Source organism: Marinobacter sp. LA51, assembly GCF_030297175.1.
GTDB classification, from domain to species: domain Bacteria; phylum Pseudomonadota; class Gammaproteobacteria; order Pseudomonadales; family Oleiphilaceae; genus Marinobacter; species Marinobacter apostichopi.
The window spans coordinates 1038090-1153432 of record NZ_AP028070.1 but is presented as its reverse complement, the minus strand read 5'-3'; the positions used below and the strand labels follow the sequence as shown (position 1 = coordinate 1153432).

The window sequence follows — 115343 nt, the reverse complement described above, 5'->3', positions numbered from 1 at the left end:
GTTCTTGCCCATGGCATCGAGAATCGGTTTGGCCTTGGCGAAGGTCTCGTCGGCGCCGCCGCATATGAAGGTCAATGTGCCGGCTTTGGCACCACCAACACCGCCGGACACCGGCGCATCCAGGAACGGAATATTGCGGGCCTTGGCTTCTTCAGCCACACCGCGCGCCGTTTCCGGGGCAATGGTGGAAGAATCAATCACCAGAGTGCCTTCGGGCAGTTTCGCCAACAGGCCGTCATCACCCAGGTACACTGCTTCCACGTGCTGGCCCGCGGGCAGCATGGTGATCACACATTCCGCACCTTCGGCCGCCTGGTGCGCGGTGTCCGCGGTTTTTGCGCCTTCGGAGACCAGTGTCTGCACCGCCTCTTCGGACAAATCAAACACAGTGACGTCGTGCCCGGCTTTCACCAGGTTGCTGGCCATGGGGCCACCCATGTTACCGAGGCCGATAAAGGTAATCGTTGCCATATCCCTTCTCCTTATTGTTCTAGTCGGTTATGAAGGCCACCGCGGTCGGTGGCCGTTTGGCTATGCGTTGAAAAAGTCGTCCATCCAGGCGCTGTCCATCTTCGCCAGCGACGCGTAGCGCCACCGTGGCTGATGATCCTTATCAATCAGCAGTGCCCGGATACCTTCGGCAAATTCGCCTTTGGTCAGGCACTTCTTTGACAGCACCAATTCTTTATCGAGAACTTCCTTCAGGCTGTCGTGCTTGCAGCCGTTCAGGTGGCCCCAAACCAGAGCCAGGGAGGTGGGCGACGCCGACGCCAGCGACTTGGTCGCCTTTGCCAACCAGCTGTCACCGCCGGACAGCTCGCTGAGTTGGCTAACCACCGCTTCCAGGGAATCGGCATCGGTGACGCGGTTGATCTCGTCGAAATGGCTGCGAATGGGCGATTCCGGCATGGCATCGGTGCTTTGCTGCTCAAACTGGCGCAGAACACCGCCAACCACGGCGTGGGGATCTTCGCCCTGCCAGGTCTTTTTGCAGAGCTCAGCAACAACATCGGCTTTCAGCTCGTGCTTGATGAAGCGATCCGCCAGGCCGGTAAAGACCGCGTCGGCGCCGTTCAAACGCGCGCCGGTCAGGCCCAGGAACATCCCGGTACGGCCAGGCGTGCGGTTCAGGAACCAGCCAGCGGCAACATCCGGGTACAGGCCAATGGTGATCTCCGGCATGGCGAGCTTGGACTTTTCAGTCACCACACGGTGCGAGGCGCCTTCCATGATGCCCATGCCGCCACCCATGACGATGCCATGGCCCCAGCACACGATCGGTTTGGGAAAGGTGTGAAGCAGGTAATTCAGCTCGTACTCTTCGGTGAAGAAGGCTTCGCCTTCGCTGGCGCCCTGGGGCTCGGTCATGCTGCGATACAGGGCCACGATGTCGCCACCGGCACAGAATGCCTTGTCGCCTTCCGATTCCAGCCAGACCGCGCCAATGCGCGGATCTTCCGCCCAGCGCTTGAGTTGTGGCGTGAGCAGGCGAATCATTTCCAGCGAGAGCGAGTTGAGCGCTTTCGGGGTATTCAGGCGGGCCACGGCGATCAGTGCGTCGTCACCGGTGGTCCACTCTTCAAAAATAATGGGTTGGTCACTCATAGTGTTTCCTTCAGCCGCTGCCCGGCAGCGGCTCTCCAGCAATTTGTTAGCGGTTTTTCCAGTCCGGTGTGCGCTTTTCCAGAAAGGCATTCACGCCTTCTTTCTGGTCTTCCGTGGAGAACAGCTCCACGAACAATTCACGCTCCATACGCCAGCCGTCGTCGTGGCTGCGGCCATCGCGGGCGCTCATCACCAGGGTCTTGCAACGGGCTGTTGAGGACGGGCTTTGCTTGCACGCCATTTCCGCCAGCGCCAGAGCCTTATCCAGGCTGGTACCGGAGGTAACCACTTCTTCCACCAAGCCAATCTGCAACGCCTTGTCGGCCTTGACCCGCTCGCCGCACAGAATCATGCGCTTGGCCCAGCCTTCACCCACCAGCCAGGGCAGGTTCTGGGTGCCACCGGCACACGGCAACAGGCCAACACCGGCTTCCGGCAGGGCCATCTGGGCGTGTTCTTCGGCAATGCGAATATCACAAGCCATGGCACATTCCAGGCCACCGCCCATGGCGTAGCCGTTTACCGCCGCGATAGAAACGCCACGGAACTTGCTGAGCTCGGCAAAGGCCTCACCGAAAAGCTGGGCCATCTGGTTAGCGCGGGCCTTGTCTCCGTCGGCGAAGGTTTTCAGGTCGGCACCGGCCGAGAAGAACTTTTCGCCCTGGCCGGTGACCACGAGTGCGAAGATGTTCCGGTCGGCATTCAGCTCACGGATGGTTTCCTTGAGTGCCGGCAGGGACTCTGCCGTCCAGGTATTGGCCGGCGGATTATTGATCGTCAGTACCGCAATGTGTCCGCGTTTTTCGAGCTGAATCAGATCGCTCATTGTCTGTCTCCCCTTTCCTTGCGGTGTTCTTGGTTCTCTTTGCGCCGCCTCATTGAATCGCTTCGGCCACGCCGTCTTCGAGCAGGCGACGGGCGACAATCAGACGCATGATTTCGTTGGTGCCCTCGAGAATCTGGTGCACCCGCAAATCCCTCAAGTAACGTTCAATAGGATACTCGCGGATGTAGCCATAGCCGCCGTGCAGCTGCAGGGCTTCATTGACTATTTCGAAACAGGCATCGGTGGCGAATCGCTTGGCCATGGCACAGTGCAACGTGGCTTCGGTGTCGCCGCTATCAAGCTTGAACGCACCCAACCGCACCATCTGCCGGGCCGCTACCAGGTTGGTCGCCATGTCGGCGAGCTTGAACTGCAGGGCCTGGAAGGCCGCCAGCGGTTTACCGAACTGTTCACGCTCGTGCATGTAGTTGCGGGCCCGCAGCAGTGCCGCCTGGGCGCCGCCGAGGGAGCACGTGGCGATGTTCAGACGGCCACCGTCGAGGCCTTTCATGGCAATAGCAAAGCCGTCGCCTTCCTCACCCACACGATAAGAGGCCGGAACGCGTACATTCTCCAGGCTAATCATGCGAGTTGGCTGACTGCGCCAGCCCATCTTTTCTTCGTTCTTGCCGTAGGTGATGCCGTCGGCGTCGGCCGGGATCACAAAGGTGGAAATGCCTTTGGAGCCGCTGTCCGGCGCTCCGGTACGGGCCATCAGCACCAGGATTTCGGTACTGCCGGCGCCGGAAATAAACACCTTGCTGCCGGTGATCAGGTAGTCGTCACCGTCGCGAACCGCCTTGGTGCGCAGACTGGCTGCATCGGACCCGGCTCCGGGTTCGGTCAGGCAGTAGGACGCCAGCCACTCGCCACTGGCGAGTTTGGGCACCACTTCCTGTTTCAGGTCGTCAGAAGCAAAACTGGCCACCATCCAGGTCGCCATGTTGTGAATCGTGATGAAGGCCGCGGTGGAGGGGCAGGCTGCAGCCAGTTCCTCGACAATCACCGAGGTATCAAGCCGGGACAGGCCCATGCCGCCCAGGGCCTCCGGTGTGTACAGGCCCATAAAGCCCATTTCACCGGCTTCCTTCATCACATCCACGGGGAAAATATGCTCGTCGTCCCACTTGGCCGCGTGCGGCGCCATGGATTTCTCCGCGAACGCACGTGCCGCTTCCCGGAACGCCAGTTGGTCTTCGGTCAGGTTAAAGTCCATCGAATCACTCCAGATCTAAGTAGGCTGGTAATGATGGGAAAAAAGGGGGCCGGAAACAGGTTCCGGCCCAAGTTACCCCACCTTCAACACACTCAACGCAACTGGATAGAGAAGTTCGCTTCGGTGCTGGCCTCGCTGGAGAACCAGCGTGAAGTCACGGTTTTGGTTTCGGTGTAGAAACGCACGGCCTGCTTACCGTAGGCGTGCTGGTCACCGTAGAAGGAGCCCTTCCAACCGGTGAAGGAGAAGAACGGCAAAGGCACAGGGATGGGAACGTTAACCCCCACCTGACCCACATCAATCTCATGTTGGAAGCGACGAGCGCAGCCACCGGAGGCAGTGAAGATGGAGGTACCGTTGCCGTAGGGGCTGTTGTTGATCAGCTCGATGGCATCACCCAGGGTATCGGTTTCCATGCAGCACAGTACCGGGCCGAAAATTTCCTCGTTGTACACGTCCATCTCGGTGGTAACACCAGAGAACAGGGTCGGACCTACCCAGTTACCGTCGGGCAGACCGTCCACGGTGCAACCGCGACCGTCCAGCAGCAGGTTCGCGCCCTGGGCTTCGCCCGTGGCAATCAGGGATTCAACCCGATCTTTGGCCTTGGCGCTGATGATCGGCCCGTAGCTGGCACCGGAATCGTCCCAGGCACCAGGGCGCACCTTGGCCATGGCTTCTTTCAGTTCCGGAATCCACTGCTGGGCTTCACCCACGAAGACCGCGACGGAAATCGCCATGCAGCGCTGGCCAGCCGCACCCACGGAGGCACCAACCAGGGCATTGAGCACCTGCTGTTTGTCGGCATCCGGCATAACCACCATGTGGTTCTTGGCACCGGCGAAGCTCTGGACTCGCTTCATGTTGCGGGTACCGGTTTCGTAAATATAGCGACCAACCGGAACAGAGCCCACGAACGAAATCGCCTTGATGGCCGGGTCATTCAACAGGGTGTCTACCTGCTCCTTGCCACCGTGGACAACCTGAAGAACGCCTTTCGGTGCACCGGCCTGTTCAAACAACTCAGCCAGCCGCATCGGGGTCAGGGGATCCTGCTCGGATGGCTTCAGGATGAAGGTGTTACCGCAGGCAATCGCCATCGGGAACATCCACAGAGGGATCATCGCCGGGAAGTTGAACGGCGTAATACCGGTGCAGACGCCCAGCGGCTGGATCCATGAGTGGGTATCGACTGCGCGGGCCACGTTTTCAACGGTTTCGCCCATCATCATGGACGCCACGTTGCCCGCGTGTTCAACCACCTCAATACCGCGCCAGACATCGCCCTTGGCGTCTTCAAAGGTCTTGCCGGTTTCCTTAGACAGAATTTCGGCAATTTCATCGTGATGCTCTTTCAGCAGTGCCTGGTAGCGAAGCATCACCCGAGCCCGTTCGGACACCGGCACTTCTTTCCAGGTCTTGAAGACTTCGCCTGCGTGTTTGATGGCCTGCTCCATTTCGGCGTGCGTGGTGCACGGAGCCTTGGCGATCACTTCGTTGGTGGCGGGATCGGTAACGTCGATCCAATCCTGTGTCTGGCTTTGTACAAATTCACCAGCGAGGTACAGAGGTACATTTTTCATGTTGAAGGCCCTGTTTGTTGTTATGAGGGAAGCAAGCCAAAACCCGGGGGTTTCGACCACGATGTAATGAAGACTAGCACGGGGCTCACGGAAGGGTGATTGACTAAATTTCGCTCTTGATGGACTATCTTTCGATTCCGCATTCGACTTATGGCGACTACGATGCCCCAGACTTCACAATGGCCGGTACCCCAGGACAGCGTGCGTTACGTGGTACCGGACCCAATCATTAAACTGCTAGCCAGTCACCCGCTTACCCAGGACCTGTACCCGCTGGCGTTTGGCCACTACCGCCGCGCGGTTGGGCACCACATGCACCGGGAACACCACAGCGACTATCTTTTGATCTACTGCACCGAAGGCAAGGCGTTCCTGAACGTGCTGGGTGAGCCCTACACTGTGGGCCCGGGAGATCTGTTGCTACTCCCAGCCGGCGCCCACCACCGCTACACGTCGGACCCCGACAACCCATGGACAATCCATTGGGTGCACTACACCGGGCCTCTTGCTGAGGAATTCCGTCATTACATGGGCTTTGGCAACACCCGCATCCGTCACCTAGGCAGGCAGCCCCGGCTGCTGGTGGATTTCAACGGGCTGCTGTCGGTGCGCCAGACCGGTTTCCGGGCCCGGGGCCTGATCCACGCCGCCAACCGCCTGCGGCAGCTGATGGCAGCGGTACCCCTGAGTGCCGATGAAACCAGCCATGAACAACAGGCAGAGCTGGATACCATCCACAACTACATGCGCGAGCACCTGGACGAACGGATCTCGCTGGATCAGCTGGCCGATCTGGCAGGGCTGTCACCGGCGCACTTTGCCACCCGCTATAGGGAACAGACCGGCAGCTCGCCGATCCAGCATTTCCTGCACCTGAAAGTGGAACGGGCGTGCCAGATGCTGGATACCAGTGACCTCAGCTTCGCCGACATCAGCCGACGCCTGGGCTACGACGATGCCTACTATTTTTCCCGGCTGTTCAAGAAGGTGATGGGGCAATCGCCCAGGGATTACCGGCACACGGCGAGGCACTGAGCGCCTGGCGCTGAGCACTGCGATTCGGGCCAACGTCGCATCTGGCCATTTCGGCGACTTTTGTTCGAAAAATTAAACGGATACCCTTGAGCCAAAGAACATCTAACAAAACATCACGCACAACAAGAGTGAACCCATGGCCTCGTATACCATCGAAATCAACGAAACCATTGATGTGCCCCGCAGACGGGTGTTCGCCCTGTTTGCCGACCACAAACGCTTTGGCCAATTGCTGGGCGCGCCGGTCAAGCGCATCAAGGACAGCGATCAGGCAGATCCCAACGGCATCGGCTCGGTCCGAAAGATCGGTATCGGCCCCATTGGCCTGGAAGAAACCATTCTGACTTTCGAGCCGGATTCGCTGATTGAGTACACCATCAGCAGCCTGAGCCCGATCAGGAACCACTTTGGCCGGATCCGCTTCGACGACACCCCGGAAGGCCTCACCCTGGTCAGTTACACCATCCGTTTCGACGACATTGTGCCGTTTACCGGCAGGGTGGTGAGCAACACCCTTGAACAGGGCATTCGCCGGGGCATTAAACGGGTGCCCGAACTGGCTTGAATCGATTGGGGGATAACGTGGAAGGAACGGCCCCGGACGGCTGTTCCCTGGTTACCACGGTAATGGTTAAAGCCCTTTGACGGTGCTTCCGAAGGAGCTGTTAGTAACTGCCACCACCGCCCTCTCCTCGGTGCCCTGAACGCTTCCTGTACTGCCGTTTTTTGTCCATTTCGCCCTCTTCCTCGCCTGCGGCCGTCGGGGGCATGTTTTCCAGATCCTCAATGGTTGGCCGACTGCCCGGTTCCAGCCTCATTTCACGCCCCATTCCGGTGCGGCTCTGGCGTCGCATCATGGTGTCATCCGAGTGCATTCCAGGCTGGTCGTCCATCATCATTTGCTGGCGTTCCTTCTGCCGCTCCCACTGGTCGGCGGTTGCCGAGGTGTAAGGCAGCACCACTGCCAGGATCAAGGATCCAATAAGCAGTTTTTTCATCGAGTTACCCTCCCTTTTAAGGCCGACCATCCCCGGCCACGGGAACTACTCTGAGGGGCCACCATTAACTTCGCACGACCCCACTACAGAGACACTCTGAACGCGCCTTTGTTGCAGCATGGAGATTAAACCTGCGTTTTCTTACAACAATTTCATCCAACGCTTAAACCACGGTTTCGAACTCCCTGCCAAATAAGCCTGTTCCCTTCAGGATTTGTTCAGTAAAATCCCGCCCTTTCATAAGAAACAAGAGGCAGCGCAGATGGGCAGAGCCTACCAGAACCGCAAAGAATCCATGGCCAAGACGGCCGCGGCAAAAACCAAGGTCTACAGCAAGTACGGTCGTGAGATCTACATGGCCGCCAAATCCGGTGGCACAGACCCTGACGGCAACCTGTCCCTGCGTGGACTGATTGATCGCGCCAAGAAGGATCAGGTTCCGTCTCACGTCATCGAGAAGGCCATCGATAAAGCCAAGGGCGGTGCCGGCGAAGATTATTCCGCAGCTCGGTATGAGGGCTATGGCCCCGGCAATTGCATGGTGATCGTGGACTGCCTGACCGACAACCCGAACCGCACCTTCGGTGATGTTCGCCTGGCCTTTACCAAGACCAAGTGCAAAATCGGCACCCCCGGTACTGTGTCGCACATGTTCGATCACTGCGCCATTTTCGCCTTCAAGGGCGAAGATGAAGAGACGGTACTGGAAGCCCTGATGGAGGCCGATGTCGACGTAACAGACATTGAAAACGAAGATGGCCTGATCACGGTATTCACCCCGAACACCGAATACGCCAAGGCCCGTCAGGCGCTCACCGATGCGTTCGAAGGCATCGACTTTGACGCCGACGAAATCCAGTTCCTGCCAAAGACCACGACACCGGTCGAAGGCGACGACATTCCGCTGTTCGAGAAATTCTATGACATGCTGAATGAGCTGGACGACGTGCAGAATATTTTCCACAACGCCGAACTGCCGGAACAGGCCGAATAAGCCTCCGGCCGAAACAGGAAGCCCAACATGAGCGAACCACGCCCACAGAGCCAGCCGGCCCGGGTTGTCATCCTCAAGACCGGAACCACCTACCCGAGCATTCGGGAGGTTCATGGTGATTTTGAGGACTGGTTTGTTCGTGGCCTGTCGCCGGAACTGGCGCTTACGGTCATCAATGTGGAGCAGGGCGAGCTGCCTGGTGCCCCCGAGCAGTGGGATGGCATTGTGGTTACCGGCTCGCCGGCCATGGTCAGTGATCGCGCTGACTGGAGCGAGAACACGGCCCGCTGGTTAGCCGATGCAGTTGAACAGCAGATTCCGGTCTTCGGGGTGTGTTACGGACATCAGCTCCTGGCCCATGCCCTGGGTGGCAAGGTTGGCTACCATCCCGAAGGCCGGGAAACCGGCACCCGCACCATTGAGCTGACCGCCGAGGCCGCCACTGATCCGCTGTTCGCGACCCTTCCGGGCTCATTCAAGGCCCAGCTGACCCATAAACAGTCGGTACTCGGGCTGCCCGCAGGTGCTGTTCTGCTGGGCCAAAGCGACTTCGAGCCGAATCAGGCATTTCGGATTGGCGAGTGTGCCTGGGGCGTGCAATTCCACCCGGAATTCACTGACACGGTCATGAAAGGCTATCTGAATGTCCAGGCGCCGGAGCTGATTGCCGAAAACCTGGACCCACACGCCCTGTTGGCGGCCGCCGAGCCTGCGCCAGTGGCCTCAAGCCTGCTGCAGCGTTTCTCGAACCTGGTCATGAACCGCCAGCGCTGAGCCCTCGTTCTAAGCGCGAGCCTCAGTCCAGGATGTAGGCGGTTTTTTCCAGGGAATTTTCTTCTTCGTCAACAAACCGGAATTCGTTCCAGCCCACCCGAACCATGTCGTTGCTGTTCAGGCGCTGACGGCTCTCCAGGCGGATATCGTTCACGAAAGTGCCATTGGTGCTGTCACTGTCGGTGATGTAGTAATCGATGGTGTTATCCAGGTAGGCGTTCGGCACGGCCTCAATGATCGCATGCTGACCACTCACCGAGATCTCATCAATCTGGATATCATTCTCCGCACGCCGTCCGACACGGGTTTCGGGTTGATCCAGCTCAAACGTGTTTACCACCACGTTATCCACCAGCTGTGAAAAGGTTGCCATCTCAGGTTCCTCTGCTTAATTCAGGGTCAACAACACAACGGACACATTGTCCGATGCCAGATTGTCCAGGGCTGTCTCAATCAATGCCTCAACCGCAGACTCGCCACTGTCAGCCTGCTGCAAGATGTCTTCCCACTCCGGCTGTGACACCGAATTGGTTAACCCGTCGGAGCACAGCATCAGACTGTCGCCGGGCTCAAGGGTCTGACGAGAGTAAGTGATTTCCAATGGTTCCATGGCACCCACGGCCCGGGTCAGCACATTTTTGAATGGCACATTCGGAACATCGGCCTCGGTAATGCTGCCATCCTCAAGCATGTTCTGAACCACGGTGTCATCCCGGGTCAGGCAGGTGCCCTTCCCTTTTCGAATCAAATAGCAGCGGGAATCGCCGACATGGGCGATGTGGGCCGTGCCGCCATCCAGCCAGGCTGCCACCAGGGTAGTACCCATTTTATCGAGCTGGCTGTCTTCGGCCCGGCGATCCTGAATACGCTGGTTGGCGAGCGCGAACGCCGCCATAAGGTTGTCGTGGGCAGTCATTTCCTGCTCATGCAGATCCCCTGAAAACAGTCGCGGTGTGAGCGACTCCATCACCGCTTCGGCCGCAAGCCGGCTGGCTATTTCGCCACCTTGATAGCCACCCATGCCGTCGGCCACCAACATCAGGGCCGCACAGGCGTCCTCGCGAACCTGCCACACCGCCACGTCCTGATTGTGTTCCCGAACGGATCCAGTGTGACTTCGCCCAGCAACCGTTATGTTCATGAAGACACCTCCCTGGCTTCTCTGACTGCCAGACGTCGTACCGCCTCGGCCATGGTGGCGGCGGACGCAAAACGCTTATCCGGTTCGCGCTGAATCGCCTTGTTGATCAGCCGCACCACGCCATTGGGAATGTCGGCATTGAATTCGCGCACACTGCGCGGACGCTTGTTCAGAATCTGATAAGTCAGGTTGGCCAGGGTATCGCCCTGGTAGGGCGTTGCCCCGCTCACCAATTTGTAGAGCGTGACCCCAAGGCTGTAGATATCCGAGGCACCGGTGACTTTCTGCCCTTTGAGCTGCTCCGGGGACATGTACAGCGGGCTACCCATAACACTGCCGGTCTTGGTGCGGGAATCGTCAGAGATCTTGGCAATCCCGAAATCGGTGATCTTGATGGCCCCGTCGTTCGGGTTGTAGATGATATTGCCCGGCTTGATATCCCGATGGACCACTTTCTGGCTGTGGGCGTAAGCCAGCGCATCGGCCACCCGGGCAATGATCTCCAGCACCGTAGGCAACGGCAACAGCCGGCCCGGCTTGCCAAATTCGCTGAGCGGGCGGCCCTGGGCATAATCCATGGCAATGTAGGCAAGGTCGGCCTCTTCGCCGACGTCGTACACAGTCACGATGGCAGGATGATCAAGCCGGCCGGCAGCCTCGGCCTCCCGGAAGAAACGCTGTTTCAGTTCCGGCAGATGGCCGTCGTCGAAGGCCTGATAGCTCAGGGTCTTGATGGCTACGGTGCGGGCGATCTTCGGGTCCTTGCCCAGAAAAACAACGCCCATGGCGCCCCGCCCCAGCTCCCGCTCAATTTCGTAACGGCCCAGGGTTGGGCGACTCAGCGACTGTTCCGGCATCAGCAGTGTGCGGGTATTGTCAAAGCCGCTGGGCTGAATCGAAGTGGAGTCGGTCGACAGTTTTTCCAATGCCGACAGGCGCTCGCCAGCATCCCGGAAGTTCTTCCGGTGCTCCAGAATATGACCGTAACTGGCGATGGCTTTTTCGTACTGACGTTTGCGCTCCTGCTGGATCGCAATGTCGTATCTAAGCTCCAGCTCGCCATCGCAGACCGGACAATCCTGCAGCGCGTTGACCGCTTCGTCCGTGTGCCCCTGTTGCAGCAACAGCCGGGACAACCGTAACCGAGCTTCCTGCACGTTCGCCTTCAGCGACCAGATTTCACGATTCGGCTGCAACCAGAAAAGCATCACCAAGAAACCCGCCGCCAGCAGGGTGATCACCTCGCCCAAGGGCAGCCACTCGCTCCGGTAGAAGGTCAATGCGGCCTGAAGTACCACCAAGGAACCACTAAGAAGCAGCGTGACCGGCAAGCCGACCGCCACGCCCATTCTTGGAATGGCGAATACGAGGTAAAACGACGACACCACCAAGGCGATACCAATGGCCAGCTCGGACCACGGCGGCTCCGAGAGCGCGCGTGCCGCCAAGATGTCTGACACCGCATTGGGCGGGATGGGCACCAGCCCATTTCCGGTGTCGGGAGCACCCATCAAGCCCAGGAAAACCCGGTCTGCCCAGCTGAGAAATTCGAGCTGCCCGCCCGCCAGGGCAAGCACCACCGCTGCCATAACGAGCAACAACCTCAGGCTAAACAGGTGCGAGCACAGGAAGAATAGAGCGTTCACGAGTCACTTTTCTGTAAATGGTTGATCTGGCTAGTTTAGAAATAGTCAGGGCCAGGTGATAGCGCCAAAGAAGTGTTTTTTGTAAGGGTTTGTTCACTTGCGCGGCGACTCAAGAATCACAAATTGTTCAGGACATTTACTTTTTTCCGGACCACTGCCCCGGATGATGACCAAATCGTATGTTGAACAACCAACTATGTCTGGTCTATGGTCAGATCACACCAATCAGAAACAGGAGCCAAAGATGTCCGGTATTAGAAAGCACCTGAGGTACGTTTCGTTTTTCATGGCCTTGATGCTGACCCTCGGTTCAGTTTGGTCCACCACAGCCACTGCCGCCATGGTCGGTACGGGAGAAATGATTACCGGACAGGAAGTCCAGCTCGATCGTCAGCAGCTGATGAATATGCTGGAAAAACAGGAAGTGAAGGAAAAGCTGGCCGATATGGGCGTTAGCGAAGATCAGGTTCGAGACCGTATCCAGAACCTCACGCCGCAGGAACTTGCTGAGTTTGAGCAGCAACTGGCTGAAGCGCCTGCAGGTCAGGGGGTCGTTGGCGTCATTGTGCTGTTCCTGCTGGTGTTCATTGTTACGGACATGCTCTGCGCAACCAATATCTTCCCGTTCGTGAACTGCATCAGGTAGGTGCTCTTTCTCTTCCCACCCAAGCCGGCCAGTCGCCTGATCAGTCTGTTACTGATCCTGCTGCTGGCCGGCTGCAGTACGACTCCCAAGTGGCCTGCCACTAACGACAGTAGTACGGCACTGCAGACGCGCACGGTGCTGAACGACGTTCCCTTCTACCCCCAGGAGCTTTACCAGTGCGGCCCGGCTGCCCTGGCAATGATGCTCAACAGTCAGGGCCTGAATACCAATCCGGACATACTGCGAGATCTGGTGTATATACCCGGCCGGGAAGGCTCTCTGCAGGTGGAAATGGTGGCCGGGGCACGGTCCCACAACATGTTGGTCTATACCCTGGATGGCGAGCTTGAGAGCCTGCTGCGTGAGGTCGAGGCCGGCAACCCGGTGCTGGTCATGCAGAATCTGTTCTACAACTGGTGGCCGCAATGGCACTTTGCGGTCGTGATGGGTTTTGATCCGGAAAAGCAGACCATCATCCTGCACACGGGCACCCGCGAGCGTCACGAAGTCAGCGTGAAAGTGTTTGCCAACACCTGGGCCAGATCCGATAACTGGGCGGCGGTGATCCTGCCACCGGACCAGATTCCGGCGACGGCGACGGCACTGAAGTACCTGAGTGCCGCCAACGATCTGGAAACCACCGGGCGCACCAATGCTGCCATTACCGCCTATCGCACAGCCGAACACCGCTGGCAGGATCAGCCCGCCGCCATTCTGGGCCAAGGTAATATCGCTTACACTCGCCAGCATGTTCAGCAGGCCCGCAAACACTTTGACCGCCTGGTCACAAAATTCCCAAACGAAGCGGTAGGCTGGAACAATCTCGCCCATACGCTGGGTGAACTGGGCTGCAATAAGGAAGCTGCAAAAGCGCAGCAGTGTGCCGCCGCGCTGGCACCCAAACGGTTTAATTCTCAAGTGGAGCTTGGTTCCGACACCGGGCAAGCGATGCACTGTTCCGTGCCGGCCTGCCCTGCACCGCCTCAGACCCAGGATTGAGGAATTAGCGGGCCTTCCGAAACAGCGCAACGTCCTTTCTTGGCACCACCAACTCCCACCCCAGCTGATGGGCAATGACTGCCAGCGTGCGCTCCCGGTAGAACACCACATGGGTGGGGTCGCGCCGGTAATGCCAGTTGGCAAAGCGGGCGTCGTCGGTCTGAAAGCAGGTCATAACACCCAGCCAGCCACCGGGTTTTAGCAGGCCATCCATCTGACGAAAAACCTGCGCCGGCTGATGCAGATGCTCTACCACCTCCGTGCAGGTCAGGAAATCGTACTGGCGCCCCAGAACCTGGGCCGAGTCGTGGAAGAAGGGATCGTACAGACTCATTGCCATGCCCGCCTCGGTAAGCATTCCGGCCAGCGCGGGCCCCGGCCCGCAGCCGAAATCCAGACCGGCCATTCCCGGTTCCAGACGTTCCAGCAGCGGTTCGGTCAGTTTGCTCAGGAATTTCCGATAGCCTGGATCCTCGGCCTCATTTTCGTGGAAATCGTAGATCGCCCGTTCCTCAGAGGCTGACAACCGACAGTCTTGCGCCAGCAAAGTAGCCTCGCAGACCTGACAACGCAGGTATTGCTGGGCCTTGACCAACTGGAAATCCTCCAGCTGGCCCTGCTCGCATACCGGACATTCCGTCATGGAGTAGCAACACACTCATCAGCCACGCCAGCCGCTTCTTTCATGGCCTGATCCAGCTCGGCGTCCGACAGCGCCTCTGGGCTGATGGCTTCCAGTCGGGATAACTCACGGCCGTCGCTTTCTGACACCGACAGCGAACCGTCGACCATGTTAAGGGTTCGCCAGCCATCGATGCAGTGAACCACGGCCTTGAACCGCTCAAAACGGCTGTCCATGGCCAGTGCCATGAGCGACTGCTCGTCGAATCGGATCTCCGGGTGAACGCGCCAGCCCAGGCTGACATAGCCCTGCCCCTCATTTCTGACCAGCTGCCACGGTTGCTCCGTGATATCCGGTGCAGGCGCGACCGTCTTGGCATGATGGTGATCGTGGGCATGGGGCGAGCTGACAGCAGGCAAGCTGGTTTCGCCATCCAGCCACTCCGGACGAAGCCGGCCATGATCGGTTTTGAAAATTGCCTTCTTGGCCGGTGCCAGCTCAGCGGCCCAACGATCAAAGCCCTCAATTTGCTCCGGCGAGGCTACATCCGTCTTGTTGGCGACCAGAATATCCGCGGCGGCGACCTGATCCCGGAACTGAACATTCTCCAGCACCCGAGTGTCTTCTAGCTTGCGCGGATCCACCAGGGTTATTACGGGGCCCAATGCCAGCACATCGGCGTAGTGCTCGGCAGTCAGGGTTTCCAGGATCTTTGCCGGGTGACCAAGGCCGGTAGGCTCGATGATCAGGCGGTCCGGCTTGGCCTTGTGGATCAGCATATTCAGACCAATTTGCATGGGCAGACCGGCAACACAGCACATGCAGCCACCGGGCACTTCACGGATGAAGGCGCCCTCGGTCTGCAGCATGGCACCGTCTATGCCGACTTCACCAAACTCGTTCACGAGCACGGCCCAGACTTCGCCCTCAGGCTTGGTTTTCAGCAGATCCAATATGGCGGTAGTCTTGCCAACGCCGAGGAAACCGAGGATCAAGTTGGTAGGAATGGGTTGTTTCATGGAAGGGGTCTAACCTCATTGGTTCTTTTGGTGCACCAGCCGGTCCAGCCGCAGCCGTTCGCGATCATCGAATAGCCGGCGGCTGCCCCAGGATACCGCCATCAGGGTACCGAATCCGGTGCCCACAGTAATCGTGAGCATCACCAGGATCTGGTATTTCACCGCAACGGCAGGTGGGCTGCCAGCCAGAATCTGACCCGTCATCATACCGGGCAGGCTGACAATGCCGGCGGCGGCCATGGCGTTGATGGAGGGCATCATACCGCTGCGCATAGCGTGTCGGCGAATATCTTCCAGGGCCTGGTTCCAGGGCTCCCCGAGCATCAGCCGGTTTTCGATGATCGAGCGCTGGCTCCAGACCGACTCGTTCAGCCGATCCAGGCTCAAGGCTACGCCGGTCATGGTATTTCCCAGCATCATGCCGAGCAGCGGGATGGCGTACTGTGGCGCGTACCAGGGCTGCGGCCCGATCACCACCACCAGGGTCAGTACCGTTACCGTGAACGAAGACACGAACATGGCGCCGGTACCAATACCGAACGCCCAGACGCCGTGCAAGCGTCGCTGCTGTCGCGCCATCACCTCGCGGCCCGCAACCAGCAACATGACCAGCGCCAACAAGGCAATCCAATAGAATTCCGAAGACGCAAACAGGGCTTCCAACACCAGGCCGATAAGCGCCAACTGTATGACAGTACGGCTGGCAGCAATCAGCAGGCTACGGCCAATACCCAGCCGGGTGGCCAGGCTTACCCCGGCCAATGCCAGAATCAGCAACGCCGTCAGCGCCAGTTTCCACCAGGCGAGATCAATGACTTCCATGAACGAGCTCCAGTGCGTTGCCCTGGATGCGATAATGCCGGCTGCCGACCCGCTCGATCTGGCCGATGTCGTGGGCGATCCAGATCACGATCAGATTACGGGCGCGGATTTCTTCCAGTAGCCAGCTCTCCACCTGACGGGTCATGTCCTGATCGAGATTCGCCGTCGGCTCATCCAGCAGCAGAACCTGGGGCTGACGCGCCAGGGCGCGCACGATGGCGAGCCGCTGACGCTCGCCAGACGATAGCCGGCTGACAGTCCAGTTCATGGTTTCCGGAAGCAAGCCCAAGGCGCTAGGCAACGTGCGCTGTTCTGGCTCGAAGTGGGCGCCTACGTCTTCATACCACCACTGGCTGTCGGCGGGCACCATCATTACCTGCCGACGCCAGCGATGGCCCGGCACCGATCCCTGCTGCATCGCATCCAACGCCACAGTGCCCTGGTGAGGGTCGAGATCTGCCACGGCCCGCAGCAAACGACTCTTGCCAGAGCCGGATGGCCCAGAGACACAGACAATGTCGCCACCCTGGAGGGACAGGTTCACCCCTTCCAGCGTGCCGACTGACAGTTTATCGAGCGTGAGTGTGGTCACTGCTATCTCGTCATAGCCTGATTGAAGGTCGATCGGTAATGAGGTTGGTCGCTTTGTAGAGTTTCAGGGCATTGGAAAATTCGACGACAAACTCCTCCTGAATTTCGGGCCGGAACGCCAGATAAACGGGACCACCGCTTACCGGCGAGTCAGACACCAGAGGCCGGCAGGGGAAAGGTGAAAAATATGTTTATAAATCATGCACTACGCTCACCCGCCGGTTTGCATTAATCAATCTCCGAATCATGGCAGAGCGCGGGAAAAAGCGCCAGCACGGAGGCTGTAAGCCCGCTATACCCCTGTTATCATGGGCGCACTCAGTCACCCAACGGACCCCCGATGACCAACACTCCCTCCACCCGTCTGAACAAATACATCAGCGAAAGCGGACTCTGCTCGCGGCGGGAGGCCGATCGTTACATTGAACAGGGTAATGTGTTCATCAATGGCAAGCGCGCCACCGTGGGCGATCAGGTATTACCAACCGATACCGTGAAGGTGAACGGCCAGGTGATTGAACCCCGGGCCGAAGAAGATCTGGTGTTTATCGCGGTGAACAAACCCGTGGGCGTGGTAAGCACCACTGACGATGCCGAGCGGCACAACATCCAGCGTTTTGTCGGCCACAGCACGCGCATTTTCCCGATCGGGCGGCTGGACAAGGATTCCCAGGGCCTCATTTTCATGACCAGCAAAGGCGACCTGGTGAACAAGATCCTGCGCGCCGGCAACAACCATGAAAAGGAATACCTGGTTACCGTTGACCGCCCATTCAACCGGGATTTTGTCCAGGGTATGGCCAATGGCGTGCCGATTCTCGGAACAGTCACCAAAAAGTGCAAGGTGCAGCAGGAATCGCGCTTCGTGTTCCGCATTACTCTGGTTCAGGGGCTGAACCGACAGATCCGCAGGATGTGTGAACACTTCGGATACGAGGTGACCAAGCTGGAGCGGGTCCGCATTATGAACGTCAGCCTGGGCGGCTTGCCCGTGGGCCAATGGCGCGACCTCACCGACAAGGAACTGGCGGTGCTGTTTGACGCCATCAAGGATTCCTCGTCCGAAGCACCAGCCGGTGCCCGGAAGCAGACCCGCAGCCAGCCCGGCAACTCAGGTGGCAACCCAACCGGCAAGAACAAGTCCGCCGGTTCCGCGCCCGGCAAACGCCCGGGTGGCAAACCCCGAAAACCTGGCGCCGGTCCCAAGCCTTCAGGCAAACCATCAGGAAAGCCAGCTGGCAAACCTGCGGGCAAGCAGTCTGGGAAACCTTCGGGCAAACCAAAGAAACAGCGCCAGCGCAGCACCAAACGGTAATCGCGCCGGCCTGACTATTCCCCGCGCCAATTCACGCTATAAAGGTCGTGCCGTCGATCCTGCAGATTCTTCACCGTGCCGCTGTTGCGCGCGGTGATCAGCACTTCCGGCCTCAGATCGGCGAACGCCACCGTTTCCACGTTGGGCTCGGTATCCGCTGCGATGCCGTCCCGGGCAAACGGGAAATCACAGGGGGTGAGAATGCAGCTCTGGCCATACTGGATTTCCATATTCGGCACATTGGGCAGGTTGCCAACATTGCCGGACAACACCACGTAAACCTGGTTCTCAACCGCCCTCGCCTGGCAGCAATACCTCACCCGCAGATAACTCTGGCGCTCATCTGTGCAGAAAGGCACAAACACGATCTGCACGCCCTGATCCACCAGGTGCCGGGTTAGCTCGGGGAACTCCGCGTCGTAACAGATGAGCACGCCAATGGGGCCGCAGTCGGTCTCGATCGCGCTGACCCGATTGCCACCCCGCACGTTCCACCAGTACGCCTCGTTTGGCGTCGGGTGGATTTTGGGCTGGGTAAACACCTGGCCATCCCGCAGGCACACGAATGCCGTGTTGTGCACGGTGCCGTCTTCTTCCCGCACCGGCGTGGAGCCGGCAATGATGTTGATGTTGTACCTGAGCGCCAGGTCCCGCATCAGGTCCCGGAACCGGCCGGCATAGTGGGTAACCGCCGCAAACGCGTCGGCCGCGCTGCCCTCCCGCCGCTCGATGGAGAGCAACTGGAGGGTAAACAACTCCGGAAACACCACAAAGTCGCCCTTGTAGGTGGACACTACATCCACGAAATAACGGACGATGTCGCTGAATTCATCGAATGACGCCACCGGGCGCTGCTGATACTGAACGGTGCCCACCCGCACCGTGTCCGGCATGCGTTTTCCATAGCGCTTGGCTTTTTCTTCGGGGCCCGCCTGGGGCACTTTCGGGTTATGCCAGACCAGGTGAACGCCGTAGCCCAGGGAATCGTGATCGGAATCCAGATAGTGGGGAATGACCCCATGGACGTCGAAGCCGTTATGAAGCTGGAACGACAGCACCGGATCAGACTGTTCCTTGGACTTGATGGCCTCAATGTAGGCCTCTACCGAATCGTATTTTTTCAGCCGCTTGCGCAAAGTTGGCAGGCGGCCGGCAAACACCACACCCTGCAAGCCCAGCCTTTGGCACAGTTGCTTACGCTCGTTGTACAGGCGCTCACCGATCCGATAACCGCGACATTCGGGGTCCACGCACACTTCCATCCCGTAGAGCCAGTCGCCCTCGGGATCGTGGCGGGAGGCGTAGCCATTACCAGTTATGGAGGTCCAGTCGTGGGGCGCGAGGGCAATCTCACCGGAAATCCGGAAGGTCGCGCAGTAACCCACCACCGTGTCGCCAAGCATGGCCACGAACTGGCCATCGGGGAAGGTATTGATCTGGCCAGTCAGTGGGCCTTTGGAGTAACCGTACATGCCGGTGCCTTCATAGACACGACGGCTCAGGGCGATAATTCCGGAAAGGTCAGACAGGGACGCATTGCGCACGAACAGGCGCTGATCGGGATCCGAAAACGGAGGACACATAAACACCTCAAAGAAGGCGCAGAAGAACCTTCATCTTTGGTGAGACACGCCGGTTTCGTCAAGGAGATTTGATGAGAGGAAAACGCTCGACCACGGTGTAATCGGAGCCTCTGGAACCCTGGGTGCTTTGTAACAGGACAAAGTCCCGGACCGGCACTGCGCCAAAGTCATCCTGGCCGTGTTCGATCAACAGCGACTGGACTGAACCTCGCTGTTTTTTGAAGCGTGCCAAGGTGATGTGGGGCCTGAACGGGCGCTTTTCGAACGAAAACCCGAGATGGTCCAGGCGCTCTTTAAGTGTTGCTTGCAGAGCTATCAAGGGCGCTTCGGGAGAGACGCCCGCCCAGAGGTTCCGGGGAGTGTCCGGCTGGCCAAAGCATCCCAGCCCGCAAACCTGTAGATCAAACTGCCGCAGTGACAGATCCCGCAGGACCAGACTGATGTCTGGCACCGTCTCTGACGGCACATTCCCAAGGAATAACAGTGTCAGGTGCAGTTGCGCATCGCTTTGCCAACGGGCCCCGGCGACGGGCGCCCTAATGCGCAGTAGCGCTTGGCGGACCGGCTCCGGCATCTCCAGAGCAAAGAACAGACGCTGCATGCGTGCTAATCCTCGTAGATCATTTTGCGAACCATGCCTCCGTCGGCCACAAAGTTCTGCCCTGTAATGAAGCCGGCTTTGGGTGAGATCAGGTAGTCCACGAGTGCCGCAATGTCGTTGGGCATACCAACACGGCCGGCAGGGTGCTGGCTATGGTCATCCTGAGTCAGCAGTGGCACGCCCTCGGAATCGCCCTGATGGGCGCGGGTGTCGATCCAGCCCGGGCTGACGCAATTCACCCGAATTTCCGGACCAAGACTGATGGCCAGCGCATGGGTCAGCGCGACAACGCCTCCCTTAGTGGCGGCGTAGGCTTCGGTTTCCGGTTCGGATTGCAGGGCGCGGGTCGAGGCCATGTTGACGATGGCACCGCGGCTTTTTCTGAGGTGAGGAACGGCGTGTTTGGTGACCAGAAAGGGGCCAGTCAGGTTTACGTCGAGGCGGCGTTGCCAGTCTTCCAGACTCAGGTTTTCAATGGGCCCGGTCTCCGGATTAGCAATCCCGGCGTTGTTGATGACGGCGTCCAGCCGACCACCCCACTCCAGGGTTGCCTGCAGCAGGCGCTCAACCTCAGATTCCCGGGCAACATTGGCCGGGATAAATTTCAGTTGGCCGGAGCCGGCTTGGGCCAGTTGCTCGCCAACCTGGGTGTCGGTGTCGCAGAACACCACGCGCCAGCCTTGCTGCGCCAGGTACTGGACGATGCCGCGGCCGATACCCTTGGCGCCACCGGTCACCAGTGCGACTTGGTCAGTTTCGTTCATGGTGGTCTCCTGAATTAACGGCTGCCGGGTTGTTCCCGGCAGCCGCACGCACTCATTCAGCTTAGTCGACGCGCTTGAGGGTAACGTCGATGTTGCCACGGGTAGCGTTGGAGTACGGACATACCTTGTGAGCTTCATCAATCAGCTGCTTGGCCTGGGCGTCATCCATGCCAGGCAGGCTGATGCGCAGCTCAACTTCAACACCAAAGCCACCGGGAATCTCGCCAATGCCTACAATGCCTTCGATAGAGGCATCTTCCGGCATTGCCAGCTGGTCGCGACCGGCGACAAACTTCATGGCACCGATAAAGCAGGCGGAATAACCCGCGGCGAACAGTTGCTCCGGGTTGGTGCCCTTACCACCAGCTCCACCAAGCTCTTTCGGGGTGGTCAGCTCCACGTCCAGCACGCCGTCTGAGGAAATGGCGCGGCCATCGCGACCGCCAGTGGCTTCTGCCGAGGCGCGGTAAACTACTTGTTCGATAGACATAACACTCTCCTTGCTCTTTTTTGGTTCGTGCAGAATCTGACGGGCGGTTATTTTTCAGCCGGAGTCGGCCGCACCAGAATTTCGTTCACATCCACATGGGCGGGCTGCGAAACCGCGTACATGACCGCATTGGCCACGTCTTCCGGCTTCAGAGCATGTTCCGGCTGCTCGTCAAAGAACGGCGTATCGACCATACCGGGTTCAATCAGCGTAACCCGGATGCCGGAGCCGCGAAGTTCCTCGCGTACGCCATAGCCAATGGCTGATACCGCCCACTTGGTGGCACTGTACATGGAGCCGGGTATAGTCACCCGGCCGGCGGCCGAACCGGTCAGCAGCAGATGGCCCTTGCTTTCCCTGAGTGCCGGAAGACAATGCTGGAGGGTAAGGCCCACGCCATAGATGTTGGTCAGGATCATGTCTTTCCAGACCTCGGAATCGGCCTCGCTGAAGCCTCCGGGCTCTCCACCGCGACCGGCATTGGCGAACACCGCATCAATCTGGCCGAACCTGGCCAGCGCTGCATCAACCATGGCCTTCTGATCACCGCTGTCCTGAACATCGCACTGGACCGTCAGCACCCGATCAGCGCCGCCCAATTCCTCGGCCAGTGAACTGAGCTTGGCCTCGGATCGCGCTGCCAACACCAGTCGATAACCCTGTTTGGCCGCTGCTCGCGCCGTAGCGGCACCAATGCCCGAGGAAGCGCCGGTAATAAGCATAACTGGCTGATTGGCCATAAACCTTTTTCTCCTTGTGATGAACGTGTTGAAGAGACTACGGCCGCAGGGACGCGACCGATCAGTACTGCGTTAAAGACAGGGCGAATCAGTAGGCGTTGATTAGAACAACCGCAACCACGGCAAGCGCCAGCAGAAACCAGCGTGCGTAAAAATCCGGTTTATCGTCACCGTCATCGGACGCCACAGCGGCATGCCCGCCCGATTCGTATTCCCGCACCAGTTCCCGGGCGCGATACAGGTCATCGTCGTCGACATGGACATTGCTGAAGCCGGCGGCGCCGATTTCGCCCATGGCTCCCTGCAGGTAATGCCCACCAACATGAGCCTCAATACCATTGGCATTGAGGTATCCCGCAACAATATGGGCTTCGGTGATGTCTCTGGCCCGGTAAGCTATTTGCATCGCCCTACTCCTTCTGTGATCTTTGAGGGCAGCACCCGCCCTGAACAGCGGGTATCATTTGAAGGATAGTTCGCCCCTGCCTGAGGGGCCAATCTGAGACGGACCGCCCATGCTCTGGTTTTTCCTGGCCATCATTGCTCTCGTTATCGTCACTACCCTGGTGTTGTTCCGGGTTGAAGACCTGTCCCATCTGGACCAGCACGATCACCCGATTAGGGAAGGCTCCCCAAGCGAGGCCCACCATGAGGTCCTTGGCAGGATCCACGAACTCGGACAAAGTTCCCGGGGACTTCGAGGCAAGGCCCGCCTGGCTGCCTTACGCAAACATATGGATGGACTCAGCGAAGGCCTGGCCCTTAACGCCGAGTTCCGGGCCAATGACGAACCCAGGGGCGAATGGGTGATCGCACCGGGCGCCGATCCCCATCGCCGGATCCTGTACATTCATGGCGGCGCCTGGGCTGCGGGTAGCCCAAAAAGTCATCGGGGCATTACCGATCGCCTATCTCACATTGCCAACGCAGCCGTGTTCGCGGTGGATTACCGCCTGATGCCAGAGAACCGCTATATGGATGGTGTGCGCGATTGCCGGAAAGCCTACACCTGGCTGCTGAAACATGGACCGGACGGCCCCGGAGACGCCTCGTTCATGGTGGTGGCCGGGGATTCCGCGGGCGGCAGTCATACTCTCGGTTTACTGACCTGGATTCGCGACAACGGGCTCCCCCAGGCCGATGCGGGGGTGGCGCTGTCTCCGTCCACAGACCTGACCCTTACCGCCCCCAGCAATCGGGACAACATTCGGACTGACCCACTGCTGGGGCCGGCCTTTGGTGGCCTGTCACGGATTCCCCTACCGGTAATCTGGTGGGCTACCCTGGCCGCATTCCGGGTGTCTCCGGCCAGCGCGGTGGCGTCCCCTGTACGAGGTGATCTGAGCAATCTGCCACCCATACTGATCCACGCCAGCGACAGCGAGATGCTGCTGGACAATGCCCGACGCTATACCGCCAAGGCCCAGGCTCAAGGCTCACCAGTTGAGCTGCATACCTGGTCGGGAATGGTGCATGTCTGGCACATTTTTGTGTCGTTGCTACCGGAAGCGGATGACGCCTTTGAGGACATCGAGGAGTTCCTGCAAAAAGTAGAAGCCGGCCGGACACCGGCCCAGACCGCTTAGACCTGAACTTTGCCGCGCAGGGACTTGGTTTTGCCTTTCTGAGTTTTGCGATCAACCCGTTTGCGCTGTGCCGAGCGGGACGGCTTGGTAGCACGACGAGCCTTTACCGGTTTTACCGCCTCGAGGACGAGGTCTTTCAACCGCTTCAGCGCGTCTTCCTTGTTGAGCTCGAGAGTTCGGAAAGACTGTGCTTTGATAATGAGGATGCCGTCCTTGCTGATGCGCTGGTCATTCAGCGACATCAGCCGTTCCTTGTAGAACGGAGGCAGGCTGGAGTGCAGAATATCAAACCTCAGGTGAACGGCAGACGCCACTTTATTCACGTTCTGGCCGCCGGCCCCCTGGGCACGGATCTGGGTGATATCAATCTCCCAGTCAGCAATTTCAACAGCATTAGACAGTTTCAGCATGGGCCAAGGATAACAAATCCGGGGTCAGAAGGCGCCGCCCTTTAACTGGCCTCGAAAAAGGGTAATTCCGATATGTGCGGACGATTCACCTACTACACGCCTCCGGAAACACTGATCAACGACTTCTTCCCGGACGGCCTGGAGATCGACGGCCACTTCGAACCCGGCTTCAACATTCCGCCGGGCATAGGCATCGCCATGATCCGCGCGACCATGAACGGCCCGTTGCTGCTGACCCACTCAGACTGGGGTTTCCGCCCGGTGTGGGCCGGCGACAAGGCCCCCACTCCGATCAACGCCCGCGCCGAAAGCGTGGCCACTTCCGGCTACTTCCGTGACGCCTTCGCCCATCACCGCTGCCTGATCCCGGCCAACGGCTGGTACGAGTGGCGCCAGACCCCCTCTGCCAAGGAACCGCACTACATCACTCCGGCCAACCCGGAGCAGAACCCGGCTATTTTCTTTGCCGGCATCTGGACCCCGAAAGAAGGCGATAACACCAGCGCCTGCGCCATCATCACCGAACCGGCGAGTGAGGCACTCAAGCACATTCACGATCGTCAGCCAGTCGTGCTCGACCCCAGCTGCCTGCCGGAATGGCTGGACCCCAGCCGCACCGACCGTGACAGCATCCGCGCGGCGACTCGCCGCCTGCCCACGGAACAGCTGCAAGAATTCAGAGTATCCACCGCGGTCAACAACGCGCGCCACGACTCTCCGGACATGATCAAGCAAGTCTGATTCAACCGTAACCTGACATCCGGCGCATTCAGTAATAAGGTTGGGCCAGATTCAATTGCCCGGAGTCAGTGAATGCCCCTCAAGCTCAGACAATCCCTCATTCTGCTGGTAATGGCATTCGTGCTGGGCGGCTGCGCCAGCAACCAGAATCTGCGAACCGAGCCCACCGATACCCGGCCAATTCCGGTTGAGGCCGGAGCGGCGTCCGACAAGACTGACAAGCTATGGCAGGTCTATGAGCGCTATGTGGGGGTACCCTATGAGTACGGCGGCACCTCAGCCGAGGGCTTCGATTGTTCCGGGTTTATCACCACGGCATTTCGGGAAGGGCTGGACCAGCAACTGCCGCGAACAACTTCGCAGATGCTCCGGCATGGCAAAGTGGTTGCCCCTAGCGAAATTAAACCAGGCGACCTGGTGTTCTTCCGGATTGGTGGTAAGGAGCAGCACGCGGGCATCTATATGGGTGGCAATCACTTCATGCACGCCTCAACGTCTATCGGCGTGACACTGTCTGAACTCAACGGCTATTACTGGAAAGACCGGTTTACCCAGGCCCGCCGGTTCGACTGAAGCCGACACGCACTGGGTTACTGCACTATCGTTCTTCTCACTACCGCTTCTTGCGCACGTACAGCACCTTGTGCACCCGCGCGACCAGCTCTCCGCTTTCATCGAGGATGTCGATGTCCCACTCCGGGAGGTGCTTGTCGCCACCTGCGGTCATGCGTCGGATCTCTTCAACCCGCTCGTCGGTGAGCTCAAAATGGGCGCGGACGGTGCCCTTGCCGGGCCGGATGAAATCGATACTCGCTGACTTGTCCCACACGATATAGCCCTTACCGAGCCGGCGCATGAGCAACAGCATGTAGTGGGGATCGACCATGCTGTAGAGCGAACCGCCGAAGTGCGTGCCCACGTAGTTGGTGTTGTACCAGTGCTGACGTAGCTCCACCGTTGCGGCGCTGAAATCCTCTGCAACGTTGGTGACCTTGATGCCGGCACCCAGGTAGGGCGCAAAGGTAGAGAGCATTCCGCGCAAAGCACCTGCGCTGGCGAACCACTGGCGGATTTTTCTGTTCATAAGCTAACCCCTGCAGAGAATCCGGCTTTAAAGCGAAACCGGCTATAAGTAGCAGCCTATCTTCTACAAGGGCGACGCCGAGTGCAACCAAAATTCATACAGTCGTTTGATTTTTTTATGGTCTGACCTTGGATGACTTAAAGCCCGCTAAACGCCAATTGCAGTGCAATACCAGCCATCATCAGACCAATGAAGCCATCAATGACTCGCCAGACCAGCGGTCGCGACAGCACCGGCGCCAACGCAGAGCCGCCCCAGGCAATCAGGCCAAACCACATGACGGAAGCGCTGCTGGCGCCGGCGACAAAGGTGGTGGCATTTTCCTGCTGGGCGCCAATGGCGGGAATCAGCAAAAGGGTGTCGAGGTAAACCTGAGGATTAAGCAGCGTGACCGCCAGGGTGGTAAATAATACCCCTTTCAGACTGCGTCGTTTGATCTCACCAACCTCCAGGGCGACCCGCCCCCGGCTTGCCCGGTAAAAGGCCTGGACCGCCAGCCAGCCAAGGAAAACAACGCCGAGCCAGCGCAGAACCTGCAGAGCTTCCGGCATCGCCATCAGGGCGGCGCTGACACCAAACATACCGAGGGTAAACAGGCTGATGTCGGCAAGCATGCACAAGCCGGCTGACCACCAATGGTGCTCACGGCGAATCGCCTGGCCGAGGATGTAGGCATTCTGAGCGCCAATCGCCACGATGATGCCACCACAAACCACCAATCCTGTCAGATAACTTTCCAGCACAGCACAACTCCAGAAGGACAAACTCGTTTATTGGTGGCGCAAGAATAGCCATTCCTGGCTATACTTGAAATTCATACTGATAATGCTGCATAAGTTTTTCTAATGATCGATTACAAACTGCTGGAAGCGCTGGCCACGGTGACAGAATGTGGCGGCTTTGAAAAAGCCGGAACCGCTCTGGGCTTGAGCCAGTCTGCCGTATCCCAGCGCATCCGAACCCTGGAGATCCGACTGGGCCAGCCCGTGCTGGTGCGCAGCCCCACTCTGAAGGCTACGCCGGCCGGTCAAAGGTTGTTGAACCACGTCCAACAGGTGCAGTTGCTGGAACGAGATCTTGCACGCTCGATTCCCGCCATCTCCGAACCTTCCGCCCGGCTTCGGATCGCTCTCAATGCCGATACCCTGGCCACCTGGTGGGCCGGTGCCATTGGCCGATTTTGCAGCGAGGAAAGCCTGTTGCTGGACATGGTCATTGAGGATCAGGACATTGGGTTGCGCCGCATGCGCGAGGGCGATGTAGCTGCCTGCCTGTGCAGCAGCCCGCAACCGATCGCCGGCGCTCGCAGCGTACCCCTGGGCAGCATGACCTATCTGCCACTGGCGACACCGGAATACGTTCGCCAACACTTTGGCGAAGGCTTCAACGAGCAAAGTCTGGAGACCGCGCCGGCCATTGTCTTTGGCCCCAACGATCAACTCCAGCACCGTTTCCTGGCCCAGTGTGGCTTTCACGGCAGCGTTCCCCACCACCTTTGTCCGTCCTCAGAGGGGTTCGTAAAGCTGGCACTGGCTGGCATGGGCTACGGCATGATTCCGGAAATGCAGGCGCGGGAGGAGCTGAATGCGGGGAAATTGGTTAGTATTGCCCCCGGTAAGTCCCTGCAGGTACAGCTATACTGGCACTTTTGGCGCCATGGCGGCGGTATCATGGATCGACTGACCCAATCGCTGACATCCGCCAACACGTTTACCCAATAAAGGAGTTGTGGGAATGGCTACACTGATCGCCGGCCTGGTTCTTTTTCTCGGCATTCACTCGCTGTCCATCGTTAACGAACCGCTGCGAAACCGTTTGCAGTCTTCCCTGGGTGAAGCGCCGTTCAAAGGTCTTTACTCGGTTATCGCACTGATCGGCCTGGTGCTGATCGTCGTCGGCTATGGTTCGGCCCGACTGGAACCGACCGTACTGTACACGCCGCCCGGATGGTTGCGGCATATGGCCATGCTGCTTCTGATCCCGGTGTTCCCACTGCTGTTTGCGGCCTACTTGCCCGGGCGCATCAAAACCACACTCAAGCACCCGATGCTGGTGGCGGTAAAACTCTGGGCCCTGGCGCACCTGCTGGCCAACGGCATGCTGCACGATGTGCTTCTGTTCGGCACTTTTCTGGCCTGGGCGGTGGTGGACCGCATCTCCCTGAAGCGTCGGCCCCAGCGCACAGCGCCCACCCTGCCCGCGGGTAAAGCCAACGACATCATTGCGGTCGTTGCCGGATTGGCGGTTTATGTGGTTACTGTGGTTTGGGCGCACCAGTTGCTAATCGGTGTCTCACCCGTGTAATAACGCTTGAAGCAACACAAGGACCCCAAACGTGGACCTGACAACACCTGCATTGCTGTTTCCAGCCATTTCGCTCTTGCTGCTGGCCTACACCAACCGTTTTCTGGTGCTCGCCCAGCTGATTCGGCAGCTGAAACAGATGGACACCGAGGAGGACCATTCCCTCATCGCCCGACAGATCAGCATGCTGCGTCAACGCATTACCCTGACCAAGCGAATGCAGGCCTTTGGGGTGCTCAGCTTTTTCCTGTGCACCGTGTCCATGTTCCTGTTGTTTCTGGGCTCCGAGCTGCCGGGTGTTATTGCCTTTGGCATCAGCCTGGTGCTGTTGTCCATGTCGCTGCTGTACTCGCTCTACGAGATACAGATATCCACCAACGCCATCAACGTTGAACTGGCCAATTTTGAAGCGCGCAAAGGCACTGCGGGGAAAGAAAGCGGTCACTGATGAGGGCGGGGTTTAACGCCAAACCAGTGTGGGAAACGAAGCAGGCAGAACAGTGCAATCACGTCGTAGATGGCGTGCCAGATCATGACCAGGGCCAGGCTGTCTGACAGCGCGTAGGCAATACCCAGCAGCAGCCCAAGCCCCGTTGCGACCAGGAAATAGGTAAACGAAACGTAGTGCACCAGGCCAAACAGCACCGAGGCAACGGCAATAGCCGCGACGGCTCCCATACTCTGTGTCAGCCAGCCCTGCACCGCCCCCCTAAACAGCAGCTCCTCGCCAACCCCAGCGACAATAGACAGCGCAACCAGCGTCGGCCAGCCAAAACTGGCCGCAAAGTCGTGCAGGTTGCGCATTTGGCGCTCGAGGTTATCCGGGAAAAGCCCGGGCACGCGGGTCAGCAGAACCAGCAATCCATAGGTGCCCAACGCACCAAGACAGCCCCAGCCCAGGCTCTGCGCCCAGGACAGGCCACTGTTCTGCACCGGGATGTCGAACAGCGCAATGGCGATCAAGCCAACCACGCCAATTCCGCCCTGAAACAACAGAGCGGTCCGAGCGGACATTTTGGACCCGGAACCTTTAGCCATTCAGGACTCGAACAGGCCCTTCATCGGCAGCAGGTCATCGTATTCCGGCATATGCTTCTGGGCCTTGGCCTGGAAGGTTTTCATCATATCGCCCGGGCGGAACATTCCCGCCTGCCAGGTTGCCATGTAACGAAGACTGTCCTCCACGGAATGGTCACGGCTGTAGTTGAGCATCTCTTTACAGCCGGTAACCGCCAGCGGCGAGTTGGCGGCAATCTGGCCGGCGATCGCCATGACGGCATCCAGCATGGCGTCCTGGTTCTCGTAGGTGGCATTCACAAAACCGAGGCCCTGCGCTTCCTGGGCAGAAAACTTACGACCGGTGTAGGCCAGCTCACGCACCACGCCCTCGGGCATCAGCTTCGGCAGGCGTTGCAAGGTACCGACATCGGCCGTCATTCCCAGCTCGGTTTCCTTGATGGTGAAATACGCGTCCTCAGTGCAGTAACGACTGTCGGCGGCACAGACCAGGTCCAGGGCACCGCCAATACAGCCACCGTGGATGGCCGCCAGCACGGGCAGTCTGATCTTCTCCAGCGACGTCAGGGTGTCCTGCAACTGCAATACGACTCGGCGCAGATTCTCCGCCATGCGGCCGGGATCACCGCTCATGGGCACCGCCTTCGGGTCGCTGAACACGCCCAGGTCCATCCCGGCAGAGAAGTGTTTGCCAGTGCTGGAAATCACGATGACCCGCGCGTCGGAATTCGCTTCGATATCCTGCATGCACTTCGGCAGTTCCAGCCAGAATGCCTTGTTCATGGAATTCAGCGCTTCCGGGCGACTGAACTGAACGTGGGCAACTTGATTCTTTACTTCAACGTTGAAACTTTCATAAGTGGCAAGATCAGACAAAAGAGGACTCCTTCATTGCTATTATTTTGTTCGCCTGGACACACCCACCAGGCTCGCGGCTTATCATAATTACCCAGCTAACCATGAGCCGACAACCCGGCGCCCAAAATTTCTGAAACGTTCAGTGGGATTGCCTCTGGCCAGACACTTGTCGTTTCAGCCCGGCAGGATCATGCTGAAGCTACAGTGAGCGAGGCAAAGCTTATGACACAACGTTTTCAGGCCCGAATCGGGGAAGTCGGCGGCATTCCAGTTGCCCGGAATCTTCCCACTCGCGGGCGCCGACAAATAGGCGCCTGGTGTTTCCTGGACCACATCGGTCCAGTCACGTTTGATGAGTCCGAGATGGGGTTACGGGTAGGCCCCCACCCCCACATCGGCTTGCAGACCTTTACCTGGATGATTGAAGGCGAGCTGCTGCACCGGGACAGTCTGGGCACCAGCCAGCCCATCCGCCCGGGTGAAGTTAATTTGATGACCGCCGGTAACGGCATCAGCCACACCGAAGAATCCGTGTTTGGCGAGCGCTCGCTGCATGCGGCGCAATTGTGGATTGCGCTCCCGGAAGCAGAACGCGACACCACGCCACGTTTTGATCATTACCCCACCCTGCCCCGCTGGCAGAACCAGGGAGCGACGTGGACCCTGCTAACCGGGCAGTACGAATCCAGAACCGCCGACACGCTTCAGTACTCACCTATCATGGCCCTGGACATCGATTGTGAACTGCCCCAGAGCATCAGGCTTACCCTGGAGCCCGGTTTCGAATACGGCCTCCTGCCTTTGACCGGAACCTGCGACATTGAAGGTGAGCGCTTTGAAGCCGATGAACTGGCCTACCTCGGAGCCAACCTCAACACCCTGACCATCGACTGCACGGCGGGCACTCGCCTGCTGTTGATCGGTGGTGAGCCGTTAGAGAAGGACGTCGTCATGTGGTGGAATTATGTGGGTTACTCCCAACAGGAAATCGTTCAGGCCGAGCAGGACTGGGAAGCCCGCAGCTCACGCTTTGGCGAGATTCCCCAGTGGCACGGCGAACGCCTGGAAGGGCCACGCTCACCGTGGCGGCGGTGACAACTCCCCGGGCTGTTCAGGATCCAGCATGCGGGCCCGAATCCTGGGCAGGTATTCGGGGTAGTTCTCCTGCATGAAGGTAATCAGCCCCTCGCGCACAGCGCAGCGCAAGTCCCAGGTCTGACTGGAGTCGGGCGCACTCATCAGAAACCGGACCTGGATAGTAGTGTCGTCGGAATCAGTCACCTGAACGGTTTCAGTCTTGCCATCCCACTGGGGCGCTTGCCTTAAAAGGCGGGCAAACTCTTCCCGCAACGGAAACAACGGCATGGTGTAATCCACCCGGAGGAACACGGTGCCCAGCAGATCGGCGGCGTTTCTTGACCAGTTCTGGAACGGGTTTTCGATGAACCACTGCAACGGCACGATCAACCGTCGCAGATCCCAGACTCTCAACACCACATAAGTTGCAGTCACTTCCTCAACCCAGCACCACTCGCCCTGAACGTTCAGCACATCGTCAATCCGGAAGGGTTGGGTCAGCGCAATCTGCATCCCCGCCAACAGGTTGCCCAGCACCGGGCGGGCAGCAAACCCCAGAATGATACCGCCGACACCGGCTGACGCCAGCAGACTGCCGCCCACGTGCTGCACTGACTCAAAGGTCATAAGGGCGGCACCCAGGCCGAGAATCACAATCAGGATATTCAGGCCCCGAACCAGGAACCGGGTTTGGGTCTCTACTTTCCTGGCCCGTTTCCATTCATTTTCGAGGACCGGATTGAGGGTGACGATGACCTCGCCGATGGCCGAGGTACAGCGCACCAGGGCCCAGGTGACAGACAGGATCAACAGCAGAGTTGCGAGGTGCTGGAACTCAGGCAGGAAGCGCAGGTCGGAGGGTGCCGCTTCCAGCACGCCATTGAGCACGAGCAGGCAGACCACAAAACCCAGAGCCCGGGCCGAGGCATCGAGAAAGAGCCGGGGAACCGCCTTGCGCCGGGTGAGTCGGTGAAACAAACCGAGCGCCAGGCGGAATCCAATGTAAGCAAGCAGCACAGACACCGCGGCCGATAGCGCAGGTACCAGCCAGGCACGCAAGCCTGCTTCTACGGATTCCAACATTGGTCGCCCTTATTGGTTAGTGTTGTCTCCTAAGATAGCAGGCAATTCCCCAACCTAATAAGGGCTTAGCTTTCTTTTGGATGGCTTTCTCAGAGGCTATCGCAGACTGCATCCTCGAAATTGACCGTGTGCTCAACGCCCGTCTCTCTGGTCAGGTCAATGCCGAGCGCGATATCCATCACCGTATCTTCGTAGGTGGTGCGATTGCGAATGCAGACGGTGGTCGCGGTGGATTGAAGCCCAAGCACCAATGGAAGCCGTGAAGTTCCAAACTCGTCGAAACTGGCATAGGCCTTCTTTCCATTCACAATCCAGCTAAACTCCCAGTCAATAACCGGATCCCCATCTGGGTCTATCGGAAACGGGGGATTCTTCAGAACTACCTCAACGGGAATTGTCGGATCCGTCGTATCGCCAACAATTTCGTAGCGAATAGTATCGAACGCCCAAACCGGCGATGCTTCAGTTAATTTCTCCTCGCCAGTTAAAGGCGTTTCTAACCGGTATACATCGAACTCGCCAGATGGGATCCCCGACGGAGTGAAAACCTCGGAACGAACACGCTCCTCCAATGCAACAATCGATGGAAGTGGAATCGTTCTGAGTTCACCAAACTTGGAGCCGTCTGCACGGGAAAAATTGAAATGCGCATAAGAAACCGGACCGTTTTGGGTCTTCGCGCTTACCGTTCCATTAATGCTGTAGGCACCTAGTTCCCAATGCATCACATTCAGGGTACCCGACAATTGGGTGCCTGCAGCCAAATCCTCCGGCAGCGCCTCTCCGTGCTCCGAATACCAATGAGGAGCTTCAGCGACAAGGTGAACGAACTCCTCCGAATTAAGTTTTCGCAGGGTCAGATCCATAAGCGAATATGTCTGAAAAGGATTATCCAGTGCCCGGATAATGTTGATGCCTCCATGAATACCGAGAACAACCGTATCATCCTTGCTACTTTCTTCTAAATCAGCCTCGATGCATTGCGCTGAGCCAGAATTTTTACATTTTTTATACTTGGCACTCACTTGGAGATTGTCGAAGAAAAGAGCGTACTCGTAAGCGTTCAGTTCGATCTCATCGTCCTCTATCTCGCCTGTGGGTACATGCGTTAGTTTCAACTCAGGGTCATGGGACACCTGTGCATAAATGGCACCTCTGTACACCCATTGGTCATTCGAGTACCCATCAAGCGAGACAAGCAGGTTGGCTGACTCGAACTCTCCTTCCGTATTAACGGCTATATCCCCGTACAACCGGACACCATAGGGCTGCACCTCGCCGCGCAGATCGCGATCGATCATTTCTCGCAGCAGTACCGGATCGAATGTTCGAGAAAGCCAGTGGAGATCCGGGGCGATATCCTTCGGGTCCGCCCAGAACACCTGCGCCGCCTTACGGAGGTTGTCGGGTGTCGCCGTCATCGGGGTCTGGCGACCGGTATAGTTCGGGCCAGTGTCGATCAAGTTGATGATGTCGGCTTCGGTGGGCTGCTCCGGCAGGCGCTGGGCAACATACGCGAGATGGTTTCGGGCTGCGAAGACGCTGACCAGGCCGACCCTGCCAGCCTCTTGCATGGCGCGCTGAAGGGCGCTGGACGCACCGAGCCTCTCGGAGTCCTGGGACAGATCGAACTCCAGATCACTGAACACGGTATGCATTTCGTCAGTTATTTGAATGCCATTGAGCGGATTCTGGTCTGCATCCAATGTGATCAGGAGCCGTGCAATGTTGATGGCCTGAGGGCCGTCCCACTGACCGGTATCGTCCAGGCTGCCTGGTGTCATGATGTCGCCGGCTTCCGCCGAGCCCAATACGGTTCCGCCAATACTGAAAACGACTCTTTCACCGGGTAGGTAGTCAAACCGGCCAAGCTCATCGGTAGTTCCGGCACGAGAATTGGTTCGGTACCTCAGGCCAAAAACGGGTGCATCAACGAAGTAACCGGTTTTTACCTCGACATCGGATGTACTTCCCTTCGTCTGTGCCGAAGAGCCGGAACCGCCATCACTGCTCCCGCCACAACCAACAATCGAAACAGCGCACAACAACCCGACGATAAGTCCCTTTAAAGACACGATAACCCCCAGCCCTGAATTGGTTTTGAGGCAGTGTAACGATATGTAAATGGGAATTTCGTGACGCAGCACCAGCTCTAAACATGTCGCCAAACTGAACGGCAAATTCAGCGTCAGTAATTGTTAATGGCCTTCACTCGGAGGCTGAACCACCCACTCAGGCTCCTCAAACTCACCCAGCGGCGTGATTTCCACGAACGGTGCGACGCTTCGAATAATCTCAGCTACGCTGGAATTATGTTTCGACTCCATGGCATCTCTGGCCTCTTTACTGTCCCAGCGAGCGATTGCGATCATGGTATCGGGATCGCCAATCTTGCGGTGCAGTTCAGTGCCCCGGGCACCAGGGGCCTGCTGGATGATTTCGCTGGCTCGTACCCAAGCCTCAGCGTATTCCTCCGACGCGTGCCCATCTTTCATGCGGACCTCGAAAATAAACTTCATGGCGTCCTCCAGAATGTACTTGAGCGGCATTTATGTTTTGCATTCTGCGACTATGCCATTAATCTGAAAACAAGTTCACACTCGTATGTTCCGACGCATCGCTGCTCAGGAAGGCGGTAATGATCTCAGCCCGAAGGGTAAAAAGTACGAAGCTCCTGCAGGATGCACTTCTCGTCTGCCCGGCACTGAATCCCTGTGGTTGCGTTGTCTCTCGCATTGAGGTGGAGGGCGACACGGCTCTGCTCTATATCAGTCAACTGACCTCCCCTGCAGTGATCAGCCGCTTTGCCTCGGGCGATCCTGGCAAGGTTGATTTGCACATCCTTGGAAGCGGCGGCCTGGATTCCCGGCTGCATTTAAGGGGCATTCTGCGCGCCAGCGCGGGTAAAACGCTTGTTCTGACGGCCAAGCCCTCCGCCAGCGTGCTTGCCAACCTCAACGCGCCGCATGAGGTAATAGGTCGGCGATATGTGCTTGCGGACAAGGCCTCAATGGATGGCCTGAAACGTCTTTACCAGCAACACGCCATACACCTGCTTGAGCGATTGCTGCCCGACTTCCTGGATACCGCCGGGAAAATGATCGAGCAAGAACTCGAAAATGCCGCGGAGATGCGGGAAATCACCCGTCTAAAGGACATGCGGTTTATTTTTGCCAGCCGCCAGCCCCAGATCTGCCAGGATTTCGAGGCGAGATTCACTGGCAACAACACGAAAATATCCGACAACCGTGGCGAGCAGGGACAAGGGGCGGAACTTCACGTCCTTCAACAGCAAGCATTCGAGGACTGGCTGGACCTTCAGACCGTTGCCGCGCGACTGGCGGGCGAGCAATCCGACATCCTGTTTGCTCTGCACCAACTACTGAATCAGATCTTCCGTAAGGACATTACCGAGTCCAACAATCCACTTACTCCTGGCGCCCTGTGCACGTGCCTGCAGTACGCAATCGATCGTCTGGGCATCGCCAACGAACACCGCCACACCATCTATTCCGCATTCGAATCGTCGCTGCGGGAGGTGTGGGCGCCCTCTATGAGAGCCCTCATAGATGACTGCGCCCACAACGGATTAAATACCATCGGCTTTGCACAACTGCCACCAAACTGGTCGGCACGGGGAGCCAGCAGTGTCGAGACCGAACGGGCGGCGGACACGGCCGAAGACGACACCGAGTTTGATACCGACGAACATTTTGCCCCCTCGCAACCCGATCACCATCAAGCCCACACCCCGGACCAGTCGCTGTTCCGGCTGATGGGACTTGCACACGGAGGCGATGCCGATCTGGTCGGCTGGCAGCAATCAAGCCCTCAGTTCTGCGCCGACCTAAAACCGAGACGGTCTGACTTGCTTGAGAAACTGCAGACCTCACAACCAGAGCTCAGCCAGGCCCTAAGGGAGCTGGCAGAGGCGGATCCGGATTTTGGCAACTCGGTTGATGAGCCGACGCTGGCAAAGGCCAGCCTTGTGGATCAGCTGTTCGCGCCACTGCAAACCCAGCAGCGAATTTCGGGCGGATTGCGGGACAAGTTGGAGCAGTTGAAGCTCCCGGTTTTTGAGGCATTGCTCGATACCCCCGAGTTCCTCAATGACGAGGACCATCCCGCGCGCGAAATCCTGAACGACCTCATGCGACTGTGTCTGGCTGAACGCGCGTCCACCAAAAATCTGGAGACCACCGTCTCCGGCATCATTGAAGACCTCATCAACGCCGAGAACCTGGATTCCGAACAGCTCCAGCTTCTTAACGGCAAGCTCAAAACCCTGGTTGAGCGGCAGGACCAGTCCTTCGTGAGGAATTCCGAACGGCTCGCCAAGACACTGGAAGGTAAAGAGCGGCTCAAAAAGACCCGCAATCTGGTACAGCAGGAACTCAATACCATTGTCGGCGGCCAGGAGATTCCAACGGTACTGCTGACATTACTTGCGGCCGGGTGGGAACAGCTGATGGTGCTCGCACTCCTGCGGGAGGGCCCGGGCAGTCATTACTACGGTGAGTTGCTGGAAGTTGTGAAGCTCCTGAAGAGCTGGCTCACCCCGGACTCTCTGGATGCACCAGATGATGAGCTGGCATTCGAGCGGGAGCTGGAGAGCGCCAATGTTCTGAGGTTCATTGACCGAGAGCTTCGTACCGTTGGCGACATTGCGCGTTTCCAGTCATTGATGACTGAGCTAACCGGACAACTTCAGCGACAGAAAAGCATCACCACCGCATACCTGGAGGTTTATGGCGAAAAGCCGAAACCCGAGCCGGAGCCGTCCGAAGCAAAGACTGACCGCTGGGCCAAACGGGCTCGTGAACTGACCGTCGGCGACTGGGTCGAGATCACACTGGACTCCGGCGAAACCCGCAAACTACGACTGGTGTGGGGCGGTGAAGATGTGCTGCGCTTTGTTTTCCTGTCGCCCACGGGCATGAGTGAAATCAGCTTTGATTTTCAGGAGTTTGTGCAAAAGCTGCGCCTGGGAACCGCGTCCCTGATTGAAGAAGGCGATATTCCCTTTGTCGACCAGAGCCTGTTCAACATGGTTCAGGACGTTTATCGCCGGCTCAATTTCGAGGCAACGCACGACGCCCTGACTAAATGCATGCGTCGCCATGACTTCGAAAAACTGGTGTCCGCGGTGCTAGCCCGAGGTGCGATCGCTGATGGTAACGGGGCACTTGTGGTTCTCGATATCGACGAGTTCAGCGTCATTAACTCTACCTACGGCGCCAAGGCCGGTGACAAACTGCTTGAGGCCACAGGCGCGTTGGTACAGAAACACTGTGCGTCGCATCAACCGGAGCCCCATGCTGGCCGAATCAGCGGCAACGAATTTGCCATCCTGATCGATGGCACGGCCATTGAGGAGAGCCTGGATTTTGCCGAGCACCTACGCCAGGCGTTCGAGGATCAGGAATTCACCCATGACGACGCTGCGTATAAGGCAACCCTGAGTGTGAGCGTGTGCCCTATTACAGATACCGCAGAGTCGTCGGCTGGAGACCTGCTGAACTCAGCCAGTCTGTCACTGAAATCAGTGAAACGGTTGGGTGGAAACCGAGTGGAACTGGTCAAGAGCTCGAGTACGCTGGCCAAACCGGAGACACCGCAATGGGTATCCGAAATCGATCGCAGCATCAACGACGGCAGCCTGTTCATTCGCGCCCAGCCGATTGTGCCGTTGATTGATACGGTAACGGGCGGCAAATCCTACGAGCTTCTCCTTGGGCTCACGGACTCAGCCGGAAACCAGATCTCGCCGCAGGCGTATATCGAAGCGGCCGAGAAATTCCGGCGCAGTACCCGGGTGGATCTGTGGGTGGTGCAGGAAGTACTCGCTTGGATGAACGGCAACCCAGACATTCTGGAAGGGATTGATACGCTCAACGTCAACCTGTCCGGCGCGTCGCTCAGTGACGACCGGTTCATGCTGGACCTGGAAGCACTACTGAGGGCCAATCGAAACCTGACCCCGAAAATCTGCTTTGAAGTGACGGAGACTTCTGCTGTCGCCAACCTGCACTACGCCGCCGACTTCATGCGCGAACTGAAGCGCCTGGACTGTCGGTTTGCATTGGATGATTTTGGCACCGGCCTTTCATCCTATGCCTACCTGCAGAAGCTGCCGGTTGATTACGTGAAGATCGACGGCATCTTTGTGAAGGACATGGCGACCAATCTCACCAACTACGCCATGGTGCGGTCGATTAACGAGCTTTGTCATTTTCTCGATCTGAAAACAATCGCCGAATACGTGGAAAACATGGAGATCATGGAAACCCTGCGGGAGGTACAGGTGGATTACGCCCAGGGCTTTGGTATCGCCAGACCCTGCCGGCTGGACAGCCTGACCGCGGAGATTCGCACGTCCACGGGTTTATGCTTATGAGAAAGTCCTTTGCATTTGGAAACTTGTAAGGTAATGTAGCTGCCGTTGGAAAGATTTAGCAAAGCATTTCATCAATAAGACGCATTGTAGCTGTAATAAGTCGTACGTCCTGTTTTTGATCACGCCAGTTTTTTGTTTCCCGCACAATGCTGATCGGATATCACAACGATAGTCTGACGGCACATTTAAAAGATCAAATTCAGGAAAGTTTAATATGTCTACAGTTACCGGCAACGTTAAGTTCTTCAACGAAGCGAAAGGTTTTGGTTTCATCACTCGTGAAGGCGGCCCGGACGTATTCGTTCACTACAGCGCTATTCAAGGCGGTGGTTTCAAGACTCTGGCCGAAGGCCAAGAAGTTGAGTTCACCGTGACTCAGGGCCAGAAAGGTCCTCAGGCGGAGAACGTTGTTGCTCTGTAATCCTTAACGGATTAAGCAATAACCGCGAAAAAAGGCAGCTTCGGCTGCCTTTTTTTATGCCCTTTTTTTGCAGATCCCCTAGCCCGTGCCATGCTTAGAGTAAGCTCGTAACATGAATGATTGCACGACACGCAATGCAGGGAGGGATCATGTACAGCAAGATTCTGGTGCCCGTTGATCTGGCACATACCGAGAAGCTCTCGAAAGCATTGAACACAGCCGTCGATATTGCCAAGCACTACAATGCCGCCGTCTGCTACGTCACCGTAACCAACACTACTCCCGGTGCCGCGGCGCACAATCCCAAGGAACTCGCCGATAAACTTCAGGTTTTTGCCGAAGAACAGGGTAAATCCCATGGCCTGCGCACCAGCAGTGAAGTGCTGGCGACACCCGACACCGCCGTAGAGCTCGACCACAAACTCCTTGACGCCATCAAGGATACCGGCGCCGATCTCATCGTTATGGCCTCACACGCCCCCGGAGTGGGAGACCGCCTGCATATCCTCCATTCCAACGCTGGCAACATTGTGAAGCACAGCGATATTTCAGTGTTTGTGGTGCGCTGACTCAAGTAAGCTATGCTTCAATCCAGTTATCCCCTGCCTCAACTTGACCCTGCCAAGGGCCCAAGCGCGCGGCGGGCCTGCATACTGTTAATCAGAAAGGCGCTATGAAAGTACCGAAGAGATTACAGCCCCTTGTCGACGACGGCATGGTGGATGAAGTGATGTACCAGCTTATGAGCGGGAAGGAAGCCCAGGTATACGTGGTTCGCTGTGGCGACCAGTTGCGTTGTGCCAAGGTATTCAAGGAAGCCCAGAAACGCAGTTTCAAGCAAGCAGTGGAATACCAGGAAGGTCGCAAAGTACGCAACAGCCGCCGCGCCCGAGCCATGAGCAAGAAAACCCGGTATGGCCAGAAAGAGCAGGAAGATGCCTGGCTGAACGCCGAGGTGGACGCCCTCTATCGCCTTGCGTCTGCCGGCGTGCGGGTGCCGCAACCCCTGGGGTTCGTGGATGGCGTGCTACTGATGGAAATGATTGCCGATGAGGACGGTCAAGCTGCGCCCAGGCTGGACGATGTCACCCTGACGCCAGAAGTTGCCCGGGAGTATCACGAGCAAGTCATCGCCGAGATTGTCCGCATGCTCGACGCTGGCCTGATCCACGGCGACCTGTCTGAGTTCAATGTGTTGGTTGATGCCCAGGGCCCGGTCATCATTGACTTGCCTCAGGCCGTCAATGCCGCGGGCAACAACAATGCCGAGCGCATGCTGGAACGGGATGTCGACAACATGCGCCGCCATTTTGGCCGCTATGCCCCGGACCTGCTCCTGACCGATTATGCCAAGGAAATCTGGGCCCTTTATGAAAGCGGCGACCTGCGCCCGGACAGCAAGCTGACCGGCTGCTTCGAACACGACACCCACAGCGCCGATGTCGACGAACTCATGGCCGTGATCGACGCGGCAAAGCTGGAAGAGCAGGAGCGCTTGGAACGCCAGCAGATGGAAGAGGAAGACACCTGACCGGCTTTACCAAGCCAGCCAGATAACGTGCTTCGCCCCTTTTCCGGGGCGATGCGCCCGCACCGTAATCGGCTCAACCGACAACCCTGCCCGCTTTAGACGCTCCGTGAACGCCGGATCCTGCCCCGCTGACCAATACGCCAGAACGCCATCCGGCCGCAGTGCAGCCTGGGCTGCGGCAATACCTGCCGTGGTGTAGAGCCAGTCGTTTTCCTTGCGGGTGAGACCTTCGGGGCCGTTATCAATATCCAGCAGAATGGCATCGTAGCTGGCCGGCGACTCCTTGATCAACTGCACCACATCGCCAATATGAACCCGAGCCCTGGGGTCTTTCAGCGGGTAACCCGCCGCCCCACCAAGAGGCCCCAGGTTCCAATCTTTCACCTCGGGCACCAGCTCAGCGACGGTCACCTCGGCGGTCTCACCCAGGGATTGCAGCGCCGCCGCCAGGGTATACCCCATGCCCAGCCCGCCTATCAGCACTCGCGGTGCCGGGTGGTCAGCAATGCGTTCGCACGGTAGCGTTGCCAGCGCATCTTCGGAGCCGTGTAAACGGCTGTTCATCAACTCGCCGGTACTGCCCGCAATCTTGATGGAAAACTCATCGTTACGCTGCAACAAACGCAGCTGGGTTCCCTTGCCGGGAATGGTTGCTGTGCCTAGCAGCTCGAAACGGGCCATAAAAACCTCAGTGGCGGATAGGGAGGGGAAAGGTGCCGCGACACTTTACCATGGCAGTGCTTCGCCGTTGCTGTGCCAGAACGATCCCGTATTCTCCAGGTTCAGGCCTTCGATACGCGCCGCCAGCCCCTTGGCCGACTCCTCGGGCGTAATCAGGCCACCAAAATTCACCATCCGTGTCTGGACATAGCCCGGGTGCAGCTGGGCAACAGCAATGCCCCGAGGCTTCAGGTCCATGGCCAGGGATTTGCCAAAGGCGTTTAGTGCTGCCTTTGAGGCGCGGTAACCGTAACGGCCGCCAGAATCATTATCGGCGATTGAGCCCATGCGACTGGTGATGTTGGCGATCTTGCCGCCGGACGGAATCTGCGACACCAGGGCCTCGGTGACTCGCAGCGGTGCGTAGGCGTTGATTTCCATCTGGATGCGAATTGAGTCGAAATCGATGCTACCGAGCTTTTCATCCTGCAACAGGCCGGCGTTGTTGATTAGCAGGTCAATGCGCTCGCCTGCCAGGGCATCCATGAGCTTGTCGACCCCGGCATCCTTGGTCACATCAATGCCCTCAATCACTCTTGCAGCTGCCGCGGTCAGCTCGGCCGACGCCTCGCGGCACACACCGATCACGTCACAACCTTCACCGGCATAGTACCGGGTCAGCTCAAGGCCAATGCCGCGGTTGGCGCCGGTGATTACAACGGTCCGTTTCTCAGACATAGCAACCTCCAAAGGTTTGTATAAGGTAAGATGGCGAAACGCCCACCCGGACTGGAATCATACGGAATGTCAGCCCTGTTTGTATTTGCGCTGTTTGCAGTAACACTCATTTCACTGTCCGTCTTTTACCTGTTCTTCTACCGCGGCTGGCGCCGGCAGCGGGAGCTGGAGCAGCCCTTCCCTACTTCCTGGCGCGCCCTGCTGCACACCAACGTTCCGCTTTACCGGCGACTGGCGTCAGAACAGCAACAGCGCCTCGAGCAACATGTTCAACTGTTTCTGGCTGAAAAGGAATTTTACGGCTGCGACGGATTTGAGGTAGACGACGAGGTTCGAGTAACCATCGCCGGACATGCCTGCCTGCTGATCCTTGCCCGTTCATTCAGTGACTACGATGAAGTACGCAGCATTCTGGTCTACCCGAACATCTACCGGGTGCAGGCTACGGAAAGCGACGGGATGGTGGTGAGTGAAGACGAACAGGTCCGGGCCGGCGAAGCATCCTCCCGGGGCCAGGTGGTACTGGCGTGGTCAGAGTGCGAGGACGGTGCCCGGCACCCAGACGAGCCCCACAACGTTGTTCTGCATGAATTTGCCCATCAGCTCGACTACCTCGACGGCACCGCCGACGGCGCCCCGCCACTCAGTGGGCAGCAAGCCGAGCAGTGGCTCCACACCATGACCGAAGCCTACGAGCACCTGCGCCGCTCCCTCCGGCATCACCATCAAAGCTGGCTCGACCCTTACGGCGCCACCCAGCCAGCTGAATTCTTTGCAGTGCTCACTGAGGCCTTCTTCCAGCAACCCGCGCACCTCAAGGACACTCAGCCGGCAGTGTATGGCGTGCTCTGCGATTTCTACCGGATCGACCCGATGATTGCGTTTTACTCGAAATCCGATTAACGGGGCCGGATGACAAACCAGCTCAGTATGACCAGAGCGCCGAACACACTGTAACTCAGTATGAACACCCACTCGGGCGCGCTGAAATAAAGAATGGCATGGAGCCAATGCTGGACGAATGATCCTTCATAGCTGGCATCGCCAGCCCGGCTGCGCAGCGCCATCTCCCACGTGGTTAACGGGCAGATAACGCCCAGCCAGGACTGGACAACAACGATACCAATGGCAATCAGGTGGGTGGTCCGAAACCAGAGGTTGCGCACCCAGGACCAGCTCAGAAAATGGCCCAGGTAGATCAGTAGCAGGCCGAGCACCACATAAGCAACAAAGGCCACATGCAGGACCAGAAGCGAGTCCGCGAGAACGAGGTACATTGCTTCTGGAACCATAGCCCTTACCTAATCTCCGCTGGCGCTCGCCCCTCTTGGGATTCCAGTGCGTCTGCGTCTCCAATCAAAAGATGGTGCAGCTCGATGAATAAGCATACGCCTAGCGGGTTTTAAATGTCGCGACATTGGCCTTCATCTGTTCCGACAGATTCGCCAATTCCTCACTGGCCTGGGATATCTGAGCAATGGCCGATTCGGTTTCTGCGGACATGCTCGATATCGTCCCCACGCTCTCCGTGATCTGTTCCGCCGTCAGCGACTGCTGCTCGGACGCGCTCGCCACCTGAGTGGTCATCTCGACTATCCGATCCACTGACGCCAGGGCCTCGCGAAGCTCGTTCATGGATTCGCTGGCTTTCAGGCAAATAGCCTGGGCCTGACCACTGCAGCGCGCGGTCGTCGAAGACGCCGATTCCGAAGACGTCACCAGTGAATGAATCGTCTGGCTGATCTCATCGGTTGCGTTACGGGTATTGCTCGCCAGGTTCCGCACTTCATCAGCCACTACCGCAAATCCACGGCCTTGCTCCCCTGCCCGTGCAGCCTCGATGGCTGCGTTGAGCGCCAGCAGGTTGGTCTGCTCTGCAATACCCGTAATGGTATCGAGAATCTTGGTGATGCCCTCCATGTCCTGCCGCAGGGTCTGGATGGTCCGGTCAGCCTCCTCGAGGTCTGCTGCCATTTCTCGCATCTGATTCTGGGCGACTTCCATCTGCTGGGTGCCCCGGTTAACGACCACCTGGGTCGTCTTTGCCGCCTCTGCCGTTTCGCTGGTATTCCGCGAGACTTCGGCAACGGCCGCCGTCATCTCCTCAACTGCCGCAGCCACCTGTTCCGTTTGTTCGTTCTGCAGCTGGACATTTCTTTTGGTTTGCGTTGTCACGGCAGCCAATTCCTGGGCCGACGAAGCCTGATGTTCAGAGGCGTTGGTAATCTGGTCAATAATGCGGCTCAAGCTCCCCGACATCCGGCGCATGGCATCAAGAACCCCCGTTTTGGCCTTGCCATCGTCGAGCTTTTGTCGAAGGTCACCCTCGGCAATCTTCTGCGCAATCTCTGCCAACATTGAAGGCTCGCCACCCAATGGCCGAACGATCTTGCGCGTTGTGTAGAGGGTGACAGCAAGCACCAGGAGCACCAGCACCACCACAATCCCAATGGCCTTCCAGATCAACGCAGTCACTGGCGCAAAGGCAGCAGCTTTATCCACCTCGGCAACAACGGCCCAATCAATTCCAGCAGCATCAATCGGCGCGTAGGCTACCAGCATACTTTCACCGTGGCGCCCCTCGAAGACCCCGCTGCCTTCCTCGCCCCCAAGCGCTTTTTTCACGGGCTCAGTCTTGATCGCCCCGAGCTTGGGTTGCCGGAACGATGCCACCACACTGTGGGTGTCCGGCGTGCGGTGAGAATCAGAACGCATCAGGTAGTCCGGGCCCACAAGGTAGGTCTCGCCGGTCTCGCCCAGGCCGGTTTTTTTACTCATCAGCTCGTTGATTCGGCCCAATGGAAATTGAAACGCGAGAACACCGATCAGCTCATCGCCGTTAAAAACCGGCGTGGCAATAAAACCGGCCGGCGCCTCATAGGATGGGAGGTAGGGGGTGAAATCTACGACAACCGGCTCAGCTTCGGGCCCTTGTTGCAAAGCCCTCCGATAGGCTGTAGCCAAGGGGGAGGTGCGAAACGGCCCCTTAGTCAGGGACGTCGCATAGTCTATTTCCTTGAACACGGAGTACACGACCTGGCCCTGGTCCGGACTGATCAGGAACAGGTCATAGTAGCCAAAGCGCTGGATGTAATCGCGATAGAACGGATGCCAGGCGTCGTGCGCCTGGTTATACGCCCCGCCGTTGTCGGCGGCTCCGAGCTTGTCTTTTTGGCCAAGTGGGTGCGGGTTATTGGCGATGTAATCAGCCTGCAGAGCCAGGCCGGCCGGGTCGATTGCCGACAAGATGGCATTTACATCGGTTTGACTGCCGTCTGTCTGTTCTCTGTAATTCGGCAGGAATTCGCGTTCATAGTAGTTGCGTAGCGCAGAATCCGGGCCGGTTCCTCCACGTCCTGTCTGGTAAAGCCGAAAACCCTCCGAGAAATCCCGAAGCGCGTTCTGGGTCATCTCACTTCTGGCCATCGAACTTGCCTGGTCGCGAATCACGCCCAGGTATCTGTCGACAGCCTCTTTTTCGAGAGTGCGCAACATTTCCAGCTTGGAGAACGCCTGTTTCTCTATGGCGCCGCTGGCCTCAATCAGACTAAACGACGCCATCACAATAACCGGCGAAATCCCCACCAGAAATAACGTCAACAACAATCGATCCCTGACTGACATGGCGATCCCTCACAAGATGCTGTTATGTATATTTTTCGAGCACTTGTAAGGCTTAGCACAAAAACAGTGCATTACCAGAACTGATTGAACTTCAGCCAGCAGCAACGATCATTGCTTCATATCATGACCGGCGTGATCCATCTCCATTTTCATGGCATCGCCATCGAGGCTCATTACCTTGAGTTCTACGTCCATCGAGCCAGTGCCGATGAACTTCAGGGTCAACGGAATGCTTTCACCCTCCTGCAGCGAACCGTTCAGCTTTTCCAGCATCAGGTGGTACCCATGAGGCTTTAATTCGACGGTTTCGCCGGAGGGGATGGTCAGGCCATTCTTGAGCGGCTGCATGCTCATCATGCCGTCATTCATCATGGATTCGTGGATCGAGACACTTGCCGCACGCGGGGTTTGCGCACCGACCAGGGTTATGTCGGCATCGCTGATGTTCTTGATCACCAGGTAGCCTACCCCCATTGGTGTGCCCGGTGGCGTCGGCCGGCTCCATGGATGGTCAATGTGCACCGCTTCTGAAACGAATTCATGGGCTGCTGCCCAAGCCGGAGTCAGGGCGATCAGCGCAGCGGCAAGCAGGGCTTTTACTTTCATTACTCGGCAATTCCTTGTCCTAAGGTTTATAGGGGATAGAGCTTAACGAAGGTTAGGGCTGGCACAAACATATTCATGCGGCCCAGTGCAGAAAAGGTCAGAAAAAATTCAGCTCACAGAAGCGGCGACCTGCTCCCGAACCCGCTCAATCGGCACTGGCCGGCTGAAGTAGAAGCCCTGGAAACGCCGGCATCCCATGGCGATCAGCGCATCAGCCTGGGATTTATGCTCGACGCCCTCAGCCACCAGCTCCAGGCCATGGTTGCTTGCGATGGCAACAATACTCTCGACCATATTCCGGGATTGCTGATCAGCGCTGATGTGATCGATAAAGGATTTATCGATCTTCAGCTCGTCGATGGGCAGGGTACGCAACAAGCTCAAGGACGAATAACCGGTACCAAAGTCATCCATGGACAGCCGAATGCCGGCCTTACGCAGTTGGTTCAACACCGGCAAGATCTTGGTGTGACCGGACATGAACAGGGTTTCGGTGATTTCCAGGGTCAGTTCGCTGGGCGCCACCTGATGGTAGTCGAGCTTGCCCAGGACCGATTCGGCAAACCCCGGCTGCATGATCTGCAGCACTGAAATGTTTACGGACAGCTCCAGCGGTGCTTCTTCCGAGCGGGGCAGAAAACTGAAATCAGCCAGGCTGTGATCCAGCACATAATCGCCCAGCTGAACCATCAGACCGGAGGCCTCGGCCACCGACACAAATTCATTAGGCGGCACGTATCCCAGTTCCTTGTCGTACCATCGGGCCAGGGCTTCCATACCGATCACCTGTCCGTTGGCGTCCACCTGGGTCTGATAGGCCATGGAAATCAGGTTCGGTTCCATTGCCCCCCGAAGTCGCTGTTCAATGTGCACACGGCGCAAATACCCGGTTTCGATATCGTTTCGGAACAGGCACACCTCATTCCGATTTCGTTTCGCCTTGTGCAGAGCGAGGTGGGCGCTGCGCACGATGCTGCTGAACGAATGCCCGTTCTCCGGGAAAATGGCTGCGCCAATGCTGGCGCCCAGCTGAAGTTCGAGCGTACCGCCCTGGATGCAGTGGCTGGTGTCGGCCAGCAGTCGCCAGCAGTAGTTGGACACCTGCTCCGGCTCACCCAGATGGGTGACAACAGCAAATTCATCACCACCGAGACTCGCCACAACCGCTTCTTCTCCGGCGTTCTTCCGCAAGCAGCGAGACCATTCCGCCAACACCCGGTCGCCAAAGTCCTGACCGAACCGATCATTGATGCCACGGAAATTATCTATGTCCACCAGCGCCATGCTGAACGGCTGGTGACTGTTAATGCGGGTGTGAATCTGGTCGATCAATCCGGCCCGGTTGAGCAGACCTGTCAGGTCATCGTGCCGGGACTGATGAAACAGTTCCTCCAGACGTTTTTTTTCAACCTTGTCGATGCGATTGAACAGGAAGTAAAGCAACACGGAGACTATGAAGAACAGACCCAGATAAATCGCCAACTCTTCGAAGAAGTCCCGGAGAATGCCGGCCATATCGGATTCGGAAATGATCCACAGCTCGAAGCGGGAATCGTAGACCGCAGCTCCCATGTAATTGCCACTGTCACGCTGGGAATAGAAGACCACTGCATCGTCATCAGCCTTGATAGCCTCAATGGTTCGACCAGTCTGCTTTTCCAGCCGTACCACTTCCTCACGTGCCTGCTCTTCTGTGCGTCGAATCGCGGCATAGTCCGCCGGGCCAACCCCTTCCCGGTCCAGGTACTGGAGATAACCATCGCGCTCACGGAACAGCATCAAACTGTCGGCCGCGCGGCTGTGGTGATCCTTGCGAAAGATTCCTCGGTCACTCTCAATTTCGAGACCGGCGGTCACCACCATTACCACTTCGCCACTGTCGTCCCTCAAGGCTTTGCGAACCGGAATAATCCATTTCTCGAGCGCCTCGAAAAAGTAGGTCCGACCCAGGATCAGCTTGTCTTCCGTGAGTGTCAGTTCAAAACTGGGGCCCGTTATTTCCGAGCCCCGGAGATTGGGTAATTGTTCCAGATTGACGTTGGAACTCAATGCAATGAATTGGCCATCTGGCCGCACCAGCCCGATGCCAGCAATGGAAGGATTGGAGGCCAGAATGCTGTCGAGCAGTGGCAGCGCATAGGGCACCTGAGGAAACTCACCCCGGCGCAACAGCTCGCGGCCAACAACGTCCAGTACCAGCTCCTGAGTACTGAGAATACTGAAGACAGATTGTGCAAAAAACTCGGCGCGGGATTGGTGATGACGCTCATAGCGATCAACGGTGTCATTCCAGGATGACGACACCAGAGCCGCCAGCAATACGAGGCCGCCGGCATACACGAGCCAGAAAAGCGTCCAGATATTTCGCTTGCGTGTCGTCAAACGTCCCCCCCGGGGCATGCCCATGTAAGTGCACGGACAACATGCCAAGCCTATTATAGGCCGAGTCCACCTCCGTCGAATTTACGATTAGTTAATCGGTCAATCATTACAGCGCCGGTCGGCATACGATGATCGAACGTCAGCGAAAGCGCTCCCTTCGACCGACGAAGAATGTCCACTATCTGGGTTCCGGACGCTTCGAAGTCGCGCCAAATCGCACGCAGCTGAGAAAGTTGCGCTGTGCGAAGGCAGGGACACTGATTAAAAATTAGTCGATTCAGAAAGAATGATCAACGCCGCTCGCGCTCCGGACAGCAAACAGCTCAGCCATCCCAACGCTCGGACTGCTGCCCTTTGAGGAGCAGCTCCGAATTCTAGACTTTTTTCACGAATTACTGCGCCGGCGACACCCGGGCCAGAATCTCCGGCGCATCCGACAGCGGGAGCGCAATGATCACGCCCTCATTCGAGGCCGGATAAACCCCGGTCAACGCCGTGGTATTCACCTGATGGGAGACCAGAATAATCGGCGCGCCCTCACCCATCTCATTTACGCCCTCAATAATCTCCCGGGTTTGTCTTTGCCCTTCACTCCGATTCTGAAAAAACGAATTCAACGGCGGCCAATCAGTCACGTCCCCCATATTCATCTCCGTCGCCGTGTCCATGCAACGACACCACTGGCTGGAATACACCCGGGCCTCATCAATGCCATGCTTGGCAAGAAAGGGTTTCCAGGAACGTGCTTGCGCCCGCCCTTCGTCATTCAGATTGCGCTGGGTGCTACAGTCACCCAGCTCGAATCGAGCCGGGTCGCCCATGCCTGGCGCAAGGGCGTGGCGCATCATCAGAATAGCCTCGCCACTTCGGAGGGCTTCCCAGGCCTCAGCATTGTCTTCCGCTGCAACCAACGGGAGCGACAATGCGAAAGAAAACAGCGCGAAAAATAATGCTCTAAAAGTCATCTCAATCCCTCCATATCCAAGCGCGGGCCCACCTGCATGGTCAGATCGAGGCATTGAGACAGTCCTTCCAAAAATGTCGTAGGCCAGGGAAGGCCGAAGACAAGCGCACATGGATGTGCCCGTAGCGGTTTTTGGAAGGACTGTCTCAATGCCTCAGTCACCTTTCACGTACTCCACCATAGGCAATACGCAGCTAACGACTACCAAGCCCACACCAACACCCGTTAAACTCCCCAAAAGACACCAAACCAACGAAGGACCAAACCATGCCAATCTGGGTCGACGCCGACGCCTGCCCTGTCCCCATTCGGGAAATCCTCTGCCGGGCCGCCACCCGCTGGCAGATCCAGACCACCTTCATTGCCAACCACGCCATCAACCTGCCACCGAGCCCCTACATCCAGCGCAAGCAAGTAGCCCACGGCTTCGACGTGGCTGACAACGAAATCATGGATCAGATGACGCAGGGCGACCTGGTGATCACCCAGGATATTCCGCTGGCTGCCGAAGCCATCGAAAAAGGCGCCGACGTGTTCAACCCGAGAGGCCAGGCCTTTACTAAAGAAAATATTCGCCAACGCCTCGCCATGCGCAACTTCATGGAAGAAATGCGCAACGCCGGCCAGGTTACCGGTGGCCCGGCTCCGTTCAGCCAGACCGATCGCAAGGAATTCGCCGACAAACTGGACCGCTGGCTGCAGCGTAATCGCCAGAGTTAACTATGCTCTGATCGAGAGCACAGACATTTGTTGATAATGATTCTCTTTAATTTTTAGGAGTAACCCGCTACCCTTCCCGCTTTCAAATTGCCCATGGAGTGAAGACATGTCCGGCCCTTCCAGTGCCTCCAGCCCGTCCAACAGCAGCTTCGCCGCCCTTGCCCGCCTGCTGAGATACGCCCGGGGCTATCGGCGCCAGATCATCACGGCCAGCATCTGCTCCATTATCAACAAGCTGTTCGACATTGCTCCGGAGATCCTGATTGGCGTCGCCATCGACGTGGTGGTCAACCAGGAAGAGAGCTTTGTCGCCGGCCTGGGCTTTGAAACCGCCCAGGAGCAGATCACCATTCTGGCGGTGCTGACCTTCTTCATCTGGGCCGGTGAATCCCTGTTCGAGTACCTGTTCCAGATCCTGTGGCGCAACCTGGCCCAGCGCCTGCAATCAGACTTACGGCAAGATGCCTATGAGCATGCCCAACGCCTGGATATGAGCTTCTTTGAGGCCCGCAGCTCCGGGCAGCTAGTCGCCACCATGAACGACGACGTTAACCAGCTGGAACGCTTCCTGGACGGCGGCGCCAACGCCATGATCCAGGTGCTGGTGACCGTGGTGGCAGTTGGCGCCGTATTCTTCGTGCTATCCCCACTGATTGCCCTGCTGGCGTTCACCCCCATCCCGCTGATCATCTGGGGTGCATTCTATTTCCAGCGCAAAGCCGGCCCGCTGTACGCGGACGTGCGGGAAAAGGTTGGCGATCTCTCCAGCCGCCTGGCAAACAACCTGGGCGGCATTGCCACCATCAAAAGTTTCACCTCGGAGCAGCGCGAAGCCGAGCGCCTGAAAGCCAGCAGCGAAGCCTATGTGGAGGCCAACCGCCGGGCCATTCGCATCAGTTCTGCGTTCATCCCGGTGATCCGTATGGCGATTCTGGCTGGGTTCCTGGCCACCTTTACCGTGGGTGGCATGATGGCCCTGGAGGGCTCGCTGAACGTCGGCGCGTACGGCGTGCTGGTGTTCCTTACCCAGCGCCTGCTCTGGCCGCTAACCGGCCTGGCTGAAGTGATCGACCTGTTCGAGCGGGCCATGGCCAGCACTCGTCGCATCCTGGATCTACTGGCCGAGCCGGTACACGTACGCGACCAGGCTAGCCAACCCATGGCCGAGCCGGTTAAAGGCCATGTCCGCTTCGAGCAAGTAAGCTTTCACTATCCTTCCAGTGGCGCTGGCATACGGGACATCGATCTGACCGTGCCTGCTGGCAACACCCTCGCCCTGGTCGGCGCTACCGGGTCTGGCAAATCCACCCTGATCAAACTGCTGCTGAGGTTTTACGACCCCAGCCACGGTCGCATCCTGATCGACGACCAGCCTATTCAGAGCGTCAGCCTGAAATCCCTGCGTAGCGCCATTGGCCTGGTGAGCCAGGACGTCTATCTGTTCGAGGGCAGCATTCGGGACAACCTCGCCTACGGCAAGCCTGACGCTACCGAGGCCGACATCATCGATGCCGCCAAAACAGCCGAGGCCTGGTCCTTTATTGAAGCCCTGCCCGATGGCTTGGACACGGCGGTTGGCGAGCGTGGCATACGGTTGTCCGGCGGCCAACGCCAACGCCTGTCCCTGGCACGCGCACTGCTAAAAGATCCACCCATCCTGGTGCTGGATGAAGCCACCAGTGCGGTGGACAACGAGACCGAGGCGGCCATTCAGCGCTCCCTGAGGCGCATTGGCCACAATCGGACAGTGATCATGATCGCCCATCGCCTGTCGACCATTGTCGACGCCGACACCATTGCCGTAGTTGAGTCAGGCAAGGTTGTGGAAGCCGGCACTCATGATGAACTGCTTGAACAGCAGGGCGCCTACCACGCCCAATGGCAGGTGCAGACCGGGCAGGCGATGCCGACAGTGCCTGCCTAAGAAAGCCCCAGCCCGAAACTACGACCGAGCCTGGCCGGAACCAGTCAGTCGCACTCAATAACATTATTGATAGTGATTCGCGTTTAGATTATGCTGCGGAGCTTCTGAGAACCGGGAGTCCGCATGTCTGCGTTTTTCGAAGTATCCAGCCTCGGTGTTCGCATCGGCGACACCACCATCGTTAAAGACATCAACCTCGACTTCCGGGAAGGTGAAGTAACTGCCCTGCTCGGCCACAACGGCTCCGGCAAATCAACCCTGCTCAAGGTGTTGGCCCGGCAACTTTCGCCAGCCAAGGGAGAAGTTCGCCTTCTGGGCAATCGCAACCATCGCACCGATGCCCGTGAATTCGCCCGTACCGTAGGTTACCTGCCCCAACACCCGCCCGGCACCGACGGCCTGACGGTCCGCGAGCTGGTGGCTCTGGGTCGCTATCCCTGGCGCGGACCTCTGGGACGTTACACAACTGACGACTACGCGTTAATTGACCAGGCAATTGCCGACACCGGTTTGACCCCGTTCCTTCATCGCTCGGTGGACACCCTGTCCGGTGGCGAGCGCCAACGGGCCTGGATTGCCATGCTGCTGGCCCAGCAAACCCGTTGCCTGCTGCTGGATGAACCCATTTCCGCCCTGGATGTAAAGCACCAGGTCGAAACCCTACGCCTGGTGCATCGACTGGCCGAGGAACGGGATCTGACCGTGGTGGTGGTTCTGCACGATGTGGATCTGGCCGCCCGGTTCTGTGATCGCCTGGTGGCGCTTCGTGGCGGCCAATTGATCGCCGATGGCACTCCGCAGGCGATCATGAACAGCGACACCCTGGAAACCATTTATGGCGTGCCCATGGGGGTCATGGAACGTGCCCCGGGCCAGTGGGTGTCCTATGTTCACTAACCGCCTGTTCACTAACCTCCTGTTCACTAAACCCCTGGCACGGATCGTGGCCGGCCTGTGCCTGCTGCTGTTGTCCGCAACGGCCGCGACGCAAACCTGGCAGCACGAACAGGGCCACCTGAGCCTGGATGGACCGCCGCAACGCATTGTCGCCCTGAACTGGGCCGCCACCGAAGCGTTGCTGCTGTTAGGGGTCACCCCGGTGGGAGTAGCGGACAAATCCGGCTACGCCACGTGGGTTCGTGAACCGGTACTGCCGGACCACGTGCCCAACATTGGTACCCGTGTAGCTCCAAGTCTTGAAGCCATTGCCGAACTTGAGCCAGACCTGATCGTCACCAGCTCGGAAATGGCACCGGCGGCCAACCTGCTACAACAAATCGCGCCCACCTATGTCAGCAGCGTCTACAAAAAAGGCTCCCAACCCTTTGCCAAAGCCCGGCAGATGCTCATTACCCTGGGTGAGATGCTCGACCGGGAAGATCGGGCCCGGGAGATACTGACTGATATCGACACCACCCTCGCGGACCAGCGCCGTCGCCTGGAAGCGCACGGCGCCCATGAGCGGCCAGTGGCGCTGGTCAGTTTCCTGGATGATCGCCACGTTCGCATCTTTGCGCCCAATGGCCTGTACCAGACCACCCTGGACGGTCTTGGACTGGACAATGTCTGGCCCCACGACGGCAACTACTGGGGTTTTTCCACAGTAGGCCTGGAAGCCATTGCGCCCTACCCGGACGGCCGGATTGTAGTGATTAAACCTACCCAGCCGGGCTTATCAGAAAAGCTCGCACAGAGCCCATTCTGGACCTACCTGCCCGCCGTACAACGCAACCAGGTGTATCAGATTGAGCCAGTGTGGCCCTTCGGCGCGGTGTTTCCGGTCAAGCGATTGGCCATTCAGTTAACGGACGCGCTGATCCGGGGAGGTGCAGACAATGTTCGCTGAGTCTCGCGTTGCCACCACCGCACCACGGCTGCCGGGCAAGCTACCACTGGCCGCCCTTTTGCTCTGGCTGGGAGCACTGGTGGCCAGCGCCGCGCCTTGGTTCCTTGAGCTGGCCCCAATCTCAGTCGTATCGGCGTTCTGGTCTTACGACGGCACTGATTACACCTCGGTGCTGGCTCACTTCAGCTGGGCTCCCCGGGTGTCCATTGCCCTGCTCATTGGCTGCGGCCTGGGCCTGGCCGGCGCCGTAACCCAGCAGGTGCTGGGTAACCCGCTGGCTTCTCCGACCACCCTGGGCGTGGAAGCCGGCGGGCAATTCGGCGTTACTATGGCCACCCTGTTCGCACCGGCCTTGCTGGCCTTCAGCCAGGACCTGGTGGCGGTTGCCGGTGGCCTGCTGGCGATCGGGATGGTTATCGCGCTGACCTGGCGGCTGGGATTCTCGCCAGTAACCGTCATTCTTGCCGGGCTGGTGATTACGTTTTTCATGGGCGCTTTGAACATGGCGTTCATGCTGATCAAGGGCGAATGGCTGGGCAATCTGTTTATCTGGGGCGCCGGCTCCCTGGTCCAGAACAGCTGGCAGCCGTTTACGGATCTTTGGCCGCGGGTTTTGATACTGGGCGCCGCCCTGGTGTTGCTGATGCGCCCCTTGCAACTGCTGCAACTCGGACAGGCTTCCGCCAGCTCCCTCGGAGCACGGGTCGGCCTGCTTCGAATGCTGGCGCTGTTCCTGGTGGTGCTAATGAGCGCCACCGTGGTCAGCCGGGTGGGCGTAGTCGCCTTCGTGGGCCTGGCGGCACCGGTTCTGGCACGCCTACTAGGTGCTAGAACGCTGCAGGAGCGTTTGATCTGGAGCACCCTGCTCGGTGGAGGGCTACTGCTATTAGCGGATACCTTGGCGCACTGGGCGTCCTCCTGGGGTGATGGCTCTCTGGTCCCGACCGGCACCACAACGGCGCTGATTGGCGGCCCCATTATTCTGCTGGCACTGCAGGGCTTCAAGAACACTCACCACATGCCCGGCCAAGAATCCAACCCCGGTGCTTTCCTGCCGAAACGACGCTCGGTTCTGGTCACTGGCGCGGTTCTACTGTGCCTGCTGCTGGCCACCTTTTTTGTCTCCATGGGCTGGTCACCGGGCTTGCAGGAATGGAGCTGGACACCCATCGCCGACTGGGGCGAAGCCTGGGTCTGGCGTGGCCCGCGGCTGCTCGCCGCCATTCTCGCGGGTATCTGCCTGGGCCTGGCCGGCAGCTTGATCCAGCGCATGACCGGCAACGTGATGGCCAGCCCGGAATTGCTCGGCATCAGCGGCGGCGCTGCTTTGGTCATGGTGCTGATTGTGCTCACCGGCACCGAGATCGGCCGCGCTGGCCAGTTGGGCGCGGCGACCCTGGGCGCGGCCGCCGCCCTCGGCCTGCTGATCCTGCTGGCCCGGCGCCATCGCTTTGCCGGAAACCAGCTGTTGCTAGGCGGCCTGGCGCTGTACGTCTTCATGGATTCCGGGCTGCGCCTGGTCATGGCCTCCGGCGGAACCGTTGCCGCCAAGCTGTTGAACTGGATGTACGGGGCCACCTGGCTGATTTCGGAAACCGAGGCCCTGAGTCTTCTTGGTCTAACCCTGGTGATTTGCCTCGGTCTGTTCATCGCGGTCCGGCCGCTGGCGCTGCTGGCGCTGGGCGACACCTCGGCCTCGTCGCTGGGTCTGCCGGTCACCCGGGCCCGCCTGGGGCTACTCATTCTTGCGGCCATTCTGACCGCTGCCGCCACGGTGGTCATCGGCCCGCTCAGTTTCGTCGGCCTGATTGCACCCCACCTGGCACGGGTACTGGGGCAGCAGACGGTTGGCCGGCAGATGATTGTCTCTGCCCTGGCCGGGGGCTTGTTGTTGGCACTGGCCGATTACCTGTCCCGGATCGTGATATTCCCGTCGCAATTACCGGCAGGCCTTCTGGCCGCGCTGGTCGGAGGTATTTACTTCCTGTGGGGGCTGAGCCGTCATGGCCGTGCCTGAGTTTCATTACACAGACTGGCGTGAGCACTATCGCCGGTTGCTGGCCGGCTCAGACCTCAACACCGATACGGTGTTGAGCCAGGCTCTGGCCCTGACGGGTTCTTCAAGGCAGGCTCAATGGCCTTCTGCCTCCGGACAAACAGTACCTATGTCCCTGGCGCAGTGCCTGGCTGAGCCGGAACGCCTGCGACACCAGCTCAGAAAGGATCATTCGGAAACCTCAGACGCCCGCCTGATGCGGGCGCATGTGTCTGTCGTGCAACAGGACCTGGCGCTGTCGGTGATTGCACCGCTGACGCTGAGGCTGTTTCGGGACGGTGAGGCACCGGTGCTGAATGAAAACGAGGTATTTCTAGGACCAGCCACTGGAGCCATAGCCAGTTCGCGCTGGTTTCATAGGCCGACCGGGCCATCGCTCGGTGTCGCTGACTTCGTGAATGATCTGGCTGACCAGTTTAACGCCTGGTACCCGGTATTTCGGAAGGCACTGGGCGTCAGCCCCGGCGCTTTCTGGAGCAGTATCGGGCTTGGCCTGGGCGCGCCGTTTTCAGCGGTGTGGAATCAAGCGGATGCGCAGTCGGTGTGCGCGCTGGCTCAGGCGTGGCTGGACAATTTTGACTGCGACGGCAGTCGGTTCGTGGGTTGGATTCCGGCGACATTCAACGGCCAAACCCGCGCCATACCCCAGCGCAAGGGGTGCTGCCTGAAGTACCTGCTGCCGGAAGGTGGTTACTGCGGCACCTGTGGCGTGCATCGCAAGGCGCGATTGGCAGAGCTCAACCGCCCAGCCCAGCACCTATCACCAGGCCAGTGGCAACCAGGACAATAAACAGTCCTGCGCCTGCGGCGATTTTCAATCCTTCGATCATTTCCTGTTCCGGTGTCATCGCTTTTACTCCCTGCATCCAATGCGTGGAAGAGACTACCGGAGTGGGCTATACCCACTCCGGTTCCAAGTCCATTCCGAGTTCTAGAACACCCGGGAAACGGTCAGGCTGGCATTGGCCGGATCGCCGTAGAAGCCCTGGGCGGCATCGCCAAACTTTTTCAAGCTTTCGATGTACTTTTCATCGGTCACGTTGTTGACGTTCAGTGTCGCGTTCCAGTCGCGGGCGAAGTCGTAACTGGCCATCAGATCAACCACCGCATAGCTCTCCTGCTTGGTTTCGTAGGAAATCGCGGTGCTGGCATCCGGACGATAGATCTGTTCTTGCGTGATCTCTGATTGCCAGCGAATTGCACTGCCCAGCTTCAGGCCTTCAACACCGGGCACTTGCCAGGTTCCACGCAGTTGAGCCAGGTGCTCCGGCAAAAAGGATTTTTCCGGGTTGCCGTCGGCATCCTCAATGTCGACATAGGTGTAGCCGGCAAACAGTTGAATGCGATCAGTCACATCACCTACAAACTCCAGCTCGACACCCTGGCTCTCAAGCCCGTCCTGCCCCCTGTAGTAAGGGTCCTGAGTCCCCGAATAGGTACCAGCCGCTTCTGCCACGTTTTCTTGTCTGGTCTGGAACAGTGCCACGGTGGTGTTCACACGGTCGTCAGCAAATTCGCTCTTCAGGCCAATCTCGTAGTTAACGCCATCAATCGGATCAAGACGGTCCCGGTTGATGTCTTCCTCGGTCTGCGGTGTGAAGATTTCCGTGTAACTGGCATAAACCGAGTGATCATCAGTGAGGTCGTAAATCAGGCCGGCGTAGGGTGTCTCCACTGCATCGTAGCTGGTGGACTTGCTGCTGCCGTAGCTTTCACCGTCGCTATCGAGCCAGGTAAGGCGCAGACCGGTGATGGCGGTCAGCCGGTCGGTCAGCGACCAGCGCGCAGCGGCGTAGGTAGCGACTTCTTTGTCGGTCCAGTCGGAACCGCCAACGCCGTTATCAAAAGTGGGCCTGGGGTAATTGCCCTGCCACTCATCGAGCGGCGGCAGCGGGTCACCTATACCCTGGCCATAGCGGGATTCGTCCACGGTTTCCGAGCGTGACCAGGTGGCGCCCAACACCAGTTCGTGGGTGCGTTTTGCCATCTTGAACGGGCCGGTGGCGTAGGCATCAACCACCCACTGCTCAACATCCAGATCGTATTGGCTGGGATAGGCGGCCAGCCCTTCCCCTGTATCGGGATCGGGCGTGCCAAACTGGTAGAACAGCTCGGATTCACTTTCGCTCTCCAGCCTCAGCACCGAGCCCTGGGCTCGCCAGCCATTCCCTAGCTGCTGCTGGAGTTCCACAAAACTGTTGTGCTGGGTGTTATCCCAATAGGACCAGTCTGACGAGGTGCTGGTCGACCGCGCGTAATCGGTCGCGGTGCCATCGGTATAGAACAGCGGTAAGGCACCCCACATCGGGCTGTCGGTATCGGAAGTCTGGATGGAGTGTCCCAGTGTCAACAGCGTGGTGGCGGTGAGATCTGCCTCGATCACGCCGTAGAACATCTGCTTCTCGTTGCTGTAACGGTCGAGGTAGGAGTCCTTGTCTTCATAACCCGCCACTATCCGGCCCCGAACCGCGCCGGATTCTGATACTGCACCGGACACATCGCCAACGATGCGCTTTTTGTCCCAGGAACCGCCGGTCACGGCGATGGAGCCCTGAGTATCTGCGGTTGGGCGTTTACGAATAAAGTTAACGGTGGCCGAAGGATTGCCCGACCCGGTCATCAGACCGTTGGCGCCACGCACCACTTCAACCCGGTCAAAAAAGGCGGTGTCCAGCTCGCCCTGTACGTTGTCGTATACCGCCGGCAGGCCCACACCGTCATATTGGAAGTTGTTAATGTCGAAACCGCGGGCGGTGTAATAGGTACGGTCAGTTTCCACCGATTCCACAGTCACGCCAGTGGTGCCTTCAAGAACATCGTTGATGTCGTTCTGGGCGAAGTCGTCCATCTGCTCGCGGGTAACCACCGTGACCGACTGCGGGGTTTCCCGGTGGGTCAGCCCCATCTTCATGGTGGTGGTAGTGGTTTCAGCCACGTAGCTTCGGGTTTGCTCAGAACTTGCCGCTTCTCGCTTCGCGGACACTTCAAGCGGCTCCAGAGCCACCGGCTGCTGGCCCTGGGCTACCGTCAGACCTGGCATCGAAGCCGCCATGATTGCAGTAAACAGCGCCTTGCGGCGAAAGCCGGTTTCGGACATTCGGGACATCGTTTTCTCCGTTTTTTTAAGTCACTCAGGTTTAATCTGCACATCTTAATGCGAATCATTATGATTTAAAATAATTAATTTGAGTTGCAGCAAATTTCGGACCTTGAAAACAGATGCGGTAACGGCAGTAAAGTGTGACAAGTGCTATTCTGAGAGCTCCGCCGTACCGCATTTTGATGCCCCAACCACAACACCCAAGGGAGATCCCGATGCCCTCAATAAGATCTCTGGCAACGGCCTGCTGCGTTTACCTTGCGGCCCTGCCCTGTGCGTTTGGCCAGACCTTTTCATCGGATGGCGCAACCTTCCGACTGGACACAGTTGCCACCGGACTGGAACACCCCTGGAGCCTGGCTTTCCTTCCCGACGGCTCACTGCTGGTGACCGAGCGTGCCGGCAGGCTTCGGCTGATCCGCAATGACAAACTGCTTTCGGAGCCAGTTGCCGGCGTACCTGATCTGGTGGTGTCTGGCCAGGGTGGCCTTCTGGACGTGTTGCTTCATCCCGAGTTCGCCGATAACCGAACGCTGTTCCTGAGTTACTCGCACCGGAATCGGGATGGCATGACTACCCAGGTTGCCCGGGCAACGCTGGAAGAAAAGCGTTTGAACAACGTTGAAGTGATCTTCGAGGCCATGCCCCGGTCTGGGAAAAGCCGCCACTTCGCAGGGCGCATGGCGTTCGATGAAACCGGACATCTCTACATTGCGGTCGGGGATCGGGGGGAAATGGATCGTGCCCAGGATATGTCGGACGACGCCGGCGGCGTGCACCGGATCACCATTGATGGTGAACCCGCGCCGGACAACCCCGAGCTCGACAACCCTCGCATCAACGACACCTTCTTCACCTGGGGCAACCGCAACATTCAGGGCATGACGATACACCCGGACACAGGAGCCGTCTGGACCCATGAGCATGGCCCACGGGGTGGCGACGAGATCAACATTCTGAGTGCTGGCACAAACTACGGCTGGCCGGAGATCACCTACGGAATCGACTATTCCGGACTACCGATCACCATGGATACGGAAAAGGACGGTATGGCCCAGCCCCTGCACTTCTGGGACCCCTCCATTGCGCCGTCAGGTATGGCGTTTTACACCGGATCGCAGATACCGGAGTGGCGCGGCGACCTGTTTGTTGGCGCACTGAAGATGCGGAAATTGGTACGGCTAAAAATAAATGAGGGCGAAGTCGTTGAAGAGGAGGATTTGCTGACAGACCTGGGAGCGCGCATCCGGGATGTTCGGATGGGACCGGAAGGCGCGCTTTGGCTACTCACCGATGCGCCCGAAGGCAAGGTTTACCGCCTGGTTCCCGCTCAGTGAGGGTCGTTGGTGCGCTCTGTTTTGTCGAACTGGGGCAAATCGTCAGTTATCTCGAACCAGTCTGACTTGGAACCGACGTAAATGTGCCGGGACGGACTTTTTTCCAGCGGCTCGTTGATGACACCTATCCGCAGGCGCAGGATACCCGGAATGGCATCCAGGCGGCTGTACAGGTGACTGCCGCACCGATTGCAGAAAGCCCGGTATTTGCCGGGGCGGGATTCGAATTCGGTAACCCGCTCTTCACCGGTCAGGTACTGGAAGTGGACTTTCCGGACCGGTGAACTCGCCGAAAAAGCGCTGCCATGAGCCCGGCGACACTGACTGCAGTGACACAAAGAAATCGGTCCGAGCGGGCCGTCGTATTCAAAGGTAATGTCGCCGCACAGGCATTGGCCGGTAAACATGGGAATCTCTCTCGGTTCAGCGGGTCGAATCAAATCAGCGCCGATGATACCCGGCGGCCACTTGAAGAACCAGCGCGCCGGCACCATCTAAAGATCACACAGAACGAACAGGAGGAACGTATGTCATTCAGCACACTTCCGAATATCGGCATGGGAACTTTCCGGCTGAAAGGCAATGATGCACGGGATGCCGTCAAAAGTGCCCTGTCTCTGGGTTATCGACACATCGATACCGCCCAGATGTACGAGAACGAGGCGGAAGTTGGCGATGGCATTACCTCCAGTGGCATTCCCCGTCGTGAAATCTTCCTGACCACCAAAATCTGGCATGATCAGCTACGCGCCAGCGACCTGATCAACAGCCTGCACGACAGCCTGGCTCGCCTGAAGACTGACCACGTCGATCTGACGCTGATCCATTGGCCGTCACCGGACGACGAGGTCCCCATGGTGGAGTATCTCAACGCCCTGCGGGATGCCCAGCGGGAAGGCCTGACCACGCACATTGGTCTTTCGAACTTCACCTGCGCCCAAATGGATAAAGCTGTAGAGATTCTGGGCGAAGGCGCGCTGCTCACCAACCAGGTGGAAGTGCATCCGTTCCTGGCCAACCATAAGGTGGTTGAGCACGCCCAGAAGCTTGGCATCACCGTAACCGGTTACATGCCGCTGGCCGTTGGCAAGGTAATGGAGGATGAAACGCTCCAGCGCATCGGCCAGGCTCACAACGCAACGCCGGCTCAGGTTGCCATTGCCTGGGTTGCGTCCAGAGGCATAGTGCCGATTCCGTCATCCACCCGTCCCGCGCACCAGAAAGCCAACCTCGATGCGTTGAACATCACGCTGAGCGAGGAAGAGATTCGCGCTATCGACGAACTGGATCGCGGTGAACGGATTGCGGATCCCGGCTTTGCGCCGAACTGGGACTGAGCCAGCAGCTCAGGGCCAAAAAAATGAGCGTGGCCGCCGGCAGCAGCAGGAGCCAATCCATCTGTAATGCCCAATAGGTGGCCGCGCTGAACAGCACCCAGAGCAAGGGGATTGGCAGCAATGACCAGAGCAACGCCCTGGGCATTATCGCCAATACCAGCGAACTGGCGGCCAGGGTGACGTCCGGCGTTAACCCAAACACCGCCATGGCCCCCAGCTCTCCGGACTGCAGCACCGTCACCCAGGGCAGCGCCACAACGCCGGTCAGCCAAAGCCCTGTAAACACCCCGGTTCTGCGCTTCGGAATCGGCTCCAGGTGGCAGACGGTGGCCACAGCTACCATTACCAATCCTTGAGCCACGAAAGCCCAGCCAAACCATGCCGCCGGCCAGTTTATTTCGCCAAAATAGCGGATCAGAAAAACGGCCCCACTGACAATCCAGGCGGCAGCAACCAACCACACTGCCAAACGACGCAATGCAGGCGCTGGCCGGCAAATCAACCAGGGCACAACCAACGTCAGCGGCACGATTAGCAGTTGCCAGGGCCAGACATCCTGATTGAGCCGGATGAACAACCGAAGAAATACCTGCGGCCCAAACATCAGAAAATCCTGCAAGGAATAGCTCAGCCAGTCGACCTCCGTCACAGCGACCTCACAAATGCCGCCATCCGCTGCCGTTGCGATTCGCTGGGCAGCTGGCCGTACATCGCCGCCATATTCTGCTGCATATGGGCCACTTGCGAGGTTGCCGGAATAGCGCAAGTGACCGCCGGATGGGAGATCACGAACTTCAGGAAAAACTCCGCCCAGCTGCTGACTCCAGCTTCCGCCGACCAGGGTGGCAAAGATTCCGACTGCACCCGCCGAAACAACGCGCCTCCCTGGAACGGCCGGTTCACTATCACGGCAATTCCCCGGTCACGGGCCAGGCCCAGTAGCGTCGATTCCGCCTCCCGATCCAGGACGTTGTAGGTTAGCTGCACGAAATCCAGTGGTTCGGTATTCATGATCCGAGCAAGGTCATCGTGACGCCGGCCATGGGAAGTAGTGATTCCAAGGTAACGGATCTCGCCACGGGCCTTCATCTCCTTGAGGGTCTCAAGGTGCCCCCGCCAACCCAACAGATTGTGCACCTGTAGCAGGTCAAAGCGGGCTACCCCCCACCTGTTACGGGACGAGTCAGCCTGCGCACGGGTAGCGGATTCATCAGCCGTCCAGATCTTCGTTGCGGCAAAAACCTGATCATGCGCCTGTAGCGCATTCAGCGCCTTACCCAGAACATCGGCTGAAGTTCCATACATGGGCGAACAGTCGACCACGCTTCCACCGCGATCCAGGAACGTTTTGAGTACCTCTGTTCGGTTCTCAACGAGATAGGGATCGTTGCCCACGTTGAAGGTAATCCAGGTGCCCATGCCCAGGGCGGGCACCAATTCGCCGGTGGAGGGGATGGTGCGCGAGATGGGAGAAGCCGCAGTGCCGTCCGCCAGATCCGCAAACAAACCCGGGGATTTCAGCGCAAGCCCGGTGACACCGGCGCCAATCAGGAGCTGTCTTCGTGTTAGACGCACCGCCATGTCTCGCCCTCCTTCCTTGCCCTTGCGCACAGTATCGACCTAATGGACGGGCGTCAGGCCCCGTAGTGGGTCTCCAGATACTTCAGAATCCGTGCTGACTCGAACAGTCCTTCGTCCGTATTCGGATCTTCCAGGTAGGGCACCTGTACCCGCCTGTGTTGCTGGAAGAAGACATCCCGTTTGCCGCCTGGAATCGGTGTATACGGCCCCGGCTTCAGGCGCTGCGTTGCGGGTCCGACCTCGGTCCAGTGCTCCTTGCCCAGGTTATGCAGCGTGTAAGGGATCTCGAGCTCACACAGCCGTTCCCGAACCAGGCGCGAAAAAGGGCTGCCCTCAAAACTCCACAGGTGCAACGGTTGCACTGGCTGGCTACTGGCCCTGGCTCTCAAACCCCGCAAGGCACTGACAGCCGACGCGACTGAACCCACCGCCGGCTGCCAGGGCTTGCCCCGATAAAACTTCGGGACCGGACGTCCGGCGTATTCCCGGAACAGGTAGGCCACAATGTCGCTGGATTCATACATGACGGTGTCGGTGTTTTTATCCACCAGCAAAGGGAATTGCTGTTTGCCCCCGATCTCGGCGGCTTCCTCCCGAAAACGTTGGCCGCCCTTAGGGCACGGACGGATTTCGACATCCAGGTGCAACGCCGTGAATGCCTCACGGACACGCCGACAAAACGGGCAGGCTTCCATGTCATAAAGAATGATAGGCAGCTCGGGCTGTACGCACTTCTTTACCACCATGCAGCCCCGCCAGGCCGACAGAGACGAGGTTGTTACTGACCCGAGCACGTTGACGTTATGAGCAAGTAAATTGGGCATAGCAAGAAACCTTCAGTTAGTGATTCTCTTAAATATCATGCCATCGACCGGTTTTCCATTGGCCCGCCGGCGCTTATCGCAGTCAGCAACTTCATGATTCAAAAGGGCACTTACAGGAAGTCACAAAAAATCAATACAAACAATGACTCTACTGCCATTTTTTAACGTCATGTATAGGTTTTCTGCATAGTACGCGCAGCAAAGATGGGCTATTGTTGAAAGATAAGAATCCAACCATCTTCATCAGGGTAACCCGGGTATGCAGCGCGCTCACAAGGCAAGAGACAAGAGCTCGTTTTTCAAACGTTCGGTCATCGCCGCAGGTTCTGCGCTTGCATTGGCCGTCAGCCCTGCCCTGCTGGCCCTCGACAAAGACGATGCCGGTTTTTCTTCGGCCCGGGTCTGGAGCAATCAGGTTCGTGATTACGCTGCCAAGTCCCTGGACGCCGAGAACGCCCTGAGTGTTGCCGCTATTCCCCTGAATGGACCGGGCATCGAGCAGTACATCAATGCCGACGAGCTGATGAGCCCCGGCTCCATCATGAAGCTGGTCACCACCTACGCCGCCCTGGAAATCCTCGGCCCCAGCCACCACTGGGATACCGATTTCCTGACCGACGGTGATATGGTCGGCGACACCCTGAACGGCAACCTTTACGTTCGCTTTGGCGGCGACCCCAAGCTCACCATTGAACGGCTGTGGAGCACCCTGCGGGAACTGCGCAGCATGGGGATTACCACCATCAAAGGCAACCTGATTCTGGATGGCAGCTATTTCAGAATAGACGGCGGCTTCCCTCAATTCGAGGACAATGGCGACAATCCTCACGCGCCATTTCTGGTAGAACCGTCACCCTACCTGACCAACCTGAACCTACTGCATTTCCAGGTGCGTGCCGACGAACGCGGCACCCAAGCCTGGAGTGTGCCGGCATTGACCGATGTAATGATTGATAACCGCGTCACTACAACTGCAGAAGGCGCCTGCCCCAGCCGCCGAAGCTTCGAGTGGGAACCCATTTTCCACGATGACAACAAGGTGACCGTTCGGGTGATCGGCTCCCTGCCCCAGGGCTGTCGAACCACCCGTTACCTGTCATTGATGCCTCATGACCAATACAGCGCTGCCCTGATCCGGTCGATGCTTGCGGAAACCGGCGTTGCAGTCATGGGCGCTAACAGCACTGGAGAAACACCTGAAGACGCTCGCCTGGTCATGAAGACCACCTCTCCCGATCTGGTCGCCATGGTGCGCGATATCAACAAATGGAGCAGCAACGTGATGGCGCGCCAGATGCTGCTGAATATCGGGGCCGAGAACCGGCAGGACGATGAGGATGATGATCGGGTTGCCGGCATTCGGGTGATTTACGACTGGCTGGAAAAGAAAGGCATCAACACCGCTGGCATGGTGATTGATAACGGCGCTGGCCTTACCCGCCATGGCCGCATCACCGCGCGCCAGGGTGCTCAACTGCTGCAACACGCTTGGAACAGCCCGTTTTCCGCTGATCTGATGGCCTCCATGCCCATCATCGCGATGGATGGCACCATGGCCCGCCGGTTACGTAACACCGGCATGGACGGCAGCGGCCGGATCAAAACCGGTTACCTGGAAGATGTTCGTTCCATCGCCGGCTTCACCCGGGATGAACACAACACAACTTGGGCTGTAGTTGGCATGGTCAACAACGATCCTGCCTGGAACGGCCAGGCGGTTCTGGACCGGGTTTTGTACTCTCTGCACTACCGCCCACCGACTGGCACTGCATTCTCGCGGGCCGAGTCCGGTAACGGTAAGCCAAAAACCTCGATTCAATAAAACAGCCCCGGTCAAGCCGGGGCTGTTTGGTTCATGGCGAAATGGCCGAGCTTCAGAACTCAAAGCGCCGGAGGGTGAACTCGGTTAATTTTGCCGCCAGCGGCGCTATGAAAGTTACCAGGGGAAAAGCCACCGCCCACGCAACCAGCCAGGCTGCGGCCCAACGGGCGAGGTATCCGGAATCGATGCCGGTGTTGAGCCAGGTGATAACGCCAGACATCAGAAACGACATGATGCCGGACATATAAATACCGAAAACCAGCTGTCGGACCCGCGCAGGCTTGAGCTTACTCATACTATCTCCCGTTGGGGCCCCAAACCGATATGGAGCCGCATCTGAATTGGACTAAATACCGTACACTGACAGGATAGGAACTGAGCATGCTAGTAAGCCTGCGGTCTTTTTACGAGCGCTCTTTTTAGCAACTGTTTTGAGCGAGTAATCGTGCCGAGCACTCGCTCCCCCTGGCCACACTGGACGAACCATGAACAGGCAGACCGTCGCACCGAACAAATCCCTTCTCTGGAGCACACTGCTACTCGCCGCACTAATCGTGTTGTCCGGTTGCAGCTCAACGCGCATGGCCTACCGCTACGCGGACTGGGGTGTTGTCTGGTGGGTAGAGGATTACGTAACCCTGACTGATGCCCAGAAAACACAATTGTACGACGACCTGGACGACCTCCGGGGCTGGCACTGCGCCACGGAACTGCCCAAATATCAGGTGTGGTTGGACACACTGGAAACCGATGTCCGCCAGCAAAACATCACGCCTGAAGTCCTCTCAGAACACCAAGACGAGCTTCTGGGGTTCTTCCCTCCATTGCTCTCCAGGGCCACCCCGATCGCGAGCAGACTACTTGCCAGCTTGAACGATACCCAGGTGCGCGAGCTAACCAATAATATGGCAGAACGCCAGCGCGAAATGGAGCAGGAGTATTTAGGCGAGGATCCCGAAACCACCGCGGCAGCCCGCGCTGAGCGCACCTCGGAGAGACTGGAGCGTTGGCTGGGCAATTTAAACAACGACCAGCAAGCTATCGTTACCCGCTGGTCGGAACAACGCGATCGCCAGACCGAAATCTGGCTGGAGGGCCGTCGCAACTGGCAGCTAGCCTTCCTTGATGCGCTGGAACAGCGCCAGAAACCGGGATTTGAACAGGAGATTGCACGACTGCTGAACGAGTCTACATCGATACGGGGAGACGAATACGAGGCCATGATGGAGCGCAGCAGAGTCGCCCTGAACACCCTGATCCATGATGTGGTGGCAGCAGGCGACACGGCTCAACTGGCCCATCTGGAAAACCGGACCGCTGAACTTAACCGCGATTTCGAAGCCCTGACCTGCTCGCCCGGGCCCGAAATCGCTGAACGCTAACCGTTTAGATAGTCAGGTAACCACCGTCGGCGTTGATGCAGGCACCCGTTGTGTAGCTTGAAGCGCCAGACACCAGATACAGCACCGTGCCAGCCATCTCGTCAGGATCAGCCACCCGCTTCATGGGGATGTGAGCCATGGCCTGCTTCTTGATGGCTTCGTTGGTGGTCAGGGCACTGGCGAACTTGGTGTCGGTCAGCCCCGGCAGCAGCGCGTTCACTCGAATGTTCTGCTGGCCCAGTTCCATGGCAAACGACTTGGTCATGGAGATAACCGCCGCCTTGGTGATCGAGTAAATGCCCTGATAATGACCGGGATTCACCCCATTCACCGACGCCACGTTCACGATCGCGCCGCCGCCAGCTTTCTTCATCATCTGCGCGCCCCGGGCGCACATGAAGAAATAACCCCGGATGTTCACATCCACGGTCTTATCAAACGCACCCAGATCCGTATCTTCAATCGGCCCGAAGTAAGGGTTGGCGGCCGCGTTGTTGACCAGAATATCCAGCTTGCCGTGGGTTTTCTCAATGTGCGCCCAGATACCCTCGATCTGATCCATCTCACCAATGTGGCAGGCATAGGCTTCGGCGCTGCCACCGGCTTCGCGGATGCTGCCCGCTACGGCCTCACAACCATCAATCTTGCGACTGCTGACAATCACGTGGGCGCCATAGTTGGCCAGGGTGCGCGCAATGCTTTCACCAATGCCACGGCTGGCACCGGTAATCAGCGCCACCTTGCCAGTCAGATCAAACAGGTCTTTGCTGCTCATTCGTTTACCTCAATCGTTATCGGTAGGTCACCAGGGCGGGGTCTTCCGCTTCCAGGTGACTGTAGTTGTTAAAAACGGACAGGCTGCGACGGGGGCCGGAGTAAAGCACACGGGTAACGCTGGTGTTGGCAATTACCTCGTTCAGCCCCAGTGCCCGGGCATCATCCAGCTCCAGGAGCTCCTGACAGATCACCGAGATCGGGCCACCGGAGGTAGCCACCAGAACGTCACTGCCATCGGCATACTCGACCATCTCCTCGAACGCCTGTACCACCCTGGCTTTGAACCCGGGCCAGGTTTCCGAATAGTCGCTGTCGTGCTGCCCCGAGGCCCAGCGCCGAACCGCTTGAACAAAGGCTTCCTGGAAGGCCTTGGCAGGTTTCGGAAACGCCCTGAGGTCGCGGGTCATGATCTCGCGATCTTCCCATTCCGGCCGATAGCGCGTAACCACCTCGTTGTGGTCAAACTCGTTGAAGCCCGGGGTGACCTGCATATCAGGCAGCTGACTGCCAAAGCCGGTGGTAATGGCCTCAACCGTTTCCCGGTGGCGCTCCAGATTACCGCCAAAGACCGCACCCGGGGTTAACCGATTGGCCAGCCAACGCCCCAGCACCCGGCCCTGCTCCCAGCCCGTCGGCGAGAGCTGATCGTAGTTGGCCTTGCCAAAACTGGCTTGGCCATGGCGCACCAGATAGACAGTCGCCATTACAGGGAACTCTCTGCAATCAGACGCTGACACCGCTTCTCCAGGTAATTAGCCGCGTGGCCAAATGCTGCAAAACGCTTGTCCTTGGTCTGGCCGTGGTAGAAGCGGTAGTAAATCTGCTGGACGATAACCGCCAGCCGGAACAGCCCGTAGATCTCATAGAAATCGAAGTTATCGACCCGGAAACCGGACTTTTCCATGTAGTACTCCACCACCTCATTGCGGCTCAGCATGCCCGGGCGATGGGTGGGCTGGCGCCGCAGCATCTGAAATGGGCCTTCGTCGTCAGCTTCAATCCAGTACGCCAGGCTGTTGCCCAGATCCATGAGCGGATCGCCGATAGTCGCCATTTCCCAATCGAGCACACCCACCACTTCAAACGGGTTGTCTGGATTCAGCACCACGTTGTCGAACCGGTAGTCGTTGTGAATCACCACCTGGGCAATGTCGTCCGGCATCTTGTCGTTGAGCCATGACATGACTTCTTCAAAATCGCCGACATCCTCGGTGCGCGCCTTGCGGAACCGGTCACTCCAGCCGCCAATCTGACGCTGCACGTAGCCGGCGCCCTTGCCCAGCTTGTCCAGGCCAGTTGCCTGGGCATCCACCCGGTGCAGGTCCACCAGCTTGTCGATCACATTCAGGCACAGCTTGCGGGTGTCCGCTTCGCTCAGGTCGAAACCATCCGGGAAATCCTGACGCAGAATGATGCCCTTCAGGCGCTCCATCACGTAGAAATCACAACCGAGAACATCGTGGTCGTCACAAATGGCAATGATGTTGGGCACGTAGGGATAAACCGGCTTCAATGCCTGCATAACCTTGGCTTCGCGCAGCATGTCGTGTGCGGACTTGGCGATCTTGCCAAACGGCGGCCGGCGCAGCACGAACGAGCGCTCACCATAATCCACCTGATAGGTCAGGTTGGAGGCGCCGCCCGGGTACTGCCGGATTTCAGGTTCACCGCTCAGATCGGGAATCGCCTGCTTCATAAACCGGTCGACCACCGCCACATCCAGCTCTTCGCCTTCGCGGACATCCTTTGCCTGATCAATCTGGGTCATTCAGGACTCTCCTCTCGTCTTTCCAATCGTTCAGGCTTTGGCCTTACCGCCCATCTTGTTCATCCAGCGCTTGCTTTCCTGGTGCATCAACCAGTCAAACGCCTTGGGCGCATGGCGCTTAACCATCCACATGCGGCGCTCCTTGGCGTGGGGCAGCACCCAGAAACTCTTGTCTTGTACCGACCGCACGATATCTTCAGCGACATTATCCGCGGTAATGTTCGAACGCTTCATCAGCTTGTTCACATTCTGCTGAACACCTGGCAGATCGGAACGCATGCTGCTGGCCAGATTGGTCTGGAAAAACGCCGGGCAGACACAGCTTACGTGGATACCGTCATCCCGCAGCTCCTGGCTCAGGGTTTCGGACAGAGCGATAACACCCGCCTTGGAGACATTGTAGCTATCCATCAGCGGTGCCAGCATCAGGCCAGCCATAGACGCGATGTTCACAAACGCACCCGAACCCTGCTTCTTGAACTGCGGCGTAAATGCCTTGCAGCCACGAACCACGCCCAGCACGTTGATATCCAGAATCCATTCCCAGTCCGCCATGGTGGTGTCTTCAATCGACCCGGCGGAAGCCACACCGGCGTTGTTCACCACCACATCGACACCGCCCCACTTGGCGGTCAGATCGTCACAGATCTTTTCCAGATCCGTCAGGCGCCGAACATCACATTCAACGTAGTAGCCTTCGCCCCCGGCGTTGTTGATCTCCTGCTCGACACTGGCGCCCTGCTCCGGATTAATATCACCGATGCAAACTTTGGCGCCCTCTTTGGCATAGCGCAGTGCAATTGCACGACCAAGGCCACTGGCGCCGCCTGTGATGAAGATTCTCTGAGTCATAATTATTTCCGTCACGTGTTTTTAAAAGCGAAACCGACTCCGAACCATGTCGGAGTCGGTGGCGCAGAGCCTCTGAAACTGTGCGAAGCCATGGATGGCGAAGCTCAAGCGCCACATGGATGTGCCGAAGGAGCGAGTTTCAGAGGCTCTGGGCCGCCGGCTCCCACTCCAAGTTTCGATTTTAAGCAGACCGGCTCTTATACTTAGCCAACTCAAGACGAGCCACCATAGCCCGATGAACCTCGTCCGGCCCATCCGCCAAGCGCAGAACCCGAGCGTAAGCAAACAACTGAGTCAGCGGGAAATCATCATCGCTAACACCAGCGCCACCATGAATCTGAATAGCCTGATCAACAATGGTTTGCAGCATCGCCGGAATCACCGCCTTGATCATCGAAACCTCCTGCAGCGCACCGGCAATACCCTTGGTATCCAGCGCCCAGGCGCATTTCAGAGTCAGCAGCCGCGCCTGCTCAATAGACATACGGGCGTTGGCGATGATGTCCGGATTACCACCCAGCTTGGCAATCGGCCTGCCAAACGCTTCACGGCTAGTGGCGCGTTTAATCAACAACTCCAGCGTACGCTCCGCGGCACCGATGGCACGCATGCAGTGATGCACCCGGCCTGGCCCCAAACGCCCCTGGGCAATCTCAAAACCGCGGCCCGGTCCGGCAATAAAGGCACTCTTGGGCAAGCGGACATTGTCGAACACCACCTCACCATGGCCATAAGGTTCATCATACTCGCCAAACACCGGAAGCATACGTTCAATGCGAACGCCCGGCGTATCCAGCGGCACCAGAACCATAGAGTGACGACGGTGCTTCTGGGCATCCGGATCGGTCATGCCCATGAAGATGGCGACCTTACAGTCCGGGTGACCGATACCAGTGCTCCACCATTTACGGCCATTGAGCACGACCTCATCACCCTCAACCACGGCGGTGGCTTCCATATTGGTGGCATCAGAAGAGGCCACACCCGGCTCGGTCATGCAGAACGCTGACCGGATCTCGCCGCTCATCAGACGCGGCAGCCATTCGGCTTTCTGCTCCTCGGACCCATAGTGGATCAACACTTCCATGTTGCCGGTATCCGGCGCGTTGCAGTTGAAGATCTCCGGAGCAATGAAGCTGCGGCCAGTTTCCTCGGCAATCAGGGCGTAGTCGGAGTTGAGCAGACCACAGCCATGCTTCTCGTCCGGGAAGAACATATTCCACAGACCCTGGGCCTTGGCCTTCTCCTTCAACTCCTTGATGATCGGGAGAACCACCCAACGGTTGTCCTGGGACGCCAGCTCCTTGTGGTACTGCGCCTCAATGGGAAAAATCTCGTCGGCCATAAACGCCTTCACGCGCTTGAGATAATCCTGGCCTCTCTCGGAAATATTGAAATCCATCGCCCTATCCTCGCTGAAATCCTGACGGCTGGTGCATTGAAATGAACACGATGAAGCCAGTCTAGGACCGCTCAAACTATTACGCGACTGAATTATTCTTATCCTTTATCATTACCCGTACTTATTCACAGACACGGATCTCGACATGGCACTGAATCGCCTCGACCTGAACCTGCTGCACGTCTTCGACACCATCTATCGCGAAGGAAGCCTCACCCGCGCAGCCCGGGCCCTGCACCTGACCCAGCCGGCGGTCAGCCACTCCCTGTCACGGCTTCGAGACCACTTTGATGACCCCCTGTTCACTCGGCAGGGAAACCAGATGGTGCCCACCCCACTGGCCCGCCGATTCCTCGAATCCATGCGGCCCGGCCTAAACCAGATACAGGGTGCGGTAAACCAGTTTCACGCCTTTGATCCCGCCAGCCAGCGCAAAACTTACTCGCTGGGGCTGCGGGATATTCTCGAATCCACCTTTCTGCCGCAGTTAATGAAACGACTGGAGCCCTACCCCGAGCTGGAGATTGTCAGTCAGCGGATTCCGCGGCGGGAAATGGAAACCCAACTGGCAGCCGGGAAGCTGGATTTTGCGGTGGATGTGCTTTTGCCGGTCAGCAACCAGACCTCGCACCAGCTGTTGCGGCGGGATCGATTGGTGCTGATTGCCCGTAGCGACCACCCTTTAACTAAGGGCAAGTTGACGATGGAGGAATATCTGAAGGCGAAGCACGTGCTGGTGTCGTCGAGAACGGAAGGACCCGGCATTGAGGATTTCGAGCTTTCACGCCTGGGGGTGCAGCGGGATATCCGATTGCGCTGCCAACATTATTTCGCGGCCTGCCGGGTGGTTGAGGAAACCGACCTGCTTTTGACCATGCCCGAAACCTACGCCCGGATTATCGCCGAGCGGGCCAGCCTGACCCTGATGGATCCGCCGGCGGAGTTGCCGTCTATTGATGTGCACCTTTACTGGCACCGGGCCTATGAAAAGGAACCGGCCCTGATCTGGTTCCGGGAGCAGCTGCGAGAAATCGCCTGAGCTGCCGGAGCAACCCCGGTCACGGGCGCGCTTGCACCAGTGACCGGGCGCTGTGAAGCGAAGCGTCTGCTTAGCTTCCTGACGGGAAGGCCATCTGTGAGCCCTCTTGGCTGCCAGATTCCGGCCAGCGATAGGAAATCGCCTTACGGCGGGTGTAAAAACGCACCGCGTCCGGACCATAGGCGTGCAGATCCCCGAACAGCGAGTCCTTCCAGCCGCCGAAGCTGTGGAACGCGACCGGAACCGGCAAGGGTACGTTGACGCCAACCATGCCGACTTCGATACGGTCGGTAAACCGACGCGCGGCTTCACCACCGGAGGTAAACACGCAGGTGCCGTTGCCATATTGGTGGCGGTTAATCAGGGCGATGGCCTCGTCCAGGTTTTTAACCCGAACCACACACAGCACCGGACCGAAGATCTCATCGCGGTAGATCGACATGTCTTCGGTTACCCGGTCAAACAGCGTAGGCCCAACGTAATAGCCGGCAGACTCTTGCACCAGCGGATGCTTTCGCCCGTCCAGCAACAGCTCAGCGCCGGCCTGCTCACCCAGATCAATGTACCCGGCCACTTTGTCCCGGTGACTGGCGTTCACCAGGGCACCCATATCGTGCCCGAGTTCTGTACCCGGCCCAACGCGCAGGTTTGATGCCTTCTCGGCCACCTTTTGCACCAGGGTATCCGCGGTATCGTCGCCAACACAGACGGCCACAGAGATTGCCATGCAGCGCTCACCGGCACTGCCAAAGGCCGCGCCTATCAGGGTGTTGGCGGCATTTTCCAGGTCGGCGTCGGGCATCACAACCGCGTGGTTCTTGGCGCCACCAAGCGCCTGTACCCGCTTGCCGTGATTGGCGCCGCCCTCGTAGATCTTGCGCGCCACGGGGGTAGAGCCGACGAAGCTGAGAGCGCGAACGGCCGGATCCTCGATCAATGCCTCAACCGCTTCCGGGTCACCGTGCAGTACGTTAAATACGCCTTTTGGCAAGCCGGCCTCTTCCAGCAAGTCCGCCATTTTTACAGCCGCCGAAGGGGTCTGCTCTGAAGGCTTCAGAATGAACGCGTTACCGCAGGCAATCGCCATCGGAAACATCCACAAAGGAACCATGGCTGGGAAGTTAAACGGGGTAATACCCGCAACCACGCCCAACGGCTGGTGGTTTGAAAAGGTATCGATGCCGGGACCGGCGTTGTGGGAGTATTCCCCTTTCAACAGCTCAGGCACACCACAGGCGTATTCCACATTTTCGATACCACGCTTGAGCTCGCCCATGGCGTCCTCAAGGGTCTTGCCGTGCTCCTCACTGAGCAGCGCGACGATCGCATCGGCGTCGCGTTCCAGCAACATCTTAAAACGGAACATCACCTGGGCACGCTTGGCCGCCGGGGTATCGCGCCAGGCTGGCAGCGCGTCCTGCGCCGCCGCGATAGTGCGCTGCACCTGGGCACGGTCCGCCAGGCCGACCTGTCGGACAGCCTCGGCGGTGGCGGGGTTTTCAACGTCAATTGTGCGCGGGCCGGCGACTTTCTCGCCGGCGATACGGTGTTCAACCAGTGTCATAATGTCTTGATCCTTAGTTGATCTTTAGCTGGACTGGCCAAGCAGGCCTGCATCGAATGGATAGCGGGAGAGCTTCTCGACCCCGGTCTCGGTGATCACCACTTCTTCCTCGAGCTTGACGCCGTCAGCGGCGCCCTCTTCCCCGATGTAGCTCTCGACCGATACCACCATTCCCGGCTCCAGTACGCCGTCTTTGGAAAAGCGATCGAAGTCCATGTGATGGGCGACCAGCGGCGTTTCACCGTGCATGCCAACCCCGTGGATGATCGAGGGGTAACGACGGTTCAGGAAACGCTCGGGGATTTTCCAGGCCTTCTCGGCAATTTCCCGGTACTCGATGCCCGGCCCCAACAGACTCATGTTGTGATGAACCTGCTCATACGCCATCTGGTAAAGGCTTTGCTGGTATGGCGTCGGCTTGCCCGGCCCTACGTGGAAGGTACGGGAGAAGTCCGAGTAGTAGCCGTGCACGCCGATGGTGTCGGTATCCAGCGCCACCAGTTCGCCCGGGCGCAGCACCCGGTCACTGGCTTCGTTGAACCAGGGGTTGGTGCGGGGGCCAGACGACAGCAGGCGGGTTTCAATAAACTCACCGCCCTGACGGATCACCTCACCATAAAGCTCGGCGAACAATTCGTTCTCGGTGATCCCTGGGCGGATAGCCTGCTCAACACGTGCGACTGCCGCTTCACTACCCGCCATCGACTGCGCCAGACAGGCGATTTCTTCGGGGGTCTTGATCCGGCGGCAATGCAGGATGTCCTGCATGCAGTCGAATACTTCCAGGTCTTGGGCTTCCAGAGAGCGGGCAAGGTTCAATGCACACCGGTCCAGACCGACTTTCTTGTTACCGCGACCGTGCTCCGCCACCAGTTCGGCAATTTCCACACCGAACGGATCGCTGGACATGCCATCACGCTGGTTCACCGCGGACCACACCACCTGCGAGGTGCGTGACTCGTCGATGGTCTCAAGCCAGGTGGAAACGTGGGCACTGCCCGGGTATTCAAACAGAATCACAGGGCCTTCAAGAGGCACATAGATGTAGCGGGAAGAGTTGCGCAGGAAGTACCCGAACATGTTGCGCGAGCCAGTGGCATAACGCTGGTTGTACGGGTCGAACAGCACGACCGCGGCATAGCCCTGTTCGCGCATCATGTTGCGCAGGCGTTCCAGACGGCCAGCCCGGAGCTGCTTGGGATCGAATGCCGTCGGAATGCTGTCGCCGTTAGCCATCGGTGCCGAGGGAACCACCGGTATGGTGTTCGGCTCATTGTCGGTAAGCGGCTGGGTTTCTACCAGGCTCATAAAATTCCTCCTATCAGGATGGCTTAGTCGGCCAGGTTGTCGTTGCGCTCAAGCCCGTGCTTGAGAATCTCTTCGTGGATCGGCGCCATACGGCCAAAGATCCGCTGGGCCCGCTCGGGGCGACCGATAAAACCCGGCTCCTTGGCGTAAGCGAAGATCACGGTGTGACGTTCGCGCGGTCCTTCAACCGGCTTGACCCGGTGCAGGGAGTAGCGACCGAAAAAGATCTGCAGGTCGCCCGGTGTCAACTCCAGGGATTTCACCGACTCGTGGTTGCCGTCCAGTACTTCCTGAACCCCTTCAAAGTTCTCACCGGCTTCGCTGCGAATGCCCGGCACGTACTGGAACTGGCCGCCGCCCTCGGACTTGCGAGTCATCAGGGTGACGATGAATTCGTTGGTGTCGTAATGCCATGGATGCTGACAACCATCGCGCAGGACGTTGACCACCAGATCGGCGAGCGGGTCGGCGTAAGGGTGGATTGACTCCATCCCCACCACGCGGGCAATGAACGATTGGAACGCCGGGTTCTGATAGACCTGCCGGATGATGGTGTCCTGACCGATGCGGTCACCGGCGACAAAACCGTTGGTACGGTCATCAAACCGGTTCATGGGATGGCTGTCGGGCAGACTGTCATCGCCAGCATTGTTGTAGGGGTTGGTTTCGGTCTGGTTGTAGTGCGCTTCCGGCGACAGACGCTCGGTTTCCGGCTCCAGACGCGCCAGCGCTTCGTCCCGGATAAAACCATCGAGAACGACACAGCCGTCGTCATCAAGCTGTGCACGGCACCGTTCAATCAGGGCTTCCCCCGTGGTCGAATCGATCTGATCGATCGGATAGCGCTCCAGATTAACGACTCCTCCGAGCGCCTCGCGGATAGCTTCGGCATCCTGGGTATGCATGGTCACCTCTCCTGTTGGTGGCGTTGAGCGAATGGCCATATCCTAGAGAGCTTGTTACCATGAGTTAAATAAATAGTTGCCATGCATTCGATTTCAGATTCTCATACATATGGATACTCAGCTTCTTCGCACCTTTGTCACCGTGGCCGAAGCCCAGGGCTTTAGTGCCGCGGCCAAGCTACTTCACCGCACCCAGTCGGCGGTCAGTCTTCAGGTCAAACGACTGGAAGATCAGATGGGCGACGCCCTGCTTGAGCGCACTCGCAGGACGGTGACCCTGACTAACGCGGGGCGACGGTTGCTGCCTTACGCGCGCCATATCCTCAAGCTGGAAGACGAAGCAAAACAGGAGATGGGCGCCGACCATCAGGGCGAGCTGATCCGGCTCGGAATTTCCGAGGAACAGGCGACCACGTATTTACCGCAATTGCTGAAACGGTTCTGTACTCGGTATCCGCAGGTGCGCCTGGAGATCACCTGTGGCGTCAGCTCACGGATGGTGGATTCGTTTCAGGAAGGGCTGCTGGATGTGGTGCTCGCCATTCGCCACACGCCAACACAGACCGGCCAATTGATCGGCGTGGAATCCCTGGTGTGGGCCGCCGGCAAAGGCGTGAGCATAGCCGGCTGGAATCCCCTGCCCCTAGCGCTGAACCCCGAAGGCTGCGTGTACCGGGCCCACGCTGTTGCTGCACTGGGTCTCGCGGGCTTGCGCTGGAATGTCCGCTTCACCAGCTACTCGCCAACGGGTCTGAATCTGCCTGTTCAATCCGGCCTGGCACTCACCATCAAGACGCCGCGCAGCCTCCCGGAAGGCTGCCGAATAGTGGAGGAGCACGAGGGCTTGCCGCCGCTGGGTCAGGTTGAAATCGAGTTGCACCGCTCACCCAGTTACTCCAGTGAAGCCTACGAGGCATTTTGCGCCGACCTGGAAGACGTGGTTACCGGCGCAGAATCCTTCGCGTCACTGGAGGATTTGGCGGAAAAGTACGAGGAGGAAGCTTCACCATCACCATAACGAAAGCCAATAAGAAATTCAGACCGAATTTATTGGCACCCGAAATATAATCGCAACACATTGTTTTAAATGAACTTGCGATAAAACAAACCAGAAACCCTCATCAGAACTATTTCATTTATTAATAGTTAAACCCACTAAATCCTGCTCGAAATTTGCTAAGTTCCTACGCCTGAGTTTGCACTCACCGCTTTTTTCGCCCATCAGCCGATGGCCTTTCGTTTCTGACTAGAGCTTGATTGAGGAGCCCCGTGTCGTGGAGTTAGCCCAATACGCCCTGGACAATCTGGACATACTGACCACTCGCACCCTGGAGCACATAGCACTGGTAGGGGTCGCTGTCGGTCTCGCGACGCTCACCGGCGTACCTATCGGGATCGCGATCACCAAGAACGAACGGATGGCCCGGATCGTCCTGTATGTTGCGTCCATTATTGTCACCATCCCGTCGATCGCACTGTTCGGCCTGATGATTCCGGTACTGTCGTTAATTGGCCAGGGCATCGGCTACTTTCCGGCCGTGATCGCCGTGCTGCTGTATTCCCAACTGCCCATCATCCGCAACACCTACACGGCCATTAACAATGTTGATCCGGCATTGCGAGAAGCCGCGAGGGGCATTGGCATGAGCGGAAACCAGCGGCTCCGGCTGGTCGAAATACCTCTCGCGGTGCCTGTCATCATGGCCGGCGTCCGCACCGCCGTGGTGCTGAACATTGGGGTAATGGCTATTGCCGCCTACATCGGAGCGGGCGGACTGGGCACCTTCATCAGCCGTGGCATTTCCCAGTCTGACCCTCGCCAGCTCATTATCGGCGCCATTGCCGTGAGCCTGCTTGCCATCATCGTCGACTACGGGCTGCTGATCGCTCAGCGGCGACTGACACCCAAAGGCATGGATCTGGACGCGGCCAACACCCCGTGATTCTTCATTTAACCTATTCAATGACTGCAAGGGCTGATTCATGATCGAACTGGATAAGCTTACGAAAATCTTCGATACGCCCAAAGGGGCGGTTACCGCCGCCGACAACATCAGCATGTCGGTACCCGAAGGCGAAATCTGCGTGCTTCTGGGTCCGTCCGGTTGCGGCAAGACCACAACCCTGAAGATGATCAACCGCATTGTTCAGCCGACATCCGGCAAGGTGATCATCAATGGCGAAGACACCACCCAGCTCAACACTCAGGACCTGCGGCGGAATATTGGCTACGTCATCCAGCAGATTGGCCTGTTTCCTAACATGACGATCGAGGAAAACATCACCGTCGTGCCCAAGCTGCTGGGATGGGACAAAGCCGCGTTCAAAAAGCGCGCCCGCGAAATGATGGACATGGTCTCCCTCGACGCAGACGCCTTCCTGAAGCGTTATCCAAGCGAACTTTCCGGAGGTCAACAGCAGCGCATTGGTGTCGCCCGTGCCCTGGCGGCCGATCCCCCCGTGATGCTGATGGACGAGCCTTTCGGCGCGATCGACCCGATCAACCGCGCCAGCATCCAGGAGGAATTCCTGAAGATGCAGGCCGAACTGAAGAAGACCATTCTCTTCGTCAGCCATGACATTGATGAAGCCATCAAGATGGCCGACCGCATCGCAATCTTCCGCGAGGGCAAGCTGGTTCAGCACTCTGCGCCGGATGAGCTGCTCGCGGCGCCGAAAAACTCGTTCGTCGAATCGTTCCTGGGTGAAGATCGCGCCCTGAAACGTCTCAACCTGGTGAAAGTCAAAGAGCTGGCGAGTGACAACATAGGCGTTGTTCGCCCGGATGACACCCTGCAGACAGCCCAGCAGAAGATCGACGATTACGGTTATCAGAACTGCATTGTCATGGTGAATGCCGAAGGCCAGCCGGTGGGGCAGGTTCGTCGCTCCGTCGCCCAGACCACCAAAGGCTACTGCCGGGATCACTTCGAAAGCCTGTCCACGGTGGTCGGCCTGGACGATGACCTGAGGAAGGTCGCTTCCCTGATGTTTGCCCATGACATGACCTGGGTTGCCTGCGTCGATGACAGCGGCAGCCTTCGTGGGCAGATCACACAACGCGCGATCACCCATCATCTGGGAGCCCGATACCGTGCGGCTACCCATTCGACACCTCTTGAAGCGAGTCACAAGGAGTAATTCATGGCGAACCTGAAACTGGTCACCATGAGTCGCTGGCTGATTCTGCTGGGCGTGTTTGCGCTTGGGGTCTGGAGTCAGTCGAGTGGGCTGGTCGACGACTTCCTGTTTTATTGGCCTGACATCCGCTACCTGACGGGACAGCATGTATGGCTGACTGCAGTGTCTGGCGGCCTGGCCATTCTCGTAGCGATTCCCCTGGGCATTCTCTTGTCCAGGCCCGCGATGTCCAACTACGCCGAGCCCCTCATGCAAGTGCTGAACGTGGGCACGACCATCCCAACGCTGGCGGTGCTCGCACTGTCCATGAGCCTGCTCGGAATTGGTACGCTGCCGGCGGTGTTCGGGCTGTTCGTCGCGACCCTGCTGCCAATCACCCGCAACACCTATGCGGGTCTCAAGGGCGTGTCTCCGGCCCTGCTGGAGGCTGCCTCGGGGTTGGGCATGTCGGCATTCCAAAGACTCATCCGGGTGGAGCTGCCGAATGCGCTGTACGTCATTTTTGCAGGCATGCGCACCGCCCTGACCATCAACGTCGGTACCGTCCCCCTCGCCTTCCTGATTGGCGCCGGCGGACTGGGCGAACTGATATTCACCGGTATCGACCTGTACGACCCACTGATGATGCTGGCAGGCGCCATACCAACCGCAGTACTTGCGGTGGTTGTTGACGCATTTATCGCCTCGCTGGCATTCGTCGTTGTCCCACGTGAGGTTAACCCCTCACGCGGCTGATCCTCAGTCATTTAACGAAGGAGAAGATTTATGAACAAGATTCGCACTTTGCTAACGGGCCTGTTGGCCCTTGCCGTCAGCACCACGGTTCAAGCCGAATCCATCGTGGTCGGTGGCAAGAACTTCACCGAGCAGCAGATTCTGGCGAGCATGACCGCTCAATATCTCGAAGCCCTCGAGTACGATGTGGAAAAGAAATCCGGCATGGGCTCTGCGGTCCTGCGCCAGGCACAGGAGAACGGCCAGATTGATCTCTACTGGGAATACACTGGCACCTCGCTGATCAACTACAACGACATCACCGAGGAGCTCGGCCCAGAAGCTACCTACAAGCGCGTCAAAGAATTGGATAAAGAGAAAGGACTGGTGTGGCTTGAGCCATCGAACGCCAACAACACCTATGCCTTTGCCATGCGTGCCAAGGACGCAAAAGAGCGCGGCATTGAGACGCTTTCAGACCTGGCCCAAGCCGTAAATGACGGCAAAGAACTCAGCTTCGCCAGCAACGCCGAGTTCTACGCCCGTGAAGACGGCCTTCGCCCGCTGCAGCAAGCCTATGACTTCCGGTTTGGCCGCGAGAACATCAAGCGGATGGATTCAGGGCTGGTCTATAACGCCCTGCGCGACGGCCAGGTTGAAGTCGGTCTGGTATTTGCCACCGACGGCCGCATCAAGGCCTTCGATTTTGTCGTACTGGAAGACAACAAGCAGTATTTCCCGGCCTACGCCCTGACACCGGTTGTGCGTGAGGAAACTCTGGAGAAGCATGAGAAGCTGGACGAACAGATGAATGCCCTTTCCAGCCTGCTGGATGACCAAACCATGGCCACTCTGAACGCCCGGGTAGACGTTGACCGTCAGACCATTGAAAAGGTCGCCAGGAACTTCCTGAAAGAACACAACTTGATCTAAAGCCGAAACCGTTGCGGGGGCAAATCGCTGCCCCCGCAATTTGATCCAGCCATTTCCCCGATGGCAGAATCCCCCACCTGATTTTCCTATCCATTACTTTCCTGTCCGGGAGCTCTCATGCGTCCAACAGATCAGCTACGTGTCGGCGCGGCCCAAATTAATTGTGAACTCGGCGCGGTGGCCAGCAATCTCGAAACCCATCGCAAGATGATCGCTGAGGCACAAGAGCGGGCGCTGGATCTGCTGGTATTCCCGGAACTGTCGCTGACGGGCTACGCCCTGGGCCGAGGGGTTCCTGATGTTGCCATGCCGGCAGACGACGAAACCCTGCAAGAGCTGGCACAACTCTCGGGGCGCTTGCAGGTGGTGGTTGGCTTTGTTGAGGAAGCCAGTCCGGGGGAATATTACAACGCCCTTGCGATCCTGCAGGGCGGTCGGGTGATCGCCATTCACCGCAAACTGAATCTGCCCACCTACGGTGGCCTGGAGGAAGGCAAGTGGTTCACACCCGGCCAATCCCTGACCCAGCGTGACGTCAGCCCGGGCTGGCCGGCTCACTACCTGATTTGCGCTGACCTCTGGAACCCGGGGCTAGTGCACAGTGGCTTGATGAACCGCCCCGCGGTGCTGTGCGCTCCCATCAATTCGGCATCTGGCATCGTCAGCAAGTCGTTCTCGAACGAGAACAATTGGCTGGTCAATCTGCAGTTTTATGCGATGACCTACGGCACCCCCGTGGTCATGGCTAACCGCTACGGCCATGAGGGCGACGGATGGTTCTGGGGCGGATCCAGCATCCTGGGGCCACGCGGAGAAACGCTGGCAAAAGCCGAAGACAAACAAACTCTGATTGTCGCCGAGCTGTCGCGCCAGGAGATTGCCAGGGCCCGTTTCGACCTCCCCACCCACCGGGACGCCGAACAGCTGACTTATCGCACCGGGACTAATGGACCGGCGCTCTAATAGGCGCCCACGGCCATCAGAAAGCCGAAAAAGCCCAACCCGGTTATGGTCATCGCCGCCACCACAATGCCAAACCCCCACCAGATAGCGGCGCCATCAGAGATGTTGACGTCGTGGCCGCGTAGCGTCCGATAGAACGCCCAAGGCCCCAGTACGAAGGCACCAACGACCGCAAAAATCAGCCCCACGCTGATACCAGCAAAAGTCCACGTGGCCAACACCGTGGCACGATCTGAAACCTGATCGGTCACTCCGTGGCGCTCAAGAAATTTCTTGCAGAAGAACCACAGCAGAGCAAAAAGCGCCACCACGAAAACGAGGCCACCGATAAACGTAATAATGCGATACAGCAAAGAAGCACCCTGTCCTGTTAATGCCGCGCTCAGTTCGGATGAGGACCATCCAATAAGACCACGGCCTGGTTCACGAAACCTGCCCAAACGTGCGAAGGTGGGTTTGTTTTAGCAAAAACGTGCCGGCAAAGCCACCAGCGCTTGCAGAGCCCGGACGATCTAGCGTCCGAACTTTCCCAGCCATCCGGTGGCATCCCGCTCTTGGACGTCTAAACTGGGAGACTGGTGCACATACGAGCCGATTAAAAAAAGGAGTCGCCTGAATGGCTGAAACAACCCGCATCGCAGTCACCCCCGGTGATGGCATTGGTCCGGAAGTAGTGGGTGAAGCCGTCCGTTGCCTGGAAACTCTGCGCGCAAAACACGGCCTGGCGGTAGAGTGGACCCGGTTCCCCTGGCCGTCCCATGCCTGGCACGAGGAACACGGCGAATCCATGCCTGAAGACGCCCTCGCACAACTCCAGGCTTACGACGCGATTTTGCTGGGAGCGCTGGGCGACCCGGGCCCGATCGACGATGCAGAGCGCTATCTGCTCTCTGACAGCGTCTCGCTGGCGCCCCTACTGGAGATGCGCAAGGGCTTTGACCAGTGGGTCTGTGAACGCCCTGCCCGGCTCCTGCCAGGCGCCCGTCAATACCTGGCCGACGAGCGAGCCAAAGACATCGACATGCTGGTGATTCGCGAGAACTCCGAAGGCGAGTACGTCAGCCAGGGCGGCCGGCTGCGTAAAGGCACCGAGGATGAAGTCGCTACCCAGATGGAAGTGTTCACCCGCAAAGCCACTAACCGGATTATCCGCTATGGCTTCGAGCAGGCCAGGAACCGGGCTGCTGAGCGAGTGAAAGAGGGCCGGACACGAACCTTTCGCACACTCGATGGCCGCACCTGTGAAAGTCAGGTATGCCTGGTCACCAAGCGCAATGCGCTTCGGCACTGGGGCGACATGTATACCGAGGCGTTCGAGGCGATCAGTGAAGAGTATCCCGATGTGGCCGTCCACCACGAGCTGGTGGATGCCGCCTGCATGAAGTTCGTGCAAAGCCCCTGGGCGTTTGATGTGGTGGTTGCCAGTAACCTTCAAGGTGACATCCTGACCGACCTCGCCGCGGTATTATCCGGCGGCATGGGGGTGGCACCGTCGTGCAACCTGAATCCGACCGATCCGAACATGCCCTCCATGTTCGAACCGACCCACGGCAGTGCGCCGGACATTGCCAGCCAGGGACTTGCTGACCCAACCGCCATGCTGTTCACCACGGCGCGTATGCTGGAATGGCTGGGCCGGAAAGACCCGACCCTGGCGGCGGCCGGAAAGGAATTGTTCGATGCAGTGGCTGCTGACCTGGCCGAGAACGCTGGCAGCCAACGTGGCACCCATGAGATCGGTGTTGCTATTTGCAATCGCCTGACCGGCTGATTCCGCCAACGGCGGCGCATCTGCACAGCGCTGCCGTTGTCCTCTCCTCGAAAACTTCCGTCTATCCGATAGCTCTCTTCTACTTATCCGCCATCACGAATTCAAGTCGCCCCGGGGCAACCCGCACATCCACCGGCATGGCGCCGAACATTCGCTGAGCAAAGTTGGTCTCATCCAGACGATACACCGGCATGGTCTCCAGCATCTGGGCCACCGCCCGCATAACATTATCCGTTACTGGTTTCAGGTCACCCCGAAAAAACGGAGACTCAACACTGCTATCCAGCAACCGCAGTCGCCGAATGAAAATGGCCTTCTCGGTGCTGTCATAAACCGGTGCGCCCTCTACTTTCAATGAGATATCAACCGGCAGACGGGCCAGCATGGCATTGACCGCCACCTGCCCTTTGACGTCGATCACCGCTACGTCGCGGCCATCAGGGCCCAAGGTAATGTCGGCGTCACTCAGGCTCAGGCTCAGCGGCGACCCGCTCTTGAGTTGCTGGCGATCAAAATCGCTCACCACATCCTGAAGGTGGCGCTCCAGCTCGCCCTCGGATATTGAATACGGCGACAGGCTGGCACAGCCACTGGTCAAGGTTAGCGTAAGAAGAATCAGGGCCCAAAGGCCAGACTTGGAAAAAGTGTGCATGCGATCGCCTCCATGAGTTGCCCATCTATCCTGAGCCAAGGCGCCAACGGTGGGCAAGACGGAAAGATTAAGGATCGGTCAGAATTGCCCTGCGCTGCTATTCGTTCTCGGCGCGGGCTTCAACATGGGGCGTCAAATCTTCATCAAACAACACGCGTATGAGAATGGGCTGGCAGCAAACCTGGCAGTCTTCCACATACTCCTGCTCCTGCACTGACGGGTCGACGCTAACATCCAGCGTCTCCCAGCAGTAGGGGCATTGTATGAGGACAGACTCCAGGGCCGACATCACAACTCCTCAGAACTGTTGCTTCGCCATCCAAGGGATGACGCGATCAAAGGCTTCTTCCAGTTTCTCACAGGTCGTCGAGAAACTGATCCGCACGGCGTTGGTTGACTCCTCACCAAAGGCATCCCCCGGCACCATACACACGCCGGTTTCCTTCAACATCCGCAGCGCCAGGTCAGAACCATCCACATGGGGCGGCAGGCCCGGGAACGCGAAGAAGGCACCGCCTGGCTTGTAGCCGGTCATGTAGGGCGTCTGATCAATCAGCTCCACCACCTTGTCACGGCGTTCCTTGTAGATGCTGACCATGTCCTGCACGCACTGCTGATCACCGGTGAGCGCCGCCACACCGGCAAACTGGGACGGCGTATTGGCCACCGAAGTGGTGAACATGTGGTACCGGCGCAGGGATTTGATCGCCGCCTGACTCGCGATCACCCAGCCAACCCGCAACCCAGCCATACTGTAGGTCTTGGAAAAACTGCTGATGCACATGATGTTGTCCAGGTCCATGGAGCAGTTCAGGACGCTGGCGAAATCGTCGTCATCGAAGATCAGGTGATCATAGACTTCGTCGGCGTAGACCTGGATTCCCCGGTACGCGCACTCCTCCAGGATGGTCTCCACCGTGCTGCGCGGATACACCGCTCCGGTCGGGTTATTGGGGTTATTCAGGATCAGCGCAAAAGTACGCGGCCCCATGGCGCGGATGACTTCGTCCGGATCAAGCTGGTGATCGTTTTCGGCGTGGGTAGGTACAAACTTGACCTCACCACCGTTCATCCGGATCAGAGGTGCGTAGAGCAGGAATGACGGATCGGTCACAATGAACTGACGGCCCGGTGCCGACGTTGCCGAGATGGCCAGGTACATAGCCTCGGTGGCGCCACTGGTGATCAGGATGTTGTCGCGGGTCAGCTTCCGGTTATAACGCTTGCCGTAGTAATCCCTGAGAGCTACCAACAGCTCCGGCAACCCGGCATCCATGGTGTACCCGGTTTGCCCGGCGTTCAGCGCCTCAACGTAGGCATCAATAATATGCTTTGGCGTCGGCAAATCAGGCTGACCGATCGAAAGATGAATAACATCTTTCATCGAGGCCGCCATATTTACCATGCGGCGGATGCCCGGCACAGGAATCGCCTGCATGGCAGGGTTCCAGCTGGCCTTGTTCTTCCGGTACTTCACTTTACGTGGTCTGGACTGGCCAGTCTCGTAGTTGGCAGAGTCTGCCATAAAACACCTCCTGCGAGCGGGGCAAAAATAACCTACCCCTGCAGGTTAGCCAGTAAGAACAGGCCACACAAGACATAAACGCAGAAAGATTCCAACGGTAAAATTGCCCTACTCACAGTCACAAGAAGCCGACTTTCGCAGTCGCAAGTTGACCGTACCGCAGCGGGATACCAGACTGTCGTGAGACCCGGCTTCGGGGTCGCACATTAGCTCACAAGGCGGAGGTTCAATGACACAGCCAAGCACACCCGTGGTAACCGTTCTCACTGCCCCCGGCGAGCCGGAGCCACCGGGCATGGACGCACTCAGAGCGCGTGCGGAGGTGCGATTCGCCTGCGACGAGCAGACACTGAGAGACACCTTGCCAGGCACCGACGTGATGATGGTCACCGACTTCCGCACCGAGGCCCTGGAAGCGGCCTGGGAGTCAGCCGACAAACTGCAGTGGATTCACGCCACCAGCGCCGGGGTTGATGCGCTGATGTTTCCTGCCCTGATACACAGCGACGTGGTGGTCACCAACGCCCGGGGCATTTTCGACCGCACCATTGCCGAGTACGTGCTCTGCACCATCCTGATGTTCGCCAAGGATTTTCCGGGCTCCATCCGCTTGCAGATGAAGCATCAGTGGAAACACCGGGATACCGAACGCGCCGAAGGCAAACAGGTACTGGTGGTGGGCGCCGGCTCCATCGGCCGGCAGATCGGCCGTCTGGTCAGTGCCGCCGGACTGAATGCTCACGGAATTGCCCGGACACCCCGCCACGATGATCCGGATTTTGTTGCCGTGCACGGCAACGACGAACTGTTCGAACAGCTGGGGCACGCCGACTACGTCGTAATAGCCGCACCGCTAACGCCGCAGACCGAAGGCCTGTTCGATGAGAAAGCGTTCAAGGCCATGAAATCGTCGGCCCGGCTGATCAACATCGGCCGCGGCCCCATCGTCAAAACCGACGATCTGATTGCCGCGCTGCGGGATGGCGAGATTGCCGGGGCAGGCCTGGACGTATTTGAAGAAGAACCCCTGCCGGAAAATCACCCTCTTTGGGACATGGAGAACGTCACCATGACGGCTCACATGGCCGGTGACTTTATCGGCTGGAAGCGGGCGCTCACCGATCAATTCCTGGAGAACTTCGACCACTGGCACGCCAGCGGTGAGCTGTTCAATCTGGTCGATAAAGAGCTGGGGTACGCCGGCAGCAAATAACCTGCCGGCGGATGCCGTCAGCCGCGGTTGCTGGCGGCATACTGCTTCTGCAGAGGCAGCAGATCCACCACTCGCTCCGGGCGGTTCGGATCAACCAGTTCAGTGGACGACTTGTAGACCCGAGGCGTGGTGTATAACAGCTTCAGTGCCGTGCCGTGCGGCATCGCCACATAGCGGTCACCATGGTGCTGCTCGAGCCACGCCCGAACCCGGGGCGCCTTGTTGGAGGACATCTTCGGGAAGAAATGGTGCTCCACATGGTGACTGAAACGGAAGTGCAGCCGGTCAAGAACCGGATGACTGCGCAGGCTCATGGAATTGTCCAACGGGTTATTGGTGGCGGTCTGTGGCCGCAGGAAATGGTTGGTCAGGATATACCCCTGCCCCAGTGCGTTCGCCACCATGAATGGAATCAGCACCGTGAACACCGCCAGCGGACCCGACACCACGGCCAACACTGCCCAGGCAGCCACACAGACCACCGATTGGCGGATCGCGCGGGCCCGATCAAAGCCTTTGAACTGCTTTCGCTTGCGAGCCTGGAACCAGAGCACCAGCTGGGCGTGAAATGTGAATGAATACGTCAGGAACAAATAGCTGTACCAGGTGCCAGACCCCGGAGCGAGCTTGGTGAATTTCTTTTGCTTGGGATCGGCGCGGTAGCGGCGCAGCGTGCCAAAGCTGTCCGGATCGGTATCGCCGGCGTTGGTGTTGCCGTGGTGAATCACGTTATGCCACTTGCGCCAGAACTCCGGCGGTACCACAAAGGGCCCAAACCCGAGCCAGCCCAGGAAGTTCTGCCAACGCCGGCTCATCCCCAAAGCTCCGTGCAAGACCTCGTGGGCCAGCAAGGCCTGGCACCCAATGCTGTGACCAACCGCCAACCCCAGCATCAGATTGGCATACCAGGGCAAACCCGCCAGCAGAATCGTCGCGATCCCACCCCAAATCATCAACTGCAGCGGCACAAACCAAATCACCCGCCAGGTTTGCGTCTTGAAGGTATCGGCCGGCAGATCTTTCTTCATTCGGTCTCTGAGCTCACGCTCATCGGGCTTCCCATACACGGCTTGGCCCATGGCCTCGGGCTTTACGGCTGCGTTCATTCGTCACCTATACTCTTTCAAGAAGTCAGACTGGTGTACTCAAATCTTATATTGAGGGTACACCTGTGCGCTGAATTTACCGAAAGAAAATACTGATAACAATGCCTATCTATCAATTTCAATGTAAAACAGATAGAAATGCGTACACGTGTACTGATTAAAGAAAGAAAAGAGATGAACGTTCACAGCGACCGGACAACCACTCAGAACATAAAAAACGGGAGCCCAAGGGCTCCCGCTTCACATATACGCTGAACAGAGTTGTTATCAACTGCCAGACAGTGACTGATCCGAAGGATCGATCTCCATCTGCTGAATCGCAATGACCGCCTGAGTCCGGTTACGAACCCCCAGCTTGCGGAATACCGCGGTGATGTGAGCCTTGATGGTGGCCTCAGACACATCCAGATCGTAAGCGATCTGCTTGTTCAGAAGCCCTTCCGCCAACATGCCCAACACCCGGAACTGCTGCGGTGTCAGCGACGCCAACTTCTCGGAAAAATCCGTGGCGTCTGAGTGCATGCGCTCAATCTTGTCTGCCACGCCGTCTGGCAGCCAGACATCCCCTTCCAGAACGTCCTGAATAGCCTCGGTGATGGTGGGCAGTGGCGCCGACTTGGGAATGAACCCGGACGCCCCGTAGTCGATCGAGCGGCGCATGACCTGCAACTCCTCCGAGCCTGACACAACCACCACCGGCAATCCCGGGTACTGTCCGCGCATGAACACCAGCCCGGAGAAGCCGTGGGCACCCGGCATGTTCAGATCCAGCAAGACCAGATCCGCATCCGGGTGCGACTCTACCGCCGCCTGCAGAGCCTTGATGCTATCGACTTCAACCGTCTCGGCATCGGGCACCGCCTGACTGACCGCCTGCTTCAATGCTGCGCGAAACAACGGGTGATCATCAGCGACGATAATTGTTTGTGCCATTCAACAGATTCCTTAACAGGGTTACGGTCTTGGATGCGACCTTATTTAAATTCACGACTGCTGATCAGCTCATCAACCACACCTGGGTCTGCCAGGGTGGACGTATCGCCAAGCTGATCGTGCTCGTTGGCAGCAATTTTACGCAAAATCCGACGCATAATCTTGCCTGAACGAGTCTTGGGCAGTCCAGGTGCCCATTGAATCACATCCGGCGAGGCGATCGGACCAATTTCCTTGCGCACCCATTGCACCAACTCTTTCTTCAGCTCATCGGACGGTTCTTCGCCCTGCACCAGAGTGACATAGACATAGATGCCCTGCCCCTTGATGTCGTGAGGGAAGCCAACCACGGCGGCCTCAGCAACCTTGTTATGGGCGACCAGCGCACTTTCGACTTCCGCCGTACCCAAGCGGTGACCGGACACGTTCAGAACGTCATCGACACGGCCTGTAATCCAGTAGTACCCGTCTTCATCACGGCGCGCGCCGTCACCGGTGAAATACCGGCCCTTGTACGTGCTGAAGTAAGTCTGCTTGAAGCGCTCATGATCACCGTAAATGGTGCGCATCTGCCCCGGCCAGCTATCCATGATCACCAGGTTGCCCTCGGTCTTGCCTTCCAGGATGTTGCCATCGTTATCGACCAGCGCCGGCTGAACACCGAAGAACGGCACCGTCGCCGAACCAGGCTTAAGATCGGTAGCGCCCGGCAGCGGCGAAATCAGGATGCCACCGGTTTCGGTCTGCCACCAGGTATCCACAATCGGGCATTTGCTGTTGCCAATAACTCGGTGGTACCACTCCCAGGCTTCCGGGTTGATCGGCTCACCAACGGAACCCAGCAGCTTCAGACTGTCGCGCTTGGTGCCGTCCATGCACGACGCACCTTCGGCCATCAGGGCCCGGATGGCAGTGGGCGCCGTGTACAGGATGTTGACCTGGTGCTTGTCGACCACCTGCCCCATCCGGGAGCTGTCCGGGTAGTTGGGCACACCCTCGAACAGCACGGTGATGGCACCATTGGCCAGCGGGCCATAAAGAATGTAGCTATGACCGGTCACCCAGCCAAAGTCGGCGGTGCACCAGTAAACGTCACCGTCGTGATAGTCGAAGACGTACTCGTGCGTCATCGACGCGTACACCATGTAGCCACCGGTGGTGTGCAACACACCCTTAGGCGCGCCGGTGGAACCCGAGGTATACAGCATGAACAGCGGGTCTTCCGCGTTCATCGGCTCGGGCGGGCAATCTGCCGAGGCAGACTGCATGAGATCTTCGTACTTCACATCGCGGCTATCGCCCCAGGGCACCTCGGAATTACCGGTGCGGGTAACCACTACCACTTTTTCCACCGCATCGGCGCCGTCGATTTTCAGGGCCGCATTGACGTTTTTCTTCAGCGGAATCTTGCGGCCGCCACGAACCCCTTCATCGGCCGTGACCACGAACCGGGAGTTGCCGTTAACAATGCGGGCACCCAGGGCCTCGGGCGAGAAGCCGCCGAAAACCACAGAATGAATTGCACCGATGCGAGCGCAGGCAAGCATGGCGACCGCCGTTTCAACAATCATCGGCATGTAGATGGTGACAACATCGCCCTTCTTTACACCCAGCCCCTTGAGAACGTTGGCAAACTTGCTGGTTTCCTCGTGAAGCTCACGGTAGGTCACATGGCGGGAATCTGCCGGATCATCACCTTCGAAGATGATGGCGGTCTGGTCTCCTTTTTTCTCAAGGTGACGATCAAGACAGTTGGCAGAGGCGTTCAGCTCGCCGTCTTCAAACCACTTGATGGACAAATTATCGAAATCGTAGGTGGTGTTCTTTACCTTGGTGTAGGGCTTGATCCACTCCAGGCGCTTGCCGTGCTCTGACCAGAACGCATCGGGATTCTCAATCGACTCGCGGTACATTGCGTTGTACTGCTCCCGATTTACCAGAGCCCGTTGGGCTACCTCCGGCTCTACTGGAAAGACGTGTTTCTCAGTCATGGTGCTCCCCCTTTTCAGAGTCTATTGTCATTGTCGAAATGGAAAAAAGAGCGGTGCGGCCAGCTCGGGCCTGAAGTAAGACGAATGTCTGTAGTACAACACGGGTTCGACTGAACAATTAATTAGACTAACGTCCTAATGTGTCTGAACTTTTGATGCAGGTACCTATTAACTGTCGCGAGCCGCCACAGGCACGAAGCGGACAGGCTCACTGGACGAGAAATACCTTTAAGAATAGACAGAACGAGACTGTTCGCAACCCCAGCCGAAGCCAGTCAACAACGAGAATAAAAAAGCAGAAATGCGCGAGCCGGCCCAGGCGGGCCAACTCACGATGGCAGTGGTATTACGCCGCTTTCTTGCGGGTTTTAGCAGAGCGTAGACTGTACAACTTGCGCTCTTTCAACGCGTAGCGGTTCAGGCCGGCCAGATGAATCTTGCGCAGGTAGACACTCCAATCGATCTGACGGGCATCAACCGGGAACAACACGCGATCCAGTCCGCCCATCCGGGACGACAGGGCCAACAGAGCATCGTTCTGAAAAACATAATCCGGCGCCGTGTAGAAGCCGAAAATCGTGGCCAGCGAGCGAGTGGTATCAAGGTTTCTTAACGCCTTCAGCTCACGATTGTGGCCCAGAATCTTGAGAATCCGGCTGGTCAAACTCAACGGAATGCGTACACCACCAACCACGGCATCGAACAGCTTTCGATTCACGGCAACGAACGGCTTGGTGGGCTGACGATAGAACAGCTGGTCATAGTCCGCGTAACTGGCCTTGGCTTCGACCATCAGGTGATCAATGAATTCCCCGAGCGAGATCGGATTACTGCTACCGCTGCAGCATTGGTAAATGCGTTGATCAGCAGGCTCTGACAGTGCCTCGGCCAATGACAGAATGATACTGTTTGCCACCAGATCCACCGGAATCACATCAATGACACCGGAGCGCTTGCCGGGGAACAGGGTTACCTTTTCCCGCGCGTAGGCGAGGATAATGGCATCGGCCACTTTCACCCCTTCAATCCAGCCAGGTGCGGGCTCTTCCAGGGCACTTTCGATAATGGAGGGACGGACAATAGTCAACGATCGGCCAGCCAGCGCCTTCATCAAAAGCTGCTCACCGAGCCATTTGGTGAACGTGTATGTGTCGCTCCAGCCGTATCGGTTTGCTTCCCGGATACCAAGGTCTATCAGCTTCTTCTCCAGTGCCTTGCCAGAGTAGCGTGAGCGTACGTCAGCAATCTTGTCGTCCAGCAAACGCACCAGTTCGTCAATCTCGTAGTGGCCATCGACACTGCGCGGCAGAGCCTCGCCCGCCGGCTTGACCACCTCTTCGGACACTTGCCCGGAGTTCATGCCATTCACGTAGCAGGTCGAGACCTGAAGAACCGCTAGCCGGCTGTTCTGACGAGCCAGCTCGGCAATGTTATCGAGACAACGGGTGTTGATCGCCAGGGCCTTATCCAGCTCTTCCCGGAAGTTCACGCTGGCGGCGGAGTTGATCACGGCGTCAATGCCATTGGCCAGGACCTGGAATTGGTTAGCCGGCAGCCCAAACATCGGCTCGGTCACCTCCCCGGTCACGCAGTGCACTCGCTCTTCCACAAAGGCCTCGAAAGCCTCGTTGTCGTCGGAGCGCAGTCGCTCAAACACCGACGAGGTCGCAATTTCGTCAAGGAATCGCGCCCTCGCTTCGGGGTGTCGCTTGTTTCCGCGGACCAGCAGATGAATACCGCCGATATCTGGAACTGTCCGAATCAGTTTTTCAAGCACAACCTTGCCCAGAAACCCGGTTGTGCCGGTAATCAGGACATGCTTGCCACGGAGCTGTTCAAGAACTTTGGACGACGACTCTCCGGTATTCAATTGCGATGTTGCCATTAGAAGAACTCCTTCTCTATTACCTATATCTACAGCCGCTCTAACAGCCTGTCGGCGGAAACTCTGTTGATGAAATGCGCAGGAAATATCCACTGCATATTGCGGGCCACGATCGTCTACGGTGATTGATTTTCACACAACCAGGATTACAGTGCGGTGACACACTGCAAAATTACTCTACAAAAAAAGTAAAAGAAATGACTAAAAAAGGGGCAGGTATTAATCCTGATTTCAAGACTGACTGCGACCGTTTCCGGCCAGGGAGCGCAGCAGCTCATCGAGGGAGATTTCCGCGGGCTGTTCCCGCAGAGCCCGCACCAGGCGCTCCTGCTCGCCGAAACTGACACGGTCATAAACAGGATCTGACTGATCGGTTTTTTCTGGCGTCTCAGGAGTGCGAGGGGCAGTCGGCACAATCTGGTCGGCCAGATGTCGGAGATGGGTGGCCAGGTGCTGTCGATGCTGCTCGCTCAGCCTTTCCCATTCGAGCGAGCCGAGACCGGTCTGAATAATTTCGATGGTGTCACCGTCAGGCGCGCTCCCCAGCAGTGCAAAAAGGCGGGTAAATGCTTCATAACGCAGCATGGCGTTATCGGGCGTTTGAACCAGCACGGACTCAAGCTCGCTCACCGCCTGCAGACAGCGCTCCTTCGGGCTGGCCGGTCCGGTCGATTTTGCAGACGCCTGCCTGGCTTCCGATTGCTGGCGCGACACCCGATGCCAGTAGGCGGCTATGCCCGCCTTCCTTGGCGTTAGCTGGGCCAGGCGAACATTGAGCATGTCAGCCAGGGTATGGAATTGACGACAGGACGGATCGGCCACCGGCAATAATGCCACCGGCTTCTGATTCAACACCGATTGTCGGAGAGTTTCGTCACGCCAGATCCCGCCCATATTGTGAAGTGACAAACCCAGGTGACGCTGGGCCGCGCTATCTAGCCGCTGGAAAACCGAGCGGGCCTGACTGGCACCCTGCGCCATGTTTACCAACACACTGGGTACCCGCTTGTAGCCCCGACGCCGGATAACCTTGATCAGTGAGAACGCATCGGTCAGAGATGCTGGATCCGGGGTAACGACAATACAGGCAAGCTCCGCCGACGCAATCATGTGCAAGCTGGGCGCCTGCAGACCGGCGGCAGTATCCGTGATGACGTAGTCGTACTGACTTTCAAGCTGAGACAGCGCCCGCAGAACTCGCAAGCTCTCCGTCGGCCCCATGTCCATGCACTCCTGGACACCCGAGGCGCCCGGCACAATGTGCAGGCCGTAATCCGCTTCCAGCAACGTATCCTGAAGCCGACATTCGCCGGAAATCACGTTCGCCAGGGTTTGCTTGGGGTACATGCCCACCATGATGCTGACGTTGGCCAGATCGGTATCGCCGTCCAACAGCAGCACGCGTTTTTCCTGGCGAGCCAGGGTCAGCGCCAGATTGAGCGCAACCGACGTTTTGCCCACGCCGCCTTTGCCGCCGGTAATCGCTATTGTTCTGTGTTGGTTCGGCATCTGCTTTGCTGGCTCTTTTACAGGCATGACCGGAAATCTGTTCGACTACATGTTAGCATTCGCGCAGTGAAACCTGTAAAAAGTCTACACATATCACGCAACAGATAATATTCTGTTCAAAAAAACGACAACAAGTATTTAATAACGACGGATAATTGTCTAAGCTCCAAATTCAAAACAAGAACGAAAAATGCCGTCGACAACCAATTGAATAACCAAAAAACTAATTATGAATGGGGCGGACAGGCTTCATGGATTTAGCTCCTGATCTTCAGTTACCGAGTATTCCTGAGGTCACCCTTCGGGCGCTCGAAGCCTGCCAGCAAGAAGAAAGCTACCGCACTATCAGCGAAATCGTATCTGTCGACACTGCACTGGTTGCACGGGTCCTGGCCCTGGTCAATTCCCCTCTTTACCGACCCGAAGCCCCCATCAAGTCTGTCGAGCAGGCCCTGCTCAGACTCGGCATCCGCCGCTTCCATACCCTGCTTTTGACTGCCGCCCTGCGCCAGCTGCTGTTCGAACTGGGCGGTGACGAGTGGCAGCAGCTCCGCGACTTCTGGCGACACTCGCTGACCACCGCACTGACGGCTCGGGCGCTGGCTACCCTGACCCGATACCAGGAGCCGGACGAAGCCTTCATGCTCGGCATGCTGCATAATATCGGCGAACTGATCGCACTGAAAACACCGGCCCCGGAAGCGCAGGAATACTACGTCAGTCACCAACCCGAGGTAGCCGCTGAATTAGTGACCACCTGGGGACTGGGCGCCATGGCCGCCGATGCCATGCGCTACCAGCAGGCACTTCCAAATGAACTCCGGGATGCCAGTCACCTGGTCAAGCTGATCAGCCTGGCCACTCGTCTTGCCCTTTCTGATACCGCCGGCATTGCTGCGGCAACAACGGTTTTTGGCCTGAACGAAGAACTCACCCGGGAAATCAATCGCCGAATCGCCAACGAAGTTTCCAGCATGGCGGTCTCCATGGGCATCCCTCTGGATGACGACTATAACGGCGAAAGTGCCACTCGGAAACTCAAACAGACCATCTTGCAACAAGCCATTGCCAGCCAGGCTTTGGGGTTGGCCGATCTACAGGGCCCCGTGCATCAGGTATTGTCCGAAACGGTAAACAGCCTGACCCTGACTACCGGTCTTCCGGCGCTCTGCTTCGGCCACAGCGACGACAGCCTGGTGCTGCTGTCCGGCACCGCCGGCGACACTCCGCAGTTTGCCCTGTCGGCACAACCCGGCGGCAGCGTCCTTACCGAAGCATTCACAACGGGCCAGCCGGTAAGCCTGGGCACTCGCACACCAACCGTACTGGATCGACAGCTGCTGTCGCTGCTTCGCACGCCCTCACTACTGGCTGTGCCGGTCGTTACCGGCAATGCATGCCCCGGGGTGTTTGCGCTGGGTACCGATAACGCAAATCTACAGATCACCACCGAGCTTGCACTGCTATTCACCCGCCAACTATCAGCGAGCCTGGCTAAACAAGCACAAGAACCCCAGGACACCACCCAGCCAGACGAGATTCAACAAGAGCTGGCGCGACAGCACCTGCGCTCACAGATTCACGAAGTCAGCAACCCGCTGACCATCATCCGGCAATACATCTTCCAGCTTCGAAACCGACTGGACGACACTGAGGTTCAGCAGGAGCTGGACATCATTCGTGACGAGCTGGATCGCGCTGGCGACCTGTTGCTGAACATGAGCCGCAATGACAAAGCATCGGAGGAGACCGACAGCATCGAGCTCAACGCCGAAATCAAGGATTTGTCACGCATTCTTGAAGACAGCCTGTTTTCTGACGGGCGCAGCTCTCTCAACGTGCTACTTTGTGACCATCCAACCACGTTGGCCTCAGACGCTGCACCGCTTCGCCAGATTGTCATAAACCTGGTTCGTAATGCGGCCGAAAGCTTGACCGAACAGGGGGGCGAGGTGCTATTACGCACTGCCGCTCCGGTCTGGCAGAATAATCGCGCCTGGGTAGAGCTGGAGATTACCGACACCGGCGCAGGAATCCCGGACCAGGTTCGGAACTCCCTGTTTTCACCGGTAGCAACAACGAAAGGCAAGGGCCACAGTGGATTGGGCCTAAGCATAGTAAAACAGCTGATTGATGACATGGAGGGCATCATAGCTTGTCGCACGGGACACGAAGGCACCACCTTCAGGATATTGTTACCGGCGGCCTGCGATAAAAATAACCAGACCGACTGACGTAGAAATAACGGACACAGACCGATGGCACCTGAAGTCACTGCACAGCATTTCAGTAACGGGTTAGCAGCCCGCATTCTGGTGGTGGATGACGAACCGCGCCTGCTTGATACCCTCGCAAAGCTGCTGCGATCTCGCGGCTACGAGGTCACTGAGGCCCACGGCGGAAAACGGGCCTGCGCTCTTATTGATGCGCAAAGGTTTGATCTTGCACTGCTCGATTTGCGGATGCCCGAGGTGGACGGATTCGATGTCATGGCTCACCTGACCAATGTGCAGCCCGATTGTGGCGCCATTGTGGTCAGTGGTGAAAGCTCATTCAGCGCAGTCAGTCGCGCACTCCGGCGCGGCGCCCTGGATTACATCCGGAAACCCTTTGACCCCGATGAACTGCTGACCACAGTCGCCAGCGTCACCAGCAAGCAAAGCCTGCTCAAGGCGCACGAACACGTGCAACTGCGACTGGAAAAATCCGAAGCCCTGCACCGCTACATCGTCAACAGCTCACCCGACATCGTGTTCATGCTCGACGATAACGGCCGCTTCTGCTTTGTGAACAGCAAGGTTGAGAGTCTGCTGGGCTATCAGCCCGGGGAATTGTGTGACCGGCACTTCCGGCATATTCTGGATGATCGGGATATTGCCCGAGGCATGTACGCCCTGAACGGCCCCAACATCTCGGCCGACAACCCCAGAACCCTCGAAGTTCGGCTCAAGACCCGGGGCAGCCGACGCGCAACCCGACACTTCGAAATCACCGCGTTCCCGATCGACCCACAAACCTGGCCGCACTCAGATGCCACGCGCGGCGGCGGCAGCGGCAAATCGGCGCGTTATTACGGCACCGCGCGGGATGTCACCGAGCGTAAGGAAGCCGAGGCATTCATCAATTTCCAGGCCTACCACGACCTGCTGACCCGCCTGCCCAATCGAGCCCTGTTCAAGGATCGGCTGGAGCTGGCAATAACCCAAGCCCGACGCAGTGGCCAGAAGTTGGCCGTCATGTTCCTCGATCTTGATCGCTTCAAGGTGGTGAACGATACCCTCGGCCACGCCATGGGCGACCGACTGCTGCAGGCTGTGACCCATCGGCTGGAAGGCTGTTTGCGCAAGGGCGATACACTGTCCCGTTTTGGCGGCGACGAATTTACCTTGCTGTTGCCGTCGATCCACACCCATGAAGATGCCCGGCTTATTGCCAAGAAGCTGATCAATGCCCTGCGAGCACCGTTTCAGCTTGGTGAGCACGAGGTCTTCGTGGGAGTGAGTATCGGCATTGCGATTTACCCGGACGCCGGCCAAAGTATGGATCAACTGATCCAGAACGCTGATATCGCCATGTATCACGTCAAAGCCAAGGGCAAAGACGGCTACCGCTTCTTCTCCGAGTCCATGAGCATCGATTCCGCCAACCGCCTTAACCTTGAGCGCGACCTGCGCCTGGCGCTGGAGCGGGACGAACTGCGAGTGTTCTATCAGCCCCAGGTCTGCTCAACCACCAACCGGATTGTTGGCCTGGAGGCGCTGGTGCGCTGGCAGCACCCCGAGCGGGGACTGCTCTACCCCCGGGACTTCCTGCCGCTGGCCGAGGAAACCCGACTGATTGGCCAACTCAGCGAACGGGTGCTCGACCAGGCCTGCCAGGACGTGGGGCTGTGGATTCGCTCCGGCTACCCGGATCTGCGCTTGGCCGTCAACCTCTCACCGGTGCAGGTTGAGCACCCGAAGTTTGTCGAAACCTTGATGGAGCGGGTTAAGGCACATGATTTTCCCGCCGGTAATCTCGAAATTGAGATCACCGAAAATGTGATCATGAACGACCTTGAGCAAATCAGCCAGAAATTAAGGGAGCTGGCAGACCTTGGTGTGCGGATCGCCATTGATGACTTCGGCACCGGCTATTCCTCCCTGAATTACCTGCACCGACTCCCAATCCACACCCTCAAAGTGGATCAATCCTTTGTTAAGGCCATCCGCAGCGGCGACGACGGCGCCTGCATCGTCAACGCCATCGTCGCCATGGCGCACGGCCTGAAACTGGAAATCGTGGCCGAGGGTGTTGAAACCGACGAACAGCTGTCATATCTACGCAGCCTGGGCTGTCATCAGGTTCAGGGCTTCTTCTACGGGCCGGCACGGCCTGCCGCGCATATTTCCCGAACCCTGGGCCAGCCCACGACCAAAGCCACCACCACCCAGCCCGCCATCTGATTGTCCGACACTCCTATTTGAAACCATGAAGCGGTTTGCAGTGTGTTGCATTGCGTTATTTTTTGTATCCAGAAATGCGCAGTGCTGCACATAAATCCGCCAACCTGTTCCCTAAGCTCCTTATGACAGGCGTTGATCACCGAATTCCCGACAGGCTGTCAGGCCAATAACGACAACAACGGTGACAACATTTTGAGGAACAAGAACAGGCGGCAGTCATCATGCGCGACAAGTACAAGTACATTGGTCCGGTCTACGATTTCCTGAGCAACCTATACAGCGGCAAGAACATTCACCGGTGCAAAACCGCGATGCTGGATGTCGAAACCGTCAAACCAGGCGATCGCATCCTGTTCGCCGGCGTCGGTCATGGCCGCGATGCCATCCGGGCTGCCGAGCTGGGCGCCGACGTCACCGTCGTCGATCTGTCGGAAACCATGCTGCGCAAGTTTGCTGAAGCTCAGCAGAAGGAAGCTCCCCAGCTTTCAATTCGCCGCATTCACAGCGACATCATGAAGGTGGAGGAGTTTGAGCAGTACGATCTTGTCGTCGCCAACTTTTTCCTGAACGTGTTCGACGAGACCATGATGGTGCGTGTGCTTGAGCACCTGATCCGGCTCGGCAAAGCCGATGCCGGCGTGGTGGTCGGCGATTTCTGTTACCCCACCGGCAATCTTGTGGCCCGCCTGTTCAAAAAACTCTATTGGTACATGGCGGTATTCACGTTCTGGCTGTTCGCCAACAATGCCTTCCACAAGATCTATAACTACCCCGAACACATGCAGCGTCTGGGCCTTCAGGTCACCGAGAAGAAGCACTTCAAGCTTCTGAACATGGATTGCTACTGGTCCATTCTCGGACGCAAACAGGCCTGATTGATCCGGTCTTCCACCACTTCAACTCACGGGGAGTAATGACATGTCGGATCAGATCCTGGCACTGGACGGACTGCGTGAACTGGCGGACAACACGTTCTCTTTCACCGAACGGGTGGGTTACCTGAAAAAGCACGGGGTTCATTCCCAGTCGTTCTCCACCCTGCAACCGGGCATGCAATACTTCGACGTGCCCGGCGTCGGCTATATCGCCTACATGCGGAAGTGGGGTGGCACCTTTGTGTTGTCTGACCCGGTTTGTGCCCCGGAGCATTTTGCCGTCATCCTTGAGCACTTTCACAAGCGCTTCCCGAATGCCAGCTACATCCAGGTGTCCAAGGCGGTGGTCGATGTCCTGCACCTCCGATTCGGACTGTACGGCACCCAGTTTGGCAGCGAATCCCGTATCGACCTCGCGACATGGTCACTGACCGGTAAGAAGAAGCAGATCCTGCGTACCGCCCTGAACCAGGCCGAGAAAAACAACATCACCGTGAAAGAGCGGTTCAGCGACGATCACACCCGGGAAATTTCCGAAGCCTGGATTCGCACCCGCAAGTGCAAGAGCAATGAAATCCGGTTTCTGATCAGGCCCATGGAGATGTCGTATCGGGAGAACGAGCGTCACTTCTATGCCTACCAGGACGGCAAGGCGGTGGGATTCATCTACTTTGATCCCATTTACCAGAACAACGAAATCATCAGTTACGTGCCCAATATCTCCAGGGCCAACGCCGATTTCCGCCAGGGCATCTTCTACACCCTGATGGCGCATGCCATGGAAGTATTCAAAGCCGAAGGTGTTCCTTTTCTGGACCTGGGGCTTATTCCCTTGTCGCTCGATGCCGCCACCGAGCACCAGGAAAGCCGGCTGCTAAAGCGGCTCCTGCACCTGGTCTATGACCAAGGCACGTTCCTTTACAACTTCAAGGGGTTGGAGTTCACCAAGTCACGCTTCCGGGGCGAGGGTTTCAAAACCTACTGCTGTCACCGGCGCGCGATTCCGGCTCTGGAATTCCTGGCGATGTTTAAACTAACGCGCTTGATCTAACCGGCTCATTACACTCGGGCCAGTTATCGAGCACCGTCTGAGGACTCAGGTCCAGGCCATTCATGAAGTTGGCCAGGCCGCTCGGAGCGGGCCCGGAAAACAGCGCCGCACGTACCGGCGAGCCATTGAAAGCCCCCACATCGGCGGCACTGCCGTGCTTGCCATGCTCTGCCAACAGGTGGCTGACACGGCGGGCAATGGCCTCACCCGAATCAACCCAGAACCGAACCTCCGGCAGAACCTCCCTGAGCGCACTCAGCAGCAAGGGATAGTGAGTGCACCCCAGCACCACGGTATCCACTCCAGCCTCGCGGAAGTTGGCGACCGCCGACGCCAGCGCGGTTCGCGACACCTCGACGCCGCCAACCGACTCCTCCACCCAGCGAACCAGGTCGGGATGGCCAATGCGCTCCACCTGACAGTGACTGGCGAATTCCGACACCAGCTGGTCCAGATACGGACGTCGGACAGTTGCCGGCGTCGCCAGCACTCCGATCCGGCGGTTCTCGGTCTTGGCGGCCGCCGGCTTAATGGCGGGCACTACACCGACCACGGGCGTTGCCGTCATGGCCCGCAGGTGGGGCAGAACAACGGTACTGGCAGTGTTACAGGCGACCACAATGACGTCCGTGGCGTACTGCTCAATCGCCTTGCCTATCAGCCCGCAACAGCGCTCAACGACCACGGATTCGGGCTGGTCGCCGTAGGGAAATCCGGCGTTGTCTGCCAGATAAAGCAGTTCCGTGCCTGGAAGGTGCTGGCGCACACAGGCGGCGACACTGAGACCACCAACCCCGGAATCAAAAACCAGGACGCGGGATGCAGAAACCGTCGTCAAAGAGCTATGCCTCCCCGGGAAATCTCACTTTCCATGGCGCGGATCAGGCGCCCTGCAATGGTGGTTTGTGGTGGTACCGGCGGGGTATCTCCGGGTAGGAACCAGTCGGCATGGGCCAACTCATCTTCCTGCAGGATCAGTTCGCCGCCGTCGTAATCGGCAAAGAATCCCACCATCAGCTGGTGCGGAAACGGCCAGGGCTGGGACGACTGGTAGCGCACATTGGCGACATCCAAACCGGTTTCTTCCTTGACCTCGCGCGCAACCGCGCCTTCCAGACTCTCGCCCGGTTCGACAAAGCCCGCAATCAGGCTGTAGTAATGGTGCCGGGCACGTGCGTTCTTGGCCAGTAGCAACCTGTCGTCCCGCCTGATCACGACAATCACGCAGGGGGCCAATCTCGGATACCAGGGAATGCCACAAGGCTCGCACCACTTGGCGCGCTCACGGGGATGAAAGCCGGTTTCCAGACCGCACCGGCCGCAATAGCGATGGTCACGCCACCACTGCCAGACCTGAAACCCGGTGCTCAAAAGTTCCGCCGGTGCCTGCTCCATCATCAGCAGGGCGTCCCGGAGGGCTACTGGCTCCAGCCCTGCCCCATCCGTACAGTCGAGCTCGGTCACGTAGACCGGCACATCGTCCAGAACTCCAACCGAAACCGCTGCGTTAGCCCGGTCTCCAAGCCTGGCGTCATTCGCGGCCAACAACCAGCCCTGCTCCGGCTTGAGGATGTCCGACCCTGAGATCGCCAGGATCCAGTCTCCGGGGCGCGGCGCATCCGTGGTCCAACCCGGAGACCAGTCTGAAATTGAGCTCGCCATTGTCTGTTTTCACCTGCCTGATGAATGGACCAAGCTGAAATGTACCACACTGGGCAACATGGCAAGTAAGATCAACGGCTTTCCGCACCGTACTCAACCAAGTAAACTTGGCAACTGTCTGATTCACCGGAGCAACACTTTATGCGACTTTACCAGGGCATTCGCAGCCTGATCCTGACCATTCTCCGCAAGATACTTTTTCTGTGGGTCAGGACTGACGTTAGCGGCAACACCCTGGAAGCTCTGGGTATCGATCCTGACAAACCGGTTTGCTACGTACTGCAATACAGCTCCCTGTCGAGCCGGCTGGTGCTGGAACAGGAAGTCATCCGCGCTGGCCTGCCCGGTGCCACCGAGGCCCTGCCGGTCAAGAATGGCCCTTCCCATTCGTTCTTCTTCCTGTACCGGCGGACCGGAGGACTGTTTCGTCGGCGGCAGACACCGGTACCCACCAATGAATTCGAAGCCCTGATCCATTACGGCGTGGAACACACTGAGCAGGATGTTCAGATTGTGCCGGTATCCATGTTCTGGGGTCGCTCACCGGACAAGGAAAAATCATTGGTGAAGCTGCTGCTGTCCGACACCTGGTCGGTGGCGGGCCGGCTCCAGAAGCTGCTGATCATCATGGTCCATGGCCGCAACACCTACGTGCAGTTCAACCAGCCACTGTCCCTTAAACTGGTGGTCGACGAATACCGCCACTCGGAGGAACGGGCCAAACGCAAACTCGCACGGATCCTGCGCACCCATTTCCGGCGGGTGCGCCAGGCCGTGCTCGGGCCCGACCTGTCACACCGGCGCACACTGGTGGGCGGGCTGGTACGAACCCAGGCGGTCAAGGAAGCCATCCGGGAAACCGCGGCACGAGACGAAATCCCGCCGGAAAAGGTGCGCGCCAAGGCCTGGAAGTACGCCGATGAAATTGCTGCCAGCATGTCCGTTGTCACTATCCGTATCCTGGAAGTGGTACTGGCCTGGCTCTGGAACCGGATTTACAACGGCATTGCCGTCAACAACATCAAGGTGGTGAAGGAAGTCGCCCAGGAGAACGCAGTGGTCTACGTTCCCTGCCACCGCTCCCACATCGATTACCTTCTGCTCTCCTACGTACTCTACAAGAACGGCCTGATGCCGCCGCACATCGCCGCCGGCATCAACCTGAACATGCCCCTTGTCGGCCCTATCCTGCGTCGCGGCGGCGCCTTCTTCATGCGTCGCAGCTTCAAGGACAACCCGCTCTACGCCACCGTGTTCAACGAATACATGCACGTGATGTTCTCCCGCGGCTACTCCGTGGAGTACTTCGTGGAAGGCGGCCGCAGCCGCACCGGTCGCATGTTGCAGCCACGCCCGGGCATGCTGTCGATGACAGTACGGAGCTTCCTGCGAGATCACCGCAAACCGATCGTGTTTGTTCCGGTCTATATCGGCTACGAAAAAGTAATGGAAGGACGGTCCTACCTGGGTGAGCTGCGAGGCAAGAAAAAGCAGAAAGAGAGCGTGTTTGCACTGGCCAAGACCGTGCGCAAACTCAGCAACTCCTTCGGCCGTGTGGCGGTGAACTTTGGCGAGGCCATTCCCCTGGCCGATGTACTGGATAACGTTCATGAAAGCTGGCGTGACGAGGCCTATGACGCCGAGTATCGTCCGTCCTGGCTGAACCAGGCGGTCGATGAGCTGGCGCTGCGGGTCGCCTCTAACATCAATGCTTCTGTGGCCGTAAACCCGATCGGCATTACCGCTACCGTGCTGCTGGGCACCGATCGTCTCGCCATGGATGAACACCAGCTGATCCGCCTGATGGATCAGTACGCCGGACTGCTCAAGGCCTATCCGTACGCAGAAACAGTGACTCTGCCGGAAGGCAGTGGCAAGGACTGGGTGGCCTACTGTGAAAACATGGGCCTGGTAGCACGGCAACCGCAGAAACTGGGTGACATCATTGCCCTCGAGGGCAGCAACGCCACCCTCATGACCTACTACCGCAACAATATCCAGCACCTGTTTGCGCTGCCATCGCTGATCGCCAGCCTGTTTGAGAACAAGGACACCCTGCGCCGGGAGCGCGTAGTGTTCCTGGCCAGCGTAGCCTACCCCTATCTGCAGTCGGAGCTGTTTCTGAAGTATCAGGCAGACGAAGCCGAACAGGTTATCAACGACTGGATCAATGTGCTGATTGAGCAGGGCCTGCTTGAAGAACTGGATGACGACCGCATTGGCCGCCCTGAGGAAGGCACGGAAGCGATGCTTCGGCTGCGGGTACTGTCACGATTCATCATTCAGACTCTCGAGCGCTACCACATCGCTCTGGGCATCCTGCGCAAGTACGGATCGGGCAAACTCAGCGCGGCCGAGCTCGAAGAACAGAGCACCCTGCTGGCCGAACGCATGTCGATTCTGTTTGGCCTGAATGCGCCGGAATTCTTCGACAAGAGTCTGTTCCGCAACTTCATTGCCAATCTGCAGAAGAATGGTGTGATCACCACCGAGGAGAACGGACTGATTTGCTATGGCGAGGGGTTGGATGAAGTGGCGGAAGATGCCCGCCTGGTGTTGAGCGTCGAGAAACGCCAGGCCATACAGCAAGTCACGATGCTGGGCGCGTGAGGCGCCCTAGCGAGCGGGCAGCGCCTTGATGGAGTAGACATCATAGCGACTGCTTTTGCCCTCCACCCGGGTTGTCGGCTCGGGTCCGGCAATGGCCGGGGCCTTGCGCGGGCGCTTGACCACAACGCGGTAGCGCGCGCATTCCAGACCCGCCTTCAGCAGCGCCTCGGAATCATCGTCATCGCCAACCACTCGCTGGAACAGCTGCATCTCTTTCTTCACCAGAGCCGACTTGTCCCGGTGCGGAAACATCGGATCCAGATAAACCACATCGGCGCACTCCGGACCTGCAGACGCTAACCAGGCGATGCTGCTGCCCTCGCGCAGGTGCATGCGCTCGACGATGGGCGCGCAATCGACATTCAGCGATGCCCGCGCCAGCCCGTCCGCCAGCAAGGCATGAATCACCGGATTGCGCTCAAACAGGGTCACTGTGCAGCCCAAACTGGCCAGCACGAACGCATCCTGTCCCAGGCCTGCGGTAGCATCAAGCACGTGCAGATGAGCGCGGGTTTTATGCAGACCTACTGCTTTTGCCACCAGCTGTCCGGCACCGCCACCGTGTTCACGGCGATAGCCCATCTTGCCGGTGACAAACTCGGCGCGCACCGGTCCGGGCGCACCCTTGCCGGTCAATTGCAGGCCCAGGCCCTGATCATCCAGAAACAACAACAGGGTGTAGTCCCGCACGTCCTTTGGCCGCACCACGCCTAAATGCGGGATCGCCAGCGCCTCGCTCAGGGCAATCGCCTGGTCGGAATCGCCCAATGGACTGCGACCAACGGCGATATTCCCGGGAGTCTCAGAGGGGGCGGTTTTGTGCGAACGGGAGTCAGTCATCAGACCAGAATATCAATGCCGGCGAGGGAATTGCCGTCACCAGATTCCTGTCCGGCGGCTGCAACCACCGCGAAAGTAGACAGTGCCTGAGCGGTTGGCAAAGGCATGTCGTCGGCCCGGAAACGTTCCAGCCGGGCATCTTCAGCGGCTCGACGCGCTTCTATGCGCCGCTCCAGACTCTCGCCCGGCGTGCGTTCAATCAGGGTACCCGTGCGGGAATCGGCCAGGTCCCGCCGGGCATTTTCCGGCATTTTTTCCGGGGAGGCTGCCGGTGCACGGGCGACATCACTACGTTCCCTAATCGGGCTATTATTGCCTGATTGGGGGGGAAAGCTGCTGCCTGAATTTATACTGCCGATCATGACCCGATACCGCTGGCCTAATAACGAAAAAGATAAGACAAAGTATGGAAGAATCGGCCTTGGAAGAAAAGCGTTTGATCAGTTGTTAACCGACGCGCCGACCGAGTGCGCCCGATTATTCTCGTCCAGGCAGTTTTTTCCAGGCAACCTCATTGCGGATGTACGCAGGCTGGGCCTGCTCCGCCGGGACCGCCTGACCATTCCGGAACCCGATTTCGGCCAGTTTAGCGACCCAGGCTGCACGAGGAATCAGCGTGTCATCAGCGGCCACAACCCGGTCAGCCACCTCAGATGGCATGTCTTGCTGGAAAGCCCAGCCACGGCCAGCACCGGACCATGCTGACGCGTCGCCTTCAAGCGACACCAGAGAGGGCGCGCAGACTCGCTCCTCACCCTGCAGCACCGGCAGTCCGTCGTGGCAAACAAAACAGCCCCAGTACAACTCACCCATGCGGGCATCGAAAGCGATGGCAACACCGCTGTCTTCGCTGACTCTCATGGTTTCAATAGCACCAAGAGCGACGGTTGCCAGGGACGACACCGGCACGACCGGCACGCCCAGGCCCCACGCCAAACCCTGGGCCACGCCCGTGGCAATTCGAATACCAGTGAATGAGCCCGGACCACAGGCAAAGGCCACCGTGTCGAGCTCTGACGGCGCCACGTTTGCCTCTGCCAACAACTCTCTCACCATGGGCATCAAGAGCTTGGTATGGCCCCGGGGAGCAATTTCAAAACGTTCGGATATCTTGCCATCAATAAGAAGGGCTGCCGAGCAGCCCTCCGATGATGTATCCAGTGCCAGCAGTTTCACGGACGAAACGAAGCCTCAAGTCAGGATAACGAGGATTTATTGAAGCTTGGACAGAATCTGGTCACGGATGCTGTCGAGACTGCCAACCCCAGCCACACGCACGTACTTGGGTGCCGCAGCCGGGTTTTCGGCGGCCCAGTCCTGGTAGTAACCGACCAGCGGCGCGGTCTGATCGTGGTAGATCTTCAGACGTTTGCGTACGGTTTCTTCTCTATCGTCTTCACGCTGAACCAGCTGCTCGCCGGTTTCATCGTCCTTGCCCTCGGCCTTGGGCGGATCGAACTTGACGTGATAGATCCGGCCGCTGCCTTCGTGAACACGGCGACCAGACAGACGGCTGACGATTTCTTCGTCATCAACGGAAATCTCAACCACGTAATCAATAGCAATACCCTGATCTTTCAGTGCTTCAGCCTGGGGAATAGTGCGTGGGAAGCCGTCGAGCAGAAAGCCGTTTTTGCAGTCCGGCTGCTGAATACGCTCCTCGATCAACGCAATGATGATGTCATCGGACACCAGACCGCCGGTCGCCATCACTTCCTTAACCTGCAATCCGAGGTCAGATTCGGCCTTGACCGCCGCACGCAACATGTCGCCGGTGGAAATCTGGGGAATGTCGAAGCGTTCGGTAATAAACTGTGCCTGCGTCCCCTTGCCGGCGCCTGGCGCCCCTAACATGATGATTCGCATAACGTTGTGCTCCCGTATAAGTCATTATCATTGGAAAAGTTGCGGCAAAGACCCTCGCCTTTGCGACAACCTCTCAGCACCGAACGGTTGTTAGCCGGGCTCGGAGCCAGCGCATTATACGAAGTCCGCCCCTATAGAGAAAGTCGACCTCCGTATCATGCACGGAGAAGGGGCATGAGGTACATGAACCCTGACAACACTCAGGATGACAGGGAGTTGGCCAGTGCGTCCAGATCCGGAGCCACACGATCAATTTCACGCTCCAGATTGGCCAGTGTTTCGGGCGCCAAACCCAGGGCTTCCAGCAGAGCGGGAATATCGTCTGGATTGAATTCATCACCGATGCCCCGCGGCTTCAGCAGTGCATTCGCCAACTGCACCATCAGTACGTAGATTTCATGATCGCCGTGGTAGCCCGGATGCTGATGCATGGCGGCGGTCTTAATCACGGCATCCGGCAGTTGCCAGAGTTTGTGCAGGATGCCACCAATAGCACCATGCCCCACGGCAAGGATCTGCTCTTCACGGGCATGGCCAAACACCTGCTGCTCCAGGGAATGCAAGCTGGCCTCAGGATTATCCGTGTGCAGGGCATTGAGTTCTTCAAACTCGGACGGGAACAGGTGGCCGATCAAGAGCAGGCCGAAGTTATGCAACAAACCACACAGATACGCCAGGGCCTTATCGGCGCGACAATGCACCGCAAGATTCTGGCAAACAAACGCACTATAGAGAGAGTGGCGCCAGAAGTTATCCATCCCCAGTGGTCCCTTACGGGGGACATCAAAGGCCCGTACCGAAGCGATCCCCATGGCAATGTGGGCAACCCGGTCGAATCCCAGTACCCGGGTAACCGCCTCCTGCACGGAGTGAACCTGGCCGGGATAATTGAACAGCGCTGACCTTGCATAGCGCATGATCTGGGCGGTGAGGCTGGGATCGAGTTCAATCAGCTCCGCAAGCTCCCGGGCCGTGGCTTCGCTGTGTGCCGTCAGCCGCAAGATCCGCAGTGCCAGGGCTGGCATCGGTGGCAGCCGATACAGTCGCTGGAGCTTATCCGCCACTTCATCAAGGCTGAGTGCAGCCCGGTCGCCGTTGCCCTGGCCCCGAATTACCAGATGACCATTCCTGGCGCCGGCCAGAGCCAGCCGGAAATCACGCCCCTCCATCTTGACCACACCATGGTTGGCGCCGCCAGTGAGCACGACCCGTTCGGCATACGCGACGTCGTCGTCGATGAGAACCGGCAGGTCGTAGGCCGTTCCGATGGGCGGCACGAATCCCGGATCACAGTCACCGAACAGTCGCAGGGTCTGGCGCGCCGTCAGAGGCTGTAGTCGGCGGCCGGTCAGTTGGAACACCGCCTCCAGATCCAGGGTGCTGTCTAAACCATGCGCCACCAGCAAGGCGCCGCCGACATCAATCAGGACGGTTGCCTGAACGAAATCCGAACGGGGCTGACCCGACGCAATCACGGCGCCGTCAAGATCGTCGGCCTGCGGCGTCGGCAGCTCCGAGTACGGAATGCCCTTACGGGCCAGAAAACGTTGCAGTCGCGCAGCGAGAGCCACAGCTTACTCCTGTTACCTTGATCAGCGGCTATCTGGCCACCGTTCTTATTGTGTCCGGCTTAGCCGGTGTTGCGCATGCCCGCTGCGATACCAGCCATGGTCACTTTCAACGCCCGCTCGACCAGATCCTGAACATCCCCCTTGCCTTCGCTTTCACGATTGCGACGCAGCAGTTCCGCCTGGAGATAATGCAGTGGATCGGTGTAGGGATTGCGTACGCGCATGGAGTGCGCAAACACCGGCTCGCCTTCAAGCAAGGCCGACTGCTCCTTGAGCTCCAGCAGCCGCTGGATACAGCGCTGCAACCGCTCCCGGAGGTCGGTTCCCAGCGCTTGCAGCTTATCGTCGTCCAGCAGGGTCTGCTCGTAATAGCTGGCAATGCGCAGGTCCGATTTGGCCAGCACCATCTCCAGCATGTCGACGTAGGTCCGGAAAAACGGCCATCCCTTCATCATGTCACGGAGCTGCGGTAACCGGTTGTCCTGGGCCGCTGACTCCAGCGCCACATCGCTACCCAGCCAGCTAGGCAGCATCAGCCGCATCTGGGTCCAGGCGAAGATCCAGGGAATCGCACGCAGGCTCTCTACACCACCGGTGGCCTTGCGGCGGGCCGGCCTGCTACCAAGGGCCAGCTTGCCCAGGGCTTGTTCCGGAGTGACCTGCCGGAAGTAAGGAACAAAGTCCGGATTCTCCCGCACCACGTCCCGATAGGACTTCAACGAACGTTCAGTCAGCCAATCCATGGTGGCACGCCATTCCGGCTCAGGCTCGGGCGGCGGCGCCAGGGTGGCCTCAATCACCGCGGTGGTGTAGAGCGTCAGGCTCTGCACCGCCAGGTCCGGCAGGCCAAACTTGAAGCGGATCATTTCGCCCTGCTCGGTAATCCGGAAACTGCCGTTAACAGAACCCGGTGGCTGCGACAGGATCGCCCGGTTGGCAGGCCCACCTCCGCGACCCACAGTGCCGCCCCGACCATGGAACAGGGTCAGGTGCACATCGTACTGTTTGGCGATCCGGGTCAGTTGTTCCTGGGCCTGGTACTGCGCCCACGCCGCCATCAGCTGGCCGGCATCCTTCGACGAATCCGAATAGCCGATCATCACTTCCTGGCGACCCTGACAGTAGTCCCGGTACCAGTCCACCTCGTACAAGGCCGCCATGCTGTCGGGCGCGCCTTTCAGATCATCCAGGGTTTCAAACAGTGGCACCACCCGCATCGGGAACTTCATGCCGGATTCCCGCAACAGAAGGATCACGCTGAGTACATCCGACGGCTTTGAGGCCATGGAGATAACATAGGAACCCAGTGCCTGCGGCGTCTGTTGCGCCACAACCTCGCAAGTGGCGAGAACCTCGCGCACCGACTCGGAAGCCTCCCAGTTGCGCGGCACCAGCGGCCGACGCCCGCGAAGCTCCTTGACCAGAAACTCCTGACGCTCCGCTTCCGACCACGACAGGTAATCCCCCAGCCCCAGGTAGTCCACCATCTCCGCCACTGCCTCAGCATGGCGCGAGGCTTCCTGACGAATATCCAGGCGAATCAGCGGCAGCCCGAAGGTGTGGGCGCGGCGAATGGTATCCAGCAGCGGACCATTGGCAATGCTTTCCAGCCCACATTCAACCAGCGAGCGGTAGCACAGCTCCAGCGGCCCGGTGAAATCCTCATTCTCGAACAGAATGTCGGTGGCGTCGGCCGTGGTGCCATTAACCCCGGCCTCGGCCCAATCACGGGTCTTCACCAACCGCTCGCGCAGCTCCGCCAGAACCTGGCGATAGGGTTCACGGGCATCACCCACCCGCTCCCGAAGTTCGTCACTGGCCTGCCACATGGACAGCTCTGCCCGTAGCGCTTGGATGTCACGCAAGTACAGGTCCGCTGCCATCCAACGGCCGAGCAGGAAAACCTTGCGAGTAACCTGGTGAGTTACATTAGGGTTTCCGTCCCGGTCGCCGCCCATCCAGGAGGCAATACGAATCGGTGATGCTTCCAGGGGCAATCCGCGCCCGGTCGACTCGATGAGAGACGCATCGAGACTGCTCAGAAACCGAGGCAATGCCTGCCACAGGCTATTTTCGATGACCGCAAAGCCCCATTTGGCCTCGTCCACCGCCGTCGGCCGTTCGTGTCGTATCTCATCGGTATGCCAGGCCTCGGTGATCAATCGGGTCAGCCGATCAATAACTTCCTCACGCTCCGACGGCATCAGATCATCGTGATCGAGCCGGGCCAGGCACTCCGACATCTCGTCGTACTTCATGATCAGGGTGCGGCGCGCCACTTCGGTCGGGTGGGCAGTCAGTACAAACTCGATACGCAGGTTGGACACCCGATCATGCAGTTCGTCTGCCGACACACCACCCGCTTTCAATCGGTCAAACACCTGGCCCAGAGATTCCACCATCAGGTCAGACTGGTGCCCCTTCTTGCGGCGAATGCCGTGATATTGCTCGGCCAGATTGGCAAGATTGAGAAACTGGTTGAAGGCCCGGGTTACTGGCAACAACTCATCGTCGCTCAGCTTTCCCAGCAGGTTGACCAGGCGCTGCCCGGAACCACTTTCCTGGCGCCGGTCGGCCTTGGCCGCAGCGCGGATCTCCTCGATCAGTTCGTAACAGTCCTGGCCTGGGTGGCGCTGGATACTCTGACCCAACAATTCGCCCAGCATGCGCACATTTTCTCGAAGATCGGGGTGAAGCTCAGTCACATTGACGTCCTTTTAATTGACGGAGGCAAAGTAAACTTACGATACTAAGGAATAGTCGAAAAAGTCTATTGGCGATTGGAGCCTATAGCCGCAAGGAGTACTGATGAAAGTTACCGATTTGCCCAAGCACTGGGAAAACCAGAAAGCGCCCGTGGACCGGACCCACGACTACAATCTGAGACTGCCTCTGGAGGATGCGGCAAGGATTGCGGCGCTGGCGGAACTGTACCCGGACCGGACCGAAACCGACATTCTAAATGACATGATCGGTGCCGCGCTGGACGACCTGGTTCGGAAAACGCCCCTGAAAGATCGGCTTGAGAACAAAGACAAGTAAGGAATACGAGGGGTACTGAAACGGAGTGGCGGACGCCACTCCGTGCAAAGATAAACGATCGGGCCAGATCGAATTCAGGTCGTTAGGCGACCGATTCCAACTGGCGGGCCTTGAGGCGCTGGATGTGCTTCTGGCTCAGACTCACAAACTTCGGGGTTAAGCCCTGATCCTCATAAATTTCGAAACCGTCCTCGTCGTAGGCCACCACCTTGGTGCCCTCAACGTATGGGAAGCTGGTTTCCATCTCGTCCAGCGCAGCCGAAATCAGATCCCGCATCAGATCCTGCGGCGATTTCATGGGATAGAGCGCGGCCAGTTTCTCCAGACGCTTATGATGCTGGTCAGACAATGCCATAAAGTAGGCGTCGCGAGTCAGACGACCGCGAGCGTGCTTGTCCCAGTAGTTGACCAGATCCTTAATTTTCATGGTGCCCTCACTCCTGCATCTTATTGATGGCGCACGGCGCACAACATCAGTGCAGCCACACCTCGAAGTGTAGACGAAGCCAGCGCCTCGGGAACCTGCTAATTGGTAACGGATTGTACTTACCGGAGACCAACAATCAGTGCCCGGAGCTGCCCTTCTCTACCCCCTTGACCGTCTGGTAGACGGCTTCCAACGCGTCCAGGCTTTCCTCGTCCATGTCCCGACCCTCGCGGGTGAGAATCCGTTCAATGGCCCGGAATCGGCTATCGAACTTATGGTTGGTACGTTTCAAAGCCTGCTCAGGATTCACCTTCATGAAGCGTGCCAGATTGACACAGACAAACATCAGATCACCCAGCTCGTCTTCCACCGCATCGTGGTCCCCTGCTCCAGTCTGGGCGGCGTGCCAGGCTTCTTTCAGTTCGTCCAGCTCCTCGTGCAGCTTGTCGAACACCGGCTCGATCTCTGGCCAGTCGAAACCGTGCCTGGCAGCCCGCTTCTGCAGCTTCTCGGCCCGGGCCATGGCTGGCAGGGTGCGAGCGATGCCATCCAGCCGGCTCACCGGCTCATCGGAAGGCGGCGCCATGGCCCGCTCCTCGGCCTTGATCCGCTCCCAGCTCTCCTTGATCCAGGCTTCATCGGGTCGGTTTTCCGGATCAATTTTGCTGTCCAGCGTGCCCGCCGGAAAGACGTGGGGATGGCGACGAACCAGTTTACGCACAAGGTTGTCGACGATGGCGTCGAAATCAAAGTGGCCATCTTCCTTGCCCATCTGGGCGTAAAAAATGACCTGAAACAGCAGATCGCCCAATTCGTCCTTGAGATGGGGATAGTCTTCCCGCTCGATGGCATCCGCCACCTCGTAGGCTTCCTCAAGGGTGTGCGGCACGATGGTCTTATAACTCTGCCTGGTATCCCACGGGCAGCCGATCTCCGGATCCCGCAGCCGTGCCATCAGGGTTTTCAGGTCGTCTATGGTGTAACTCATCCGCGCTTGCGCCTTACGTCAATGATGTTTGGCAGGTTACGAATCTGCGCCAGCAACCGGGCCAACTGCTCAAGGCTGGAGATCTCCAGCGTCACCGTCATGGTGGCGGTGTTCTCGTCCTTGTTGGTCAGGGTGTTCAGTGCCAGCACATCGCTCTTGGAGGTAGACAGCACCTGGGTGATGTCCCGCAACAGGCCGGAGCGATCGTAAGCCTGGATTTCCACATCCACCGGGTAAACAGCCGCAGGCTGGCCACCCCAATTGACCTCGATGATCCGGTTAGGCTCAAACTCGCGCAGATTCAGGAACGTCAGGCAATCCTGCCGGTGCACGGTGACTCCGCGACCGACGGTAATGTAGCCGCCAATGGGATCGCCGGGTAACGGCTTGCAGCACTTGGCGACCTGGGTCTTGAGCTTGCCAACACCCTGGATCTGAATATCGGTGGCAGTGTCGTAAGGGGCACGACGCTGGCTGCTGAGCTTCAGGTCCAGCTGCTCGGATTTTGGCTCGAGCATTTGCTGCGCGACATTGGCCACGTGCGTGGGCCGCAGATCCCCAGCACCAACCGCGGCAAACATGTCCTCCGAGCC

112 protein-coding genes (2 of these 112 cut by a window edge) are annotated in these 115343 nt (G+C 58.3%); 44 read left to right on the top strand and 68 right to left on the bottom strand.

What is annotated here, in order from left to right; all coding sequences use genetic code 11:
• The 5 genes from mmsB to QUE89_RS05295 form a co-directional block, all read right to left on the bottom strand.
• A protein-coding gene (gene mmsB / locus QUE89_RS05315) for a 3-hydroxyisobutyrate dehydrogenase (protein ID WP_286222181.1) crosses the window boundary here: on the bottom strand, positions 1–471 show its 5' portion. It extends 417 nt beyond the left edge of the window; only the first 471 of its 888 coding nucleotides appear in the window; its start codon is at positions 469–471; its stop codon lies beyond the left edge, outside the window.
• A 60-nt stretch (positions 472–531) separates the two neighbouring features.
• Positions 532–1605: an enoyl-CoA hydratase/isomerase family protein gene (locus QUE89_RS05310; RefSeq protein ID WP_286222180.1), complete on the bottom strand. Its 1074-nt coding sequence runs from the start codon at positions 1603–1605 to the stop codon at positions 532–534.
• Positions 1606–1651: 46 nt separating this feature from the next.
• Positions 1652–2431 (bottom strand): enoyl-CoA hydratase, encoded by a 780-nt coding sequence (locus QUE89_RS05305; protein ID WP_286222179.1) that lies wholly within the window; start codon positions 2429–2431, stop codon positions 1652–1654.
• Between the two features lie 49 nt (positions 2432–2480).
• A complete protein-coding gene (locus QUE89_RS05300) occupies positions 2481–3647 on the bottom strand; it encodes an acyl-CoA dehydrogenase family protein (protein ID WP_286222178.1) in 1167 nt (388 codons plus the stop codon).
• A gap of 92 nt (positions 3648–3739) precedes the next feature.
• Positions 3740–5230 (bottom strand): CoA-acylating methylmalonate-semialdehyde dehydrogenase, encoded by a 1491-nt coding sequence (locus QUE89_RS05295; RefSeq protein WP_286222176.1) that lies wholly within the window; start codon positions 5228–5230, stop codon positions 3740–3742.
• Between the two features lie 162 nt (positions 5231–5392).
• On the opposite strand from QUE89_RS05295, the gene QUE89_RS05290 reads away from it, so the two are divergent.
• Positions 5393–6265, top strand: a complete 873-nt coding sequence (locus QUE89_RS05290) for an AraC family transcriptional regulator (RefSeq protein WP_286222175.1) — start codon at positions 5393–5395, stop codon at positions 6263–6265.
• Between the two features lie 136 nt (positions 6266–6401).
• Complete coding sequence (locus QUE89_RS05285; RefSeq protein WP_286222174.1) at positions 6402–6830, top strand: SRPBCC family protein; 429 nt, start codon at positions 6402–6404, stop codon at positions 6828–6830.
• A gap of 100 nt (positions 6831–6930) precedes the next feature.
• On the opposite strand, the gene QUE89_RS05280 is transcribed toward QUE89_RS05285, so the two are convergent.
• Positions 6931–7263, bottom strand: a complete 333-nt coding sequence (locus QUE89_RS05280) for a hypothetical protein (protein ID WP_286222173.1) — start codon at positions 7261–7263, stop codon at positions 6931–6933.
• 262 nt (positions 7264–7525) lie between these two features.
• Between QUE89_RS05280 and QUE89_RS05275 the strand changes: the two genes are divergently transcribed.
• Positions 7526–8257, top strand: coding sequence for a YebC/PmpR family DNA-binding transcriptional regulator (locus QUE89_RS05275; protein ID WP_286222172.1), 732 nt, complete (start codon positions 7526–7528; stop codon positions 8255–8257).
• A gap of 27 nt (positions 8258–8284) precedes the next feature.
• Positions 8285–9031, top strand: coding sequence for a glutamine amidotransferase (locus QUE89_RS05270; protein ID WP_286222171.1), 747 nt, complete (start codon positions 8285–8287; stop codon positions 9029–9031).
• Between the two features lie 22 nt (positions 9032–9053).
• Here the strand turns inward: QUE89_RS05270 and QUE89_RS05265 are convergent, their stop codons facing one another.
• The 3 genes from QUE89_RS05265 to QUE89_RS05255 are packed head-to-tail and all read right to left on the bottom strand — an operon-like array spanning position 9054 to position 11818.
• A complete protein-coding gene (locus QUE89_RS05265; protein ID WP_286222170.1) occupies positions 9054–9404 on the bottom strand; it encodes an FHA domain-containing protein in 351 nt (116 codons plus the stop codon).
• A gap of 15 nt (positions 9405–9419) precedes the next feature.
• A complete protein-coding gene (locus tag QUE89_RS05260; protein WP_286222169.1) occupies positions 9420–10172 on the bottom strand; it encodes a PP2C family protein-serine/threonine phosphatase in 753 nt (250 codons plus the stop codon).
• A complete protein-coding gene (locus tag QUE89_RS05255; protein WP_286222168.1) occupies positions 10169–11818 on the bottom strand; it encodes a serine/threonine-protein kinase in 1650 nt (549 codons plus the stop codon). The genes QUE89_RS05260 and QUE89_RS05255 overlap by 4 nt, the downstream gene beginning before the upstream one ends.
• Positions 11819–12062: 244 nt before the next feature.
• Between QUE89_RS05255 and QUE89_RS05250 the strand changes: the two genes are divergently transcribed.
• On the top strand, positions 12063–12464 hold the full coding sequence (locus QUE89_RS05250) for a PA2779 family protein (protein ID WP_286222167.1): 402 nt from the start codon (positions 12063–12065) through the stop codon (positions 12462–12464).
• A complete protein-coding gene (locus QUE89_RS05245) occupies positions 12465–13463 on the top strand; it encodes a PA2778 family cysteine peptidase (RefSeq protein ID WP_286222166.1) in 999 nt (332 codons plus the stop codon). It abuts the gene before it with no gap.
• 4 nt (positions 13464–13467) lie between these two features.
• On the opposite strand, the gene QUE89_RS05240 is transcribed toward QUE89_RS05245, so the two are convergent.
• The 4 genes from QUE89_RS05240 to QUE89_RS05225 are packed head-to-tail and all read right to left on the bottom strand — an operon-like array spanning position 13468 to position 16518.
• On the bottom strand, positions 13468–14106 hold the full coding sequence (locus tag QUE89_RS05240) for a class I SAM-dependent methyltransferase (RefSeq protein WP_286222165.1): 639 nt from the start codon (positions 14104–14106) through the stop codon (positions 13468–13470).
• Positions 14103–15104: a CobW family GTP-binding protein gene (locus QUE89_RS05235; protein ID WP_286222164.1), complete on the bottom strand. Its 1002-nt coding sequence runs from the start codon at positions 15102–15104 to the stop codon at positions 14103–14105. Before QUE89_RS05235 ends, QUE89_RS05240 begins: the two co-directional genes overlap by 4 nt.
• 15 nt (positions 15105–15119) lie before the next feature.
• The gene (locus tag QUE89_RS05230) at positions 15120–15926 is read right to left on the bottom strand and encodes an ABC transporter permease (RefSeq protein ID WP_286222163.1); all 807 of its coding nucleotides are present in this window, start codon (positions 15924–15926) and stop codon (positions 15120–15122) included.
• Positions 15913–16518 (bottom strand): ABC transporter ATP-binding protein, encoded by a 606-nt coding sequence (locus tag QUE89_RS05225; RefSeq protein ID WP_286222162.1) that lies wholly within the window; start codon positions 16516–16518, stop codon positions 15913–15915. Before QUE89_RS05225 ends, QUE89_RS05230 begins: the two co-directional genes overlap by 14 nt.
• Before the next feature lie 339 nt (positions 16519–16857).
• On the opposite strand from QUE89_RS05225, the gene rluF reads away from it, so the two are divergent.
• Positions 16858–17832 (top strand): 23S rRNA pseudouridine(2604) synthase RluF, encoded by a 975-nt coding sequence (rluF, locus tag QUE89_RS05220; RefSeq protein WP_286222161.1) that lies wholly within the window; start codon positions 16858–16860, stop codon positions 17830–17832.
• A gap of 14 nt (positions 17833–17846) precedes the next feature.
• On the opposite strand, the gene QUE89_RS05215 is transcribed toward rluF, so the two are convergent.
• From QUE89_RS05215 to QUE89_RS05190, 6 genes are all read right to left on the bottom strand, one after another.
• Complete coding sequence (locus tag QUE89_RS05215) at positions 17847–19415, bottom strand: bifunctional GNAT family N-acetyltransferase/carbon-nitrogen hydrolase family protein (RefSeq protein ID WP_286222160.1); 1569 nt, start codon at positions 19413–19415, stop codon at positions 17847–17849.
• A gap of 58 nt (positions 19416–19473) precedes the next feature.
• Entirely contained in the window at positions 19474–20016 is a 543-nt protein-coding gene (thpR, locus tag QUE89_RS05210; protein WP_286222159.1) for an RNA 2',3'-cyclic phosphodiesterase, read from the bottom strand.
• 5 nt (positions 20017–20021) lie between these two features.
• A complete protein-coding gene (locus QUE89_RS05205) occupies positions 20022–20780 on the bottom strand; it encodes an SDR family oxidoreductase (RefSeq protein ID WP_286222158.1) in 759 nt (252 codons plus the stop codon).
• A 61-nt stretch (positions 20781–20841) separates the two neighbouring features.
• The gene (locus tag QUE89_RS05200; protein WP_286222157.1) at positions 20842–21270 is read right to left on the bottom strand and encodes an organic hydroperoxide resistance protein; all 429 of its coding nucleotides are present in this window, start codon (positions 21268–21270) and stop codon (positions 20842–20844) included.
• A 47-nt stretch (positions 21271–21317) separates the two neighbouring features.
• Positions 21318–22010, bottom strand: a complete 693-nt coding sequence (locus QUE89_RS05195; RefSeq protein WP_286222156.1) for an SDR family oxidoreductase — start codon at positions 22008–22010, stop codon at positions 21318–21320.
• 88 nt (positions 22011–22098) lie between these two features.
• Complete coding sequence (locus tag QUE89_RS05190) at positions 22099–22416, bottom strand: putative signal transducing protein (RefSeq protein WP_286222155.1); 318 nt, start codon at positions 22414–22416, stop codon at positions 22099–22101.
• Between the two features lie 109 nt (positions 22417–22525).
• Here QUE89_RS05190 and QUE89_RS05185 point away from each other — a divergent pair, with 109 nt between their 5' ends.
• Positions 22526–23596, top strand: a complete 1071-nt coding sequence (locus QUE89_RS05185) for an alpha/beta hydrolase (protein WP_286222154.1) — start codon at positions 22526–22528, stop codon at positions 23594–23596.
• Here the strand turns inward: QUE89_RS05185 and arfB are convergent.
• Positions 23593–24006, bottom strand: coding sequence for an alternative ribosome rescue aminoacyl-tRNA hydrolase ArfB (gene arfB / locus QUE89_RS05180; RefSeq protein ID WP_286222153.1), 414 nt, complete (start codon positions 24004–24006; stop codon positions 23593–23595). The two genes, QUE89_RS05185 and arfB, sit on opposite strands and share 4 nt — an antisense overlap.
• A 72-nt stretch (positions 24007–24078) precedes the next feature.
• Between arfB and QUE89_RS05175 the strand changes: the two genes are divergently transcribed.
• Both QUE89_RS05175 and QUE89_RS05170 read left to right on the top strand, forming a co-directional pair.
• The gene (locus QUE89_RS05175) at positions 24079–24747 is read left to right on the top strand and encodes an SOS response-associated peptidase (protein WP_286222152.1); all 669 of its coding nucleotides are present in this window, start codon (positions 24079–24081) and stop codon (positions 24745–24747) included.
• Positions 24748–24819: 72 nt separating this feature from the next.
• On the top strand, positions 24820–25320 hold the full coding sequence (locus QUE89_RS05170) for a C40 family peptidase (RefSeq protein WP_286222151.1): 501 nt from the start codon (positions 24820–24822) through the stop codon (positions 25318–25320).
• A gap of 40 nt (positions 25321–25360) precedes the next feature.
• Here QUE89_RS05170 and QUE89_RS05165 read toward each other — a convergent pair whose 3' ends face one another.
• Complete coding sequence (locus QUE89_RS05165; RefSeq protein WP_286222150.1) at positions 25361–25831, bottom strand: DUF4442 domain-containing protein; 471 nt, start codon at positions 25829–25831, stop codon at positions 25361–25363.
• A gap of 137 nt (positions 25832–25968) precedes the next feature.
• Complete coding sequence (locus QUE89_RS05160; RefSeq protein WP_286222149.1) at positions 25969–26574, bottom strand: LysE/ArgO family amino acid transporter; 606 nt, start codon at positions 26572–26574, stop codon at positions 25969–25971.
• A gap of 102 nt (positions 26575–26676) precedes the next feature.
• On the opposite strand from QUE89_RS05160, the gene QUE89_RS05155 reads away from it, so the two are divergent.
• From QUE89_RS05155 to QUE89_RS05145, 3 genes are read left to right on the top strand one after another with little or no spacing between them, the layout of a single operon-like run.
• Positions 26677–27552, top strand: coding sequence for a LysR family transcriptional regulator ArgP (locus QUE89_RS05155; protein WP_286222148.1), 876 nt, complete (start codon positions 26677–26679; stop codon positions 27550–27552).
• A gap of 13 nt (positions 27553–27565) precedes the next feature.
• Positions 27566–28135 carry an NnrU family protein gene (locus tag QUE89_RS05150; RefSeq protein WP_286222147.1) on the top strand — a complete coding sequence of 190 codons (570 nt, stop codon included), beginning with the start codon at positions 27566–27568 and terminating at the stop codon, positions 28133–28135.
• A 31-nt stretch (positions 28136–28166) separates the two neighbouring features.
• A complete protein-coding gene (locus QUE89_RS05145; protein WP_286222146.1) occupies positions 28167–28583 on the top strand; it encodes a DUF2721 domain-containing protein in 417 nt (138 codons plus the stop codon).
• Here the strand turns inward: QUE89_RS05145 and QUE89_RS05140 are convergent.
• Together QUE89_RS05140 and QUE89_RS05135 are read right to left on the bottom strand one after the other, a co-directional pair.
• A complete protein-coding gene (locus QUE89_RS05140) occupies positions 28577–29149 on the bottom strand; it encodes a CPBP family intramembrane glutamic endopeptidase (RefSeq protein WP_286222145.1) in 573 nt (190 codons plus the stop codon). The genes QUE89_RS05145 and QUE89_RS05140 overlap by 7 nt on opposite strands.
• Before the next feature lie 24 nt (positions 29150–29173).
• Positions 29174–30028 (bottom strand): crotonase/enoyl-CoA hydratase family protein, encoded by an 855-nt coding sequence (locus QUE89_RS05135; RefSeq protein ID WP_286222144.1) that lies wholly within the window; start codon positions 30026–30028, stop codon positions 29174–29176.
• Between the two features lie 204 nt (positions 30029–30232).
• Between QUE89_RS05135 and QUE89_RS05130 the strand changes: the two genes are divergently transcribed.
• Positions 30233–31105: a pirin family protein gene (locus tag QUE89_RS05130; RefSeq protein WP_286222143.1), complete on the top strand. Its 873-nt coding sequence runs from the start codon at positions 30233–30235 to the stop codon at positions 31103–31105.
• Here the strand turns inward: QUE89_RS05130 and QUE89_RS05125 are convergent.
• The 3 genes from QUE89_RS05125 to QUE89_RS05115 all read right to left on the bottom strand — a co-directional run bounded on the left by QUE89_RS05125 (position 31088) and on the right by QUE89_RS05115 (position 34689).
• Positions 31088–32170, bottom strand: a complete 1083-nt coding sequence (locus QUE89_RS05125) for a mechanosensitive ion channel family protein (protein ID WP_286222142.1) — start codon at positions 32168–32170, stop codon at positions 31088–31090. The genes QUE89_RS05130 and QUE89_RS05125 overlap by 18 nt on opposite strands.
• Before the next feature lie 89 nt (positions 32171–32259).
• Positions 32260–34245 (bottom strand): hypothetical protein, encoded by a 1986-nt coding sequence (locus QUE89_RS05120; RefSeq protein ID WP_286222141.1) that lies wholly within the window; start codon positions 34243–34245, stop codon positions 32260–32262.
• Positions 34246–34368: 123 nt separating this feature from the next.
• A complete protein-coding gene (locus tag QUE89_RS05115) occupies positions 34369–34689 on the bottom strand; it encodes an antibiotic biosynthesis monooxygenase family protein (protein ID WP_286222140.1) in 321 nt (106 codons plus the stop codon).
• 119 nt (positions 34690–34808) lie between these two features.
• Between QUE89_RS05115 and QUE89_RS05110 the strand changes: the two genes are divergently transcribed.
• The 4 genes from QUE89_RS05110 (at position 34809) to QUE89_RS05095 (ending at position 40519) form a co-directional block, all read left to right on the top strand.
• Positions 34809–38567 (top strand): DUF1631 family protein, encoded by a 3759-nt coding sequence (locus QUE89_RS05110; RefSeq protein WP_286222139.1) that lies wholly within the window; start codon positions 34809–34811, stop codon positions 38565–38567.
• A 214-nt stretch (positions 38568–38781) separates the two neighbouring features.
• Positions 38782–38988, top strand: a complete 207-nt coding sequence (locus QUE89_RS05105; RefSeq protein WP_036130097.1) for a cold-shock protein — start codon at positions 38782–38784, stop codon at positions 38986–38988.
• Between the two features lie 149 nt (positions 38989–39137).
• On the top strand, positions 39138–39557 hold the full coding sequence (locus QUE89_RS05100) for a universal stress protein (RefSeq protein WP_286222138.1): 420 nt from the start codon (positions 39138–39140) through the stop codon (positions 39555–39557).
• Between the two features lie 104 nt (positions 39558–39661).
• Positions 39662–40519, top strand: coding sequence for a PA4780 family RIO1-like protein kinase (locus QUE89_RS05095; RefSeq protein WP_286222137.1), 858 nt, complete (start codon positions 39662–39664; stop codon positions 40517–40519).
• Positions 40520–40525: 6 nt separating this feature from the next.
• Here the strand turns inward: QUE89_RS05095 and QUE89_RS05090 are convergent, their stop codons facing one another.
• Positions 40526–41200 (bottom strand): spermidine synthase, encoded by a 675-nt coding sequence (locus QUE89_RS05090; RefSeq protein WP_286222136.1) that lies wholly within the window; start codon positions 41198–41200, stop codon positions 40526–40528.
• 45 nt (positions 41201–41245) lie between these two features.
• Positions 41246–41917, bottom strand: a complete 672-nt coding sequence (locus QUE89_RS05085) for an SDR family oxidoreductase (protein WP_286222135.1) — start codon at positions 41915–41917, stop codon at positions 41246–41248.
• A 66-nt stretch (positions 41918–41983) separates the two neighbouring features.
• Here QUE89_RS05085 and QUE89_RS05080 point away from each other — a divergent pair, with 66 nt between their 5' ends.
• Positions 41984–42820 carry a M90 family metallopeptidase gene (locus tag QUE89_RS05080; protein WP_286222134.1) on the top strand — a complete coding sequence of 279 codons (837 nt, stop codon included), beginning with the start codon at positions 41984–41986 and terminating at the stop codon, positions 42818–42820.
• Here the strand turns inward: QUE89_RS05080 and QUE89_RS05075 are convergent.
• From QUE89_RS05075 to QUE89_RS05055, 5 genes are all read right to left on the bottom strand, one after another.
• Positions 42817–43209 (bottom strand): DUF2784 domain-containing protein, encoded by a 393-nt coding sequence (locus tag QUE89_RS05075; protein ID WP_286222132.1) that lies wholly within the window; start codon positions 43207–43209, stop codon positions 42817–42819. The genes QUE89_RS05080 and QUE89_RS05075 overlap by 4 nt on opposite strands.
• A 100-nt stretch (positions 43210–43309) precedes the next feature.
• Complete coding sequence (locus tag QUE89_RS05070; RefSeq protein WP_286222131.1) at positions 43310–45541, bottom strand: methyl-accepting chemotaxis protein; 2232 nt, start codon at positions 45539–45541, stop codon at positions 43310–43312.
• Between the two features lie 108 nt (positions 45542–45649).
• Positions 45650–46147 carry a copper chaperone PCu(A)C gene (locus QUE89_RS05065; protein ID WP_286222130.1) on the bottom strand — a complete coding sequence of 166 codons (498 nt, stop codon included), beginning with the start codon at positions 46145–46147 and terminating at the stop codon, positions 45650–45652.
• Positions 46148–46255: 108 nt separating this feature from the next.
• Positions 46256–48529, bottom strand: coding sequence for a bifunctional diguanylate cyclase/phosphodiesterase (locus QUE89_RS05060; protein WP_286222129.1), 2274 nt, complete (start codon positions 48527–48529; stop codon positions 46256–46258).
• 392 nt (positions 48530–48921) lie between these two features.
• Complete coding sequence (locus tag QUE89_RS05055; protein WP_286222128.1) at positions 48922–49494, bottom strand: histidine phosphatase family protein; 573 nt, start codon at positions 49492–49494, stop codon at positions 48922–48924.
• A 266-nt stretch (positions 49495–49760) separates the two neighbouring features.
• Here QUE89_RS05055 and QUE89_RS05050 point away from each other — a divergent pair, with 266 nt between their 5' ends.
• The 6 genes from QUE89_RS05050 (at position 49761) to QUE89_RS05025 (ending at position 56829) form a co-directional block, all read left to right on the top strand.
• The gene (locus QUE89_RS05050; RefSeq protein WP_286222127.1) at positions 49761–50213 is read left to right on the top strand and encodes a YaiI/YqxD family protein; all 453 of its coding nucleotides are present in this window, start codon (positions 49761–49763) and stop codon (positions 50211–50213) included.
• Between the two features lie 106 nt (positions 50214–50319).
• A complete protein-coding gene (locus tag QUE89_RS05045) occupies positions 50320–52137 on the top strand; it encodes an ABC transporter ATP-binding protein (protein WP_286222126.1) in 1818 nt (605 codons plus the stop codon).
• Positions 52138–52260: 123 nt separating this feature from the next.
• Positions 52261–53034: an ABC transporter ATP-binding protein gene (locus QUE89_RS05040; RefSeq protein WP_286222125.1), complete on the top strand. Its 774-nt coding sequence runs from the start codon at positions 52261–52263 to the stop codon at positions 53032–53034.
• Positions 53024–53983, top strand: coding sequence for an ABC transporter substrate-binding protein (locus QUE89_RS05035; RefSeq protein ID WP_286222124.1), 960 nt, complete (start codon positions 53024–53026; stop codon positions 53981–53983). The genes QUE89_RS05040 and QUE89_RS05035 overlap by 11 nt, the downstream gene beginning before the upstream one ends.
• Positions 53973–56000, top strand: a complete 2028-nt coding sequence (gene fhuB / locus QUE89_RS05030) for a Fe(3+)-hydroxamate ABC transporter permease FhuB (RefSeq protein WP_286222123.1) — start codon at positions 53973–53975, stop codon at positions 55998–56000. The genes QUE89_RS05035 and fhuB overlap by 11 nt, the downstream gene beginning before the upstream one ends.
• Positions 55987–56829 carry a (2Fe-2S)-binding protein gene (locus tag QUE89_RS05025; protein ID WP_286222122.1) on the top strand — a complete coding sequence of 281 codons (843 nt, stop codon included), beginning with the start codon at positions 55987–55989 and terminating at the stop codon, positions 56827–56829. Before fhuB ends, QUE89_RS05025 begins: the two co-directional genes overlap by 14 nt.
• A gap of 141 nt (positions 56830–56970) precedes the next feature.
• On the opposite strand, the gene QUE89_RS05020 is transcribed toward QUE89_RS05025, so the two are convergent.
• Positions 56971–59145 carry a TonB-dependent siderophore receptor gene (locus QUE89_RS05020; RefSeq protein WP_286222121.1) on the bottom strand — a complete coding sequence of 725 codons (2175 nt, stop codon included), beginning with the start codon at positions 59143–59145 and terminating at the stop codon, positions 56971–56973.
• Positions 59146–59354: 209 nt separating this feature from the next.
• Between QUE89_RS05020 and QUE89_RS05015 the strand changes: the two genes are divergently transcribed.
• Positions 59355–60476, top strand: a complete 1122-nt coding sequence (locus QUE89_RS05015) for a PQQ-dependent sugar dehydrogenase (protein WP_286222120.1) — start codon at positions 59355–59357, stop codon at positions 60474–60476.
• Here the strand turns inward: QUE89_RS05015 and QUE89_RS05010 are convergent.
• Positions 60470–60883 (bottom strand): GFA family protein, encoded by a 414-nt coding sequence (locus QUE89_RS05010; protein WP_286222119.1) that lies wholly within the window; start codon positions 60881–60883, stop codon positions 60470–60472. The two genes, QUE89_RS05015 and QUE89_RS05010, sit on opposite strands and share 7 nt — an antisense overlap.
• 120 nt (positions 60884–61003) lie before the next feature.
• Between QUE89_RS05010 and dkgB the strand changes: the two genes are divergently transcribed.
• Positions 61004–61813 (top strand): 2,5-didehydrogluconate reductase DkgB, encoded by an 810-nt coding sequence (gene dkgB / locus QUE89_RS05005; RefSeq protein ID WP_286222118.1) that lies wholly within the window; start codon positions 61004–61006, stop codon positions 61811–61813.
• Here dkgB and QUE89_RS05000 read toward each other — a convergent pair.
• Genes QUE89_RS05000 through QUE89_RS04990 form a run of 3 tightly spaced genes read right to left on the bottom strand, consistent with a single transcriptional unit; the run spans position 61749 to position 64218 of the window.
• Complete coding sequence (locus QUE89_RS05000) at positions 61749–62462, bottom strand: DUF6064 family protein (RefSeq protein ID WP_286222117.1); 714 nt, start codon at positions 62460–62462, stop codon at positions 61749–61751. The two genes, dkgB and QUE89_RS05000, sit on opposite strands and share 65 nt — an antisense overlap.
• Complete coding sequence (locus tag QUE89_RS04995) at positions 62459–63394, bottom strand: aldo/keto reductase (RefSeq protein WP_286222116.1); 936 nt, start codon at positions 63392–63394, stop codon at positions 62459–62461. Before QUE89_RS04995 ends, QUE89_RS05000 begins: the two co-directional genes overlap by 4 nt.
• Positions 63395–63447: 53 nt before the next feature.
• Entirely contained in the window at positions 63448–64218 is a 771-nt protein-coding gene (locus QUE89_RS04990; protein ID WP_286222115.1) for a glutathione S-transferase N-terminal domain-containing protein, read from the bottom strand.
• A gap of 259 nt (positions 64219–64477) precedes the next feature.
• On the opposite strand from QUE89_RS04990, the gene dacB reads away from it, so the two are divergent.
• A complete protein-coding gene (gene dacB / locus QUE89_RS04985; RefSeq protein WP_286222114.1) occupies positions 64478–66040 on the top strand; it encodes a D-alanyl-D-alanine carboxypeptidase/D-alanyl-D-alanine endopeptidase in 1563 nt (520 codons plus the stop codon).
• A 52-nt stretch (positions 66041–66092) separates the two neighbouring features.
• Here the strand turns inward: dacB and QUE89_RS04980 are convergent, their stop codons facing one another.
• Positions 66093–66335, bottom strand: a complete 243-nt coding sequence (locus QUE89_RS04980) for a DUF2798 domain-containing protein (RefSeq protein WP_286222113.1) — start codon at positions 66333–66335, stop codon at positions 66093–66095.
• 190 nt (positions 66336–66525) lie between these two features.
• Here QUE89_RS04980 and QUE89_RS04975 point away from each other — a divergent pair, with 190 nt between their 5' ends.
• Complete coding sequence (locus QUE89_RS04975) at positions 66526–67422, top strand: DUF6279 family lipoprotein (protein WP_286222112.1); 897 nt, start codon at positions 66526–66528, stop codon at positions 67420–67422.
• Between the two features lie 4 nt (positions 67423–67426).
• Here QUE89_RS04975 and QUE89_RS04970 read toward each other — a convergent pair whose 3' ends face one another.
• The 5 genes from QUE89_RS04970 to QUE89_RS04950 all read right to left on the bottom strand — a co-directional run bounded on the left by QUE89_RS04970 (position 67427) and on the right by QUE89_RS04950 (position 72221).
• Complete coding sequence (locus tag QUE89_RS04970; RefSeq protein WP_286222111.1) at positions 67427–68197, bottom strand: SDR family oxidoreductase; 771 nt, start codon at positions 68195–68197, stop codon at positions 67427–67429.
• Between the two features lie 16 nt (positions 68198–68213).
• On the bottom strand, positions 68214–68903 hold the full coding sequence (locus QUE89_RS04965) for a histidine phosphatase family protein (protein ID WP_286222110.1): 690 nt from the start codon (positions 68901–68903) through the stop codon (positions 68214–68216).
• Positions 68903–69967, bottom strand: a complete 1065-nt coding sequence (locus tag QUE89_RS04960) for a phosphotransferase family protein (protein ID WP_286222109.1) — start codon at positions 69965–69967, stop codon at positions 68903–68905. The genes QUE89_RS04965 and QUE89_RS04960 overlap by 1 nt, the downstream gene beginning before the upstream one ends.
• Positions 69968–69997: 30 nt before the next feature.
• Positions 69998–70819 carry an SDR family oxidoreductase gene (locus QUE89_RS04955; protein ID WP_286222108.1) on the bottom strand — a complete coding sequence of 274 codons (822 nt, stop codon included), beginning with the start codon at positions 70817–70819 and terminating at the stop codon, positions 69998–70000.
• Between the two features lie 181 nt (positions 70820–71000).
• The gene (locus tag QUE89_RS04950; protein ID WP_286222107.1) at positions 71001–72221 is read right to left on the bottom strand and encodes an acyl-CoA dehydrogenase family protein; all 1221 of its coding nucleotides are present in this window, start codon (positions 72219–72221) and stop codon (positions 71001–71003) included.
• Positions 72222–72366: 145 nt separating this feature from the next.
• Between QUE89_RS04950 and QUE89_RS04945 the strand changes: the two genes are divergently transcribed.
• A complete protein-coding gene (locus QUE89_RS04945) occupies positions 72367–73260 on the top strand; it encodes a LysR family transcriptional regulator (protein WP_286222106.1) in 894 nt (297 codons plus the stop codon).
• Positions 73261–73330: 70 nt separating this feature from the next.
• Here the strand turns inward: QUE89_RS04945 and QUE89_RS04940 are convergent, their stop codons facing one another.
• Genes QUE89_RS04940 through QUE89_RS04930 form a run of 3 tightly spaced genes read right to left on the bottom strand, consistent with a single transcriptional unit; the run spans position 73331 to position 77037 of the window.
• Positions 73331–74824, bottom strand: a complete 1494-nt coding sequence (locus tag QUE89_RS04940) for a CoA-acylating methylmalonate-semialdehyde dehydrogenase (protein WP_286222105.1) — start codon at positions 74822–74824, stop codon at positions 73331–73333.
• A gap of 24 nt (positions 74825–74848) precedes the next feature.
• Complete coding sequence (locus QUE89_RS04935) at positions 74849–76132, bottom strand: M24 family metallopeptidase (RefSeq protein ID WP_286222104.1); 1284 nt, start codon at positions 76130–76132, stop codon at positions 74849–74851.
• 23 nt (positions 76133–76155) lie between these two features.
• The gene (locus tag QUE89_RS04930; RefSeq protein ID WP_286222103.1) at positions 76156–77037 is read right to left on the bottom strand and encodes a HalD/BesD family halogenase; all 882 of its coding nucleotides are present in this window, start codon (positions 77035–77037) and stop codon (positions 76156–76158) included.
• Between the two features lie 109 nt (positions 77038–77146).
• On the opposite strand from QUE89_RS04930, the gene QUE89_RS04925 reads away from it, so the two are divergent.
• From QUE89_RS04925 to QUE89_RS04900, 6 genes are all read left to right on the top strand, one after another.
• Entirely contained in the window at positions 77147–78055 is a 909-nt protein-coding gene (locus QUE89_RS04925; protein WP_286222102.1) for a LysR family transcriptional regulator, read from the top strand.
• A gap of 256 nt (positions 78056–78311) precedes the next feature.
• Positions 78312–78980, top strand: coding sequence for an ABC transporter permease (locus tag QUE89_RS04920; RefSeq protein ID WP_286222101.1), 669 nt, complete (start codon positions 78312–78314; stop codon positions 78978–78980).
• Positions 78981–79020: 40 nt separating this feature from the next.
• On the top strand, positions 79021–80178 hold the full coding sequence (locus QUE89_RS04915) for an ABC transporter ATP-binding protein (RefSeq protein ID WP_286222100.1): 1158 nt from the start codon (positions 79021–79023) through the stop codon (positions 80176–80178).
• A gap of 3 nt (positions 80179–80181) precedes the next feature.
• Positions 80182–80913: an ABC transporter permease gene (locus tag QUE89_RS04910; RefSeq protein WP_286222099.1), complete on the top strand. Its 732-nt coding sequence runs from the start codon at positions 80182–80184 to the stop codon at positions 80911–80913.
• Positions 80914–80943: 30 nt separating this feature from the next.
• On the top strand, positions 80944–81825 hold the full coding sequence (locus tag QUE89_RS04905) for a glycine betaine ABC transporter substrate-binding protein (protein WP_286222098.1): 882 nt from the start codon (positions 80944–80946) through the stop codon (positions 81823–81825).
• Positions 81826–81942: 117 nt separating this feature from the next.
• Positions 81943–82788: a nitrilase-related carbon-nitrogen hydrolase gene (locus QUE89_RS04900; protein WP_286222097.1), complete on the top strand. Its 846-nt coding sequence runs from the start codon at positions 81943–81945 to the stop codon at positions 82786–82788.
• Here QUE89_RS04900 and QUE89_RS04895 read toward each other — a convergent pair.
• Positions 82785–83141, bottom strand: coding sequence for a hypothetical protein (locus QUE89_RS04895; protein ID WP_286222096.1), 357 nt, complete (start codon positions 83139–83141; stop codon positions 82785–82787). The genes QUE89_RS04900 and QUE89_RS04895 overlap by 4 nt on opposite strands.
• A 263-nt stretch (positions 83142–83404) precedes the next feature.
• Here QUE89_RS04895 and QUE89_RS04890 point away from each other — a divergent pair, with 263 nt between their 5' ends.
• Positions 83405–84559, top strand: coding sequence for an isocitrate/isopropylmalate dehydrogenase family protein (locus tag QUE89_RS04890; protein ID WP_286222095.1), 1155 nt, complete (start codon positions 83405–83407; stop codon positions 84557–84559).
• A 79-nt stretch (positions 84560–84638) separates the two neighbouring features.
• On the opposite strand, the gene QUE89_RS04885 is transcribed toward QUE89_RS04890, so the two are convergent.
• The 3 genes from QUE89_RS04885 to QUE89_RS04875 form a co-directional block, all read right to left on the bottom strand.
• Positions 84639–85211, bottom strand: coding sequence for a YceB family lipoprotein (locus QUE89_RS04885; protein WP_286222094.1), 573 nt, complete (start codon positions 85209–85211; stop codon positions 84639–84641).
• A gap of 97 nt (positions 85212–85308) precedes the next feature.
• Positions 85309–85500: a CPXCG motif-containing cysteine-rich protein gene (locus tag QUE89_RS04880; RefSeq protein ID WP_286222093.1), complete on the bottom strand. Its 192-nt coding sequence runs from the start codon at positions 85498–85500 to the stop codon at positions 85309–85311.
• 9 nt (positions 85501–85509) lie between these two features.
• The gene (locus tag QUE89_RS04875) at positions 85510–86736 is read right to left on the bottom strand and encodes a pyridoxal phosphate-dependent aminotransferase (RefSeq protein WP_286222092.1); all 1227 of its coding nucleotides are present in this window, start codon (positions 86734–86736) and stop codon (positions 85510–85512) included.
• Positions 86737–86965: 229 nt separating this feature from the next.
• Between QUE89_RS04875 and QUE89_RS04870 the strand changes: the two genes are divergently transcribed.
• Entirely contained in the window at positions 86966–87949 is a 984-nt protein-coding gene (locus QUE89_RS04870) for a D-2-hydroxyacid dehydrogenase (protein WP_286222091.1), read from the top strand.
• 17 nt (positions 87950–87966) lie between these two features.
• On the opposite strand, the gene QUE89_RS04865 is transcribed toward QUE89_RS04870, so the two are convergent.
• The 5 genes from QUE89_RS04865 to QUE89_RS04845 all read right to left on the bottom strand — a co-directional run bounded on the left by QUE89_RS04865 (position 87967) and on the right by QUE89_RS04845 (position 95373).
• On the bottom strand, positions 87967–89055 hold the full coding sequence (locus tag QUE89_RS04865; RefSeq protein WP_286222090.1) for a fatty acid desaturase family protein: 1089 nt from the start codon (positions 89053–89055) through the stop codon (positions 87967–87969).
• 267 nt (positions 89056–89322) lie between these two features.
• A complete protein-coding gene (locus tag QUE89_RS04860) occupies positions 89323–89988 on the bottom strand; it encodes a LuxR C-terminal-related transcriptional regulator (RefSeq protein ID WP_041340488.1) in 666 nt (221 codons plus the stop codon).
• A 41-nt stretch (positions 89989–90029) separates the two neighbouring features.
• Positions 90030–91979 (bottom strand): acetate--CoA ligase, encoded by a 1950-nt coding sequence (acs, locus tag QUE89_RS04855; protein ID WP_286222089.1) that lies wholly within the window; start codon positions 91977–91979, stop codon positions 90030–90032.
• 346 nt (positions 91980–92325) lie between these two features.
• The gene (locus QUE89_RS04850; RefSeq protein WP_286222088.1) at positions 92326–93864 is read right to left on the bottom strand and encodes a fatty acyl-CoA reductase; all 1539 of its coding nucleotides are present in this window, start codon (positions 93862–93864) and stop codon (positions 92326–92328) included.
• 231 nt (positions 93865–94095) lie between these two features.
• A complete protein-coding gene (locus QUE89_RS04845) occupies positions 94096–95373 on the bottom strand; it encodes an AAA family ATPase (RefSeq protein WP_286222087.1) in 1278 nt (425 codons plus the stop codon).
• 251 nt (positions 95374–95624) lie between these two features.
• On the opposite strand from QUE89_RS04845, the gene QUE89_RS04840 reads away from it, so the two are divergent.
• The 4 genes from QUE89_RS04840 (at position 95625) to QUE89_RS04825 (ending at position 101744) form a co-directional block, all read left to right on the top strand.
• Complete coding sequence (locus QUE89_RS04840) at positions 95625–97607, top strand: HDOD domain-containing protein (protein ID WP_286222086.1); 1983 nt, start codon at positions 95625–95627, stop codon at positions 97605–97607.
• 24 nt (positions 97608–97631) lie between these two features.
• Positions 97632–99818: a putative bifunctional diguanylate cyclase/phosphodiesterase gene (locus tag QUE89_RS04835; protein WP_286222085.1), complete on the top strand. Its 2187-nt coding sequence runs from the start codon at positions 97632–97634 to the stop codon at positions 99816–99818.
• A 221-nt stretch (positions 99819–100039) separates the two neighbouring features.
• Complete coding sequence (locus tag QUE89_RS04830) at positions 100040–100693, top strand: class I SAM-dependent methyltransferase (protein ID WP_286222084.1); 654 nt, start codon at positions 100040–100042, stop codon at positions 100691–100693.
• 43 nt (positions 100694–100736) lie between these two features.
• Positions 100737–101744, top strand: a complete 1008-nt coding sequence (locus QUE89_RS04825) for a DUF2156 domain-containing protein (protein WP_286222083.1) — start codon at positions 100737–100739, stop codon at positions 101742–101744.
• Here QUE89_RS04825 and murI read toward each other — a convergent pair.
• Both murI and nudC read right to left on the bottom strand, forming a co-directional pair.
• The gene (gene murI / locus QUE89_RS04820; RefSeq protein WP_286222082.1) at positions 101722–102582 is read right to left on the bottom strand and encodes a glutamate racemase; all 861 of its coding nucleotides are present in this window, start codon (positions 102580–102582) and stop codon (positions 101722–101724) included. The two genes, QUE89_RS04825 and murI, sit on opposite strands and share 23 nt — an antisense overlap.
• Entirely contained in the window at positions 102579–103406 is an 828-nt protein-coding gene (nudC, locus tag QUE89_RS04815; protein WP_286222081.1) for an NAD(+) diphosphatase, read from the bottom strand. The genes murI and nudC overlap by 4 nt, the downstream gene beginning before the upstream one ends.
• 141 nt (positions 103407–103547) lie before the next feature.
• On the opposite strand from nudC, the gene plsB reads away from it, so the two are divergent.
• Positions 103548–106016 carry a glycerol-3-phosphate 1-O-acyltransferase PlsB gene (plsB, locus tag QUE89_RS04810; RefSeq protein ID WP_286222080.1) on the top strand — a complete coding sequence of 823 codons (2469 nt, stop codon included), beginning with the start codon at positions 103548–103550 and terminating at the stop codon, positions 106014–106016.
• A gap of 6 nt (positions 106017–106022) precedes the next feature.
• On the opposite strand, the gene QUE89_RS04805 is transcribed toward plsB, so the two are convergent.
• The 6 genes from QUE89_RS04805 to ppc all read right to left on the bottom strand — a co-directional run bounded on the left by QUE89_RS04805 (position 106023) and on the right by ppc (position 112998).
• On the bottom strand, positions 106023–106856 hold the full coding sequence (locus QUE89_RS04805; RefSeq protein WP_286222079.1) for a class I SAM-dependent methyltransferase: 834 nt from the start codon (positions 106854–106856) through the stop codon (positions 106023–106025).
• Positions 106856–107107, bottom strand: a complete 252-nt coding sequence (locus QUE89_RS04800; protein WP_286222078.1) for a hypothetical protein — start codon at positions 107105–107107, stop codon at positions 106856–106858. The genes QUE89_RS04805 and QUE89_RS04800 overlap by 1 nt, the downstream gene beginning before the upstream one ends.
• Positions 107108–107333: 226 nt before the next feature.
• The gene (gene tsaB, locus QUE89_RS04795; RefSeq protein ID WP_286222077.1) at positions 107334–108032 is read right to left on the bottom strand and encodes a tRNA (adenosine(37)-N6)-threonylcarbamoyltransferase complex dimerization subunit type 1 TsaB; all 699 of its coding nucleotides are present in this window, start codon (positions 108030–108032) and stop codon (positions 107334–107336) included.
• 36 nt (positions 108033–108068) lie between these two features.
• On the bottom strand, positions 108069–108722 hold the full coding sequence (gene adk, locus QUE89_RS04790; RefSeq protein WP_286222076.1) for an adenylate kinase: 654 nt from the start codon (positions 108720–108722) through the stop codon (positions 108069–108071).
• A 200-nt stretch (positions 108723–108922) separates the two neighbouring features.
• Positions 108923–110293: an HDOD domain-containing protein gene (locus QUE89_RS04785; protein WP_286222075.1), complete on the bottom strand. Its 1371-nt coding sequence runs from the start codon at positions 110291–110293 to the stop codon at positions 108923–108925.
• 59 nt (positions 110294–110352) lie between these two features.
• On the bottom strand, positions 110353–112998 hold the full coding sequence (gene ppc, locus QUE89_RS04780; protein WP_286222074.1) for a phosphoenolpyruvate carboxylase: 2646 nt from the start codon (positions 112996–112998) through the stop codon (positions 110353–110355).
• A 103-nt stretch (positions 112999–113101) separates the two neighbouring features.
• On the opposite strand from ppc, the gene QUE89_RS04775 reads away from it, so the two are divergent.
• Positions 113102–113335, top strand: a complete 234-nt coding sequence (locus QUE89_RS04775; RefSeq protein ID WP_041340478.1) for a hypothetical protein — start codon at positions 113102–113104, stop codon at positions 113333–113335.
• Positions 113336–113417: 82 nt separating this feature from the next.
• Here the strand turns inward: QUE89_RS04775 and QUE89_RS04770 are convergent, their stop codons facing one another.
• The 3 genes from QUE89_RS04770 to relA form a co-directional block, all read right to left on the bottom strand.
• Positions 113418–113762: a hypothetical protein gene (locus QUE89_RS04770; protein WP_041340477.1), complete on the bottom strand. Its 345-nt coding sequence runs from the start codon at positions 113760–113762 to the stop codon at positions 113418–113420.
• Positions 113763–113898: 136 nt separating this feature from the next.
• Positions 113899–114750: a nucleoside triphosphate pyrophosphohydrolase gene (gene mazG / locus QUE89_RS04765; protein WP_286222073.1), complete on the bottom strand. Its 852-nt coding sequence runs from the start codon at positions 114748–114750 to the stop codon at positions 113899–113901.
• A protein-coding gene (gene relA / locus QUE89_RS04760) for a GTP diphosphokinase (RefSeq protein WP_286222072.1) crosses the window boundary here: on the bottom strand, positions 114747–115343 show its 3' end. 1641 nt of this gene lie beyond the right edge of the window; 597 of the gene's 2238 nt are visible here — the last part of the coding sequence; its start codon lies off the right edge, out of view; its stop codon occupies positions 114747–114749. Before relA ends, mazG begins: the two co-directional genes overlap by 4 nt.

Bases quoted from the DNA above. Each gene is read 5' to 3' on its own strand.
- QUE89_RS05310 (WP_286222180.1), bottom strand. From the start codon at position 1,605: ATGAGTGACCAACCCATTATTTTTGAAGAGTGGACCACCGGTGACGAC.
- QUE89_RS05305 (WP_286222179.1), bottom strand. From the start codon at position 2,431: ATGAGCGATCTGATTCAGCTCGAAAAACGCGGACACATTGCGGTACTG.
- QUE89_RS05300 (WP_286222178.1), bottom strand. From the start codon at position 3,647: ATGGACTTTAACCTGACCGAAGACCAACTGGCGTTCCGGGAAGCGGCA.
- QUE89_RS05295 (WP_286222176.1), bottom strand. From the start codon at position 5,230: ATGAAAAATGTACCTCTGTACCTCGCTGGTGAATTTGTACAAAGCCAG.
- QUE89_RS05290 (WP_286222175.1), top strand. From the start codon at position 5,393: ATGCCCCAGACTTCACAATGGCCGGTACCCCAGGACAGCGTGCGTTAC.
- QUE89_RS05285 (WP_286222174.1), top strand. From the start codon at position 6,402: ATGGCCTCGTATACCATCGAAATCAACGAAACCATTGATGTGCCCCGC.
- QUE89_RS05280 (WP_286222173.1), bottom strand. From the start codon at position 7,263: ATGAAAAAACTGCTTATTGGATCCTTGATCCTGGCAGTGGTGCTGCCT.
- QUE89_RS05275 (WP_286222172.1), top strand. From the start codon at position 7,526: ATGGGCAGAGCCTACCAGAACCGCAAAGAATCCATGGCCAAGACGGCC.
- QUE89_RS05270 (WP_286222171.1), top strand. From the start codon at position 8,285: ATGAGCGAACCACGCCCACAGAGCCAGCCGGCCCGGGTTGTCATCCTC.
- QUE89_RS05265 (WP_286222170.1), bottom strand. From the start codon at position 9,404: ATGGCAACCTTTTCACAGCTGGTGGATAACGTGGTGGTAAACACGTTT.
- QUE89_RS05260 (WP_286222169.1), bottom strand. From the start codon at position 10,172: ATGAACATAACGGTTGCTGGGCGAAGTCACACTGGATCCGTTCGGGAA.
- QUE89_RS05250 (WP_286222167.1), top strand. From the start codon at position 12,063: ATGTCCGGTATTAGAAAGCACCTGAGGTACGTTTCGTTTTTCATGGCC.
- QUE89_RS05240 (WP_286222165.1), bottom strand. From the start codon at position 14,106: ATGACGGAATGTCCGGTATGCGAGCAGGGCCAGCTGGAGGATTTCCAG.
- QUE89_RS05235 (WP_286222164.1), bottom strand. From the start codon at position 15,104: ATGAAACAACCCATTCCTACCAACTTGATCCTCGGTTTCCTCGGCGTT.
- QUE89_RS05230 (WP_286222163.1), bottom strand. From the start codon at position 15,926: ATGGAAGTCATTGATCTCGCCTGGTGGAAACTGGCGCTGACGGCGTTG.
- rluF (WP_286222161.1), top strand. From the start codon at position 16,858: ATGACCAACACTCCCTCCACCCGTCTGAACAAATACATCAGCGAAAGC.
- QUE89_RS05215 (WP_286222160.1), bottom strand. From the start codon at position 19,415: ATGTGTCCTCCGTTTTCGGATCCCGATCAGCGCCTGTTCGTGCGCAAT.
- thpR (WP_286222159.1), bottom strand. From the start codon at position 20,016: ATGCAGCGTCTGTTCTTTGCTCTGGAGATGCCGGAGCCGGTCCGCCAA.
- QUE89_RS05205 (WP_286222158.1), bottom strand. From the start codon at position 20,780: ATGAACGAAACTGACCAAGTCGCACTGGTGACCGGTGGCGCCAAGGGT.
- QUE89_RS05200 (WP_286222157.1), bottom strand. From the start codon at position 21,270: ATGTCTATCGAACAAGTAGTTTACCGCGCCTCGGCAGAAGCCACTGGC.
- QUE89_RS05195 (WP_286222156.1), bottom strand. From the start codon at position 22,010: ATGGCCAATCAGCCAGTTATGCTTATTACCGGCGCTTCCTCGGGCATT.
- QUE89_RS05190 (WP_286222155.1), bottom strand. From the start codon at position 22,416: ATGCAAATAGCTTACCGGGCCAGAGACATCACCGAAGCCCATATTGTT.
- QUE89_RS05185 (WP_286222154.1), top strand. From the start codon at position 22,526: ATGCTCTGGTTTTTCCTGGCCATCATTGCTCTCGTTATCGTCACTACC.
- arfB (WP_286222153.1), bottom strand. From the start codon at position 24,006: ATGCTGAAACTGTCTAATGCTGTTGAAATTGCTGACTGGGAGATTGAT.
- QUE89_RS05175 (WP_286222152.1), top strand. From the start codon at position 24,079: ATGTGCGGACGATTCACCTACTACACGCCTCCGGAAACACTGATCAAC.
- QUE89_RS05170 (WP_286222151.1), top strand. From the start codon at position 24,820: ATGCCCCTCAAGCTCAGACAATCCCTCATTCTGCTGGTAATGGCATTC.
- QUE89_RS05165 (WP_286222150.1), bottom strand. From the start codon at position 25,831: ATGAACAGAAAAATCCGCCAGTGGTTCGCCAGCGCAGGTGCTTTGCGC.
- QUE89_RS05155 (WP_286222148.1), top strand. From the start codon at position 26,677: ATGATCGATTACAAACTGCTGGAAGCGCTGGCCACGGTGACAGAATGT.
- QUE89_RS05150 (WP_286222147.1), top strand. From the start codon at position 27,566: ATGGCTACACTGATCGCCGGCCTGGTTCTTTTTCTCGGCATTCACTCG.
- QUE89_RS05140 (WP_286222145.1), bottom strand. From the start codon at position 29,149: ATGTCCGCTCGGACCGCTCTGTTGTTTCAGGGCGGAATTGGCGTGGTT.
- QUE89_RS05130 (WP_286222143.1), top strand. From the start codon at position 30,233: ATGACACAACGTTTTCAGGCCCGAATCGGGGAAGTCGGCGGCATTCCA.
- QUE89_RS05125 (WP_286222142.1), bottom strand. From the start codon at position 32,170: ATGTTGGAATCCGTAGAAGCAGGCTTGCGTGCCTGGCTGGTACCTGCG.
- QUE89_RS05115 (WP_286222140.1), bottom strand. From the start codon at position 34,689: ATGAAGTTTATTTTCGAGGTCCGCATGAAAGATGGGCACGCGTCGGAG.
- QUE89_RS05110 (WP_286222139.1), top strand. From the start codon at position 34,809: ATGATCTCAGCCCGAAGGGTAAAAAGTACGAAGCTCCTGCAGGATGCA.
- QUE89_RS05105 (WP_036130097.1), top strand. From the start codon at position 38,782: ATGTCTACAGTTACCGGCAACGTTAAGTTCTTCAACGAAGCGAAAGGT.
- QUE89_RS05100 (WP_286222138.1), top strand. From the start codon at position 39,138: ATGTACAGCAAGATTCTGGTGCCCGTTGATCTGGCACATACCGAGAAG.
- QUE89_RS05095 (WP_286222137.1), top strand. From the start codon at position 39,662: ATGAAAGTACCGAAGAGATTACAGCCCCTTGTCGACGACGGCATGGTG.
- QUE89_RS05090 (WP_286222136.1), bottom strand. From the start codon at position 41,200: ATGGCCCGTTTCGAGCTGCTAGGCACAGCAACCATTCCCGGCAAGGGA.
- QUE89_RS05085 (WP_286222135.1), bottom strand. From the start codon at position 41,917: ATGTCTGAGAAACGGACCGTTGTAATCACCGGCGCCAACCGCGGCATT.
- QUE89_RS05080 (WP_286222134.1), top strand. From the start codon at position 41,984: ATGTCAGCCCTGTTTGTATTTGCGCTGTTTGCAGTAACACTCATTTCA.
- QUE89_RS05075 (WP_286222132.1), bottom strand. From the start codon at position 43,209: ATGGTTCCAGAAGCAATGTACCTCGTTCTCGCGGACTCGCTTCTGGTC.
- QUE89_RS05070 (WP_286222131.1), bottom strand. From the start codon at position 45,541: ATGTCAGTCAGGGATCGATTGTTGTTGACGTTATTTCTGGTGGGGATT.
- QUE89_RS05065 (WP_286222130.1), bottom strand. From the start codon at position 46,147: ATGAAAGTAAAAGCCCTGCTTGCCGCTGCGCTGATCGCCCTGACTCCG.
- QUE89_RS05055 (WP_286222128.1), bottom strand. From the start codon at position 49,494: ATGACTTTTAGAGCATTATTTTTCGCGCTGTTTTCTTTCGCATTGTCG.
- QUE89_RS05050 (WP_286222127.1), top strand. From the start codon at position 49,761: ATGCCAATCTGGGTCGACGCCGACGCCTGCCCTGTCCCCATTCGGGAA.
- QUE89_RS05045 (WP_286222126.1), top strand. From the start codon at position 50,320: ATGTCCGGCCCTTCCAGTGCCTCCAGCCCGTCCAACAGCAGCTTCGCC.
- QUE89_RS05040 (WP_286222125.1), top strand. From the start codon at position 52,261: ATGTCTGCGTTTTTCGAAGTATCCAGCCTCGGTGTTCGCATCGGCGAC.
- QUE89_RS05035 (WP_286222124.1), top strand. From the start codon at position 53,024: ATGTTCACTAACCGCCTGTTCACTAACCTCCTGTTCACTAAACCCCTG.
- fhuB (WP_286222123.1), top strand. From the start codon at position 53,973: ATGTTCGCTGAGTCTCGCGTTGCCACCACCGCACCACGGCTGCCGGGC.
- QUE89_RS05025 (WP_286222122.1), top strand. From the start codon at position 55,987: ATGGCCGTGCCTGAGTTTCATTACACAGACTGGCGTGAGCACTATCGC.
- QUE89_RS05020 (WP_286222121.1), bottom strand. From the start codon at position 59,145: ATGTCCCGAATGTCCGAAACCGGCTTTCGCCGCAAGGCGCTGTTTACT.
- QUE89_RS05015 (WP_286222120.1), top strand. From the start codon at position 59,355: ATGCCCTCAATAAGATCTCTGGCAACGGCCTGCTGCGTTTACCTTGCG.
- QUE89_RS05010 (WP_286222119.1), bottom strand. From the start codon at position 60,883: ATGTTTACCGGCCAATGCCTGTGCGGCGACATTACCTTTGAATACGAC.
- dkgB (WP_286222118.1), top strand. From the start codon at position 61,004: ATGTCATTCAGCACACTTCCGAATATCGGCATGGGAACTTTCCGGCTG.
- QUE89_RS04995 (WP_286222116.1), bottom strand. From the start codon at position 63,394: ATGGCGGTGCGTCTAACACGAAGACAGCTCCTGATTGGCGCCGGTGTC.
- QUE89_RS04990 (WP_286222115.1), bottom strand. From the start codon at position 64,218: ATGCCCAATTTACTTGCTCATAACGTCAACGTGCTCGGGTCAGTAACA.
- dacB (WP_286222114.1), top strand. From the start codon at position 64,478: ATGCAGCGCGCTCACAAGGCAAGAGACAAGAGCTCGTTTTTCAAACGT.
- QUE89_RS04980 (WP_286222113.1), bottom strand. From the start codon at position 66,335: ATGAGTAAGCTCAAGCCTGCGCGGGTCCGACAGCTGGTTTTCGGTATT.
- QUE89_RS04975 (WP_286222112.1), top strand. From the start codon at position 66,526: ATGAACAGGCAGACCGTCGCACCGAACAAATCCCTTCTCTGGAGCACA.
- QUE89_RS04970 (WP_286222111.1), bottom strand. From the start codon at position 68,197: ATGAGCAGCAAAGACCTGTTTGATCTGACTGGCAAGGTGGCGCTGATT.
- QUE89_RS04965 (WP_286222110.1), bottom strand. From the start codon at position 68,903: ATGGCGACTGTCTATCTGGTGCGCCATGGCCAAGCCAGTTTTGGCAAG.
- QUE89_RS04960 (WP_286222109.1), bottom strand. From the start codon at position 69,967: ATGACCCAGATTGATCAGGCAAAGGATGTCCGCGAAGGCGAAGAGCTG.
- QUE89_RS04955 (WP_286222108.1), bottom strand. From the start codon at position 70,819: ATGACTCAGAGAATCTTCATCACAGGCGGCGCCAGTGGCCTTGGTCGT.
- QUE89_RS04950 (WP_286222107.1), bottom strand. From the start codon at position 72,221: ATGGATTTCAATATTTCCGAGAGAGGCCAGGATTATCTCAAGCGCGTG.
- QUE89_RS04945 (WP_286222106.1), top strand. From the start codon at position 72,367: ATGGCACTGAATCGCCTCGACCTGAACCTGCTGCACGTCTTCGACACC.
- QUE89_RS04940 (WP_286222105.1), bottom strand. From the start codon at position 74,824: ATGACACTGGTTGAACACCGTATCGCCGGCGAGAAAGTCGCCGGCCCG.
- QUE89_RS04935 (WP_286222104.1), bottom strand. From the start codon at position 76,132: ATGAGCCTGGTAGAAACCCAGCCGCTTACCGACAATGAGCCGAACACC.
- QUE89_RS04930 (WP_286222103.1), bottom strand. From the start codon at position 77,037: ATGCATACCCAGGATGCCGAAGCTATCCGCGAGGCGCTCGGAGGAGTC.
- QUE89_RS04925 (WP_286222102.1), top strand. From the start codon at position 77,147: ATGGATACTCAGCTTCTTCGCACCTTTGTCACCGTGGCCGAAGCCCAG.
- QUE89_RS04915 (WP_286222100.1), top strand. From the start codon at position 79,021: ATGATCGAACTGGATAAGCTTACGAAAATCTTCGATACGCCCAAAGGG.
- QUE89_RS04910 (WP_286222099.1), top strand. From the start codon at position 80,182: ATGGCGAACCTGAAACTGGTCACCATGAGTCGCTGGCTGATTCTGCTG.
- QUE89_RS04905 (WP_286222098.1), top strand. From the start codon at position 80,944: ATGAACAAGATTCGCACTTTGCTAACGGGCCTGTTGGCCCTTGCCGTC.
- QUE89_RS04900 (WP_286222097.1), top strand. From the start codon at position 81,943: ATGCGTCCAACAGATCAGCTACGTGTCGGCGCGGCCCAAATTAATTGT.
- QUE89_RS04890 (WP_286222095.1), top strand. From the start codon at position 83,405: ATGGCTGAAACAACCCGCATCGCAGTCACCCCCGGTGATGGCATTGGT.
- QUE89_RS04885 (WP_286222094.1), bottom strand. From the start codon at position 85,211: ATGCACACTTTTTCCAAGTCTGGCCTTTGGGCCCTGATTCTTCTTACG.
- QUE89_RS04880 (WP_286222093.1), bottom strand. From the start codon at position 85,500: ATGTCGGCCCTGGAGTCTGTCCTCATACAATGCCCCTACTGCTGGGAG.
- QUE89_RS04875 (WP_286222092.1), bottom strand. From the start codon at position 86,736: ATGGCAGACTCTGCCAACTACGAGACTGGCCAGTCCAGACCACGTAAA.
- QUE89_RS04870 (WP_286222091.1), top strand. From the start codon at position 86,966: ATGACACAGCCAAGCACACCCGTGGTAACCGTTCTCACTGCCCCCGGC.
- QUE89_RS04865 (WP_286222090.1), bottom strand. From the start codon at position 89,055: ATGAACGCAGCCGTAAAGCCCGAGGCCATGGGCCAAGCCGTGTATGGG.
- QUE89_RS04860 (WP_041340488.1), bottom strand. From the start codon at position 89,988: ATGGCACAAACAATTATCGTCGCTGATGATCACCCGTTGTTTCGCGCA.
- acs (WP_286222089.1), bottom strand. From the start codon at position 91,979: ATGACTGAGAAACACGTCTTTCCAGTAGAGCCGGAGGTAGCCCAACGG.
- QUE89_RS04850 (WP_286222088.1), bottom strand. From the start codon at position 93,864: ATGGCAACATCGCAATTGAATACCGGAGAGTCGTCGTCCAAAGTTCTT.
- QUE89_RS04845 (WP_286222087.1), bottom strand. From the start codon at position 95,373: ATGCCGAACCAACACAGAACAATAGCGATTACCGGCGGCAAAGGCGGC.
- QUE89_RS04840 (WP_286222086.1), top strand. From the start codon at position 95,625: ATGGATTTAGCTCCTGATCTTCAGTTACCGAGTATTCCTGAGGTCACC.
- QUE89_RS04835 (WP_286222085.1), top strand. From the start codon at position 97,632: ATGGCACCTGAAGTCACTGCACAGCATTTCAGTAACGGGTTAGCAGCC.
- QUE89_RS04830 (WP_286222084.1), top strand. From the start codon at position 100,040: ATGCGCGACAAGTACAAGTACATTGGTCCGGTCTACGATTTCCTGAGC.
- QUE89_RS04825 (WP_286222083.1), top strand. From the start codon at position 100,737: ATGTCGGATCAGATCCTGGCACTGGACGGACTGCGTGAACTGGCGGAC.
- nudC (WP_286222081.1), bottom strand. From the start codon at position 103,406: ATGGCGAGCTCAATTTCAGACTGGTCTCCGGGTTGGACCACGGATGCG.
- plsB (WP_286222080.1), top strand. From the start codon at position 103,548: ATGCGACTTTACCAGGGCATTCGCAGCCTGATCCTGACCATTCTCCGC.
- QUE89_RS04805 (WP_286222079.1), bottom strand. From the start codon at position 106,856: ATGACTGACTCCCGTTCGCACAAAACCGCCCCCTCTGAGACTCCCGGG.
- QUE89_RS04800 (WP_286222078.1), bottom strand. From the start codon at position 107,107: ATGCCGGAAAATGCCCGGCGGGACCTGGCCGATTCCCGCACGGGTACC.
- adk (WP_286222076.1), bottom strand. From the start codon at position 108,722: ATGCGAATCATCATGTTAGGGGCGCCAGGCGCCGGCAAGGGGACGCAG.
- QUE89_RS04775 (WP_041340478.1), top strand. From the start codon at position 113,102: ATGAAAGTTACCGATTTGCCCAAGCACTGGGAAAACCAGAAAGCGCCC.
- QUE89_RS04770 (WP_041340477.1), bottom strand. From the start codon at position 113,762: ATGAAAATTAAGGATCTGGTCAACTACTGGGACAAGCACGCTCGCGGT.
- mazG (WP_286222073.1), bottom strand. From the start codon at position 114,750: ATGAGTTACACCATAGACGACCTGAAAACCCTGATGGCACGGCTGCGG.